The organism is Flavobacterium lotistagni, from assembly GCF_011392125.1.
Taxonomy (GTDB): domain Bacteria; phylum Bacteroidota; class Bacteroidia; order Flavobacteriales; family Flavobacteriaceae; genus Flavobacterium; species Flavobacterium lotistagni.
Window position 1 is genome coordinate 1 of the sequence record NZ_JAAJBU010000008.1, and the last position, 115,343, is coordinate 115,343.

Below are 115,343 nucleotides of genomic sequence, written 5' to 3' on the forward strand. Positions count from 1 at the left end.
AACACTGGCTAAATTCCATGGCTAATTTTCCGGTGAATTGTTCGTTTTATTTTCCTATTTTCGTTTTGTGCTAGTGGAGAAAACTCGGCCGTCAAGCCGCCACGAAATCTAGCCAGAAACCGTTACCTGCAAGGCTAACCGAAGCGAACAATGACAGACAAAGGAGACAAAATGCAACAACGAATAATCGGATTTGACATAGCAAGAGCATACGCTATTTTTGGAATGTTTATTGTAAATTTTAATTTCAGTTTTGGTGCAACAATGGCGCCAACTGATTTCGTTGGACACTTTCTAAATATTTTTACTGGAAACTCAACTGCTATTTTTATCATTTGTGCTGGAATGGGTGTTTCATTAATGACAAACAGAAAAAATTACAGCAAACAAGAAAAGGCAACTTTAAAATCAAAAATTCTAAAACGTTCTTGGTTTTTATTTGCAATGGGATTATTACTATACAATTGGTGGTCGGGTGACATTTTACATTTTTATGGTGGTTATATGCACTTGGCGGCTTTTCTGCTTTTCGTCCCGAAACGTTATTATTTACTGGGTGCTTTATTAGCAATCATTATTTTTCATTTCTTACTTTTTGTTATTCCAATTGACACAAGTTGGGATTTCAGCACTTTTAAATACAAAGATTTTTGGACACCAATTGGATTTTTGAGAAACACCTTTTATAATGGTTGGAATTCAATATTTCCTTGGATTTCCTACTTTCTTATTGGAATGTGGCTTGGAAGAATAAACTGGCAAGACAAACTTATCAAACGAAATATTTTCCTAATTGGACTTGTGGTTTTTATAACCATTCAAGCATTGCGTTTAATGGTTCGGCAACATTTTTTCAATCCATTTTGGAGCTATTACATTATGGCTGAATATTTTCCGCCTTATTTACCTTTCGTATTGGTGACAATAGCTTTTGCATTTATGGTAATTCCAATTTGTATGGTAATCGGAGAGAAATTTTCAAATAATAAACTCGTTTTAGCCTTACAAAAAACAGGACAAATGACACTTTCTCACTACGTTATTCATTTGACTATTGGAATGATTATTATTGCATACTTGACAGATAAACACTATACAGGCTTACTTGAAGACGAAAAACCAACTTCTTCAATATACATACTTACATATTCAATCATTTTTTATATTTTCAGTATTCTATTTAGTATTTTTTGGAGCAGGAAATTTAAAAATGGTCCATTAGAAACATTAATGAGAAAAATATCGGGATGACAAAAAGCCCAGCAGGTAACACTGGCTAAATTCCATGGCTAATTTTCCGGTAATTTGTTCGTTTTATTTTGCTATTTTCGTTCTGTGCTAGTGGAGAAAACTCGGTTATCAAACCGCCACGAAATCTAGCCAGAAACCGTTAACAATCAGTTTAGGAAAAACGAAACGTTGAAGCTTAAATTGGAAAATAAAAACCGCATAGTTTAGCGCAAATGAAACTTCAAAGTTTGAGTTGAAAAGCGAAACTCAAACAAAACGTGAAAATTGGAACGTGAAAATTGGAATCGAAAAGCGAAACGCAAACGAAACTTGAAAGTTGCAACGTGAAAATTGGAATCGAAAAGCTAACCGCAAATGAAACTGGAAAGTTGGAATGTGAAAATTGGAATCGAAAAGCTAACCGCAAATGAAACTGGAAAGTTGGAATATGAAAATTGGAATGGAAAAGCGAAACGCAAACAAAACCGAAAGTTGGAACGTGAAAATTGAAATAAATAAGAAAACCGCTTGTTAACACTGGCTAAATTCCATGGCTAATTTTCCGGTAAATTGTTCGTTTTATTTTCCTATTTTCGTTTTGTGCTAACGGAGAAAACTCGGCTGTCAAACCGCCACGAAATTTAGCCAGAAACCGTTGTAGGCAATTAGTCAGCACCAGAGTTAAAAACAAAAAATATTTTGAATGAGAAAAACCAATGTTTACCTAATTCTATTTTTGATTCTTAGTCTTTATAGCTGTGAAGAAAAATATATCATTGAAAATGAATCTGTTTATTTTAAATGCAATAGAGGTGGCGGATTTGAAATGTCGAAAGAATTAATTGCTGAAGCAGATTCTAAAACTTTTGAGAGCTTAGAATATGAAGATGTAAATGGAACATTAGGAAAAGATAAAGAGAGCGTATTTTATAATGGTCAAGTTGTTAAAAGTTGTGATCCAAAAACATTTAAATATTTAGGGAATTACTTATTCAAAGATAAAAATTCACTGTTTTTCTTTGGCTTTTATAATACACCTGACGATTGGAAAATTGATGGTGTAAATATCAATAAAATCAAATTGTTTAGTTATCCTTGGTCAACTGATGGTGAATATCTAATTTTCGGTTATCAAAAATTAAAACTTGATGATGTTAAAGATTTTAAGCCAATTGACGAGCAATGGGGAAAGACTAAAAGTAAAATAATCTACGAAAATAAAGTTTTAGAAATGATTGATTATAATTCATTTGAAGTGATAAACTATTCAACAGCAAAAGATAAAAATCATACTTATACATACGGTGATTTTAAAATTGAATAAACTCTAACTGCCTACAACACTGGCTAAATTCCATGGCTATTTTTCGGTAAATTGTTCGTTTTATTTTCCTATTTTCGTTCTGTGCTAGTGGAGAAAACTCGGTTATCAAACCGCCACGAAATCTAGCCAGAAACCGTTAACGGTTATTGCAAAAAAACATGGACGATAAAAGGCTAAAACCATCAAACAAAAATTCTTTTTCTGAACTTAACGCTGAAGAGATTCGTGGTTGGGTAATAGACAGAATGACGCAAATTGAATATAGAATTGATAATGCAATAACAAAACATATAGATCCAAAAAATGTTGATGCATTTGAAAATATAATTTTAAATTCAACTATTATAGCTTTTGGAGCTAAACTCAAAATATTAAGGAATATTGAAAATTTTGATAAAAAAATCATCGAGAAAATACAATTAATATCAAATATCCGAAATGCTTTTGCTCACTTGCCATTACATCAATCAGCAATTATTAAATTCAAAAAAAAGGAAGGAAGTGAAATGATACTTACGCCAACTTCAGTGGAGAATTGGAATTACTTAAATGTTATGAATTCAAGTGGAGAAATCAAACAAAAAAAAGCACACGAACTGTTCAACGAGTTTATAACGTTAAATAAGGAAATTCGTGATTACTTTGATAGCAACAACCGTTAACACTGGCTAAATTCCATGGCTAATTTTCCGGTAAATTGTTCGTTTTATTTTCCTATTTTCGTTCTGTGCTAGCTGAGAAAACTCGGCCGTCAAGCCGCCACGAAATCTAGCCAGAAGCCGTTATAGCCAATGCTAGCGCAACGGAATAAATAATTTGACTAATTGAACAAAATGAAATTACCTAGAATCCACATATTGGCAATTTTGAATATTATTTTTTCAGGCGTTTTGACATATTTTTTATTTATTATTTTTTCTTCCGCTTTTAAAGAAAATTTTAAATGTGAATTTTGCAGTATAATGCTCTTTCCAACTTTAATGTTTTTTACACTTTTTATAATGGGAATTTATACAATACTGACGAACAAAAATAATTCAGAAATTAAAAATAGAAGATTGTTTTTTATAAATCTAATGGGAATTATTTTGTCATTTAGTTCAATCGTTTGGAACATATTTAATAAATAACCTAATATGAAACGGACATTTATGATTGCTATAATTTTTTATTAATATTAGCTGTGTTCGTCAAAGTCGTAAAGCTATCGACTTAAAAGAATTTTCCAAGCAATGAAAAATAGATTCTCCAGGAACTAATAATTTTAGAAATACGTATTATTATAACAGCGAAGTTGGAAATTGTTTGGTCAATAATTTATCGTTATTAGGTTATTCAAAACTGCAGATTCTTTCATTTCTAGGAAAACCAAATAGTAGCGAAATTATAGAAGAAGACAAACTACTTTATTTAGAATATAAAATTCAAGATACAGAAGATAAGCAGAAAAAACTTTTGAGTATCTACTTTGACAAAGACAATCTTGTAAAAATGACATTGATGCATACGCCAATAGATTTATAAATTTAGGAAAGGGAATGTAGATTTATCTAAAAAGCACTGGCTATAACCCTACCTACGCGAGCAACGCTGGTTTATCTTAATCTAACGCTTGGTTTTCACGATGAACTTTCTATCTTAGTGGAGAAAACTCGATTCGCTAATTCCGCGTAGTCGCGTAGCTAGAAACCGTTATATGCCATTTCAAAAAAATCGTAAATAAATTTGAACTTGTACCAGAATCTGGTATATTTGAAAAAATATTTTTAATCATGGCTAAGAACACATCTGTAATTTTAGGCGATCATTTTGAAAGGTTCATCAGTGAGGAAGTTTCTTCTGGTAGATTTTCTTCTGCGAGCGAAGTTGTTAGATCAGCTTTGAGATTACTCGAAGTAGAAGAAGAAAAAATCAAACGATTGAGACACGAAATTGATTTGGGTGAAAAAAGTGGATTCGTGTCTGACTTTAATCCTGAGACTCATTTGGCTAAACTTCATAAAAAACACCTATCAAAGTGAAATATAGAATAAGCGGAAAAGCGCTAGAAGACATTGATAGGATTTGGCTATATACTTTTGAGAATTGGTCACTTGAACAAGCTGACCGTTACTATAGATTAATTTATCAAGAGATTAATTACATAATCGAAGATTTTGAAAGCGGAAAAGATATTGGAAAGATAAAATCTGGTTATAGACAAGCCAAAATGAAATCACACTTAATCATCTACAAAAAGGCAGATGATGGAATAGTAGAAATAGTCAGAGTTTTACATCAAATGATGGACATTCCTAATCGTTTGTAGAGAAACGGCATATAACCCTACCTACGCGAGCACCGCTGGTTTTTCCTAATTTCACGTCTGGTTTTCACGAAGAAATTCTATCTTAGCGGAGAATACTCGGTTCGCTAATTCCGCGCCGTCGCGTAGCTAGCAACCGTTGGCTGCAATTGAACGAACACTACTAAATCATGACTCATTCTGAACAAAGAATAGATTTTTGGCAAGAACTTTGGCAAAACTTAATAAATAATTTTCTTAAGAAATCAAATCTTGGACTAAACCTTTACAATCCTCATATCTTAATTGAAGACATTTTAACGGAAATAGAAGAAAATTCATTTCAAAATACAGATAACAAAAAATTCCTTTACAGACAACTCGACAATTTCTTTAGAAATGATTCAGTAATCAAAAGTGAGTTTAATTCAGCCTTTAGAATACTTCGAAAAAATTTCAACTCAAACAAAACACAATTCATTGTACAAATTTTAAAAGAGCTAAAAATTAGTTTTACCAATGGAAAATACTTTGATAGCTGTTTGTCAAAATTAGTTGAATTATTAGTGACGGAAGAACCGATGACAAGAGATTCTATCAATGAAATAAAATATATTTCACAAGTAATTATTGTTGAATTTATTAAGAAAAACTATTCGGTCAATGATATTAAACAGTTTCCTAAAAAACTGTTTTCTGACTATGAACATGAAGATGATGGTAGAACAGTTACCGACTTTCCTCATGGTATTGATTACCGAGATTATGAAAAAATAAATGGAAAAACCGAAGATAAATTCTATAACGATGTAATCTCGTTAATGAATAACCTTACTGTCGAAAAAAGAATTAAATCATTATCTAATTTTTACTATAAAAAACCTTTAGATGCTCACTATATCTTCACTGTTAAAGGTCTAAAAGGAAATGTATGTATAGAAGTTGGCGGTGTTACGTTTTACTCAATTGATAAAAAAAGGTACACCTCTCTACCCGAGGATTTAGATGATGACCGAGAAAATCTTCAACGAATCAAAGATAATGGAGATTTAATTTTTTTACAAGCAGCTGTACCAGTCAAATACTTAAGTCCCGAGTCATCAATAAATTCTGCAATAAGTCGTTTAGAAAATGCTCTTGATTTAATTAGTTGCTATTATAATACCCAGACACCTTTAGAAATTGATTATTCAAGATATATAATTGTCCACGAAAATGAGTGGATTTATTGGTCAAGTAGTAATGACACAGGAGCTCGTCACACAAGATTTCACAATTCTTTAAATTTCAGCGAAATAGAGCCTGACTTTAAAGAGTTAAAAGGAAAGAACTTCTTCTGGGAAAATCAGAACGAAACAAATCCAAGCGTTTTGAAATTGCGAAACGCAATACACTGGTACCGTAAGGCTCAAGAATCATTAAAAGATGAAGATAAACTTTTGAATTACTGGATTTCAATCGAGAATTTATTTTATGATAGCAAAATATTTAAGGATATAATAAACCCTCCTAAAAACAACAAATTTTATATAATTCAAGAAATAATTTCATCCAATCAGATTCCTCATTTAGTATACGAATACGGCTGGGAACTCTATTGGCATTATGCTAATCAATCTCAAATTATTTTTGGAAAACCTAAAATAGAACTACCTAAAGAGCTAATCGAAAAAGCAAACTTAAATATTACCAAAGGACAGATTTATTTGGAAAAATTTATCAATAATCTAGACGACATTAAGAATTATGAAACAAATGAGTATTTTAGGATAGAGATAGAAAATGCAATGAAATTTTTTAAAGATGTAACTGAAACAAAAAAAATTATCAAAGCTCAATTACAGCAAACTCAGGACGACATCCTAATGATATATCGATTTAGAAATCTAATTGTTCATAACGCTCATTTTGACAGTACGCTGCTTAAATATTATGCTTGGAAATTAAAACAATATTCAGGCAACTTTATAAGGTCTATCATTAAACATTTAGAAACAGACAATAGTCTGAACGATGTAATTTTAAAGATCCAGTATGAAAGAGAGTTGTTTGAAAACGAACTAGAAAATGGAAAATTTAATCCATTCAAAAAGTAATCAACTGCAGCCAACAGCGGTCTCGCGCAATGTCTCGAATTTCTTAACCTCTACTCTATTTTTCACGAAGAAATTCTATCTTTAGCGGAGAAAACTCGGTTCGCAAATCCGTCACTGCGCGAGGCCGCGAACCGTTAACAGTCAGTTTAGAAAATCGGAATACTGAAACATAATTGGAAAGTTGAAAACTGCATAATTTGACGCAAAAGAAACTGGAAAGTTGGAATCTGAAAATGGAAATGGCAAAGCTAAATGCAAACGAAAATGGAAAGTTGGAATGGCAAAGCTAAACGCAAACGAAACCTGAAAATTGGAACGTGAAAATTGAAGTTGCAAAGCTAAACGCAAAAGAAACTGGAAAGTTGGATTAGAAATGCGAAACGCAAGCGAAACTGGAATGCTGGAATTGCAAAACTAAACACAAGCGAAACCTGAAAATTGGAACGTGAAAATTGAAGCTGCAAAGCGAAACTCAAACGAAACTTGAAAGTAGTAACGTGAAAATTGGAGCGGAAAAGCAAAACGCAAATGATACCTGAAAATTGGAATAAATAAGAAAACCGCCTGTTAACACTGGCTAAATTCCATGGCTAATTTTCCGGTAAATTGTTCGTTTTATTTTCCTATTTTCGTTTTGTGCTAGTGGAGAAAACTCGGTTGTCAAACCGCCACGAAATCTAGCCAGAGACCGTTAGCAGAAAATTTAACCAAAAACTACAAATCATGAAAAAAATTATTTTACTATTAAATCTAGTTTTACTTGTCTCATGCGACAATAATATCTCTAGAGATGAATACGAAAAAAATGTAAACGCTACACAAAATAGGTTGGCAAGCGGAATACCATTTAATATGTTATGGAATGATAACGGAGTTACAAAAAGATCTTTCATTCATCAAAATCTTCAAAATGGTCTTGATGATACGCCAAACCAACCTGCAATTGCAGCTTTAAGTGATTTGTCTGAAGCTGATTATTTAGGAATGCCTTATCCAACTTATCCATACCATTATATGACAACCAATGGCTTAATTCAATCTCCTAATGAAACGGCGTTTTCATTTAAAATAATTTCTGAAGGTTATAAAAATAGCCAATATGGTGGTAACGGAATTAATTATCCGGGTTTTGCTGTTTGGGTGCAAAATGGGTTCGGTGGCACTCCTTTAGAGTTCAAGTTAATAAACAGTGCCAAACAGTTATCGTCAGATCATTTATTAAGAGAGGTAGCTATAGTCTTTGAACATTGGCGTAACCAATGGGATCTCGGCAGCTGGTCATTTAAAAAACAATATAAACTTAATGAACTTGCTTATATCAGACCAAAATTCGATATTAAAACTGAACACTTTAACAATTATCAATCGCCAAATACACTAGAAACACAAACCTATCTAACAGCTGATTTAAGAATTGAATATTGGAAAGACGGCACAAAAAGAAGGACTGACTTAGTTGGAGTTATTTTCTCTAATAAAGGAGGAGCTAATGGTACAGATTTGAATGGAAATCCTAATGACAATATCTTTTGGCAAGATACCAATCCTGCAAATCCCAGAATACTACTTCATGGATATAGGATGGGAATCACTCCAAACTTAACTGTTTATCCGGGCAATTGGACAACCATCGAATTTAATTATAAACCTCTAATAGAAGAATATCTTCCTGCACCTCCAAAAGACTGTACATATGAAAACGCTATAATAGTTGGATTCGATATTTACTCTTCCACAAGATCCGCAGATATTGACTTTTCATTGAAGAATATTTACCTAAATAGTGAATATAATTTTTAAAATCTTCTGCTAACCGCGGTCTTGTATAATGGCTGGTTTTTCTTAGCCGGAAACTTGGTTTTCACGAAGAACTTTTTACCTTAGTGGAGAAAACTCGGTTCGCGAATCCGCCACTATACAAGGCCGCAAACCGTTAGTGGCAAATTTAAAAGAACAGAATGGGAAAATATGACGCTTATTTAGTTTGTGAAAATGGACATGGAGTTAATGACTCTTACTATAGAAGTCCTGAATTCAATAAATCATTTTGTACAGTTTGCGGTGCTTCAACATTAAAAAGTTGCCCTAATTGCAAGAATGATATTCAAGGAGATTATCATGTTGAAAATGTTTTTAGTGTTGGCGGCGGGCCAACGCCAGTTCCAGATATTTGTAAGCATTGTGGGAAAGATTTCCCGTGGCGCTCAAAAAAGAAATTAATATCAAAAACTAATATAAGTACTGATAAAGATGATATTCTGTTATTGGAAACAATAATGGACCGATTTCATCTAGTTGCTAAACAAATTAGACAAAGATATGATGAGAGATCAACATTAGATATAAAAGACGAATATGACACTCAAGATTTAATGCATTCACTCTTGAGATTATATTATGATGATATTAGATCTGAAGAATGGAATCCAAGTTATGCTGGCGGTTCTACTCGTTCTGATTTCTTACTTAAGAACGAGAAAATTGTAATAGAAATTAAGAAAACAAGAAGTACGCTAAAAACAAAACAACTTGGAGAGCAATTAATTATTGACATTGCTAAATATAAAACTCATCCAGATTGTAAATTACTTTATTGTTTTGTCTACGACCCTGAAGGATATATAACAAATCCTCGAGGTCTAGAAAATGATTTAAACGATGAATCAAAAGAAATGAAAGTTAAGGTGAAAATAATACCAAAAGGGCACTAACAAAATCTGCCACTAACCGCGGTCTTGTATAATGGCTGGTTTTTCTTGGCTGGAAGCTTGGTTTTCACGTAGAACTTTTTACCTTAGTGGAGAAAACTCGGTTCGCTAATTCCGCCACTATACAAGGCCGCAAACCGTTACAATTCAGTTTAGAAAAACGGAACTTTGAAGCTAAAATTGGAAAGTTGAAAACTGCATATTTGACGCAAATGAAACTTCAAAACTGGAGTTGAAAATTGGATTTGAAAATTGGATTTGAAAATTGGATTTGAAAATTGAAATTGTAAAAACTAAACGCAAACGAAACTGGAAAGTTGGAGTTTGAAAATTGAAGTTGTAAAGCTAAACACAAAGTCAACTTGAAAATTAGAACGTGAAAATTGAAGTTGCAAAGCTAAACGCAAATTAAACTTGAAAATTGGAACGTGAAAATTGGAACGTGAAAATTAGAATAGAAAAACTAAACGCAATTGAAAATGGAAAGTTGGAGTTGAAAAACTAAACGCAATTGAAAATGGAAAATCAGAGCGTGAAAATTGGAATAAATAAGAAAACCGCCTTGTAACACTGGCTAAATTCCATGGCTAATTTTCCGGTGAATTGTTCGTTTTATTTTCCTATTTTCGTTTTGTGCTAGTGGAGAAAACTCGGCCGTCAAGCCGCCACGAAATCTAGCCAGAAACCGTTAGCAGTAATATTATGACGCACTTCACTATAAAAATTTTAAATCAGGAATGGATTTCCAAAAATGACTCTAGAAAAGATTTATGTTCACATGGTAAGTTTGAATTAATTATTAAAAATGTGAAGATTTTATGTGAAAATGACGAATTGGATTGGACAATCAATACTTCAACTCTGAATTTATTAAGATGCATAGAATCAAATCACATTGCTAATGAAAATTATGATTTAATTTTACATTGTGGTGAGCTATTAATGTTAAGTTGTCCAATCGGAATATATTTAGACTTAACACATGAGAATGATTTAATAAAAATCAAAAACATAAAAAAACAATTTGGTGTTAGTGATAATGATTTTATTGAATTTTCAAATTTATCTGTTGAAATTCCTAAAATAGATTTTGCTAAACAAGTCTTGAATGTTGCTGAAGAAGTTAAAGATTTTTTTAAAAAACAACCTGAAAGAATTTTTGATAATGAAAATGACAAAATGCTTTGGAAAGATTTCTGGGAAGAATTTAATGAGTTATATGAAAATGGTATAAAAAAATACTACTGCTAACAGCGGTCTCGTCGCAATGTCTCAAATTTCTTAGCCTCTACTCTATTTTTCACGAAGAAATTCTATCTTTAGTGGAGAAAACTCGGTTCGCAAAACCGCCACTGCGCGAGGCCGCGGACCGTTAGCAGCAAGTTTAAAACATACAGCTAAAAATGACACAAGAAGAATACGATTTTATTGCTAAATTAAATCCAATACACAAGTATTATATTTTGCTTTACGTCATACTTTTTTCTATTATCATATGCATATGTTTGGAAAATAGCACATATAAATTCATTGAAGCAATTATTTCAATTTGTCTTATAATTTACATACTCTTAAAAGTAAATAATGATAATAATATCCTGCTTTTTTTTGAAGACAATGTAGAATTTAGGACTGAAAAAAAAAGCTATAAATTAAATTATAACTCATTGAAAGAAATATGTTTTTATAACTTACCAAAACAGCGAGCTTTTGTTCGATTAATTTTTGACAATCAGAAATATGATGTTGACATCGAAATGAGAAATGGTTTAGATTTCAATAAAAATGACTTCATACAATTCGCATTCAAAAAAAATGAAAATATTCTCATTAAAGAATCTTCAGGATTTGAAAAAATAAAATATTTCATTCTAAATGGAGAAGTAAAACATGTAAATTTGAAATAAAAGCTGCTGCTAACCCTACCTACGCGAACACCGCTGGTTTTTCCTAACTTCTCGCCTATTTTTCACGAAGAAATTATATCTTTAGCGGAGAAAACTCGGTTCGCTAATTCCGCGCCGTCGCGTAGCTAGCAACCGTTATATGCAACTTTAAAAAATACAACATGAAAATCAAAATTGTCTTTCTTTTTTTCATTTGTTCCCTAGTTGTAAATGGGCAAAATTGCCTTCATAAAAACTTATCGAAAGATTTCAATTTTAAAATTGAATTACAACGTATAAAAGATGCAGAATGCAAAATATCGTTGTCGATAATCAATAAACATACTCAAGCTATTCAATCCATAAATTTTGATTCTGAATCTATATTTGAAAAAGATTTTAAAGATTGTTCGACAGTAAGATCCTATACAATGTCGATTAGAAATAAGCTCCCAGGAAATGATAATGATTTTGGCGATTTAATTATCGCCGATTACAACTTTGATGGAAAAGAGGATTTTGCAATTAAAAAAGATTCCGGAGGAAATGGTGGGCCTCTCTACTCCTACTATTTGCAAAGCGATAATTCTAAATTTATTTTTAATGAATATTTGAGTAATCAAGTTGAATTCTTTCCTTCAATCATAGATGCAAAAAAAGAAACTCTTACAACAATTGTTCATGCCAACGCATATCAAGATTGTAAAACAGTTTACAAATACGATTCAAAAAACAAAAATTGGAAAGTAATTAATAGAACTTATGTAGAATGAAAAGCTGCATATAACCGCACCCACGCGATCATCGTTGGTTTTTCTTAGCCTCTACTCTTTTTTTCACGAAGAAATTCTATCTTAGCGGAGACAACTCGGTTCGCTTATTCCACGACGTCGCGTGGCTGCAAACCGTTATGTGCCATATTACTACAACGCTCAAACTGACAGACAACAATAAATGAACATAGGAATATTTACATACGGAACAAGAGGCGATTTACAACCATATGTTGCATTGGCTCTTGGACTTATGGACAAAGGACATAAGGTAACTCTCTCTGCAACGGAAGATTTTAAAGACTTTGTTGAAGGATTTGGAGTTGCATTTCAGCCACTTTGGGGAAATGCAGAAACAATGATGAACTCAAAAGAAGGACAAAGCATATTGCAGACAGAAAACTCAATAAAATTAATGCAGTATTATTTTAAAGTGCTTCACGACAATAGAGAACCTTTGAGAAAAAGCTATTATGAAGCAATTTCAAAAGTTGATTTTATCATTGCCAACTCAATGACACTTCCAATTGTAAGTGCTATTGCTGAAAAACAGAATAAGAAAGTGGCGTTAACTTATTTTATGCCACCAGTTGTTCCAACGACTGAATTTCCATTAGCCGACTTTGATTTTTTAAACTTTCCTTGGTACAACAAACTCACTTATAAAATTGCACAAAGTTTCTTTTGGAAATTCATAAAACAAGACACAAACGAATACAGAAAAGAACTGGGTTTGCCTGAATTAAAAGAGAACTTAATAACCTATCTTGACAAACAAAAAATATTGGACTTGTACTGTTTAAGTCAGTCATTGATTTCACAACCCAAAGACTGGGAAAGCCACCATAAAATAACTGGGTTTATCAATATCCCAAAACACAAACGAGAAACTCATTTTTTAGACCAAACAACGAGTAAACTTTCTGAGTGGTTATCTAATGGCGACAAACCCATTTATATCGGTTTCGGCAGCAATGGAGTTGGTAACACAGAAAAGTTTTCTAAACTTTTGACGCAAGTTTTAGAGAAAACCAATGAACGAATTTTGTTTTGCACAGGCTGGTCGCAATTTGACGATTTGCCAAAACACGACAATTTATTTGTTACGAAGTATGTGAATCACGAAATGATTTTACCACAGTGCAAACTTGGAGTTTTTCACGGTGGAGCAGGAACATTAGCCACAATGTTAAGACACAATTTACCAGTGATCATTGTTTCGTTTTATACAGACCAACCAACTTGGGGGAAAATAATTGAGCGTAAGAAATTAGGTGTTCATATACCTGTAAAAACGTTATCGGCTGACAAATTAATTTCAGCTATTCAGAAAGCTCAAACAAAGGAAATAGAAAAAAATGTTTCAATAGTTGGGCAACTAATCAGAAACGAAAATGGACTTGACAATGCAATAATTGAAATTGAAAAATTCTTTAATGAAACAAAAAAATACGGCACATAACCCTACCTACGCGAGCACCGCTGGTTTTTCCTAATTTCACGACTAGTTTTCACGAAGAAATTCTAACTTAGCGGAGAATACTCGGTTCGCTAATTCCGCGCCGTCGCGTAGCTAGCAACCGTTATAAGCCATTTTGAGAAAACAACAAACAATGAAAAAATTAATTTGGAAATTAATTCTACCATTCACTATAATATCGTTTGTAGTATTTAGAAAATGGTGGTACGTTTTTCCAGTTGACGCACCAGACTCGATGATGGCTGGATTTCCGTTGCCCTATGTTTGTGATGGTTGGTTTACATCAATGTCTAATCAATTTTTCGTAATGGAATTGATTATCGACTTGGTAGTTTACTTTTTATTTTGGTCTTTATTAATATTCATTATCAATCGTTTTTTTCTAAAAATTCAAGTGCCAAAAATATTAATGATATTCTTAATGTCAATCAGCATGTTAATTGTTTGTTGTTTCATTTTCATCGCAAGCATGAGAGAAAATATTTTTATATTAAAAAGGGATTTTGATGTCGAGGTAAAAGAAACTGGATATAATTTTATTTGGCAAAATACTCAAAGACCAGATGTTAAAAAATATACAAGGCACGAAAAATAAAACGGCTTATAACAGCGGTCTCGTCGCAATGTCTCGAATTTCTTAGCCGGAAGCTTGGTTTTCACGAACAACTTTCTATCTTAGTGGAGAAAACTCGGTTCGCAAATCCGCCACTGCGCGAGGCCGCGGACCGTTATAGGCTATTTTGAGATGACAAAACAAATAAATAAAAAAACAATGAATAAATTTCGACATCATTTACTAATTATTTTGACATTAAGTTTGACAAATTTATTTGGGCAGACTGGAGAAAAGCAAGTATCATTTCTCGAAAAAATAGATAATGTTGTCAAGGACACTAGTTCACAATACTTTTACCCAAAACTTCTTAATAAAGTAAAGAAAAGCGGCGACTCAATAACGAAAGACGATATGTTTTACCTTTATTATGGGCAACTTGGACAAGCTGGACCTAAGCGGTTATTCTTTGTAGACCCTGAAATGACAGAATTTTTGAAGTTTTCTCTTAGGGGTAAATGCAAAAAAGCAATTCCGATAGGCTTGAAAATTTTAGAACGCAACCCAGCAGAGCTCACTATATTATGGCGTATGAAAATTTGTATTGAAAAAACACAGCAAACCGACAAATATTTTTTAAACACTAGATTTAGACTTTTACTTGACGCAATATTAAGCACAGGCAACGGTTTGACTAAAGAGACTGCAGTAAAAATAACCAATAATGAAGACGACTTAGTTTTAAAAGGAATAATGGGTTTATTAGGCGGTGAAGAATCAATACTGGACACTGAAGATAATAAGTCTTACAGTGTATGGCGTAAAGGCAACGACACTCTATATTTTGAAGACTTATGGATCAACTAATAAACAAACACGTTTAAAGACAAACAGCCTATAACCGCGGTCTTGTATAATGGCTGGTTTTTCTTAGCCGGAAGCTTGGTTTTCACGAAGAACTTTTTACCTTAGTGGAGAAAACTCGGTTCGCTTTTTCGCCACTATACAAGGCCGCAAACCGTTATAGAGCATTTGTGGAGAAACTCGTAAATAAAAAAAATCATGAAAAATTTGACAATATATCTGATTTTGATTCTTATCAATTTTGCATTTACGAACTTCAAAAATGTAAAAGTAAAATCGTATCCAATAATGGAAAATGAAATCTTTATAAAAAATAAAGGCTTTCAAGATTTAATATCAAACAGCAGGGAAAAATTCATAAATAAATTTAAATATCAGCCAAAAGTAATAACTGTCAGTTTGTATGAAGATAAAGAAAATGTAAAACTTGTAAAGACTTTTACATGCGCTTTTTTGAATATTGATGAAGAAGATAAAGAGATTTTCGATCGTAAATATGTTGGCGCAACTTCTATTGATAGCACGTTAGTATTAATAGTAGATAAACCAGCATTTTCTTCATCACTTTTTGAAGTAAAAAATTCCAAAAAGGATTTTTATGTTTTTTATGGAAATAAAATAGATTTTTGTGAGCAAGAATTTACAGTTGGAATTAGTAATGTTTTTACGTTGAAAAAAACATTGTGGTCATACGAATTAATAACCGAATAGTTCAAACGCTCTATAACACTGGCTAAATTCCATGGCTAATTTTCCGGTAAATTGTTCGTTTTATTTTCCTATTTTCGTTCTGTGCTAGCGGAGAAAACTCGGTTGTCAAATCGCCACGAAATCTAGCCAGAAACCGTTAGCAGCAACTTTAAACAACTTCACTTTAAATGAAAATAGTAAAGCAATTATTAAAAGAATTTTGGTTGCCTTTAACAGTAGCAATAATATGGACAATTATAAATATCTGTAATGCTACAAAACCACAGAAATGGACAGATTATATTAATGTTGCAATGCCTACTTTCTTTTTTGTAAGTTGGATGACTGGCCAATATTTCAGAGTTAGAAAACAAGAGCAAGTTTCTACGAGTTTATCTAAAATAGAAGGCCGTGTTGAAAGTGTACTTTCGGACATAAGTAATCAAACGAAAGAAATGAAATTTATTACAGACACACAAGTTGTTCAAACGTTTGACCTTTGTATTGATTATTTTAGAGAAGCTAAAGAAGAGTTGTCAGACAAAAGCCGTCTAATGAAAAAAGGAAGCGCTATAGATGAAACCATATTTGAGCTTTACAGAGAAAATCCATTTTATCAATCAAAAAGATTTTTAAATAGACTTATAAATTATGCCGCTTATACCAGCAAACTGGACAAACCTGACGATTTGAAGGAACGATACACACGGACAACTTATCATGTGGAGGAACTTGCTGGAATTATCACATCCTATATAAACAGGATGAACCAATTTGAAATAAAATGGAAGACGGAAAAAAGCAAAGATCTTCTTAAAGAAATAGCATTTCTCATGACAAAAATGCAAAATGAAATTTTGCCATTATCAAAATACTCTACAGAAAAATATAAAGGAAATGATTTGAGGAAAGTGTTAAATACGCATATTTCAAATTTGACAAAGTTTGCCGAATAATTATAAAAGCTGCTGCTAACCCTACCTACGCGAGCACCGCTGGTTTTTCCTAATTTCACGTCTGGTTTTCCCGAAGAAATTCTATCTTAGCGGAGATAACTCGGTTCGCTAATTCCGCGTAGTCGCGTAGCTAGAAACCGTTGTAGGCAATGCTAAAGACCGCTTAAAACGAATTTCCTTAATAAATAAAAATGAATAAAAATCTTTTTTCTAACTTATTACTTTGGTTGTCATTAATAACCTTACCAGTACTTGTATTTTCTCAATCGACTGAATTTGCCATTCAAGATGTAAAGTTTGAAAGTCAAGGCGTTACTCTTGCTGGTTCAATTATAAACCCTAAAAATCCATTTGCGGCAGTTGTAATTGTTCACGGTTCTGACCCAGTAAAAAGAGAAATGGAGTTCGCAAAACGTCTTGCCAAAGAAGGTATTGCCGTATTGACATATGACAAACGTGGAGTTGGGGAATCTGGAGGTGTGTATGTTGGACCATCTGTTGGTACGAATAATATAGACACGACTAATCTTAACTTGTTATCTCACGATGCAGATGAAGCAGTAAAAACATTCCGAGCAAAGTTAAAAGACAAAAGCATTCCGATTGGTTTAGTTGGTTTCAGTCAAGCAGGATGGATAATTCCAATTACTGCAAGCAAAAATCCACAAATAGAATTTATGGTTTTGTTTAGTTGCCCTACAATTACAACTCTGGAACAACTTCGATTTCAATTTTATACTAATGGAAATAATAATTTTTGGGAAAATCATACAGAGGCAGATGCTCGTGAACATACTAAAAATGACCCTGACAAGTATCAGTTCGTGGCGACTGACCCAAAAAAATCTTTGAATACTCTTTCAATTCCTGGACTTTGGCTTTTTGGTGAGAAGGACATACAAATTCCTGTAAAGTTGTGCATAGAGGACTTAAACATATTTAAAGTTCAAGGCAAACCTTTTGAATATACTTTATTTTCAACATTAGAACACAATACAGCATTTGACAGCAATACAGCACCTTTTGACATTTCAATTCAGTGGATAAAACAGAAAACGTTAAACAATAAGAAGTCTAAAAAACGAAAATAAAGCACTGCCTACAACAGCCGCCACGCGATCATTGCTGGTTTTTCCTAACTTCACGTTTTGGTTTCACGAAGAAATTCTATCTTAGCGGAGAATACTCGGTTCGCTTTTCCGCAACGTCGCGTGGCGGCAAACCGTTGGCGATAATTTTTGAGAACCGGAGAAAATAGAAAATATACGATGGAATATTTGGACAAATTAAGCGAGTCAAAAAGAAGATGGTTATCAATAATTATAACAGGAATTATTTCTGGTTTATTAACTGTCTGGGGAATTTATGGGATTGGAGAATATGGAATGGCTCTTTTTATTCTTACTCCAATTTTTATTGGCTTTGGTTCAACAGTTTTCTACGGTTATAAAAGAAAAATATCCAGAAGTGAAGCCATACAAATAGGTTATCAATGCTTAGGAATATTTACGCTTGGACTTATTGCTTGCGCAATTGAAGGCTTAATTTGTATTGTAATGGCAGCTCCAATTGGAATATTGTTTACTTGGATTGGAAGTTTGCTAGGATTTACATTAATAAAAAAAACTCCTACTTCTACTCCATCGGCTTTACTTATCTTATTGGCTCTAATTCCATTAACTTCATTTGTTGAGAAAGAAATCAAACCTGATTTAACTTCAGTAACAACTTCAATTATTATTAACGCTGATCCAATTACAGTTTGGAAAAATGTAATTGAATTTCCGCAACTAGATGAGCCGACTGAATTTATTTTTAAAACTGGAATCGCTTACCCAATTAATGCGAAAATAGATGGTAGCGGAATCGGTTCTGTTAGACATTGTAATTTTACAACGGGAAGTTTCGTCGAACCAGTCACAGTATGGGACGAAGGTAAATTATTAAGATTTGATGTTGACGAACAACCAGCACCAATGAAAGAATTAAGCTTTTGGAATATTGATGCTCCACACTTACATGATTATTTTGTTTCAAAAAAAGGACAATTTAAACTCACGAAATTGCAAAATGGAAAAACATTACTTGAAGGTACAACTTGGTATTATCATAATATAAAGCCAGCAATATACTGGAGACAATGGAGTAATTTAATAATCCATAAAATTCATAATAGAGTTTTGGAGCATATAAAGAAAAATTCTGAAAAGAAGTAAAACTATCGCCAACAGCGGTCTCGTCGCAATGTCTCGAATTTCTTAGCCTCTACTCTATTTTTCACGAAGAAATTCTATCTTAGCGGAGATAACTCGGTTCGCAAAACCGCCACTGCGCGAGGCCGCGGACCGTTATAGCTGATTGCTTTTGAACGAGATAATTGAGAAAGTTCGTAATTACTACGAAGTAGAGCTTATTAAAAACTTGAATTATGAATATAAGTGAATTAAATAAATTTCTTAAATCTGACTTAGCCGCTGATATTAAAGATTTGCAATTTACTTTGGAATTTCCATCATCTAATTTTGAAAACGTTTATGAAATTTCAACACTTTATCGATATGCAAAAGATCAAGTGAAAAAGTGGGACTCTTATGAAACATTACCTCCAGAATTACTAGAAAGTAGAAACTATTTTGCGACGATCCAAGAAAGAATTGAACAACTAGTCGAAAATATAAAAGAAAGGCACTCAAGAAGCTCGAATGTGTACGAGTTAGAATCGGCAGTCACAAGTAACTCAAGTAGAATATTTCCAGGTGACTCAACCGAAGCTATTTTTCTAATGAAATTGTACAAAGAATCCTCTCGATTATTTGCCGCAGCTTTTGCTTTTTTCACAGGAAGAATAAGCTATAGTTCATTTTCCGATAAAGAATATTTACAAGGAGTTTTAATGGCTGTATTGCATAAGATTGCAGAAAGTCCGTCGTCAAATAGAACTGCGCACGAAAAAGCATCTTTTAATTCTTTAAAAAATCGAGTTGAAAAGTATGTTTCTGAATCAGACAAAGACTTTAAAGAACTTTTTAAAGATGGAGAAGAAACAATATCCAATTTTATTCAGGAATTTGAAAACTTAAAAAAAATAAGTCAGAAAAAGATGGACAAATGGTTTGAGCTTAATCAAGCTAGTGCAAAGAAGTTTATGGCTGAAGTCCAAGAAGAAAAGAAAAACATAGAAAGAGCATATAAAGAACTTTTACAATTGCAAGCGCCCGCGCAACATTGGAGAGAAACTTCAGAAAAATTGTTGGATGAAGGTCACATGTTTATGAGAGGACTATTTGCGTTAATAATTTTAGGAGGAGTTTCTTTATACTTACTTCTATGGAAAACTCCTGAGGGAATGCTCGCAAGTTTCTTTAATGGAGACAAAGCATCTGCAATTCGTTGGTCAATAGTTTTTATAACGTTTTTATCCTTGTTATTTATTGGAATTCAATCTCTAAGAAAAGCAATGTTCTCAAGTTTTCACTTAGCGAGAGACGCTCAAGAAAGAGAAAAGTTAACTATGTATTATCTATCGCTGATAAAAGAAGGCGCTATTGGAAATGAAGAAAAGAATTTAATATTGCAATCTCTGTTCAGTAGAGCTGATTCAGGATTATTGAAAGAAGATAGTAGTCCATCGATGCCTGGTTTAATCGATAAATTAAAAACCTGATATTTCGCATTTACATTGCAACCAGCTATAACAGCCGCCACGCAATCATTGCTGGTTTTTCCTGACATCAAGCTTGGTTTTCACGAAGAAATTCTATCTTAGCGGAGAATACTCGGTTCGCTTTTTCGCAACGTCGCGTGGCGGCAAACCGTTAGCGATTATTTTTGTGAGCACCTGAAAATCCAAGTTAAAACCAATGAAAAATCTTGTAGTAATTCTTCTGTTTTTAAACCTAAATGCATTTGCGCAAAATGATTTTGATAAAGCAAAATTAATTGATCAAACTATTTATAAATATTCAAGCAAAACAAATAATCGAATTAAGTTACCGAAAATAGAATTCGACAGTATTAAGGTTAATGCATTTAGAAGAAGAAATTATATCCAAGCAAATAATTTTTTTAAAAAAAGCGCAACTCAAATAACAATAATGTATTATTTCGATAATGATTCTTTAAGGCTTATAAAAGTTACCGAACCTAGTCCATCATCAAAAGAATGCTATTTTATACATTCATTTTATATTGAGAATAAGAAAATCTTTTTTGAACGTGAAGGGAGTCAAGTTTCAGCTATATATGCAGAAATCGGATTACCAAATAATAAATCTGTTTATGAAATATTTGGTTATAATAGATTTTTAAACATAGAGTTCTTAAAAAAATATGTATTTGAACTTTATCATAAATTATAAAACAATCGCTAACAGCCGCCACGCGATCATTGCTGGTTTTTCTTAACCGGAAGCTTTGTTTTCACTTAGAAATTCTATCTTAGCGGAGAATACTCGGTTCGCTTTTCCGCAACGTCGCGTGGCGGCGAACCGTTAACGGTCAGTTTGGAAAACCGAAACAGTGAAGCTTAAATTGTAGAGTTGGAACTGCATAGTTTGACACGAACGAAACTTGAAAATTGGAGTTTGAAAATTTTAATTGCAAAACTAAACGCAAACGAAATCTGAAAATTGGAATTTGAAAATTAGAATTGCAAAACTAAGCGCAAACGAAACCTGAAAATTGGAGTTTGAAAATTGTAATTGCAAAGCTAAACGCAAACGAAACTGGAAAGTTGGAATTTGAAAATTAGAATTGCAAAACTAAGCGCAAACGAAACCTGAAAATTGAAGTTTGAAAATTGAAGTTTGAAAATTGGGTCACGCTCCAAACTTAGTGATATCTCAAAATCAAAACCCAACTCACACAATACCAACATAAAAACAAATTAAACAAATTTCACTACTGCCCAACTAAGGAGTCGGGCGCTATAAATTTGTTGCTTAAAACGAATCAAATGACCCAAAACCAGACCAGTTGTTTCAAAGTTAGTGACACCCAGATTTGCCCGCATTGTCGAACAAAAAAATTGATAAAAAATGGTTTCACTAAGAACAAAAAGCAACAGTTTTATTGCAAAAATTGCCAGAAAAGATGCATTGATTTTTATACCAATAAAGCTTGGAATCCAGATACTAATGCAAAAATAATCTTGTTCACCAAAGAAGGTTTAGGAATCCGAAGTACCGCTAGAGTCCTCAAAATCTCGACCACTACATTACTTAAAAGAATCATCACCATCGCAAAATCAATTCCGCCACCACAAATTGCTTTGGGCAAAACCTACGAAGTTGATGAAATGTGCACCTTCATCCGCAGCAAGCAAAAACTTCTCTGGATCGTTTATGCCCTAGAACGCGAAACGCGAAAAGTCGTCAGCCTCAACATTGGGTCACGAACCAAAATCACGTTGAATTCCGTCATCAAAACGCTCAAATTTTCACAAGCAACTAAAATTTTTACTGACGGCCTGAAACATTACAAATTTCTGATAGACAGAAAAATACATAAAACTAAAAGATTTGGAACCAACCATATTGAGCGCCAAAACCTGTCCGTACGCACACACCTGAAACGCCTCAACAGACGCACCATCTGTTATTCCAAAAGCCAACTCGTTCTAATGTCTATACTCAAAATTTATTTTTGGATATAACTTATTATCAGCAGTTTAAAATACTTTAATTGCCTCGTTTTTAGAAGCCAGGAACCTGCTCTACGCTCTATCTTTTTACGGTTTGGCAACCGAAAAAAGGATGCCGCTGCGATCAGGGCTAGGGCCGCGAATGTCACCAGAACCTTTCGCTTGAAACCCAAAACCAGCCCCTAAATCAAGAACCCAAAATTTGCAGTTCTTTTAACAATTGATTACCCGAATAAATTCTGATTTCTAATTTAATTTGTGATTCACAATTCATTCGCTATGAAAAACATCCTCATCATTGGTCACTCTTCAGGAATCGGTAAAGCCTTGACCGAGCTGCTCGCAGAAAACCACAATATTTACGGCACCTACTGCCAGCACCAGCCCGATTTCAACCACCAAAATGTACATTCATTCCCTCTGAACATTCTCGATGAAAATCCAGATTTTTCATTTTTACCTGAAACCATTGACGGCGTGGTCTACTGTCCGGGCGCTATCAATCTTAAACCATTTGCAAGAGCCAAGGCTGAAGATTTCCTGAATGATTATAAACTACAGGTACTCGGCGCGATCCAGTCCATACAAGCTTGTTTGCCGAAACTCAAAAACAGCAGCGCTCCGAGCATCGTTCTTTTTAGTACAGTGGCAGCAAAAACCGGTTTTAATTTCCACAGCATCGTCAGCAGTAGCAAAGGTGCTATTGAAGGTTTAACCAAAGCTTTGTCGGCAGAACTTGCTCCAACGATTCGGGTGAATTGCATCGCACCATCCATCACAGACACTCCACTAGCCCATATACTGCTAAACACGCCAGAAAAAATCGAAGCCAACGCCCAACGTCATCCGCTCAAAAAAATAGGAACAGCTACAGACATTGCCCAAATGACCGCATTCCTTTTGTCTGAACAAAGCCAATGGATTACCGGACAAATTTTCTCGGTTGACGGCGGCCTTAGTGCCATCAAAAGCTAATTTAAAATGGATTTATCAATAGACCAAATCGACCGGATTATCGAAATGGCTTGGGAAGACCGCACGCCTTTTGAAGCCATCAAAATTCAGTTTGGCACTTCAGAATCAGAAGTCATTACCTTGATGCGCAGAGAACTCAAACGCAGCAGTTTCAATCTCTGGAGAAAACGTGTCAACAGCGGCGTGAGCCAGAAACACCTCAAAAAACGCCACCCAGAAATCAACCGATTCAAATGTGCTTTGCAAAGAAGCATCAGTCAAAACAAAATCTCGAAAAGGTAAATGTTCCCAACAAAACACAACGAGATTCTCAACCTGATTGACCAAATCGATCCCATTCGATACGCTCAAACTAGAAACTATATTGACGGAGCTGTAACCCGTTTATCTCCCTATATTTCGCGTGGCATCCTCTCAACAAAACAAATAGCACAGGCGGTTTTAAGCAAAGGTTATCAGCCCTACCAAATTGATAGTTTTCTCAAAGAACTCACTTGGCGCGACTATTTTCAACAAGTCTGGATCGCTCGCAAAGATGAAATCGACCAAGATTTGAAACAGCAGCAGGAACCTGTGGTCAACTATCAAATTGCTTCTGCTATCTTAAATTACCAAACCGGAATTCATGCCATAGACCAAGCTATTGAAGAGCTCTACCGCACCGGTTATATGCACAATCACCTCCGAATGTATGTGGCGGGCCTGAGTTGTAACCTCGCTCAAAATCACTGGCGCGTTCCTGCAAAATGGATGTATTACCATTTGCTTGATGCCGATTGGGCCAGCAATGCTTTGAGTTGGCAATGGGTTGCTGGTGCATTTAGCAGCAAAAAATACTACGCCAATCAGGAAAACATCAACCGGTATTGTTACACCCATCAGCAGGGCACTTTTCTGGATGTTTCTTATGATGAAATCGGCTCCATGCCTATTCCGGAAATCTTACAATCGGCAGAAAACTTGACATTAAAAACCTATTTACCGAGTTTTCCAGAGCTGGTTCTAGATAAAAATTTACCGTGTTGCATTTACAATTTCTACAACCTTGATGTGAATTGGTCTATGGATTTCGATGCCAACCAGATTTTACTGCTCGAACCAAGTTTTTTCGACCGCTACCCGGTTAGTGATAAAACCATTGATTTTGTGCTTGATTTGGCTACCAATATTCCGAATATTCAAGTTTTTGTGGGCGAATTCAATACTCTAAAAAAATTGACTGGATCTTCAGAAATTCATTATAAAGAACATCCAACAAACGTCCATTACCAAGGAACAATGCATACACGTGATTGGATTTTTGATGAAGTAAAAGGTTATTACCCTTCTTTTTTTTCGTATTGGAAAAAGTGCGAGAAATATCTAAAAAACTACTAATGCCGAAAACTGTCAAGAAAGAACATTTGCCTACAAAGGTTTGTATGGTTTGCCAAAAACCTTTTACTTGGCGTAAAAAATGGGAAAAAGTTTGGGAACAAGTCAAATATTGCAGTGAACGCTGCCGCGCCAACAAATGAAAGCAACTACGCTATTTATAGTTTTCCCACACCAACTTTTTAAAGACATTAGTCTACTCAAAAATGCCGATGTTGTCTATCTCGTGGAAGAATTCCTTTTCTTCAATCAATATCGTTTTCACAAACAAAAACTGGTTTTGCACCGTGCCAGCATGAAAGGCTACGAAAACTATTTGCATGAAAATGGCCTTCAGGTGCACTATATCAAAGCAATTCAAAAACAATCTGATATCCAGATTTTAATTGACGCATTGGCAGTGAAAAACAATCTTCAAATTCAATTTTATGATCCGTGCGATGATTGGCTCCAAAAGCGTATATTGAGCAGTTGTGTAAAAAACAACATTTCCACTTTAGAGCATCCGACACCATTATTCATCAATACTAAAACAGATTTACACGAGTATTTCGGCAACAAACAGAAGTATTTTCAGGCGGATTTTTACATCCAACAACGAAAGAAACTCGAAATACTAATTGCACCCAACGGCAAGCCAATCGGTGGAAAATGGAGTTTTGATTCAGAAAACCGACTGAAATATCCCAAAGATCAAACGCCTCCAAAAATTCAATTCCCTGAACCGGATGCCTTTTTTGAAGAAGCCGTTGATTATGTAGAAAAGCATTATCCGGAGAATCTTGGCAACTTGTCTCGCGGTTGTCTTTATCCATACACACACCAACAGAGCGAAGTTTGGCTGGAAAATTTCCTAGCTACACGGCTTCACGATTTTGGTGCTTATGAAGATGCCATCGTCGAGCACGAACATTTCTTGAACCACAGCGTTTTAACCCCGATGCTGAATATTGGTTTGTTACTTCCGTTGCAAATTGTCAATGCTGCTTTGGCTTATGCAGAGAAAAATACGGTGCCGCTCAATTCACTAGAAGGATTTATCAGGCAAATCATTGGTTGGCGAGAATTCATTCGCGGTGTTTATTGCTACAAAGGAAATCAGGAAAGAACCACCAATTTCTGGCGATTCAAAAAAGAAATTCCAACTGCTTTTTATTATGGCAATACTGGTATCACGCCTATAGATCAAACCATCCGAAAATTGCTCGATACGGCATACAACCATCATATTGAACGGCTAATGCTTTTGGGCAATTTTATGTTGCTTTGCGAAATTCACCCCAATGCGGTTTACAAATGGTTCATGGAAATGTATATCGATGCGTACGATTGGGTGATGGTTCCAAACGTTTACGGTATGAGCCAATTTGCAGACGGCGGTTTGATGGCGACCAAACCCTACATCAGCGGCAGCAGTTATGTACTGAAAATGAGTCATTACAAAAAAGACCAGTGGTGCCTTGTTTGGGATGCTTTGTTTTGGCATTTCATGAACCGTCAGCGCGAATTCTTCTTGTCAAACCCGAGATTGGGTATGCTCATCCGTACTTATGACCAAATGAGCGATGAGAAAAAGGCCAACTTCGAGACCGTTGCAAAGGATTTCTTTGTCAAAGATTGCAGCCTAAAAACCAATGAAGGGCAATGGAAACTGATTTGATTTAGTTACCTTCGATTCGTTAATAGAAACGACATGTACAAGAGTTATTTTTTCTTATGGCTTATCTGGCTTTGCTTTGCAGCTAGTCTAAATGCGCAGAAAATTCCATCCAATGAAGAAATAATGCTGTCATTCGCTATTCAAAACGGAAAAACTGTCGTGCTCTCGAAAGACCAAAATGATTCCTATCTTATTTATCGGCTCTTGGTGAAAAATAAGGTCGAATTCGAATTCCCACAAAAAGACAAAACTAGTTTTGACCAATTTAAATATTCTTATTACTTGCGCGGTGGCGGAAAAATCAACGAAGGTTTAGATTTGAATTATATCGCCTTCACCCATAAAAATTTCAAATATGTGATATACGACACCTACTCTGCAGTCGATGAAAAATCTGAAGTTGGAATAAAAGTAATTAATATTAAAACTCAAAAAATCAACAATTTAAAAGGAAAAATAAAAACCAGAAAAGGCAGCTTGATTGACTTCCGTTTTAATGAACTTTTAAAAATAGATGATACGCTATATGAATAGTTTACGGCGAAAGAATGATATGGAAACACTCTTTCTATTGCGCCATTAAATTCAAATCCGGATAACTTAAAGGCTTTTTCTTATATTCGTTTACCAATTAATTTTAACTATATGGAAAGTACACTACTGGCCCAACGATTTCGCGAAGTATTGCTCAACGGCACTTGGATTGCCAATACAAACTTCAAAGACCAGCTTCAAGACTTAGATTGGGAAACTGCAACCACACGCATTGGAAACCTCAACACCATTGCCCTTTTGGCACAGCACATCCATTATTACATCAATGGAATCAATCAGGTTTTTCATGGCGGAACACTAGACATTCGTGATAAGTATAGTTTTGACTTTCCGCCAATCACTTCGCAAACGGATTGGGAAAATTTCCTAGAACGATTTTTCAACGATGCTGAGACATTTGCCAGCAAAGTAGCACAAATGAACGAGGTACAATTGAAGCAGTTTTTTGTCGATGAAAAATATGGAAGCTACCAGCGCAACATCGACGCAATGATTGAACATGCTTATTATCATTTGGGTCAAATCACTTTGATTAAAAAGCTGGTTTTAAGCCGATAAGAAATTTCAAACTAAGAAACCATGAAAAAGAAAATTCTTTCCATTGAAGAACAAACTGCACTAATGCGTCTTTTAGAAAATCGATTTAAAAACAACCCGCAACGCCATCCCGATTTGTCATGGAAAACAGTTTTGGATAGATTTGAATCTCATCCAGAAAAACTTAGCGTATTGCTAGAAATGGAACAAACCGGTGGTGAACCCGACGTAATCGGCCAAGAAAACCAAGCCGTAATATTCTGTGATTGCGCTACAGAAAGCCCATCGGGAAGAAGAAGTCTTTGTTATGACCAAGCCGCACTTGATTCCAGAAAAGAGCACAAACCCAAAGGCAGCGCAGTGGAAATGGCAAAATCTATCGGCATTGAACTTTTAAACGAACAGGAATATCGTGATTTACAAAAACTCGGAGCATTTGACCTAAAAACTTCTAGTTGGATTCAAACGCCATCTGAAATCAGGAAACTCAAAGGAGCACTTTTCTGCGACCGCCGCTATAACACCGTTTTCACTTATCATAACGGCGCAGAATCATATTATGCGGCACGCGGTTTTCGGGGTTTGATTAAGATTTAAGAAAGTGCTTTCACAAAGCCATATTTTCATACATGTGCAGCATTTCTTTAGCCTTTTCGGTTTCTTGAATCGAAAACAAAGCTTGTGAATAACGGTAATAATATTCTGCTTCAAGATCGGTTGTCAAGGAAAATAGTTGCGAATAATATTTCGCCGCTTTCTCTAAATCGCCCACAAAGAAACGGTTGTTGCCTACTCTTTTGAGCAAATCAACAGATTGATAACCTTTATCTAGTACACGTTCGTAAGTGCCAATCAAATCAATTTCGGCATATTTGAGTTTCTTTTCAGGCTGTAAACTCACCGGACGGATTATTTCAGTCAATGCTTTAGGTTTTTCGGTTGGTGCAACAATTTCAGACTGCGGTTTTAAATTGACTGCGACCGCTTTCGCTTTTGCTTTGCCGTATTTTGGGGTAATGGTTCGGGTATTATTTTCGCCTAGATTTCGATCACTAATCAAACTCAAATTAGAAACATCATAAGTGGTGATGCTGCTGCCAAAATTCATGTTGATTCTTTCTTCCACATGATAATATAAAATCGCCCGTTCTTCGTCTGAAGCTTCAGCAATCAAAGATTGAACATTTTTCATTTTTACAGGTTTGCTACGTTGTGCCGAAGCATTCGTCGAAAAAACGAAAAACATTACGATAGAAAATAAGGTCAAGCTTTTCATGATTATAAAATAAGATTGGGATCCATTCTAAAACTAGGGCTAAATTAAAAAGCAATCTTTTTTTCAGAATCATTTCCCCCATAACTAACCTTAAAAAACGATGAAAAACCAAGGTGTTTGAGTTGGTCGTTTTTATTTGCAGATTATCGAATCGTATTAAAATCGGATACTTTTTTACATACCCGACACTTAGAATAGGCATTTTGAAAAGAGTAAGTTCACGCAATTTTGCACTGATAACAGTCCATAGATACAAGGCTAGAGCCACTTTTACTGCTATTGATAATGATAAAGACTAGAATCGAGAAAGTGCAACAAAAAAGTGGTGATTGAAGCCTTAGAAGCTTCATTCAGCAGAAGAAAAATAAAGATAAAAACAACTTCGGTTCATTATCGCACCAAAATGTCGGCATGGGAAATACAATCGATAACGTCTTGAACCACTTTCGCACTGGCCTCTGAACGACCGGCATGAATAAAATCCTTGATGGAAAGTTGGATCAGGTGTTTGTGAATCTGATCTGAAAAATGTGTATTTTGTGCTTCGACAAAAGTGGTATTTTTCATTTCTTCGATTACTGCAATATACGCTTTGCCCACGTTCATTTTTTCAGTTTCATTGAGCAGTTGGTTCAGCAGTTGCACCAGTTTCAAGGGTTTCTCGGTTTTCATAATTCGGAATTTATACAAACCTAGTAAAAAACGTTGAACATGCCTAAAGGCAACATAAAAATGTCCTGATTTATATCATGTTTTTACGGCTTTTCTCACCTTAATTTTGACCCAAAATAAAACGATATGATTTATTGTAATTCTCCAGAAGAAGCGGTTCAGATCATCAAGTCTGACCACCGCGTTTATGTTCAAGCCGCTGCAGCTGCACCCTCAGTATTAACCGATGCGCTGAGTAACCGTCATGCTGAATTAAGAAATGTCGAAATTTGCCATTTGCATACCGAAGGCGAAGCACCTTACGCCAATCCTGAATTTTCAGCGTCTTTCCATGTGAATTCTTTCTTTATCGGAAAAAATGTGCGTCATACTCTGGCAGCAGGTAACGGTTCTTATACACCGGTTTTTTTGAGCGAATTGCCACAACTTTTTCGCAAAAACGTAATTTCGCTCGATGTGGCGCTAATTCATGTTTCGCCACCGGATAGTCACGGCTACTGCTCTTTAGGGGTTTCTGTTGAGGCTACTGTGGCGGCGATGCAAAATGCAAAAACAGTGATTGCTCAAATCAATCCGAACATGCCGCGCACTTTTGGCGATGGCATTATCCACGTGAGTCAAATTGATTATGTAGTCGAAGTCAACCAACCGATTTACGGCCACAAGATGGAAACGATTTCCGATACCGAAAATAAAATCGGCCAATATATCGCTTCACTAATTGACGACCGAAGCACGATTCAAATGGGAATTGGTTCTATACCGAATGCTGCACTAGCCAATCTTCACGGCCACAAAGACTTGGGGTTACACACCGAGATGTTCTCTGATGGCGTGATTGACTTAATCGAAAACGGAACCATCAATTGCCGTTACAAAGGCATTGCCAGAGGCCGGGCATTGGCTACTTTTCTGATTGGCTCGCAACGATTGTATGATTTTGTGAATGACAATCCGTTTATTGAACTGCGCGAATCATCGTATGTGAATGATACGGCTATCATCCGCAGAAATCCAAAAATGGTCGCTATCAATTCTGCTATCGAAGTCGATTTGACTGGGCAGGTATGTGCCGATTCTATTGGGGCTAAAATGTATTCAGGTGTTGGCGGTCAAATGGATTTTATTCGGGGTGCAGCACTCAGCGAAGGCGGAAAAGCTATCATCGCTTTACCATCAACTACAAAAAACGGGCAAAGCCGCATTGTTCCTTATTTAAAACAAGGAGCCGGTGTAGTCACTACGCGTTCTCATGCACAATACATCATCACTGAAAACGGTATAGCAGATTTGTATGGAAAAACACTCAAACAGCGTATTCGGGCTTTGGTCAATATTGCACATCCGAGTCATCAAGAAAACATTGAGCGCGAATATTATGAAATGTTGACCAGCAAAAAATAAGCATCATCTTGGCTTTATAAACCTGACAATTGTCATAGTAATCCGCTAATAGTCGAGTTAACTTTACGTTGATTCAACTCAGTATTTCTAAGGTGAATCAAGAGCAATCAGGCCGCAATCAATCCCAGTTTTTGCGGTCTGGTGTTGCTATTTGAATTCAACCACTAACAATTCACACAATGAAATCCAACGAAGACTTACAACAAGAAGTAGAAGATGCCCTCAAATGGGAACCACTTCTAGAGGCCGCTGAAATAGGCGTTCGTGTCAAAAACGGCATTGTTACCTTGAGCGGCACCGTCGATAATTACCGAAAAAAAATGCAGGCTGAAACCGCAGCGAGTCATGTGCCTGAAGTGGTAGCTGTGGTCGAAGAAATCAAAGTGGCCCATCCGAAAAGCATTTCCGATTATGACATTGCAGCCCATGCTGTTGCAGCTATCAAAGACAATTGGAATATTCCAGCGGAAATCATCTCAATGAAGGTAGAAAATGGTTACATTTACCTATCAGGTTTTGTACCTTTTCAGTATCAGAAAGAAGCCGCTAAAAGAACTGTGGGCTCGATCGATGGAGTGAAAGATGTCATCAATTTGATTCACGTAGAAAACCAAACAGACAGCCCTATTGACCGTCAAGAAGTAATTGATGCACTACTGAAACATTTTTCAATCAATGCCAATAATATCCAAGTCGAGGTTACCGGAAATACCGTAATTCTAAAAGGCTTCGTGCCATCTGTTGAGCAGAAAGAAGAAGCTGCAAAAGTTGCTTGGTTGTGCGCTGGCGTGATTCAAGTAAAGAACTATCTCAATATTAATGCTGACTAATTTTTCATAAAATGAAACTATCAAAACTAGTACTAATTGCATGGATAGCGTCGTTATTGATGGCTAATAAATGTGTTCAGGATTCCGAAGAAGACCATTCCTCTGAAAATGATTTCAAAGAAGTTCATTTCGATAAAAACCAAACAGTCAGCAAGACCATGGCGATTGAAAATTGGGAAATGTTTCTCAAACAATCTCAAAACGCAATAGACCTAACTGAAGCCAATCTCGGAAACCTGCAAATTCGGATTGACGAAGCCGATGCCAAACAAAAACAAGAATGGCAGCAAGTATGCGATTATTGCAACCTGCATCTGATCAGGCTCAAATCTAAAAGACTCAATCGCAACAAGCAATTTGAAAGTGAACTGAAAAATTATCAAGCCACTGTGTACCAAAAAAATGAGGCTTTCGAAACTGAATTCTCCAGCGAAATGGAAACCATCAATGCGAAATTAGAAACCCTTTTTGAGAAAATTCGTTCAGGTTATTATAAATAAACCTTTACTCTAAAAATAAAAACGTGAAAGTAGTCAAGCATTCAGGCATTAGCGCCGATTTCGACAAAGATAAACTTCTGGTTTCTCTAAGGCGTTCTGGAGCCAATCCTGAAGCGGTTTCGCGCGTGTTGCACCTGATCGAAAACCAACTCTACGACGGCATTTCGACAAAAGAAATCTACAAAATGGCGCACCGCCTGCTAAAGAAAATCTCGGCTTCCCATGCTGCTCGTTATAATCTTCGCAATGCATTGCTATTGTTAGGTCCGGCGGGTTTTTTCTTCGAGAAATTCATTGCGCGACTTTTTCAACACGAAGGCTATCAAACCCAAACCAACCTGAATCTTAAAGGCAAATGCGTCAGCCACGAAGTAGATGTGCTCATCAAAAAACACGAAATCGTGACCATGATCGAATGCAAATTCCACAACAGCCGTTTGAACAATTCTGATGTAAAAGTACCGATGTATATCTTGTCGCGATTCAACGATTTGAAAGACAGAGGTTTTGCCTTTTTTCAAGGAAAAGAAACCATTTCTCGTTGCTTGATTGCTACCAATAACCGCTTTACGGCCGACGCGATTGCCTTTGCGAATTGCTCTGGATTGGGTTTGCTGAGTTGGGATTATCCGGAGAAGTTTTGCCTGAAAACAAAAATCGATCAGCAAAAATTGTATCCGATTACTTGTTTAACAACCATTTCGTCGATTGAGAAAGAAAAACTGCTCATCCTGGACACGATATTAGTTCTGGAATTGCTAGAAAATCCAGACCGGCTTTTGCAAATCGGAATCAGTTCGTCTCGGGTTAAAAATATCCTCAAAGAAGCTACTTCACTTTGTAAATGAAACGATTATGAAAGTATATTTTCTAGGCGGCGCGGGTACCGTTACCGGTTCTAAAACGCTAATCGAAACCCAAACCAAACGAATTCTTATCGACTGCGGACAGTTCCAAGGCATTAAACCGTTGCGTGAGCTGAATTGGCAACCACTTGCGATTGACCCAAACACCATTGATGTGGTTTTGCTTACCCACGGCCATCTGGATCATTGCGGCTGGCTTCCTAGGTTGGTAGCGGAAGGTTTTCAAGGAAAAATCTATTGCACTGCTCCTACTCGTGCTGTAACGGAACTAATTTTACTCGATAGTGCAAAAATTCAGGAAGAGGAAGCCGAAAAAGCCAATCGGGAAAATTACTCCAAACATGAAAAAGCCGAGCCTTTGTATACTATCAATCAGACTGAAAAGGTATTTCCTTTGTTCAAAGTAATCCAACCTGAAACGAGCATTGCCATTGATACAGGCATTCATGCTGTATTTAAAAATGTCGGTCATATAATAGGCGCATGTAGTATCGAATTGAAAGTCGAAGACAAAACTCTTGTTTTCTCCGGCGATATTGGGCGCGATAACGATGTGCTGATGTTTCCGCCTATTAAACCTCAAAAAGCAGATTACGTTTTTCTCGAAAGTACTTATGGCAATCGTTTGCATTCTGAAGATGATGTGCAGTTGGAACTTGAAACCTATATCAACAATACACTTAGAAATGCCGGAACAGTCATTATTCCCGGGTTTGCGGTCGAACGTGCACAATCCATCATGTACCTACTATGGCAACTCAAAAAAGAGGATCGTATTCCTGATGTGCCGTATATACTCGATACACCGATGGGCATTAATGTACTGGATATTTTCAGAAATCATCCGCTATGGCATAAGCTCTCGCCTATTGATTGCGAAGAAATGTGCCGAATGTTCAGGATGGTTTCCGAGTACCGTGACACCATAGAATGGATTGAAGACAACCAACCCAAAGTGGTCATCGCGGCCAGTGGAATGCTTACCGGAGGCAGGGTTTTGTCTTATCTGGAGCATTACATTGGCAAAACAGAAACCACTATAATTATTGTCGGATATCAAGCCGAAGGTACGCGCGGACGCAAATTACTTGAAGGCGCTCAAGAAATTAAAATCCACGGGAGATACTTTACAGTTAAAGCAAAAATCCTTGAAATTAAAGGAATGTCTGCACATGCCGACCAGACCGGTTTGCTTCAGTGGCTTTCAGAGTTGCAAACGCCACCCAAAAAAATATTTCTGGTGCATGGCGAGAACCAACCGGCCGATGAACTTCGCATCAAAATCAATGAAATATACGGCTATTCTTGCAGCGTAGCTTTATTGAACGAGCAAATTGAATTGTTGTAAAACCCACAAGAGTGATTTACTATACACGCTAATTCACAGTCAATTAGCAAAATATCTATCGAACCTGATAATTGTCATGGAAATTTTACTTCGAGCCCTATAAATTTGTCTGCAAAACTATAGGTCATGGAGCAGTTGATCCCAAAATATAATGTCGCCGGCCCTCGCTATACAAGCTATCCGACGGTGCCGTATTGGAATGATGTTTTTGATTACGATACTTGGGAGCAAACTTTCAGGGTTTCTTATCAGCAGCACAAAAACGATGGATTGAGTATCTACATTCATTTGCCGTTTTGCGAAAGCATGTGTACGTTTTGCGGCTGTCACAAACGCATAACTAAAAACCACGAGGTAGAACATCCTTACGTTCAATCTTTGTTGAAAGAATGGTCATTGTACTGTAAAATTTTCGATGAAAAGCCACTGGTTCGCGAATTGCATTTGGGCGGCGGAACTCCAACGTTTTTTTCGGCCAAAAACCTAGAAGACTTGATCAACGGAATCTTTGCCACAGCGCGAAAAGCTGCCGATTGCGAAATGAGTTTTGAAGGCCATCCGAACAATACCACACGCCAACATCTGGAAACCCTTTATACTTTAGGTTTTCGCCGGGTTAGTTTTGGTGTACAGGATTATTCAGAAAAAGTACAGCGCGCCATCCACCGGATTCAGCCCTACCAAAATGTAGCAAAAGTGACCATGTTGGCTCGCGAAATTGGTTATACTTCGATCAGTCACGATATTATTTTCGGACTGCCGTACCAAGGCGTTGACAACATTGTCGATACGATTGAAAAAACCAAAACCTTAGCGCCCGACCGCATTGCGTTTTATAGTTATGCACACGTGCCCTGGATCAAAGGCAACGGCCAACGGGGTTTTCGCGATGAAGATATTCCCAATGGTGAAGAGAAAAGAGTGCTGTATGAAATCGGGAAAAAACTACTGCAAATTTACGGCTACAAAGAAATCGGGATGGACCACTTCGCGTTACCTTCAGACAGCTTGTACAAAGCCTGGGACAACGGAAGACTGCATCGCAACTTTATGGGGTATACGACTTCAAATACTAAAATGCTAGTAGGTTTGGGTGCCTCAGCCATTGGCGATAGTTGGTACGGTTTTGCACAGAATTCAAAAAACATAGAAGACTACCAACAACTCTTGGAATGGAACCAATTGCCTTTGTTTAAAGGCCATATTTTGAATCAGGAAGATTTAATTTTGCGCCAACACATTCAGAATTTAATGTGCCGTTTTGAAACTTCCTGGAGCGGCGAATTGTACTTTCACGACATCCATAGCGTGATTGCTTCCTTACATGAAATGCAGCACGACGGTTTGCTGGTGATCGATAAAAACCATCTCAAAGTTACTCCGGCCGGAAAAGCCTTTGTGCGCAATATCTGTATGGCATTCGACCTTCGGATGAAACGCGACGCACCTGAAACCCAATTGTTCTCGATGACGGTTTAACCAAAATCCAAAGCTTATGGATTTCTTTCAACGAAAAACCACTTGGACCAATGCGGAATTCATTTGGCTCAAGCTCAGTGTAGCGTCAGCTTTCCTGATCATTGGCGCGCAGTACGCTGATTTTTTCTCGAAATACTTCCAGTGGATTTTTATTGTTTTTGCGCTCAGTGTGATTCGGGCGGTTTTCCTCTGGATTAAAAAAATGGATGCACCAAAAAAATAAAGCCACTGTAGTAGTGGCTTTTTCTTTATTTGTATTTGAGGCTGATACTGATGATATTAGAGACCATCTGCGTGGTTCGTGTGTAATGTCCGTATCGCATTTCAAGCGTGTGCAGTTTCTGGATACCGAACACACCTTTGAGTGGCGTAATCTTAATTCCGGTTCCGAAGAAATTGCTATTGAAAGTTGACAGGTCGAAATTACTCGTATAGAATTCGCTCGCCGCCGTATGCACTCCGTACTCTTCAAAATACTTGGTCTTGGTTTGCGTGTAATAACGATAGAATGGACTTACCGAGAAGAACGCCGACAACTTCACCGGAATTTCAAGGTTCACGGTATGTGAAGACAGTTTCCAATCGTCAGTGTAATAGCGGTAGTAACCTCTAATAATTACGTTATCGCCTAGGAAATAACTCGCCCGGACCGCCAAAGGAATTTTCAGTCGATTATCGGGTAAGAGTTCTTGACGCGCTAGTGTCTCGCCAGCAAAGTAAACCCTATGGAAAGGCAAACTCAGATAACCTTGTTGGGTAATCACGTCGGCCAGCAACATCACTTGCAAATTCTTGTTCACAATTTGCGAATAACTCAACGACAAGGCAAAGGTATTCCGCGCTTCGGTGTCATAACCGCCACTGGTGCGCAACTCGGTAGGTTTAATAATTTTAACTTGATCTAAAAACGTTTGAAATCGAGCTACAAATTCACCATTACGGTCTTTAGTTTTACGAGCGTAACCTATATTTCCACCAAAAGATTGGTAATCAAACTCGGTCGAAGAAGAAAGCCCTGCGCTTAAAGTGATGCCTTTAGCTTCATCTTCCACGCTGTATGATAAAGACGGATAGAAACGAACATCTTCAGATGAAGCCGATGAATTCGCTTGCATATCAATTCTATCAGAAGAAGCTGATGTATAGCGGTCAATACCGACCTCAACATCGAAAGTTTGTTTTTTGCCTTTCTGGTTGTACTTGATCATCTTCACATCAATCGTGTTGGAAATATCGGTCAGTTCTTCGGTACCAATTCCTCCGGTGACTGCCGAATTATCGCCGTCTTGTTTGTAATAACTCGAAACCAAGTTGATCTCGTCAATTTTAAGTTTTTTGCTTTTGTAGGCCGAAGAATCAGCCGCCACTTGTGAATAACCCTTGAATAGGGCCATCAGAGTCAATCCGGTAATCAATATTTTCTTCATGTTTTCTCTTGGGGTTAATTACAGCCGCAGCCACCACCTACTTTACCGGCATTGGCACCGGAAGCACCTTCGCGGTAGGTTTGGAAACTCATTTCAGTTTTTTCAACTTTTCGGGTAGATAGTGCCATTTCGGAATCGTTGATCTTTCCTTTTTCGTATTCCTTGACCGGACTACAGGAAACCATCAAAGCACTTATGGCTAATAAAATAAAGAAGGTTTTCTTCATTGCAGATTGATGTTTTTTGAAGTGAATATTTTGTTGTTATCGTCGATGATAATGCAGTACAAATTCGGAATCTGGTTGATCATGAACAGACCAGCTTCAATTCCCATGACCGCAATTGGTGTGGCCATCGCATCTGCAAATTCGGCGTTGTTACTTATAACAGTTACGCTTTTAATTCCCCTAATCGGCAAACCTGTTTTTGGGTCGATGGTATGCGAATATTTTTTGCCGCCAATCATGATGAACTTCTCGTAATTGCCCGAAGTAGCCACCGCTTTATTGGAAATTTCCACGTAGGAAAAAGCCGCTTGTGGAAAATCCGGATTTGCAATTCCAATCGTCCAAGGTTTGCCGTTGGGCTGCTGTCCCCAAGTAGTTAAGTCGCCACTGGCATTGATGATTCCGGCCGTAACGCCGCTGTCTTTCAATATTTTTCTCGCACGTTCTGCCGCATAGCCTTTACCAATTCCGCCAAAACCGATGCGCATTCCTTTTTCTTTCAAAAAAACAGTTTGTTTGCCATTATCGAGAAGAACATTTTCATAGTTAATTAAATGCACCATTTTGAGCGCTTCTTCTTTGCTCGGAAGCTGCTTCATGGTTCTGTCAAAATTCCAAAGGCTTTTGTCGATACTGCCGTAGGTAATGTCAAACGCACCTTGAGTCAAGTGAGAAATGGCAATGCTGCGCTCAATAAGTTCGAATACTTCAAGATCAACTTTTACCGGGGCGATACCCGCATTCTCGTTAATTTGATTGGTTTGGCTCTCGGGTTTGAATGTCGTTAGCAACTGTTCGATTCGACTGATTTCTGCTACAGCGGTGTCAATGTGAGAATGAGCCCGATCGGAATCTTCCTCGACCACGGTAATAGTAAAATTATTACCCATAAGTTTCAACGAACGAGAGAAAGCTTCCAAAGCTACAATCTTATTTTTTGGAATCGCAAATTGCTTTGACCTCAGCAACCCATTGGTCTACGGGAACTTCTGGTTTTCCGTGCCAAGTTTTAAGCACTTTGCCGTCAGCATCTAGTAATAAAGTCAGTGGAAAATTGCCTTCTTTGTTGTATATCTCGGCCAATGCATTGTTCTTCTGAACGATTTCTGGCGCGGGAATATTTTTTTTCTTTCTCGGAAAATCAGCATTAACTAGTTCGAGATTGGCAGTTGCTATCTGAGAAAAAGCATCACTATCGAGGTATTCTTTTCTGAACAAGATGCAAGGCCCGCACCAGTCAGAGCCTGAAAAATTCAGCAAAATTAATTTGTGGTTTTCTTTGGCGCTTTTCTTAGCGGCTTCGAAGTCGGTTCCCCATTGCAAGGGCAACAAGGTTAACAAAAATAAAGAAATGAGTAGTTTCATAGGATGGCAATTTAGAACTTTTAACGAAGTAAATTTAATGCTATTGCCTAGAAATTCTTAAGATTGGCTTATTTTTAATGGCAGTTCGGATGCGCCTGCACGAAGAGCGAAATTTCAGATGGAGAAACATACGGAATGCCCAATCCCATGCCGCGCAAAACAAACAAAACGCCAATGACGACCATCGCCACCGGAATCACTTTCCTGATTTTGTTCCGAACCGGCATCGTAATGAATTGCTGCATATAAACCACTCCGCTCATCATCGGAATTGTACCCAAGCCAAACAAAGCCATATACAAACTGCTATAAGCCACGTGTTGCATTGCCAGTGCGCCAAATAAAGCGGCGTAGACCATTCCGCATGGAAGCAAACCATTTAAAAAACCGATACTGAAAATGGCTGGATAGGATTGCTTTCTAAGCTGTTTCCCTAACGTAGATTTGATGCAGGAAATCAACCTGAAAACCGGCTGCGAGAAATTGTACTGCGCAAATACTTTTTCCGGAATTAAGGTAATCACAATAATACAAATTCCGGCAAAAATAGAAAGCTTCTGTTGAAAACCTGAGAAGTACAACCCGCGACCAATTAACCCAAAAACGAGCCCAATTAAGGCATAAGTAAGGGTTCTGCCGCTATGGTAGGTGAGCAATTGTAGCGCCTTTTTCTGCGGATTGCTTCGGGCGAAGGGCAACATCAGCGCAATCGGTCCGCACATTCCTATGCAATGCAAGCTGCTAATGAGTCCGAGAAAAAACGCTGAATACAACATTCTAATTGATGTATAATTTTTGTTTCATTAGGTAAGACTGTCCTTCGTATTCCCAAGATATAGTCATGTCCCAGTTGCCGTCTGCAAAATCACGTTTAGGTATGAGCAGTGTGGATCCAGATAGTTGAATTGAGCGTTCAAAATCCAGTTTTTTTGCAGACGGTCTGTAGAGGGACACTTTGCCTTTAATTTTTTGTGGAGTAAACAAATCAGGAAAAACCACGCTGACTCCTTCGTCGGTGCTTTTGACAATCGGTTTTTGCGATAACCGTTCCGTATTCTGGAGTTTGGCGAAATCCTCGCTGTAGTGCGCATCTTTTTTATAGTACTCATCGACTACTAATTCGCTGGCGTACTTCGGATTGCTTTCTACCCGAATGATAAACGAGAAGATAAACGACATAAAAAGTACGAATGCGATAACGATTGAAGTGCCCCAGTTGATTTTCATGGTATTGTTTTTTAGTTAAAACTTCTTGGTGAAAGAAAGTTGGTCTTGGTGGTTTCAATCAGGTGATTGCCCTGATAGACCCCTATTTTGAGTTTTGTTTTGTCTTTGGTCAGCAAGTATTGATTGATTTCGATAAACAGCGTTCCTTCGGCCAAACCTTGCCCTTTTACTTTGAAATGTTGGTTCCCGACCATGCGAATCGTGCCTTTTTCAGAGAGCAATTCAAAATGAATGTCGTCGAAATCATGCACGGTTTTATTGACTACTTTATAGGTGTAAACATTGCTAATCATGTTGCCTTTGTGCTGGTACAACTGACCAGGAAGTCTTAATATATCGGCTTCGACATCATTTCTTAAGAACAACAAACCGGTTAGAATTCCAATCAAAATAACTAAAACGGCAGTATATCCTTTCATCCTTGCGGTGAATTTGAACGGCGCTTTCTTCTCGATTTCATCTTCAGAAGCATAGCGAATCAAACCTGTAGGCAAACCTACACTTCGCATCATGGTATCGCACTCGTCAATACAAGCCGTACAGTTGGTGCATTCTAGCTGCGTTCCGTTGCGGATATCGATCCCTGTCGGGCAAACATGCACGCATTGTAAACAATCGATACAGTCGCCTTTTCCTGTAGCAGCGCGGTCTTCTTTTTTGTTGAACTTGGCTCGGCCGGCTTCTTTTTCGCCACGCACAAAATCATAAGCCACATTGATAGATTTGTTGTCAAGCAGAACGCCCTGCAATCTTCCGTAAGGGCAAGCAATCAGACAAACCTGTTCGCGAAACCAAGCAAAGACGAAGTAAAACACACCTGTAAAAATCAGTAGCGCGATGAAATTTCCGGATTGCTCCACTGGGCCTTGTTCCATCATTAGCCACAAAGTGTCACTACCAACAATATAAGCAAGAAAGACATTAGCAATTCCAAATGATATCACGAAGAAGACCAACCATTTGAGCAGTCTTTTACGGATTTTCTCGGCATTCCAAGCTTGCTTCTCCAATCGCATTTGCGCCCCGCGGTCACCGTCAATCAAGTACTCAATGCGGCGGAAAACCATTTCCAGAAAGATCGTCTGCGGACAAATCCATCCGCAGAAAATCCTTCCATAAACCACTGTAAAGAGAATCACAAACACCACCATGGTAATCATTACCATAACGAAGATGTAAAAATCCTGTGGCCAAAACGGAAAGCCGAATATGTTGAACCGGCGTTCCAATACATTAAAGAGCATGAACTGATTGCCATTAATCTTGACAAACGGGTTGGCAATCAAAATGGCGAGCAAGAAATAGCTCACATACTTTCGATATTCGTAAAATTTACCGCTTGGCTTTTTAGGAAACAAGAATTTGCGTTTTCCTGAATCGTCAAGCGTACTGATACTATCTCTGAAACTATCGTCGATTTGGGACATGGTATTTATTTTTTAACAGCTACTACAGCCACTGATGTACTGTCTGGAGTCGTTACTTTTTTTGCTTCAGGATCTACCCAGAGGTCGCCTTCCGGTGCTTTCGCATCTTTAGGACTAGTTCCTTTCAATGACAAGACATAACTAGCTACCTGCTGAATTTCAGTAGGTTTGAGTGTCGCTTTCCAAGCCACCATTCCTTTTCCGTCGCGACCGCCATTACTAATAGTATGGAAAACATTCTTGATACTTCCGCCAAAAATCCAATTCTCATCAGTCAGGTTCGGGCCAATTTGACCACCGCCATCAGCACGGTGACAGGCCGCACAGTTGGTATCAAAAATTGTTTTTCCTTTGGCTAAATCATCGGCTCCGGTGAGCAAGGTCACTTTCTCTTCACTCATCTGATCTGGCGCGGTGAGCATATATTTGGCTATGTCTGCTTTGGCTTGGGCCATTTCCTTTTTGAGCTCCATTTCTTGGGTATCGGCACCCAACATTTCATATCGCACCAAATATATTCCGGCAAAAACAATACAACCATAGAACAAATACAACCACCATGGCGGTAACTTGTTGTCGAGTTCACGAATGCCATCATAATCGTGGTCAAGCATCAAGAATTCGTTGTTTTCAATAGGTTCTGAACGGGTGAGCATTTTCATCATTTTCTTGAACCAAGGCGCATCGGTAACTTTCAAATCAAGGGTAGTCACCTCATCGTATTGCTTTTTCTGCTCTGGCGTCATTAAATGATACATTACCTTATCAACCGCATTCGATACAATCTCGATGGCAATCAACAAAAACAGAAATACAATTAAAAACAGCGTTACCATCGGATACTTCACAAAAGCAGGTCGGTCGCCTGAATCAATGAAATATTCCAAAGCTACCATTACTGAAAAGAAAATGATGGGTAAACGCACATAAACTGGAAATAACTTTTTCATGGTCTTTAGATATTAAATGGGTCAGAATTAGTTTCCTGCAAGGGCATTTGGCTGAGTTGGTCTATTTTTTCCTTTTTGTAAGTAAATACCCAAGCACCCAAAGCCACAAAAAACAAGAAGAATATTAATAGCGAGAGAATCGGATAAATAGCCACTCCCGCGATGGTTTCCATATTGTGTTTGATAGGTTCGAACATAACTTTAATTTTTAGCGATTTCTTTAACTTTAATATCAGTACCTAGTCTTTGGATGTAAGCAATCATAGCCACAATCTCGCGTTGGTTCATCGGAACGAACGTTTCTCCTTTAGCTTTGGCTTTTTCCTTGCTGGCGTTATAGTTTTTTACATAATCAGGGTCAGATTCGAGGTTCTTCTCGATGGTGGCTGCTTGTAGAGCAATCGCTTCTTGTGCATGGGCAATTTCATAATCGCTGTAAGGAACTCCGAGTTGGCGCATCACTTTCATTTTCTTGTCGATGTTTGAAATATCCAAAGCTTTGTTGTCGAAGAGCCATTTGTAGCCCGGCATAATAGATCCTGATGAAGTAGATTGTGGATCCCACATGTGGTTGAAGTGCCAGTTGTCGTTGTACTTACCACCTACTCTTAACAAATCTGGGCCTGTTCTTTTTGAACCCCAAAGGAATGGATGATCGTAAACATATTCCCCAGCTTTTGATTGCGGCCCGTAACGCTCTACTTCGCTTCTGAACGGACGCACCATTTGAGAGTGACAGCCTACGCAACCTTCACGAATGTATAAATCACGGCCTTCGAGTTCCAGCGGTGTATAAGGTTTCACGCTAGAAATGGTCGGAATGTTTGATTTCACCATAATCGTCGGTACAATCTGAATAATACCACCAATCAAAATCGCTACGGTAGCCAAAATGGTCATTTGAATCGGACGTCTTTCGAGCCAAGGGTGGAATTTCTCGCCTTTGAGACGGCTAGTGGTAATTTTCTCTAGTTCTGGCGCTTCAGCCAATTCGTCTTCTACTGAAGCATTGGCTTTAACGGTGCAAATGATATTGTAAACCAAGATGAACATACCTAAGATGTACATGGTTCCACCGATGGCGCGCATCCAATACATCGGAATAATTTGCTGCACAGTTTCAAGGAAGTTACCGTAAGTCAAAGTGCCGTCTGGGTTGAATTGTTTCCACATAGAAGCCTGGGTAAATCCGGCTACATACATTGGAAGTGTATAGATGATGATTCCTAGAGTTCCAATCCAGAAGTGAACGTTCGCCAATTTGGTTGAGAACAATGGGCCTTTAGTCATTCTCGGAATTAACCAGTAAATCATACCGAAAGCCATAAACCCGTTCCAAGCCATCGCTCCTACGTGAACGTGAGCCACAATCCAATCGGTGAAGTGCGCCACAGCGTTAAAGCTTTTCAGTGACAACATCGGACCTTCTAAAGTAGCCATACCATAACCGGTAATCGCTACAACAAAGAATTTCAAAATCGGTTCTTCACGCACTTTGTCCCAAACACCGCGCAGGGTAAGCAATCCGTTGATCATACCACCCCAAGACGGCGCAATCAACATTACTGAAAATACAACCCCTAAATTCTGAGCCCAGTTAGGCAAAGCAGAATAAAGCAAGTGGTGCGGACCAGCCCAGATATAGATGAAAATCAAAGACCAAAAGTGAACAATAGACAATCGATAAGAATATACCGGACGATTCGCCGCTTTAGGCACAAAGTAGTACATCAAACCGAGGAACGGCGTGGTTAGGAAGAAAGCCACCGCATTGTGTCCGTACCACCATTGCACGAGCGCATCTTGAACCCCGGCATATACGGAATAGCTTTTCGTTAAAGTGACCGGAAGCTCTAAACTATTGAAGATGTGCAACACAGCAACGGTTACGAAAGTCGCAATATAGAACCAAATCGCTACATATAAATGACGTTCGCGTCGGCGCAAAATCGTTCCGATCATATTGATTCCGAATACCACCCAAATCAGCGCAATAGCAATATCTATCGGCCATTCGAGTTCGGCGTATTCTTTAGAAGAAGTAATCCCTAAGGGCAAAGTCAAGGCGGCAGAAACGATAATGAGCTGCCAACCCCAAAAATGCAGGTTGCTCAGAAAATCCGAGAACATCCTAGCTTTTAAAAGTCGCTGTAAAGAGTAATAAATCCCGGCAAACATCGCATTCCCGACGAAAGCAAAGATTACAGCATTGGTATGTAAAGGACGAAGCCTTCCGAAACTCAAGAACGAGATGCCATCAGTAAGGTTGGGGAATAGAAAAAAGAACGCGAGCAAAAGCCCGACACTCATTCCCACAACACCAAACAGAATGGTGGCATAAAGGAACTTCTTTACAATTTTGTTGTCGTAATAAAACTGTTGCATTTCCATAATTAGAACGATTTATTGGTTTTGATTTGTATTTGAATTTTCGCTAGTTTTCTTGAGTTCATCGTCGAAGAGCATTCGAACCGATGGGGTGTAATCGTCTTCATACTGACCGCTTTTCACAGCCCGTACAAATGCGGCAAAAAAGCAAATGGCCACAACGATACTAATGGAGATTAATAGATAAATAACACTCATACCTTAAGTTTTATACGTCCAAAATTACTTTGCCACTAGCGGGTAAACCATGATATTTATCATGCTTTGGTAATTTTACTTTCTGCCCCAGTTTGCGACCATAGAAGTTACTCATCAACGTCACGAAACTCACAATAGTGACAGTGCTCAGCGGCATAATAATCGCGGCCACCAGCGGAAGTAAATTGCCTGTCAAGGCGAACGATAACCCAACCACATTGTAAAGCAGCGACAATCCGAAACTGAGCTTAATGGTCAGCATGGCGTTTTTAGAAAGCCGAAGAAACTGGTTCAACTGACCAAACTCTGTGGCGTCGAGAATCGCATCGCAAGCCGGAGAAAACACGTTGACATTTTCAGAAATCGAAATCCCGACATCACTTTGTGCCAGAGCACCTGCGTCGTTGAGTCCGTCGCCTACCATCATCACGCATTTGCCTTGTTCTTGCAGCGATTTGATGTATTGTAGTTTTTGTTCCGGTTTCTGGTTGAATACTAAAGTGACTCCGTCGGGTAGCAATTTTTCTAGCACCGTCCTTTCGCCCTGATTATCGCCAGACAATACCCGGATTTCATATTTCCTGTGCAAATCTGAGAACAATTCAGAAAGTCCTTCGCGGTATTGGTTGTGGAAAATATATTTACCCAAAACCTCATGATTGATACTAATATAAATCACGGTTTGCTTAGCATTATTTTCGGCTTGGGCACCGACAAAATTCGCCGAACCGATACGAATCGTGTTTCCTGAAATTTCGCCTTGAATACCGCCTCCGGGAATTTCCTCAAAACCTGTTATGGTTTCAGTAACGCCTTCGGGCAAATAATCATAAAGTAAGCGACTCAGCGGATGGTTCGAAGCGCGCACGATATTCTTCACCCATTGCTGCTGATGGACATCGAGCTTTTTTCCTTGGTAAGTAATTGAGGATAATTTACCAGAAGTAATCGTTCCGGTTTTATCGAAAACAATGGTGTCGACTTTTGACAACTGTTCGATGACCGGTGCATTCTTGATATAGAACTTTGCCTTGCCATAAATCCTGAGCATGTTGCCGAGTGTAAACGGAGCGGTCAAAGCCAAAGCGCAAGGGCAAGCCACAATCAATACAGCAGTGAAAACGTTAAATGCGGTATCGGTGCTTCTGAAAATCCAGTAACCGAAACCGGCAAAAGCCAAAGCCAACAAAACCGGCGTAAAATAATGGCTAATTTGATCGGTGATGGATTGGAATTTCCGCTCGGATTTCTTCTCGAAAATTTCGTTGCTCCAGAGTTGTGTAAGGTAACTTTGTGAAACCGATTGCAAAACATTCATCTCGATTACCGAACCGTTGAGCCTACCGCCCGCGTAAATTTTATCGCCAGATTGCTTCACCACTGGAACCGATTCGCCCGTAACAAAACTATAATCGATGGAAGCAGTTTTGGAAATCAGAATTCCGTCGGCCGGAATGAGTTCTTGGTTGCGGATTAAAAGCCTATCGCCCGGAATGATTTCGTAAATCGGCACGTTTTCTTCTTTGCCTTGATTCAGTCTAGTAACTGCTATTGGAAAATATGACTTGTAATCGCGCTCGAAACTCAGAAAACTATAGGTTTTAATCTGAAACATTTTCCCGAGCAACATAAAGAAAATCAATCCGGTCAAGCTGTCGAAAAAGCCCGGCCCGTAATCAAAAGTGATATCGACCACGCTGCGCACAAACATGATGACAATACCGAGCGCAATCGGAATTTCGATATTGAGCATTTTGTGCTTAAGACTTTTATAAGCGGCGACATAATAACCGCTAGCCGAATAAATAAAACTGGGCAACGATAGTCCGAAAATCAACATTCGGAAAAAACCGCGGTACTGGTCGAGCCAGTATTCCTTCATTTCAAAATATTCGGGAAAAGACAATAACATGATGTTTCCAAAACAAAAGAACGCCACACCCAATTTGTAGGTTAGGGTTTTGCTTTCGGAAATTTCTTTGGCATCGTAATCTTCCAGCGAAATGTACGGTTCGTAACCAATGGCGCAAAGTAAGTTCACAAGCTCTTTCAAACTCAACTGCTGCGCATCGAAAGTAATCCGAACTGTTTTGCGGTGAAAATTCACTTGCGATGCACTGATTTCAGGACGCAATTTTCGCAGGTTTTCCAAAATCCAAATACACGAACTGCAATGGATGTGCGGAATATTCAACTGTACAATTTGGGTATTGCCCTCATTGAATTGTAAAAGCCGCTGCACAATTTTTTCGTTGTCCAGAAAATCGTATTTACCAGTATTTGTAAGTGGTGTCGCGCCGGGTGATTGCGCTAAATCGTAGTAAGATTCCAATCCGCTGGAAGAGAATATTTCAAAGACAGTTTTACAGCCGTGGCAACAAAAATGTTTGTCACTAAAAATAACCTCGTCTGCCTTTGGAATATCTGATCCGCAATGGAAACAATGTGTAGTGTCCATAAGTTCAATCTGCTCATTATACCTATGACAAAATTGCGGTAAGATTTATTCACAAAATATGATATATATCATGTAAAAATGTACCTTTGGGCCGGACTTTATTTTTCATGAATTTATGAGCAAATGTGAGCAATGTATCGTGCGGGAATTCAGTTCGCTCAAGGCTTTAACCAAAGACGAACTGGTTCGAATGGCCAACTGCAAAACCTCTAAAACTGTACGCAAAGGCGAAACTATTTTCAGCGAAGGCGAAATTCTTAATGGCGTGTATTGTGTGAAAGATGGTGTATGTAAAATGACCAAGCTTTCTTCCAACGGTCGTGACCAAATTGTGAACCTCATTAAAAAAGGAGAATTACTCGGGCAACGTTCACTCATTAGTGAAGAACCTGTGAATCTTTCCGCAGTAGCACTCGAAGACATGCAGATTTGTTTCATCCCCAAAAGTGAAATCCTAACTTTCTTCAACGAGAACAACCGCTTTTCGATGAATGTCATGAAAACCATTTGCGGCGACCTCAAACAAGCCGATGATTTAATGGTCGGCATGGCACAAAAAACCGTTAAGGAACGATTGGCGCAAACCCTACTCTATCTAGAAGATGAATTTGGCGTCAATGCAGATAAAAGTCTTAAACTGCAACTCTCCAGAGAAGAAATTGCCAGCATGATCGGTACCGCAACCGAGAGTTGCATCCGTTTACTTTCAGAATTCAACAAATTGGAACTTATCGAAATCAACGGAAAAAAAATCATCATCAAAGACCGCAACAAACTGGCTCGGATCAGCGAGTAACTTCCTGATAATGACATTTATCATGGTTTTATAAGAGCGTTGTCCTTACCTTTAGGAAACCATCTTAACGCTAAAAACCATGAAAAAAATTTTGTTTCCCACCGATTTTTCCCAGAATGCGTTCCATGCGTTTGAATATGCCTTGCAATTGGCTAAAAAAACTGGCGCGGAAATCCTGACAATTCACGTTTATCCGATGGATGTAGCTGTATTTGCAGACTATAGCGCGATTCTATCCGTGAATTATTTTGTCAACGAATGGGACGATTTCGAAAACTACAAAAGCGAAGTACCCAAACTCAAAGCTTTGGCAAAGCAACACCAAGCCGAGCATATCAAAATCACACATTTACTGGAACGCGGCAATGTGGTGGAGAAAATCCTCGAAGCCGAAATCTCAGAACAAATCGACTGCATTGTAATGGGAACCAGCGGCGCAACTGGTTTAAAAGCAGTTTTCCTGGGTTCGGTAGCTGAGAGTGTCATGAATCGAGCATCGGGTTTGGTGCTGGTCATTCCTTCAGGCTGTCGTTTTCCTAAGGCGCAAAAAATCTTGTTACTGGCCAAATATGAAAAACCGTATCTGAAAATTGTGCAGCAGTTATTGCCACTAGCAAAAATTCTCCAAGCCCATCTTGACGTTTTGCATATCAAAGACCAAGCTGATCGAGCTGAAATGCGCACCATGAAAGATTGGGCCAAGCAATTCGCCGATGAGCAAGTGCATTTCCATATATTCGCTAACCAAGATTTAGAGGAAACTGTGGTAAATTTTGCCGATAAACACCACAACACAATGGTGGCGTTGGCAGTACACGAAAAAGGTTTTTTTGAAAAACTGTTCTTTTACAGCTTGTCCAAAGAATTGGCTTTCCACTCTCAAATTCCGGTGCTGGCGATACATACAAAAAAACGCACCTAACACAATTAAATGACCACAGACGCACTGATTTTATTTCTACTATTGGCCTTATTGGCGGAGATTCTCGGCACAGTTGGCGGTTTCGGTTCGTCATTGTTTTTTGTACCGATAGCCGGATATTTTATGGATTTTCATTCGGTATTGGCCGTCACGGCTTTGTTTCATCTCTCGAGCAACCTTATTAAAATTGTCGTTTTTCGGCAGGGCTTTAATAAAAATTTGATTCTGAAAGTTGGTATTCCTGCAGTGCTATTGGTATTTGTGGGCGCTCACCTAACACGATTTCTCGATACTGCCTTTTTAGAAATCGGGCTGAGTTTGTTTCTGATTGTGCTGAGTTTGGCTTTGCTGATTTTTAAAAACATCGAATTCCAACCCAATAACGTTAATGCCATTACAGGCGGCGCACTTTCAGGTTTTCTGGCCGGACTTGTCGGAACTGGTGGTGCCATTAGAGGCTTGACCTTGGCCGCTTTTGGTTTGGATAAAATGACCTTTCTAGCTACTTCGGCTATTATCGATCTAGGGATTGATTCAAGTAGAAGTTTTGCTTATTTCCTCAACGGATTTGTCAAACCAGACATGTTACCCTTGATTTTATGGCTCATGCTTGTGAGTATCATTGGTACTTATGTTGGCAAAAAAATACTGTTTTATATCTCCGAGTCACAATTCAAAAATATCGTCCTCGGCTTGGTTTTACTCACCGGAATCATCAATCTACTCCATTTTGTCTGAACTTTGACCCGACTCATGGGCGCTTAATCTGGTTTCAATGTTTTTCAAGATTTCGAGTTGTGCCGCTTGACTTTCAAATAAAATTTTGATCTGCTGCTCCAACAACAAATCGATTTTTTGGTGCAAACTTCTGAGCTCGAGTTCTGCCTTGAGATTGATTAGGTAATCGTTCTCGCTGCGTTTGCGGTCTTTTTCTTCTTTTCTGTTTTGGCTCATCATGATAATCGGTGCCTGCAATGCCGCTATGGCCGACAGAAAAAGGTTCATCAGAATAAACGGATAAGGATCGAAATGCAGACGGTCTGGCCCCAACGTATTGAACAAAGCCCAAACCGAAAGCACAATAGAAAACGTAATTATAAACAACCAACTGCCGCCAAATTCGGCTACCTTATCCGAAATCGAATCACCAGGGCTAATGACTTCTTTGGGTTCATGCAGCAGATTCTCAACGATAAGTTGCTCTTCGTTTACGGCTTGCTGCACAATTTGCTGGAGTTTTTTGAGCTGAACATCTTCCGATTGTAGCAGGTTTTCGATAGGATTATCCATAGGAATGATTTTTTAAGAAACGATGATTAATTTTCTGGAATCGAAGTTAGGGTCGGCAAAATTTCGACACAACACAAAGCTACACATTTCTGAAAAGCAGCACTTGATTCTATTGATTTTCCGCTGCGAGAAAGAAAATCAATGCCTATCTTTGGCGATTAAATTCAAAATACATGAAGCGCAACTTGTTTACCGATTTCTTTGAAAGTGAAAAAGCCGGTGGTTTGGTCTTGGTTTTTGTGACTTTGCTTTCGTTGGCGTTGGCGAATTCAGTTTGGCAATCAGGTTATATTGACTTTTGGGAAACGCACCTCGGCAGACACAGTATTGCGCACTGGATCAACGACGGTTTGATGACGATTTTCTTTTTGCTCATTGGGCTCGAACTCGAACGTGAAGTTTATCAAGGAGAGCTTTCTAATATTAAAAATGCCGCATTGCCCTTGTTTGGCGCATTGGGCGGAATGGTGGTTCCGGCTGGGATTTTTCTGTTGTTTAATTACGGTACTTCCACACAAGCCGGTGCCGGAATTCCGATGGCAACCGACATTGCTTTTGCCATTGGAATATTGTCATTGCTGGGCAATCGCGTTCCGTTGTCGTTGAAAATTTTCCTAACCGCTTTGGCTGTCATTGACGATTTAGGAGCCATTATTGTAATCGCAGTAGGCTACACCAATAATTTATCGTTGTTGAACTTATCGCTCGCACTGGGCGTTTGGGGTGTTTTATTTGTACTGAATCGGCTTAAAATTCATCAGCTTCTGCCCTATTTGATTGGCGGTTTTATCATGTGGTATTTCATGTTGCAATCGGGCGTACACGCGACCATAACTGGAGTAATTTTGGCTTTTGCAATTCCGTTTGGCGATGGTAGCGAACATACCGTTTCGTATCGTTTGCAACACTATCTGCACAAACCTGTGGCGTTTATTATTCTGCCTTTGTTTGCGATGGCCAATACCGGAATTGCCTTAGACAGCGATTGGATGCAACACTTCAGCACTCAAAACAGCATGGGAATTATTGCGGGATTAGTCCTCGGAAAACCACTCGGAATATTACTTTTTGCCGCTCTAGGTTCGTTGCTTGGAATGTGCGCTTTGCCTACTGATTTAAAGTGGAAGCACATTTTCGGCGCTGCTTGTTTGGGCGGAATCGGATTCACAATGTCGATATTTATTACACTATTGGCTTTTGATGATGTCGCGGTTATTGTTGAATCTAAAGTGGCTATTCTTTCTGCTTCGGTATTAGCCGGAATGATTGGGCTGTTGGCTTTACGGTATTCGACGCGGGATAGTTAGTTTAGACTTTAGTTTAATAAATTACAATTATTGCAAGAAACCAAGGGCGGCGAGCATAAACTAACCAGAATAAAGCAAGTCCTTTTCAACGGTATTTGGAATTTGGAGATTTATTCTCTGATAATTTTGATTATTTGTTCCATTCCCTTGCTTCTTATTTTGAGAAAATACAAACCTTTCGAGAGCTGTGATATATCGGTTGATGTATTTGACATGTTTATACTTTGGTTAATAATCTCTTTTCCTAGAACATCTGTTAGCGTTATAGATTCAATTACTAATGTTGGTCTTTTTGAGGAGATATGAATAACACCTTGAGTCGGATTGGGATATACTTTAAAATCTGAGTCATTAAATTGATTAACAGCCAAAGTGGCTACAAATTCTGTATTGAAGGTATTGGTGGTGATGGCCGGATTGGTATCAAAATAAATATCGGCAGTATTTGGAATAATATCTCCCACCGCGAAGCCTGGTCTAGGTTTTACCTCAAAAACTATAAATCCTTTTCCGATGTTGGTGTTTGCAACCGAGGGCGGCAAATTAATATCGGTAAAATTCCAAGTTAAGTTCGACCCAACTCTTTCTAGGGTATAGTCATGGCTTGCATCAACCATCCGGACGGAAGTTTCATCGAGTTTTTCATCGAGCAGATCCACTACATTGATATCGAAAGCCTCTGCAGTTCCCGTATTTTCGAACTGAATGGTATAGGTCAAGTAATCGTTGTCGGTAAAACTGGAATACAAGATTTTACCACCGTGTCTTTCATTCATATCGTTGGGATCAAACGACGCTACAATGACTTGAGAAACAGTTGACGTATTATTTTCATGATAGTTATCTATGGGGGTTATTGATGCTGTTCCGTTAAGAACCTGGCCCATGGTTACTAAAGGAATGGCAGGCAAAAGCATATTGATAAAAATTTGTCTTTGCTCGTTAGGTAGCAAGTTGGTAAAGCCATAGGTAAAACCCGTTGGCGTCGCAACTGTACCTGCTTGCGAAACCGAGGTAATACTAGTACTAGGGTCTTTAGTAAAAGTTATGACCCCTGACGGAATAGTCTGGTAGCCCCAATTTTTGTAACGTAAAACATTGGTATAGGAATTCGATGGTCTTGGCGAACCACCAGAATGAGTAAGAATTATCGACAAATCTACACAATCAGCATTGGTAGGAACGAGCGGAAAACTATAAACCACCGAACCAGAATTTGCAGCTAAAGTTACATTACTGTAAGAAGCGATAGACATCGTATATGGAGCATTACAATAACTATTGTTAGGAAGCATTGAAAAGCCCAGATTATAGCTATTATTTGGATTTACATTCAACAAATAATACAACCCAGCAGTTGAAGTAATATAACGAGGTGCTGCGGAATTTAACTGATAGCTAAACGTTCCGCCCGAATAATACGTTTCGGCTCCGTCTTTAATGCCATTGTTGTTTGAATCTATGAAGGCACTCAAGACTATATTTGAATTGGATGGCCCTTGCAATGCATCGATCCCATTCCAGCGAAAAATTCCACCCACAGTAGGAGAACTGCTAAATCCAGAAGCAAAGCCGACGTTTGCATCCAACATTGCAATTATGCCTCCATCTACATGGTTTGCATCAGGATTATCGTTAATGGAGATCCAAGTCAATCCTCCGTTAGTAGTATAAGATGAGCCTCTCTCGGCAAGATCAACATCCTCTCCTACAGAAATATAAACATTCGGCAGACCAGGAATAGCCGAAATACCGAAGTTTCTGAGCACTCCTTCATAAGGAACAGAATCCCAAGTAACACCGCCATCACTGGTGCTGAACAATAAATAATCACTGGTCTGAAGTAGCCCGTGGTTGGCATCGCTAAATGCAACATTCGCGTTTTCTTGTCCATTGATTCCACCTCCAAAGTCAGGGATTGGCGTTTGTGAAACCGACCAAGTAACGCCTTTGTCAGTAGAATGTAATAGTCTACCAAAGGTGGTCAAAATCCAAATACTATCACCGCTAACAGCAAATTTATTAGACAAAGCATACTCCTCTGGGTCAATCGCAATAAGCGCGGGCGTTGAGGCAATACGAACCCAATTAGCGCCGCCGTCTAAGGTTTTATAAATTTCGAAATAGCCATTTGTTGGATCACCTGCCGCAATCCCTTCATTGGCATTCCAAAAATAAACTAGGCTGGTAAAAGAACTGGGCTCAGAAAAGGCGGCTGATGTTTGTCTTGTCCATGACATCCCTGCATCTGTAGTTTTCCAAACACCACCCAAGACACCTGCATTCCTTGGAAAAACAGAAGCATAAGCTTCAACGGCAGACACACCATGGATGTTGGCAATCTCAAGATTATTAGAATTTGGCCCTAAATCAATCGCAGACGTGCTCCAGGTACTACCACCATTTTCAGTTTTTGCAAAACGTCTCAAAGTAGTGCAGCCAGTAGTACTACAGCTCATATTAAGCCAAGTAACATTAGCGTCAACAATGGAAATGCTGCGTATCCCGGTGCTGGTCTGAGGCTGTGCCGTTGCATATTCTGTCCAGACGTCCTGAGCCTGAAGAGGCATCACTTGCAAGAAAAAAGAAAGTAGTAGCGGTAATAGTAGTTTTTTCATAATGATCGGCTTGATGGTTTGTAAGTAACTAAATATAGATTTAAAAATTTGTTTATGTGCTATTTAGCTGTTTTTTTAACGATTTCAAATCCAAGTAGCAATGATTACTTACCGATTAAGCTGCTGATTTTCATTTTTGGTTCTTTTCTGAATTGTAAATCCAACCTATTTTCTCGTTTATCTCGGCTATACGAAACGGCTTTCGAAAGGTAAGATTAGATAAATTGTGAAAATAATTCTTTAGCTACACCGAATACTCTTCATACCAACGGAACTTATCGCTTACCAAACGGTTTCGGTGCCGCTGAAGATAATCCAGATAAGCCGCCGCAGCTGGCGAGTGTTTTTTGCCTTTGTTCCAGATCAAGCTCCAAGTGGTAGTAATGGGTAAATTCTTAGCCGGAAGGATCACCAAATCACCGCTATTGAGTTCGTGCTTTAACCCTATCAAAGGCATAATAGATACTCCAAACCCAGCGATAAGAGCTTGTTTGAGCGCCTCGTTGGAAGTAAGCTGCATTTTTCTTCCTAACGGGATGTCATTTCTATGGAGATACGCTTCCATCGTTTGGCGTGTTCCCGAACCTTCTTCCCTGAAAATGATAGTTTCATTCTTGAAAATTTCAGCACTGTTTTTATCCACCGAAGCAATTTTGTCTTTGTTGCCCACCAGATAAAGTTTGTTCGGGAGCAAATCAAGTTTTTCGATATCGGGCTTTTTGGGAAGTACCGATACCAAGGAAAAATCGACATCATTCTGTTCAAGGCTTTCAATCACGTTGCGCTTGTTGGTGACGTCCATAGTGAGTTCGACGTTAGGGTGCAATTGCAGAAAATCGCCTAAAAAGTGTGGCATTACATATTTCCCGGTCGACACTACTGAAATCTTAAGCCTTCCTGAGAGTTGCCCTTTATAAGCTGCCGTTTTATGATTGATCGCATAAACTTGATTAAGAATTTCCTCTGCCGCCAAGGCAATTTCTTTCCCAAAATCGGTCAGATAAATTTTACGGCCGATGACTTCGGTTAACGGAACATCAAACTGTGCCTGCAAATTTCTCAATTGAATGGAAACTGCCGGCTGGGTCAGATGCAACAACTCGGCTGCTTTGGTAATACTTCCACTTTGGCTGATTTTAAGGAAAACTTCCAGTTGATTTAAAGTATAATTCATAAAATAATTTAATATGATTCATTTCAAATATAAATAAAATATTATCAATTCGCCGAATTAGATTTGCGCTGTTATAAAACAACATCATCTCAAACCAATTCGATTGAATATGAAACAAGATTTTATTGCACGCATTAGTAAAATACTGCTCGGGAGCGTAATTGCTTTAGTATTCGCTACAGCTATTTTGTACCCGATGCCTACTGCGCTATTAGAAAGCCTGCTCGTTGGTCTTTCCATTTTTATTGGCCTTTTCATTCTAAAACAAAACCCTCAACATGAAATCAGAAATTAAATTGATCGACGGCGTATTTACCGCCAAAGAAGCGCGTGAGGTCATCGGGAAACTGCTCGACTTTAAAATTCAGTTCCACTCGAAAGAGAACTTCAGTCATGAAATTCGCCAAGGTAATAAGAACGAACGCTCAGAGCGGCGCAAAGAAGAACTGCTCGCTGCCCATGCAGACTTTCTGAAAACCATCAGCACATTGGATCCGGAAATCGAGCTAGAAATCCACGCCAACATTACCCTTGCGGAAAAATGAAACGCTTTGAAGGGCGGCGACTGCTCATCGTCACACAACATCAGAAAGAGAAAGTCATGGCTCCAATTCTCACAGAAGCTTTGGGTGTGCATTGCGTAGTATCAACCCATTTCGACACTGATTTACTCGGCACTTTTTCAGGTGAAGTCGACAGAAAATCAGATGCTTTGACCACAGTCAGGGAAAAATGTCTGCGCGGAATGCAACTTCACCAATGTGATTTGGCAGTGGCCAGCGAAGGCTCATTTGGAATGCATCCTTCAGTGTTTTTTGCCAGTGCCGACGATGAACTCGTGATGCTGATCGACCAAAAAAACCAACTCGAAATCACGGCACGTGAACTGTCGCTCGAAACCAATTTCGATGCAGCTGAAGTACGCGATAAGCATGAGCTGTTATCATTCTTAGAAAAAATCAGATTCCCCGAGCACGGCATCATCATTAAAAAAGCTGAAAAAAACCATAGCGGCATGGCCAAAGGAATTACAGATTGGGAACAAGCATTAGCAATTTGCAACGATTTTATTTCTAGTCAAGGTTCGGCTTATGTAGAAACCGATATGCGTGCTATGTACAATCCGAGCCGGATGAAAGTAATTGAGAAAGCTACACAGAACTTGGTACAAAAAATCCTATCGGTTTGCCCAGTTTGTGAAGCGCCTGGTTTCGGCATTACAGATGCTGTCGCTGGATTACCTTGCCGATTGTGCCGTTCAGAAACCCGGTCGGTATTGTATCATGTGTATACTTGTCAGCAATGCTCCCATATTGAAAAACAATATTATCCACGCGGCGTGCGGGAAGAAGAACCGCTTTACTGTGATTATTGTAACCCTTAACGCGATTGAATCATACTTATGAATTTACAACTGCTAACTGAAAACCTGACTAATCCGGCCTTATTGTTTTTCCTGCTCGGTATTGTGGCGGTTTATTTGAAAAGTGATCTTGAAATTCCGGCAAACAGCTCTAAATTTATTTCCATCTACTTGTTGTTTGCTATTGGTTTTAAAGGCGGGCAAGAACTTTCCCACGAAGATTTTAATCTAGAAATCGGGCTTTCGATGCTTTTTGCTATAGGCACTGCGTTAGCGGTTCCGATCTACACTTTCTTTATACTGCGCAGAAAATTCTCTATCGATGACTCCGGCGCTTTGGCAGCAGCTTATGGCTCGGTGAGCGCTGTGACTTTTGTAACGGCGGTTAGCTATTTAGAAATGCACCATTTGGCTCCCGACGGACACATGGTCGCTATTATGGCACTCATGGAATCGCCTGCAATCATTGCAGGTTTGTTGTTGATTTCGATATTCAACAAACAGAAAAATGAACCATCTGCAGCCCGAAAAGCCATTCATCATTCGCTCACCAATAGCAGTGTGCTGTTGATTTTGGGAAGCCTCGTGATTGGATATTTGGCCAGTGCCGAACAAGCCCAAGGTATCAAACCTTTTACCAACGATTTGTTCAAAGGCTTTCTCGCTATATTCTTACTTGATATGGGAATTGTCAGCGGAAAAAAACTCGGCTCACTTTTCAAACAAGGTTGGTTTCCCTTTGTTTTTGGGGTGTTGATTCCGTTGGTCAACGGTGTGATTGTCGCGGTTTTGAGTGGTTTTGTGACCCATGAAATTGCGAACCGCTTCATTTTTGCAGTTTTGGCAGCGAGCGCTTCCTACATAGCAGTTCCGGCAGCGGTAAAAATAGCAGTTCCGAAAGCCAACCCTGGATTGTATCTGCCGATGGCGTTGGGCGTGACTTTCCCGATTAACATCACTATCGGATTGCCTCTGTATTTGTGGGTCGTACAAAGTACCGTTTAGGCCTGGAGGCTACTTTTGACTATTGGTTTCTTGGCGACTTTCATCTTTAGTTTTTTTCTGTATTTCAAGCTTATACAACAACCAGCCGAAGCCTACCACCAAATGCAATAACACTAAACCGAATATCAGATAATCCATGGTTTTTAGTTTAATTTTGTACAGTTACTTTTGGGTGTAAAACCACTTCGCTGTTCACTGAATTGGAAATCAAACAGGCTTTCTCGCTCATTTCCATCACACGAAGGGCTTTGTCTTGAAGGGCAGCATCTGTGATTTTTAATTCCGGAAATAATTCGACTTGTGTCATTAGGAATTTGCCATCGACTTTGTCTAAAGTGCCCACTGCATTACATTCCAAAGATTGAAATTCGAGTTTAGAATTCTCGGCCACAGCCAAAAAAGTAGTCATAAAACAACTGTTGATGGCGGCCACGAACAAATGCTCCGGCGACCATTCATCGGCAATGCCTTTCAGAAATTCCGGTGGCGTGACTACCGTAATGGCATCTTTGAGAACATCCGATTTTAAAATGCCTTTGCGGTCTGATAGCCAATTAAGTTTTACTTGATAAGTATGTGGTTCCATAATATTGAATTGAATAGAAATTTTAGGTATTGCTTTTCTCCAGAATTACGCTAATTAAATCCGCTTTGGAAAGCACGCCCGATTGCCGCCAAAGTTGCATTCCGTTTTGAAACAACATCATCGTCGGCACGCCTTTAATGCGGTAATGACTCGCGATTTCCTGATTCTTATCGACATTGATTTTGATAATCGATACGCGTTCGGCTAAGGTTTCTTTGACTTCTTTCAGAATCGGCCCGAGCATTTGGCATGGCCCGCACCAATCGGCATAAAAATCTACCAAAACCGGTTTCTCTGCGTTGATAACTTCCTGAAAAGTTGGATTCATAACTATACGAATTTGGTGTTAACTCATTTTTCCAATCGCACAACTCATATAAGATTTAGCTTTGCAAAAAGTCGTGTTGTTGCCTTTCTCAGGATAACCCAAAGCTTTTAATTTAGCTAGGATTTCTTCGCGGTTCGCATCGCCGGTAACTACCACAATACCTTGTTCGTGAAATACTTTCACGCTTTCAACATGGGCAATTTTCATCAAAGCGCTTTGAATGCTGTTGGCGCAACCCGAACATTTGATATTTTCAACTTCAATACGGAACATGGCTATTTGTTTTTACAAGTATTGATTCCTAACAATGGATAAAGCGGGCAGAAACTTACCATTGAAGTCGCGGCAAAAATCACCGCTACGAAGCCCAGAACCAAAGCTGCGGTTCCGGTAATAGTTCCGGTGAAATACAAAATAGCGATTAAAATAGCGACCATCAAACGAATCGCACGGTCTGCAGTTCCCATGTTTTTCATGATTTTAGATTTTTGAATTAGACGATTGGGCTTGGGTATGGTATTTATCGTCATCGTGAAAGAACCACGACAACCACAAACTTCTTGACAAACGCATCAACCAAGGTTGCATCAAAACCAGTGCTACGGTATTGCCTAGCAGCCAATAAAAAATGTGGGGATCACGGATGGTAATTCCAGTAATCAGATAAAACGAAACGAACGAAATGATCGATAAACCCACAGTTAAAGCATAACTCACATAACCGGTTCCGTGATAAAACCCAGGTTCTAAATGAGTGCGCTGACCGCAAACTTCGCATTGGTCTTTAAGCGAATTTACATGGCCGAGCTGGTACCATTTGTGGGTAAATAAATTGCCCTGTCCACAACGCGGACATTGGTGCAAGAAAACTCTTTTTAAATAAATGAACATACCTAAATAATTTTGAAGTAAAATTAAGGTGATGTTCTTCGGCATGAAGTGACATTTATCACATTGCCGAAAATAATTGGGAAACTACATTTTTCCTGTGGCTAAAAGCTCAATTTGATTGCGGAAAAGTTTCACTAAACCACGTTGTTCCATCTTTTTGAGCAGTCTTGAAATCACCTCGCGCGAAGTGTTCAAATCCGAGGCAATATCCTGATGCGAAGTTTTGATTTCTGTGCTTTGGGTAGTTTCGGCATGGCGACGCAAATAAAACAACAAACGCTCATCCATGGCGCGGAACGCAATGTTGTCGATTACCTCGAGTACTTCCTCAAAACGGCTGCGGTAGGTTTCAATCACGAATTCGTACCAGCTGCGGTGCTGCATCATCCATTTGTCCATGAGCGGCAGAGGCACCATGAGCAGTTCGGCATCTTCGGTTACTTTGGCCATGATCTGGCTTTTCTCGTGTCGGGTGGCACAAATCATCGAAATCGCACATGCTTGCCCGGGTTGCAGGTAATACATCAGGAACTCACCGCCATCGTCATCTTCGCGGTAAATTTTGATGGTGCCGCTTAACACTAAAACGGTGCTTTTGATGTATTGCCCAGTACGCATAATGACTTGCCCGGCGGGTACGGTTTGAAAAACGGCATTTTGTTCAATCTCATCCAACAAAGCCTGGGAAAATCCGGCGAAGTATTTTTTTATTTCTGGGTTCATGTGGCTGCTTTATGGGGTAAATATAAGGCAGTCTGGTGAGATTTGAAAGGGTTGTTGGTTGTCAGTTTTCGGTCGTCGGTCTTCGATCTTCGGTTTGTATTCGGAAAGTTGAGCTGTAATTTTTCCATCTGGTTTTTTAGAATGAAGTACTTGTTGGACGTTAGTTTCACAATTCAACATTCAATATTTATTCCGCTTCGCTCCATACAGTTCGGCTGCGCCTCGGGTCAACATTCAAAATAAATCACACACCGTTGATTCCACAATTCAAGTGATTCACCGAAAAACCCTAGCCCCGATAGCAGCGGCATCCTTTTGTGCAGCGTTAGCGGAGCAAAAGATATAGCGGACAGCGGGAAAAAGCTCCTCAAAAAAAGAAAATAGTTGACACCGTTAATTCCAGAATTCACGCTGAAAGCTGAAAGCTGACGGCTGACAGCCCAAGTTTCCTAGTTCCATAACACAAAACTGACAACCGGCAACTACTCCTTCACCCCAAACTTCGTCAAAATGTCTTCCATCAAACACCATTTAGTAAGGGAAGATTGCAGCAGGTTCGCCCCGACAAAAGCCGTAAACCACAACCAGCGCTCATCGACATACATCGCCAGAAGCAAACTGATCAGGATGAAACTTCCCGCAATGGCTCTGATTATTCTATTTTTCATATCGTTCTTAATTAGATTTTTCAATATTCAACACCGCCACGTGAATCTGCGACAGCACTTCTTGTTGGGCATTGAACGCACCAATCATTTCAAAAACGGTATCCACGCGGTCTTTGGCAACGAAAGCGTAAAACAATACCGATTCGGTTTCATTCAGTTCTGAGGCAAACCAATTGCTCTGAATGGCATCTTGCGAACTGTCGCGAAAACCGTTCACTTCGCTATAGGAAAACGAATGCACTTTGGCTTGCAGCAGGAGTTTTTTGACCTCAGCTTCAAAGGCTTTGACGGCGTTAATGATTAGTAATTTCATGAGTTAGTTTTTAGGTTGGTTTTTGAGTTCCCATTTTTTTCTTTCGGTCACGTAATAGATAATCGGCACCACGAGCAATGTCAAAATCGTTGAGACAATCGCACCAAACACGAGCGAAATCGCCAAGCCTTGGAAAATAGGGTCGAATAAGATAATCGAGGCTCCAATTACTACTGCTCCTGTGGTCAGCAAAATCGGCGTAGTTCTGACGGCTCCTGCTTCGATAATAGCTTGTTTGAGCGGAATGCCATCTTGCAAACGGATTTCGATAAAGTCAATCAACAGCACCGAATTCCGAACCATCACACCGGCAAGTGCAATCATCCCGATAAATGAAGTTGCGGTAAAAAAGGCACCCAAAAGCCAATGCCCTAAAACAATTCCGACTAGTGACAGCGGAATGGCAAGCATCATCACGACAGGTGTTTTGAAATTCTGGAACCAACCCACAATCAGCATGTAAATGATGACAATCACGACCATAAAAGCCAAGCCCAAATCGCGGAAAACTTCCAAAGTAATTTGCCATTCGCCGTCCCATTTTACGGTGAAATCGCTTTCGTCGGCAGGTTGTTCCATATAGAGCTCGTTGACTTTATAACCTTTTGGAAGTTGCATTTTCTGGAGTTTTTCATTCATGCCCAAAATGGCATATACCGGGCTTTCGAGTTCTCCGGCCATATCCGCCATGACATAAACCACACGCTTTTGGTCTTTGCGATAAATAGTTTTTTGCAAAGTATCCTGAACCACTTTGACCAAATCGCTCACCGGAACTACATTGCCGCGGCTGCCTTTGATTTTGAGGTTTTCGATATCCTGCAACGAAGTTTTGTCTTGGTCCTGAAGCGACAACACAATACCCACTTGGTCATTGGAATGTTCATCATACAAGTTCGCCACCGGATATTCTTTAAGCAAATAAGTCAGGTTCCCGACGATTTGTTGCGGCGCGATGCCACTCAGCATGGCTTTTTCTTTGTCGACCACGAGCTTGTATTCGGTTTGATTGTCTTCGGTCATCCAGTCAATATCGACAATGTCTTGAGTTTTTTCTAGAATCGACTTTACTTGTTGCGCGACTTCAATCTGCTGTTTGTAATCCGGGCCGTAGATTTCTGCGACCAACGTGGACAACACCGGCGGACCGGGCGGTACTTCAATAATCTTGACATTCGCACCGTATTTTTTGGCGATTTTTTGCACTTCGGGGCGAACCAGTTTGGCAATGCCGTGACTTTGCAAATCGCGCTGTTCTTTGTGCAGCAAGTTCACCTGAATATCGGCCATGTTGCTGCCGCCGCGCAAATCGTAATGCCGCACCAAACCATTAAAAGTAATCGGCGCCGAAGTTCCGATGTAATTCTGATAGCTCACCACTTCCGGAACTGTAGAAAGGTATTGCGCTATTTCCTGAGTGACCGCAGCGGTTCGTTCAAGCGTAGTTCCTTCGGGCATATCAATCACGACCTGAAATTCGTTTTTGTTATCAAACGGAAGCATCTTCACCAGCACCGATTTCGTAAAAAACATAACAACCGAACCCGCGAGCAATAACACCGTCAAGCCAATGAGCATGCGTCTTTTCTTGCTGCTCTCCAACAACGGCCTTTCGAATCTGTTGTAGATTTTATACACCCAACTGGTTTCAAGTCCGGCTTCGGCTTTGTGCTGTTGGTGGTCTTTTTCTTGTAATAAATGATAACCCAAATAAGGCGTTACCGTCAACGCAACAAATAGTGAGAGTAACATCGCAATCGAAGCACCAATGGGCATCGGGCTCATATACGGCCCCATCATGCCTGACACGAAAGCCATAGGAAGAATCGCTGCAATCACGGTAAACGTCGCCAGAATAGTAGGATTTCCAACTTCATTAATCGCATAAATCGCGGCTTGTTGGAACGGCAATCGCTTCATCTTGAAATGGCGGTGCATGTTCTCGGCAATGATGATGCTGTCATCGACGACAATTCCGACTACGAAAACCAAGGCGAAAAGCGTGATTCTGTTCAAAGTATAACCGAGCAAATAATACGCAAACAACGTTAAGGCAAAAGTCAGCGGCACTGAAAAGAAAACCACCAATCCGCCGCGCCAACCCATGGCTAGAATCACTAAAACCGTCACGGCTATAATCGCAATGCCCAAATGCAACAGCAACTCGCATACTTTGTCTGAAGCGGTTTCGCCGTAATTTCTAGTTACCTCAACGTGAATATCATCGGTAATAATGGTTTTGCGAAGTTGGGCTACTCTTTCCAGAATTTTCTCCGAAATCTTCATCGCATCGGCTCCTTTCACTTTGCCAATAGAAATGGTAACTGCCGGATATTCCGAACGGTTCTTGGCAAAAGCTTGATTCGATTTTCCGTAACCAAACGACACATAACTTCTCGGTGTTGATGGGCCGTCTTGCACCGTGGCCACTTGCTTGAGATACACCGGCAGATTGGCATTCACACCGACCACTAAATTTTCTACATCTTCCGCAGAAGTCAAAAATTCTCCGGTGGTCAGCAAATATTCTTTATCATTATTCACAAAACTGCCTGATTGTGCGCTGCCGTTATTGGCCTGAATCATTTGCATAATACCGAGCGCATCGACACCGTTCTCGGCCATTTTGTCTTTGTCGAGAATCACTTTAAGTTCCCGATTTCTGCCACCGATTTCTTTGGTAATAGCTACGTCTTTAACTTTCTCAATTTCCGAAGTTACTTCTTCCGCCACCTGACGAATTTCAAAATCATTAAGCTTTTCGCTCCACAAAGTCAGGCCCAACATCGGCACATCGTCTATCGAACGGGTTTTAACCATGGGTTTGTAAACACCCGCCGGGAACATATTCTCATGCTTGGCGAGCTCGTCGTAAAGTTTTACATAAGAGCGCTCTACGTCTTGCCCAACATAGAATTGCACAATCAGCATCGCTTGACCATTCATCGCCATACTGTGCACATGCTCTACGCCTTTGATGTTCGAGAGGATTTTCTCCAGCGGCTTCACCACGCGGCTTTCCACTTCACTCGGGCTCGCTCCGGGATAACCGACCATGATATCGGCCATCGGCACATTGATTTGCGGTTCTTCCTCGCGCGGAATCAGAAACGAACTATACACGCCAATAATCATCAGCCCTACCATCAACAAAATCGTGAGCTTCGAATGGATGAAAAAATGCGCAATCTTACCTGAAATACCTTCTTGCATAATTTTATTTTTTTGGGCGTGCCCCTGCGGGTCGGGCTTTCGGCTCTATCTTTTGCTGCACAAAAGGATGCCGCCTTAATCCCTCACGCGGTCCGGATTAACTAAGACTTTTTACTTGTAGAATGACTCTATCTTTACTTTAGCGCCGTTGTATAATTTTCCTTCTGCACTAACAATGTATTGCTCATCGGCCGACAAACCGGACAAAACCTCGACTTCATCACCAAAGGATTTTCCTATCCGCAACCAGCGCAGAATGGCCAGATTTGTATTTCCGATGGTATAAATTCCGGTCAATTGGCCTTGATGTACCAATGCAGTTCGCGGCACCAGAATTTTTTCAGATGTTGCTTTGGCGTTCGCTATCACCTTTGCCACCGGAAATTGCACATTCACGAACATGCCCGACAAAACCTCGCTGGGCACTTTCTCTAAATTGACTTTTACTAAATATTGCCCGCCGGTATTTTTCGCCGAACTACTTACCTCAACTACTTTCCCGGTCAATTCCTGCTGCGTCGATTTGACCAATACTTTGGCGTTCATTCCATTTTTAATTTGGGCAATATCACTTTCAGAAACCATTGCCGAAACCTGTAAATGGCTTGCTCCTTCAACACTCAGCAGCGGCATTCCCGGATTCGCCATATCGCCTTCCTTGACAAAAGTCTGCGTGATTTCGCCAGAAAACGGGGCCGTCACATTCGAATAAGAAAATTGTGCGAGCACTTCATTGCGTTGCTGCTTGGCGCCTTCGAGTGCGGCTTTGGCCATTTCATAACGCGAGGTCATATCATCGAGTTCTTTTGGCGAAGCGCTCTGTTGGGCAAACAAAGCCACGAAACGATCGTAATCTTTTTTGGCATTGTTGAACGCTGCGGTAGCTTGCAAAATTCCGGCATCGACCTGGGCTTTCTTGGCTTGCAAATCAGTACTATTGACGCTTACCAATAGTTGTCCGGCACTGACCTTTTGCCCTACTTTGACATGTACTTGGGTCACGTAACCCATCATTCTGGTGGCTACGTTGGCACTGTTCTCGGCTTCGATTTTCCCGCTGGCCGAAATAAAATCCCGCGAATCATTAGCACCAACACCACTTACTTTTACAATTATGGCTGGCGAATGATCTTGCGCTTCTTCACGCTTTTTCCCGCAGGAAACAAAAAACACAATACTCAGGGCAATTAAAATCTGTTTCATAAAATGGATACTAATGGTTCTTTTCAATATTATTTTTTCAGCTTTACTTCGTTAGAAATTCAAGATAATCCTGAGTGAGCTGGTATTCGAAAACCGCTTGCAATTGCTCGAGTTCTTTCTGGATCAGCTGCGTTTCAGATTGCAACAAATCGGTGGTTTTATCTAAACCTTGCGCAAATCGGTTCTGGCGGATGCGGTAAGCTTCCTGCGATTGCTCAAAAGCCAATTGAGTAAGCTGTACTTTGTTTTTTGCATCACTGAGCTGGCGATTGGTTTTATTGAGTTCTAACTGGCTTTGCGCTTTGTACTGCTCAGTTTCGGTGCTGGCTTTTTGGTAATCGGCTTTGGCTTTTTCGAACTTGCCAATGGTTTTGTAGCCGTCGAACACATTCCACGACAATTGGGCGCCTAACAAGTAGCCTTTAGCGGAAGTTCCAAACAGGTTCCGATCATACATTTCGTAGCTTCCGAAGGCATTGAGCCTTGGCAAAAAAGCCATTTTAGAGGAGGACAATATCTGCCCATAAGCAGCTGAGGAAAGTTCCATGGCCTGAATGTCTTTTCGATTATCGGGCAAGGCAGAACTAAAGGTTTCTTCATCAATTTTATTTTCTAAAGCATCAGTAGGCTGGTAAACTTTTCCTGCATTATTTTCATTCAAGAGAAACGCCAGATAATCTGAGGCATTCCGGACATTGCTTTTCGCGTATTGCAATTGGTTGGCGACTTCATTCACACGAACCTGAACATTCAGTAAATCGGTTTTTTGCAACAAGCCTTGTTGGAAGTAATTTTCAACCAATTTCAGATTAGCTTTGGCCGTAGCATCAGCTTTCTGGAGCACTTTCACTGCGCGATAAGCCAACTGCAATTGCATGTAGGACTTTGAAAGTTCGAGTTCCAGATATTCTTGCGTGCGCTGGGTTTGCAACTGGTAAGCTTGTAATTTGGAATGTGCCGCCTTGCGCCCGTATAGCCCGTCGAGGTTTAGCAAAGGCTGTTGTACTTCAATCTTGGTAGCGAAGTTTTGTGTTCTGGCCGGATCGTTAAGCAATGCCGGATCGAAATCAGCCGGGGAGAGAATTTCCTGATTCAGTTTAGAACCGAAAGCCATCAGCGGATTGGTAGTTACAATTCCAGTATGCGATAGGTTAATGTTGGGCAAAAAGAGCGCATGACTTTGACGATAATCGGCTTGCGCAGCAGCGGCATTTTGCCGGGCGATTTTGAGTTGTAAATTTTGCTCGGTCAGCTTCTGCTTCAAATCGGCTTTACTGATTTTTAAAGTATCCTGACCGAAAACAAAACCCGCTTTGAAAACCGCTGCGATTAAAATGATTATTGGAATCTGCTTCATAAATGTTGGTATTACGAAGCAAAAGTATAGGCGGAGTTTAGGCTACACAGTAACAAAAGTCACATTGGTTGTGAGTTGTTGGTTGTCGGTTCGTTTAAGGAAAACTGATTTGCAGTTTTCTATTCATGTTTTTTAGAATAAAGTTCTTGTTGTATGGTAATTCCAGTAAATAACTGTGAACCGATAACCGTAAACTGTAAACTCTTTAACACCGTTAATTCCACAGCATCAAACTGACAACCGACAACCTACAATTATTTAACCACTCCAATCACAAAAATTTTCGCTTTACTGATGCTGCTTTTGGGTTTAAAATCAATCTTGTCGACAGTTTTAATGAGTGAGGCCTCGACAGTTCCTGAATCAAAATAGCATTGTATAAATTCGGGGCTTTTCATAACATTCATTAGAATATCCAGATGCGACATGTTCTTTAAAATCAGGTGCTTGCCATTAGACAAATAAGGCATGAGTGCTTTCTCGGTGACGTAAGAAGGTGTTCTAAAATCTAAATCGCCACTAATCACTACGGTTGGAACTGCTGAGTTTCTGGATTGAGTATAAGCCGCCGGAATCGATTCAATAGGCCAGCACTTGGCTGCTCGCTCGTATATCAATGCCATGTTTTTTCCCAAAATAGTCGAATCAGTTTGAGTGTATTCTGGTTGGGCCATGGTATTCTTATCGGCACTGATGGTTTTGGCAAACACATCTCCAATGGCTGCAATATTGCTCATGTCTTGTATTTTTTGCAACAGGAATAGACCGCTGTAGTCGCGCTCATAGGCAGCCTTGAAATAAGCATCAAAAGCCATTATTGCAAAACCTCTGTTGTATAGTGCTGCTGTGGTTCCTGCTTTAATTTTATCGGCATCGAGTTTGAACACCGACCAACGACGCGGCAGGTTTTTAAAGGCGGTTTGCATCGCTTGAGAAATTGAACCTTTATAAGGAGCCTCTTTCTGAAGGCGATAAAGGCTGTCGTATTGTTGAATGGCGTGCTGCGCAAATTCGGCTCTGGGAAGAAAATAACCCGGCGGACAAGCGCCAATCATTAAACTTCTTTGAATCACTTCAGGATGTTGATAACCATAGAGCAGTGCCACACGTGTTCCGTAACTGCTAGAGAGCAAATTGATTTTGGAATAACCTAAAAACTTTCTCGCATATTCAATATCTGCAATAACCTGCATGATGGTGTATTTATCGATATTGATTCCGGAACTTTTGAGTTCTTTGTGGTAAGTTCGCACTTTGCTTTCCATATTTTGCAAGGAAGCCTCGCTGAGCATTTGATGATTCAAACCCTTCAAAGCCTTATTGACAGCAGACGATTTCAAACTAACCGAGCCATCCACACCGCGATAACCGACACAAACAAAATCGTGGTGGGCCAATATGGTTTCAGGGTTACTCTGGGCTATTTTCTCTGCCGATAGAATATTAGAGCCGCCCGGCCCGCCATCTAGCCAAAATATAGGTGCTTCTGGATGCTTATCGGGTGATTTTACGACGAAAAAAGGAATCAATAAATCTTTGGATTTTGGGTTTTGATCATCTTCTGGAACGCGAATAAACCCTTCGAGTGTTTGATAACTTTGACGGCCAAAAGCAATGGTCTTTCCGTTTTTAATGCCTTCTTGTGGCGGTGTTTGCGAACAAGAAGATTGCATGGCTGCCAAAATAATCAGCGCCAACATTTTTAGTTTTGTGTGCATGTTTTGAATGTTTTAGAGCGCAAATATTGCTTCATCACATTCATATAATCGACCTAGCCTGTAGGTTCGAACCATTTAAATATCAATTTTAGCGCTTATGGTTGATCGAATTGATAAAAGCTGAGGGTGTAGTTTGTGTGATTCTTTTAAAATGCTTGTTAAACGATGACTTGGAATTGAAACCACAGTCATAACAAAGCGATAAAATGGTGAACTTTTTATTCTCGGGTTGCTGCACCAAACTAATAAATTTTGCCACGCGAAGAGCATTGATGTAATCATAGAAATTCTTCTCCTCGTAAGTATTGATAACTTGAGATAAAATATTGGGGTGCACCTCTAAAAGCTTGGCTAATTCTACGAGAGTCAAATCGGGATTGACAAACCATTGTTGTGTTTGCATTTTGTCAGCAAGTAGCGCGTGAATTTCAGCCGCTTCGGTTTCAGTTAATCCAGATTTGAGATACTTCGTTTTCTTGTCACTAAGGAGATTTTCATCTACAGGAATTTTAATTTCACCCGCTGATTCAACGACTGTCAAGGCAAAAATTCCGACCTGATTGATCCCTAGATATCCCATTAAAACTACAAATACAACCACAGCAACATAGAGATACCTCGTGTTTTCTATCAGCACGAAAATCCAGACTACCGCGACACCCCAAATTAGATATTGCAACCAGTTTAAGTTGATTCTATCTGTATTAGAAAACTGCCCGAGAATGTTCTGACGGTGCTTTTGCAACAATACTAAAGACCAAACTACATATACAATTCCTGAGGTTTTAACCAATATGGAATACATGTTTAGCAAAGCTTCAAAGCCCTGCCCTTTATTTTCATACACCACTATTTTTGAGGCATTAGACAAAAGAAAGAAATTAGCAAAACCAACCAACGACATCAAAGCCGGAAGAAAATGAAAACAGTTGATAATTCTGTTTTTTAATTGATTGGTAAGCGCCGAAACATATAAAAAAAGAAACGGGCCGTGAATCAATGGAAAAATAATGGTGATTCCGAGCAAATAAGGATATTGATAAATTTGCCTGCAAACCGATAAATAAACCAAAATCAAATGAACGCCAATAGCGCAAAACCAACCCAATAAAATTTGATCTGCTATGGTTTTATTGCGTTTTCCGACAAGTAGAAAAACCAAAAAAAAAGTAATGATGATGCCGGCTAGGTAAAACATATTAAATCAAAAAATGATACGGATTTAACTACAAAACCCCATTGTCGCTAACAAAATTTAACAATTCCACCAGATTCTTGACCTGAAACTTATGCAAGAGATTTCTCCGGTGGGTTTGCACGGTCAGGAAACTCAAAAACAAAGTGTCTGAAATTTCCTGTGTAGACTTGCCTTGTTTGAGCAAAGTCAGGATTTCCTTTTCCCGAACGGTCAGGCGCGGAATGGCTTTTAAATCGTTAATATCGGTCTGATTGATTAAGGCTTGTACTTCGTTGCAAAAAGCCAGTTTACCAGCCAAGGCTAGATCAATACAATTTCTAAACTCTTCCAGCGAGGCACTTTTGAGCAAATAGCCATTGGCACCATTCTTAATCATTTGCATTACAATACTGCGCTCTGATTGACTGCTCATGGCGAGAATCACAATTTTCGGATACAGTTTTTTAATCTTTAAACACAAATCGATTCCGTTAATATCGGGCAGAAAAACATCGAGAAAAATCACATCGAGTTTGGATAAGTCGTTGTAGCCAAATAAACTGGTTCCGTTGTTCAGACAAACATCAATACTGATATTTTCAATTGGTGAAAGCAGCATTTTCAAACCTTCGATGACTATCGGATGATCATCTACGATAGCAATGTTATATTTTATACTGTTCATGGTCTTGTAATAAAAGTTCGATATTGATTAGCGTTCCTACGCCCAATTGAGAATCTACTTCAAACTTACCGCTAAGCAGCTCAATCCGGTTTTTGATGTTTTTCAGCCCCAATCCTGCATACGCCGCCAAATCGTCGGTGTTGAAACCACGGCCATTATCTTCAACAGTAATGAGAAACAAACCCTTATTCTGACTGCAATCTACAATAATTTCTGTCGCTTCGGCATGTTTAAGCGCGTTGTTAATCAATTCCTGTACAATCCTAAAAATAGCCACTTGGTCATCACTTTTCATAGAATCACTGATTTGATGGGCTTGGAAAGTAATCTGACATTTCTCTGAGTTAAGCGAAAAACACAAATCCCGCAAAGCCATTTCTAACCCCAATTTAAGTAAGGTTTCGGGCATTAAATTAAAGGCTACTTGCCGCAATTCTGTGATGGCCCTCGAGAGTGAATCCGAAATACTTTCCATGGAAGAAGTATGCTCTTGAAGTTTATCGCCGGCCTGCAGTTCCATTTTTAACGCCGAAAGCCTGCTGCCAATGCCGTCGTGCAAATCACGGGCTATTCTTTTTCGCTCGGCTTCTTCACCCATCATACTGGCTTGCATCACTTCAATCTCTTTTTGGGTTTGAAGTGCTTGGAGATTTTGCAGGTAATTGATTTCCTTTTGGGCGGCAATACGTTTTTGTGCTTTGAAATTTTTCACCAATAAAAGTGTAGCCAAGAATAAAATAAAACAAATCAAACCAAAGACGATATGATTCAAACGATCGTATTGGGCAGTGAGCAAGGCTTGTCGTTTTTGAAATTGAAGCGCCTTGATTTTGCGTTCGTTTTCTTGGTTTTTGAACTTGGCTTCCAAATTCATGATTTCGGTGGTGCCGGAATGCGTTTCTAAACTGTCGCTGAGTTCGATATAGCGCTCTGAATAAGCTAATGCCTTCGAAAAATCATTGAGTTGTCCGTAAATCGAGGCCAGTTCTTTGGTATAATTTTTTTGATCTTCAATATTGACTTGCTTGTCATTTAAAACCTCCAGGAGTATTTCTTTAGCCGCTTCAAAATCTTGCATGGCTTTGAGCGATTCAAACTTGAGCAACTTAAAATTGAGCACCGAATAAGCATCTTGCTCTTGTTGGGCTTTTTGTATTCCTTTATCGAAAGCCATAATGGCACTGCGAAAATCCTGACTTTGATGCAGTAAACTGCCTTGGGCCGAATAATAATCGAGTTGCATGTTCGATTCCGGATGCAAGGCAAGCATCTTTTGGGCTTTACTCAGATAATAATCAGCGGCATCAAATTGCTGTTCTTGCGAAAGTATTTCAACATAAAACAGATAAAACGCTAGCAAATCTTCAGCGTAGTTTTCATGATTCAAAGGTTTCCTCTCGAGCGTTTCAATAGCCAAATGAACATACTGATGGGCCTTAGCCATATCGTTTTTGTTGTAAAAGATGAGCCCAAGAAAACGATAAATATTGGCAACTTCAATGGCATCGTTGGCTTTTTTTGCCACTGGTAAGGCATGATCGAGCAAGATTTTAATTGCTTCAAAATCATTGTTTTGACGCTGATAGACCAAGGCCAAATTAAACAGCACTGTTGACCGAATAGCATAAGCTTTCGGAGTCTGGAATTTTTTTAATTGCTGATTCACCAAAATATAGCTTTGCTTAAAACTTTTCAATGCGTTTGCATCAGCATCAATAGGCAAAGGATGCATGGCGTGATTGTAATAATAAGAAAGTGCTTTGAGGTAAGAATTGTCTTTGACAAACCGGTTGGCCTGTTTAAGATAAAATTGAGAAGACTTTTGTTGGTTGTTTTTATAATAAATCGAGGCCAATTGATAACCCAGAATACCTTTCAAACTATCGGATGAAGCCGATTGGTAGGCCGAAAGCAATTCATTGATCTTTTTTTGATCATCATTCAAACTATGATAAGCTTGTGCCAAAACTGAGGGCATCGTTAAGAAAAACAATAAAATAATAATATATCGCACTACCATCCTAGCTTGTCTCAGTATTTAATGTGATGGATATATTGAAAATACTACCTTGGTCGGGATGCGAAATAATCTCTACATTTCCTTTAAGCAATTCTACCCTATTCTTAATGTTTTTAATTCCTAAACCTGAAAAGTTATCTAGAGCTTTAAGGTCAAAACCAATTCCGTCGTCTTCTACGGTAATCAGAAATAATTCTTGATTTTGACTGCAATCTACAATAATTTCAGTACAGCGCGCGTGTTTAAGTGCATTATTAATAAGCTCTTGAACGATTCTAAAAATAGACAACTGATCGTTAGAAGCAATCTGATCACTAATGGAATTGGCATGAAAAACAATGGCTGTTTTACTGTTGGACTGACTATGACACAAATCTTTCAAAGCCAATTCAAGCCCTAACTTGATTAAGGTTTCGGGCAATAAATTAAAGGCTATTTGACGAAGTTCTGCGATAGATAAAGATAAAGAATCTGAAAAACGCGACCAGGCCGGATTAGAATCAGGTTGCGATTTCAAACTTTGCAACTGCATTTTTAAGGCCGAAAGACGGCTGCCAATACCATCGTGTAAATCCCGCGCGATTCTCTTTCTTTCGGCTTCTTCACCCAAGATGGCAGCTTGCATGATTTCGAATGTTTTTTGATACTTCAACGCATCGATACTTTGCCTGTAATTGATTTCATTCTGTTTGGCGATGCGCTTGAGGCTTTTGGAATTGAGTACCAAAAATAAAGTCACCAAAAATAATATCAACGAAATCAGCCCTAAAACAACATAACTCATTCTATTGTATTGGGCCAACAACAAGTTTTGTTTTTTTTCTGCTTCGAGTGCTTTGATTTGATTTTCTTTCTCGGTTTGGTTGAATTTTTTCTCTAGATTTTGCACTTGTTCTTTTTCATGTGTAGCACGCAAACTATCCGATATAGCGATATATTTTTGGTTGTATTGATAGGCTTTAAGCTCATTGCCCAATTGTTGTTCTACCCAAGCCATTTCTTTGTAGAACTTCATTTTTTCTACCGAAAACAACACTGGGGTTTGCATCAGTTCGGTGAGCACTTTTTTAGCTTGCTGATAATCTTCCAAGGCCAAAAAAGCTTGATACTTCACAAATTGCAGTCGGTTCATCGATTGCTTGTCTCGATTCAAAATGCAGTTTTGCAGGCCTAATTCATAACTTTTTAAGGCCAAGTCATATCGCTTTGTTTTATAAAAATACAGCCCATCAGCGTAATAATAAAGTCCGTTTAAGTTTGATTTTGGAAAAGGCTTGAGCAAAGTGTAAGCTTTCATCAAGTAGTTTTTACCATCAGCTAGCCGGTCCGAATAAATCAAGTTCTCAGCATGAATAATGTAGAGTTCTATTTTATTTTCAAGCAAAACAGGTGAGTATTTTGCCTTTTGAATTTCAGTAATGGCTCTTAGAAAATAATAATCTGCTTTTGAACGATCACCGATATTCATCAAACCTATTCCAATGAGCTTGTACAAGTCTGCCAACATTTCAGGATTTCCGGTCTTTAAAGCAACAGGTATCGCTTCTTCGGTAAGCAAACGCATGGATTCCCTTTGGTGATCGAGTAGCAATTCGGCAACTGAAAGATTCTGTAAAATCATCACTTGAATCTTGTAGGATTGGAGATGACGGTATTTTCGGATTTTGCCCAGTGCCGCTCTGAGCGCTTTAGCAAATCGATCTGTTTGCCCTTTTTCTGCATAATTAAGAGCATTGTAATATATTGAAACATCTTTTAAAAAAGCAGAACCCGAGGCGTATCGATTGCCCAATCTGAGATAATATTGAAACTTCTCATGGTCTTTGTTTCTTCGGTGCAAATCGGCGATTTTAAAACTATAATAGGCACGTATACTATCGTTTTTGGTCGATTTAATGATTCCTGAAATACTGTCAATGAAGGTTTTGTCATTATTCAATGAGTTGAATCTTTGCGCATACGAACAAACACTGAACAATAACAGTATGGCTAGGTATTTTTGCATTGATAGTAAAATCAACCCAAAATCTGAGTTGAGTACAGTAGTTTAATTTCCCGAAAAATCACTTCAAAAATAGGAATCCCTGAGTGGTTTTTAACATTTCAAATAAAATTACCTGAAATCAGGTAGCTATTTTTACTTACTAACAGGTATTTACTGGATTGCGATATCAAGCTAGTTTTGCCGTTGAATCGTCAAATGAGAAACTTTGACGAAAAAACATCATCAAAAAATAAACAAAAAAATGAAAAAAACAATCCAAACACTCCTTGCATTATTATTGGTTACCAATGTCTTTGCCATCGACAGAATCGTACAAGAAAACGGACCTTCGGGAACTTTCTCAACAATTTCGGCCGCTGTTGCCGCAGCATTAGATGGCGATCGAATTATCATCTATCCGAAAATCGGTGACAACCCATACATAGAGAACATTGTGCTGAACAAAACCCTTGAACTGGCTTCAGCCGAAGATGGCGTGCGCTATAAAATCCAAGGCGATATTTCTCTTCTGGCAGCCAACAACAGAACCATTACCATCATCGGGGCACACATCACCACAGGAAGTATTACCGGAAGTGCTGCCGGTTGGAGAACCAATGTCAACGTTATGGGTTGCTTGATCGAAGGTGGCGATATCACATTGAACAATCAATATTATGCCTCGGTAGTTTCGAACATTTTGGGCAATGGCAGCATCAGCATCGCTCACGGAAAAATAATTGGCAATGAACTCGGTAATGCAAACAAGAAAATAATCATCGCCAATTCGGGCTCGATTGCCAATGACACCATCAATATCATCGCCAATAAAGCAGCGCGAATTGAATGCAGTTCTGATGTTTTCTTGAATATTTTCAACAACCTGTTGGTTCGCAATACTTTTAGCGACAACTTCTATTCAATAATTTACAATTTTGCCTCGACTACCGCTAATAAGTTGAATATATTCAATAATACGTTTGTACTAACATCTAACAACTCAAGCAGTTATAACTATTTCTTGGTATTGAACTCACCGGCATTAGTGAAAAATAATATTTTCCAAAAAGCCAATAATTTTACTGTCAACCCAAGATTTTCATTTGCGGCTGGTGTGAATATAACGGCCTCTTACAATTACTATTTTAATAACTCGATCAATATCAACAGCGAGAATCAACCGACCGATCTAGTGGCTGCACCGGTCAATAATACCACTGGTCAATTGATTTTACCAACAGCAGCACTCAACGGCGCCGATCCGAGTTTTGAATTTTATGATTTGGATCTTTCAGTAGGTGACGCCGGTTGCTACGGAGGTTCGTACACGCTTGATAATTATTTCCCAATCACGGGCAGCTCAAGAGTATACAATATTGAAATGCCTTTCGGAATCACGACCAACGGCGGGCCTTTGAACATTAAAGCAGAAAGTTTTGATAGATAAAATTAAGCTTCTTCTTAATTTATTAACTATGAAAACATTCTAAAAATGAAATCAATATTATCAAAACTGCTTTTGCTCTTTGCGGTGAGTACTTTTTCACAAACCGTCATAGAAGCAGAATATTTCTGGGATATCGATCCGGGAAATGGAAATGGCATTCCGCTGCAAGCCATAGACGGTCAGTTCAATCAAGCCATCGAAGCCGTTTTTTTGAACAATGCCGCTTTGTCTACAGCAGGAAATCATGTGCTGGGCATTCGGGTCAAAGGTCAAAATGGTCTTTGGGGTGCGGTGTATAGAAAATCAATCAGAATTGCCTCCAATAATAACAGTAATGCATTGGTAAAAATTACCCAAGGCGAGTACTTCTGGGACAATGATCCTGGGCAAGGCAACGGAAACATTTTATTGGCTTTTGACGGCAACTTCAATCAAGCACTAGAAAGCGTGATGGCAAACAACGCATCGCTTCCAAATCTGGGCAATCATACCATTGGTATCCGCGTCAAAGCCAACGACGGTATTTGGAGCCCTGTATTCAGGAAAGTACTGCGAGTTGTTAACCAAAACAATTCGAACAGCAACGTAAAAATCACACAAGGAGAATATTTCTGGGACAATGATCCTGGGGAAGGCAACGGATATGCATTATTGGCCTTTGATGGCAATTTTAACCAAGCCTTAGAAAGTCTCTTGACCAGCAATGCCACACTACCAGCACCGGGAACACACTCGATTGGCTTGAGGGTAAAAGCTGATGATGGGCGTTGGGGTGCTACTTTTAGAAAAGTATTTAAAGTGGTCGATAACAACAATTCGAATAGCAACGTAAAAATCATACAAGGCGAATATTTCTGGGACAATGACCCGGGCCAAGGCAACGGATTTGCATTATTGGCCTTTGACGGAAATTTCAACCAAGCCCTAGAAAATGTGTTGGCCAATGCTGCGAACTTACCTGATATTGGCAATCATGCTATCGGTATTCGCGTGAAAGCTGATGATGGAATTTGGGGACCGGTTTTTAGAAAAACATTCCGTTTGGCTGCCAACAACAATACCAACAATAGCGTTAAAATTGTGCAGGCCGAATACTTCTGGAATACGGATCCGGGTGCCGGGAATGGAACGCCAATGTTGGCTTTTGACGGCAATTTCAACCAAGCCATTGAAGCTATTCTGGCAGCTAATGCACCATTTCCCTCTGCCGGAATCAATCTATTGAACATTCGAGTGATCGGTGACGATGGCAACTGGGGAAATGTTTATTCTAAAATAGTCGGTATTGACATTGCCTACAATACAATGGTGCTGTTAACTTCACCTGTTAACGGAGCCAACCAGATTCCGTTGACTACCAATTTGGTTTGGCAAGGCATTACTGGTGCTGGTAGTTATGAATATCAATTGGCTACCGACGCTTCCTTTAGTAGTTTGGTTCAAAGTGGTTTGGTAGACGGCACTTCGGTTGCGACAAATGCACTATCCTCTCAAACTACTTATTACTGGAGAGTACGCGCCAATGTAGCAGGAAATGTTAGTTTGTGGTCTGCAGTTTGGAGTTTTACAACTACTACTTCTTTAACCAATCCTGAATTCGAAATTGGATTTGATGCATCTATTTTCCCGAATCCGGTGCAGCGAACGCTCAATGTAGCAACTAAACTGAACTTGTCTAGAATAGAAATTATAGATTTCCTAGGAAAAAAAGTAAATGTTCCACAAACAACGATCAATCAATTCGATGTATCTCGATTGGCCAGCGGTGTTTACTTCATTCGCATTGAAAGTAATCAAGGTCAGGTTTTCACTTCGAAATTTATCAAAGAATAGAACTGAGATCACTTTACTGCTTTCAGTTCAGCAGGTATTTCAAACCACTGTTACAATCATTAAGCATTGCAATAGTGGTTTGCTTTTTTTATTTACCTGCAATCAGGTAGTAAACTACACCTATTTACAGGTATTTGATATCATGCTGGGTAAAAGTAATTTTGTAAAAAAAGTTGGTTTCGTTTCTAACTAGGATTCAATTCTTTAGGTATTTAGGGTATGGAAGATTGGCTATTATTGGGATTAATAGACAGCTTTGAAAAAGGGTAATATTTCGTATATATTTTGGTTAATTATGCGCTCCTTCCATATCCCTATTTACTTAAGAAAATAAATATTTACAGTCCGGTTTTAAGTGTTAAGGATTGAAATATATTTTACTACAGCACTAAATTCAAATGTCTTTCTCACCATCAACTATAGAAAATAATGAAAAAGCTGCTCTTGTTCTTCTGGCTACTTTTGACACAAAGTTCAATATCGCAAAGCATTGAGTGGTTGAGGCTTTTCGATGTACATTCCCAAAACGCGTTGGGCGGACTATCCAAAAACACGATCAAAGACGAGTACGACAATTTAATCAGTCCGGTGGTAGAAGGTGATATTCTAAAAATTTACCGATTTGACGCACAAGGAAATGAAATTTCGTTACTCAACACGCAAAGAACCTGTGGTCAATTCAGCCCAATAACAAAAGTAAGCCCAGGACAATACGCTATAGTTTTCGACACTACACCCAGCGCTACCAATGCCCATTACAAGCTGCTTTATTTTAATTCTGATTTCGAAATTTTACAAGAATTGGAATTGGATTTTCCAATCTCCGGATTTTTTACTTTTAGTTCGTTTTTTGCCCATAATGGCTCTTTATATTTCACAGTCTTTACCGATACCGATCAATTGATTTATACTCTTAATTCGGCAAATGAGTTGGTTTTAAAACATACTGCGCCTGTTGCGAATGCATACACAGAAAGGATTAAAGCACTTTCCAACGGCAATTTTATCATAGATTACGGCGAAAGATTGAACCACCAATTGCGGTGTATTTCTCCGCAAACAGGGCAACTCATTTGGACCAGGGAGTTTGTCAATACCACTTTTAATACTTACCAACTGGACTACCGAACCATTCTCGGGGAAAACCAGACTATTTATCATGCTGGTTTAGAAAGAACTTGGGTTTCTGGAGTAGCGAACGATGTAATTAAATTCCGGGCAATCCATACCGAGAACGGAAACCTCATTCAAGAGCGCACTTTTTCCTTAACCGATGGCGGAACCGATAAAATTGATGATTTAAGATATAATCCGGTGAACCAACATCTTTACGTGAGCTACCTCAGCAATGGAACTATTGAGGATGAAGTGGTCATCGAACTCGATCTGAATTTTAATCTAGTGCATCAAGCGCGATTGGCCTATACCTATGACAGTTTAAGTGCTTGGGTGAATTCAAAAATTGTTATTCGTGATAATGGCGGTCTGATTTTCATCTATACCAACTATAAAAACGAGGCTGAAAACGGCAATCTTCATATTGTGAACATGAACGCAGATTTGAGTATCAATGGTGCTTTGGAACTGAACATTGCCCCTAAAAACAGTAGTGAAGCTTTTTCCCATGCCTTTCTCTATGATCAGGATCGGCTTTTCATTACTGGCTATGTTCCCAATGCCAATCCGATGATTGGTTTTGAAGAAGTACAGTATTATTTGGCCATGGTAAACGTCGACCGTTTGCTCAATACGGAAAACCAGAATCCAACTGCCAACCTAGTGGTTCGAATCAATCCAGCTACTGAAACATTAGTGATTGATGAAAACATGGCCTTCCAAAATGTTGCTTTTTTTGACACGCTTGGGAAACTCATCCGCTTAGATGAATTCGCATCAAATACCTACGACATTTCAGGCTTGTCTAGTGGCATATATATTATTCAAGCGATAGATCAAAACGGGCAAACCCTTCACGGGAAATTTATTAAAGACTAAAACCTATAGCTCAAAATGAAAACACACTACTACTTAAAAAATATCTTGCTGCTTATCTTTTGTCTGAATTGGTCCGAGCAAAGTACGGCACAAGTAACTGAAGTCATCGCCGGTTTGTCAAGCCCATACGGACTGGCCGTAGATGAAGCCGGAAATTTATTTATCGCCGAATCAGGTACTGTGAATGGCAACAAGGTTTCTATGATGTACTTACCCGATCAAGTAGCCCAAAGCTTTGACTTGTTTACCAGTTTGAATCAGCCCACCCGGCTCAAAATCGATAACAATTACCTCTATGTAGTAGAAACTGGTGGCAATCGAATTTCAAGATTCAATATGCTGGTCGCACCGCCTCAACTGGTACCTTACATCACAACTGGATTAACTTCGCCGATTGGTTTGGATGTGAAGAGTAATATCGTTCTGGTGGGCGATTACGGCAGTTATGCGATTCGCAAAATTCTGACCAACACACCGCCTTTCCAAAGCTCGACTGCGGTCAACGACTTGGCAACAGATATTGTTATTGAGGGCGACAATTTCTATTATGCCAATCCTGATTACGGGCGTGTGAATTACAACTCGCTGGTGAACCCGAGTCCGGTGGATGAATCTCTTTTTGCGCTTCTCACGGCTCCGGCTTCACTGCTGATTCACGATAATTATCTCTACACGGCCGATAAAGCTACGGGCAATATCGACCGGATCAACCTCACCGGAAGCTCAACCTTTCCGCAGCGGGTAATCTCAGAGCTAAACAATCCGCAGAGCATGGTGGTTTACAACAATCAGTTGTATATCGCAGAAATGGGTGCGAACCGAATAGTAAAATTCGATTTGAACAGTTTGAGTCAGACTAGTTTCAATAGAGATATTCCGGAAATTTATGTCAATCCCAGTCAAAACATCCTTACGGTAAGTGCTGAGACTAAAATTAAAATAGCAGCCCTCTATGATTTGATGGGAAAGGCGATGAAAGTCCATTTACTTTCTTCAAATACCATAGACATTTCCGCGCTTAGTACTGGAGCTTATCTGGTGGAACTGACTGATGGAAACCACCAAGTTTTCAGATTGAAATTCATCAAATCATAAAAACATGAAAGTCAGAAAAATCATAATATGCTGCTTGCTTTTTTCGGTAATCGGATGGGCACAAGAAACGCGAAAAGTACTGTTCTTAGGCAACAGTTATACTTATGTAAACAACTTACCGCAAACACTTTCTGCCCTAGCTACGAGTGCCGGTGATATTTTGCTTTACGATGCCAATTTGGTAGGCGGATATACTTTAATGGACCACTACACCAGCGATGTGTCGAGAAACAAAATTCTCTCCAATTCATGGGATTATATTGTGCTTCAGGAGCAAAGCCAGCGTCCGGCATTTCCCGTGCCCTCAGCGTTTATGGATGGATTTTTTTTCCTGAAAGATTACATTAAACAAAATCAGTCATGTGCCCAACTGACTTCGTTCATGACTTGGGGACACAAAAACGGCGATGTGCAAAACTGCGCAATTAACCCCATGGTTTGCTCCTATGACGGCATGCAAAATCTTTTACAACAACGCTATTTTGAAATGTCAGATTTGAACCAATCCGAAGTGACTCCGGTAGGCGTAGTCTGGAGGTATATTAAAGAGAACTATCCCGATATCAATTTATATCACCCCGACGATAGTCATCCAACAGTAGCGGGTACTTACCTAGCGGCCTGCTGTTTTTATACTTCGCTTTTTAGAAAAGACCCAATGCTGATTACCGATAACTACGGCCTTGATGCTCCAACTGCCGAAATTATCAGAAGCGCCACAAAATCTTTGGTTTTCGAACACATGGCCGATTGGTATATTGGCCGTTATGTTCCGACATCGGGCTTTACCCATGTCATTGGAGAAGGATTCAATCAGGTTAAGATTTTTTCTTTTGATGCCAGCTTTTACAGTTCACTGCTTTGGGATTTCGGAGATGGGACAACCTCGACCGAATTGGTTCCAACCCACAGTTATGCCAACGACGGCACCTACACCATTAAACAAATTGTAAACAAATGCTATTTGGGCCAAAATCTGGAATCCGTTACCGAGCAAACGGTCACTTTTTGTCCGCATACTAATACCATTTTTCCCAACTTGCTACTTTGCCCAGAAACCTCCGGAACCGTCTGGACCCAACCAGCGGAAAGTTACCAGTGGCTTAACGATTATGGTCAACCAATTCCGGGAGCGACTCAGCAATCTCTTGATGTTTGGGCTGGTTACTCCTATAGTGTTTTAACGACCGTGAATGGTTGTACTGAAAGATCACCTCAAATATTAGTAGACAGCTTGGCTGGAGGCATTGGTAATCCTGACGATTGTACTTTAGGAACAGGCGAAATCAAAAAGCCAGAAGTACTGGTATGGCCAAATCCTGCCCAAAATAATATCACCATTGAAACGGAGCATAAAATAGAACAAATCACTATCTGGAATAGTTTGGGGCAAAAAGTAAAAGCGACTGATGATGCCGAAAAGATAGACATCTCAACGCTAGATACGGGTATTTATCTTGTTGTAATTACTGGCAATAGCAACAAAGTTCTTGTTTCGAAATTTATTAAAAACTAAATAATTATGAAAAGACTACTACCCTTAATATTGCTTCTTTTTAGCCAGTACCTTATGGCTCAATTGGAGATAGTAGGATCTAAATCTTATGGGCAGCTTTTGTTTATGGAGTACGATCCGTTGGTACCTAACAAAATTTATGCAGCCACAGTTCGCAACCACATTGTGATGTCAGAAGACAATGGGTTGAATTGGTCTGTTTTTTATACAGTACCAACCGTTGATTTCAAGCAAATCAATAGCCTTAAAATTTACAATTCCACAATGCTGAGTTTCACTTTGCAGGACGGCTACTCTAACTGCAATAAAATTTACATGCTGGATATCTCCTCACGGCAAATCACTGATGAATACCTAGTTCCTATCCCTATAAATTCAGATGAAAGTGCTATTACTGCTTATGATTTTTACAATAACGAAATTCTGATTGCACAGCAAATTTATGGTATATCAGGCTCTAGATATGCCAAAGTCTACTACACCATCAATGGGGGAACTACATGGACTACTGTTTATCATAACATTGATTACGACAGCATTTTTCCCAATGATGTAGCCATCGCTCCTAATGATCCTGATAAGCTTTTCATTGCACGTGTTGGAGGGCTTGATCCTGAAGATTATGGAGGTTTATTTATTTCGAAAGATGCAGGTGAAACATGGGAAGAGAAACTATCAGGAATTGAATTGGGTTCAATTACTTTTCATCCCAATACACCCAATGACATATTAATTGGCTCATGGTATGGCACTATTACACACTTGTTCCGATCATCCGACAGTGGTGAGAATTGGGAGGATGTTTTTCCAGAGTTACCCAATGAAATGAATTCAGGAATACTGGATATCCAGTACAATCCTGCCAACTACCTCAACATTGTGGCTTTGGGCCTGAATGAAATCATGCGGACACAAGACGGCTTTCAAACTAAGGAAATCATCCATTATGAAAACAATATGGAAAACCCTAACAATTATTACTTTGGCAGTAAAGTTACCTTCAATCCTTTTCAAACCAATGAATTGCTGATCACTAACAATGATTATCCGCTACGGTCCACAAATGGAGGCGAAACCGTACAAAAAATTGACAATCGTTTCTTTTTTTCGCAAAACGGTCAACTCAATTTTTATGAAAAAGACAATGAAAAACATTTGTATTATTCCGTACAAAATGGTTTTGTGCATAGAAATTTGAACACCAATACAGAAACTCCGCACGGCATCCAACCGCTACAGTCCCTTCCTAATGTCGTGAGCCAGTTTTACGCTGACGCCAATCAATTAGGTAGGGTTTACGCTGCCAATCAATCCTTTTTTGGTTCTGGTATCGGGCTTAGTAATGATCACGGAAACAACATTCAAGGTTTTGCAACCTCCAATGTCTATTTCCATGCTCTAGCTTCAAAACCCTCTAATCCGAACATTCTATTCTGTTCGGTGTCGAATGATTTTCAAATCGGAAGCCTGATTCAGTTTGATGTTACAGACCTCAATAATGTACAGCAAGCTCAAATCGATATGCCGGCTTCGGGTTTAATCCAAGCTTTCCATTTCGATGCTACAGATTCCAGCCGACTACGAATTGCCCTCAATAACCGACTTTACTTGACAACCAATTATGGCGTAAACTGGGATGTAGTGACTTCCGGATTGGAAAACTTAAACAATGGAGAAACCATTTTCCATATGGATCAAAATCCGCTCCATCCGGATCAATTGACTTTGGCTACTTCACAAGGCATCTTCACCTCAACCGACCACGGAAACCAATGGGTGCAGTTGTCTTCATTTGATGCCCACGAGGTTCATCATTCGGATAGCAATGCAAATTATTTGGTCGCGATTACCTACGATACACAAACCACGGATTTTGCCTTGAGATATTCCGTCGATTCAGGGGAAACTTGGCAACAAATCACTACTGAAGAACTGCTCTATCTATATTCCGGTACCAAAAATGTCCAAATCGATTTTAAAGATAGTACCGCAGAGGTGTATATCGGCACTTATGATTTGGGTGTTATTAAATATACAATCGACTTCAACCAGCTTTCCAATCCAGTGTTCCAATCAGGGAAAAAGTATCGGATTTTTCCAAACCCTACAGGTTCCTTGCTTTATGTAAATGCTTTGAACAATGAAGAAGCGCTCGATTTTTCAATATATGATATGACCGGTAAGGCCTTTAAAGTACTTTCTAAAAATGAAACCATTGACCTTAATGGCCTTGAAAATGGAAGTTACTTTTTAAAAATTCAATCAAAAGAAGGAAATCAGGAAGTGCATCGCATCATCAAAAAGTAAAACAGATTAAAGGATTTGTCGTAATTCATCTAATCGGCAGATGGCACCCCTGTTCATAGTTAATTAAAACCATAAACTAATCTCTAATAAAATGAAAAAATCAATTTTAAATTCAGGAATCCTCTTAATGACAATTCTATTATTCATCTCATGTAGCAGTGATAGCAGCAGCGATAACAATACTTCTCCAGCTACCGAGAACAATTGGAAATTAGGCAACTATAGTTTCTCTAGAACCTCTTCAGTACAGAACACCTCTACTTATGTCAACGGAAATCCTTTTACACTGGTGATTACCGAATCCAATATCAGAAATGACAATAACTTCAAAGCCTGTAAGCTGACGTTTTTCTTTAATACCCACCAAACAGGCACCTATACCATCAAATCTGAAGATGCATTATATGATAACCATCTCTTGAAATACCTCCATATCGAATGCATCGCAGTGGATTCAGCCGGTAAAACTGCGATATACGAATCCGTTGATACATCGATTTCTGCTACAGTAACTAAAGTAGAAAACCTTTTTGTAGTAGATGTACCTGATCAAGTAACCTTGACCAAAACCTATGATGGCGGACTGGAAAATGCGCCTGGAACCATGACTTTCAAATGTCAGAAAGTGCGTTAGGTAGAATTAAAATAGCTTGAGATTGGAGCTATGATTTGCCTTTGAGAAACTCATTACTATAAGTCTTACGCCATCAATTCGCAGAGCTATATCAATAAGTATTTTACCTGTAATCAGGTAGCTGACTTTACCTTTTTATAGGTATTTGATTCAAAACCACTTGAGTCTAACTTTGTTTAGAAACACAGGCTAATCTTACAAGGCAATTCCTATTTCGAACGCAATAATAAAAATCACCAATCTAATCTAACAAAAATGAAAAAGTCCATCATTAACTCCACGGTAATGATAATTAGTATGTTTCTGCTCATCTCCTGCAGCAGCGATAGTAGCAGCGATAACAATACCACACCAACTCCTTCAACAGAAAACAGTTGGAGTTTGAACAGCTATAATTTCTCGAGAAGGATTTCCGCTCAAGTATTGTCTAATTATACTGACGGCAAGCCTTTCACGCTCATTGATGTTGAATCAAATATTGCCACCAACAACAACAATTTCAAAGCTTGTAGTATTGACTTTGTGTTCAACACGCACCAAACCGGAACTTACACAGTCAAATCAGAGAACGCTGTATTTACAGACCATTTGTTGCCGTATATGAGTATCAAATGTACCGTTACTGATGCTGCTGGAAAAGGTGCTATTTATTCGAGCATTGATTCTTCTGTTAGTGCTACAGTTACTATGGTAAACGACAAACTCGTGGTCGATTTGCCAGAAAGCATCACCATGAACAAAACCTTTGATGACGGACTAGAAAACGCGCCAACCACTATGGCTTTTAAATGCCGGAAAGTGCGGTAGTACGAAGGAATTAAATTGTTTGTCAAAAGTTCTTTCTTAAATATTAACGATTGCTATGAAAATCCGTTTGCTAATAACTGTGTTATTGTTTTCTGTGTATGGGTTAGCACAGCGGGAGAATAATATTTGGTATTTTGGCGACCGCGCGGGGCTAGATTTCAATAGTGGTAATCCGGTGAATTTAAACGATGGTGCCTTGGTAACGATTGAAGGTTGTGCCACTATTAGCAATGTTTCCGGGCAATTGCTTTTTTATACGGACGGGAAAAAAGTCTGGGATAAAAACCACCATATCATGCCCAACGGCGACAACCTAAAAGGACATTCCTCAAGCACACAGTCAGCAATCATTGTCCCCAAGCCCAATTCTAATACGATATACTACATCTTTACGACTTCGCAAGTTGCCGATATTGATGGTATCTGTTACAGTGAGGTCGATATTACCTTAAATGGCGGGTTGGGCGACGTTAACGCCGTTAAAAACGTCCAACTTTATAGCCCAACTTGCGAAAAGATTTGTGCCGTGAAGAACTTTGCAGACAATTCTTATTGGGTAGTGACCCATGGCTTTGAGAATAATTCCTTCTTAGCTTTTAAAGTGGATAGCTCAGGGGTTCATATGAGCCCAGTAGTCAGTAATGTGGGCTCTTATGTTGGGGCGGTTCCACCGTTCAATTTCTACAATGTTCAAGGCTATCTAAAGTTTTCGCCTAGTGGTTCCAAATTGGTTTGTGTCAATACCTATCTCACCGTCGAACTATTTGATTTTGATACTCAAACCGGTTTAATCAGAAGCCCGGTTGTAGTCAATGCAGCCAATCTGGGCCGCTATTGTTATGGAGCAGAGTTCTCACCTTCGGGAAACTTTCTTTATCTCACCGGAGGCAATACCCCGACTTCGATAAACAAAATATTTCAGTACAATTTGCAGGCAGCCAACATTGGTGCTTCTGAAGTACAAATCAACACAACAAATATTCGAGATGTTGGTGCACTACAGTTGGCGTCTAACTGTAAAATTTATGCCGCCAATGCTTTCCGTGGTTTTGGGAATTATTTGCATGTTATAGAAAATCCGGATATACCGGGCATGGGTTGTGGTTTTCAAAGAAACAATGTGGCCCTGACAGGATTGAGTTGGATCGGTTTGCCTCAGTTTATTGAGTATTCAACTTGCAAGAACCGAACAATTATCAATGATGATATATGTATTGGCGGCAATGCTAGTTTCTCGTTGGGTGGCGACGAAAGTATTACCTCTGCAAATTGGAATTTTGGCGACGGGAGTACATCGAACAGCATCATCGGTTTTCATCAATACACCGCTGCCGGCACTTATATTGTGACTGGTGATTTTGCTACGCCTACCGCTAATTTCAGGATTAGCAAACAAATCACAGTTCCCGAAAACCCTATTGCGAATCCTATTTCCGACCTCATTTTCTGCGGCGCAACTACCGCCAGTTATGATTTAAGCCAACTTACTAGCCGCGTTCTAGGGAACCAATCTGGTAGCATCTATGGCGTTTCCTTCTTCGCTTCGCAAAACGATGCGCTCACACACCAAAATTTGTTGGCGCCGGTTCAAAATTTTACCGCGCCGGGCACTACCATTTACGTCAAAGTATATCGATTCAGCAATTTTGATTGTTATGCGATAACGAGTTTCAAAGTGCTTTTCAATCCCTACCCGATTTTAAACCCTGTTTCTGAGTTCAAACTATGCGATGACGGTCAAGTCAATGACGGTTATGTCGAATTCGATTTAAGCACCAAAACCCCTGAAATACTCGGCAGTCAATCTAGTAATGATGTAAAAGTAAGTTACCATTTAACCTTAACCGAAGCACAGAACAATGTCAACCCTATAACGGCTCCTTTTACCAACACCATTAACCCGCAGACCATTTATGCACGGCTCTCGACGCTTCCATCACAGACTTGCTATGTCACCACTTCTTTTAATTTGAATGTCAAGCCCAGCCCTGAGTTTGACATCAGACCTTTTTATGTGCTCTGTGAAGATGGCAACTTCGAGAACTATGTCAATGTTCAGGTTCCAGATATCTTCTCCTATTATTTATGGTCTACTGGTAGTCAGGCCAACTTTACCAATATTGCTATAACAGGAAATTTCTGGGTGAAAGTAACCAAAATCCAAAGCAGGCTGCGTTGCTCAAGAACTAAAAATTTCCAGGTCATTGCAGCCAATAAAGCCATCATCAAAGAAATCGTAATACAAGATTGGAGCGCTAACGCAAACAGTATTCAAATTCTGCTGGATACTGCTAGCTTGGGCGAATACGAATATTCCATTGACGGTTACAATTATCAGAATGCCAATTATTTTGAAGGACTGCTACCGGGAAAGTACACGGTTTACGTCAGGGAAAAGAATGGCTGCGGCATCACTACTGACGAACTTTATTTGTTGATGTATCCTAAATTTTTCACGCCAAACGACGATGGTTATAACGATGTCTGGCAAGTAAAATTTGCCGAGACTGAAACCTATTTCTCCGTCAGGATTTTTGATCGCTACGGAAGAATTCTCAGTGCTACCAATACTTGGGATGGAACTTATCAAGGAAAACCGATGCCTGCCGATGACTACTGGTTTATCGTAGAACGCGAGAACGGAAAACAGTATAAAGGCCATTTTGCCTTAAAGCGATAGCGATTTTATAAAATACAAATCAAAACCATTAAAACCAACCTAATGAAAAACAATTTACTACTATTGGTGTTACTCTTCAACTTGGTTAGCTCGAAGGCTCAAACATGGTCGATAGCAGCAGATATTCCCGAGGCCATTAGAGCTGGCAATGCGGCTTCATACAGCAAAAATGGGGATGGCTATTTGTTTATTGCCTCAGGCAGAAACCAAGACGGTATTATCACCACCCGACACCAAAAATACGAACTCAGTTCCGACATCTGGACCGACCTTGCCCCTACACCTACTCCTATTATCGGCGCATCCACAGCCATAGTAAGAGACACGTTATATTTGATTGGAGGCTTGGTGACTACACCGGGTTCCGCCATCAGAAAAGTTCGCAAATACAGCATCAATGAAAACACTTGGTCTGATGCGAGGGATTTTCCGATAAATATTGTCGACAGCGATGCCGTTGCTTACCAAGACAGCTTAATTTATGTGGCTGCCGGCTACAGTAACCGTGTTAGGGTTTTCAATACCATAACCAACACTTGGCGGTTGGCTACCTCGTTCCCTACTACGCAAACGCTGAGTTGGGGCGCTTTGACCTTGGTGGGCAATAAACTCATTTATATGTGTGGAGCAACAGGTTTTCAATCAAGCAATTATTTCAACACGGTGCGCATCGGCACAATTGATCAGAACAATCGAGCGAATATTACCTGGACTTTGGGTACGCCATTTCCGGGAAACACGAGAACGTTCTTCGACGCGCATCCGTGGGGCAATGGTATCATCATGTCCGGCGGCAGTACTGACAATACTTTTGAAACCCATTCGGACGAATGCTATTACTATGATGTGGATACCGATACTTGGCACCAACTTCCTTCAAAACCAACGGCTTGGCTCACCGGAAACAGCGGTAGTGTACAAATGGGAAACACTTGGAAATTGATTTGCTCTAGTGGATACCAAAGTCCAAATTATCTGTATTCTACTGAAATTTATACCGATGATGATGTGTTGGCAATAGAAATTCCTAAGGCATCTGCCAGTGTTTTACAACTAATGCCCAACCCGGCTCAAGATTTACTTCATCTCAAAATGCAAGGGAAACCAAAACAAGTGACTGTTTATGATGTTATTGGAAAAAAGATTGAAGTTCGAAGAATTGACGATGAAACCCTTAATGTATCCATACTGCCCGCAGGGGTTTACTGGATTCAGGTGATTGACGATCGACAGATTTTGGTTTCAGGTAAATTTATAAAACAGTAATGCACTCGTCCCATTTCAAGATTAAACTTAAATGTCAACAAACCAGACAAACCCAATCAAATATTATAGATTTCTTTTTCTGCTGATTACGTTTCAAATCTGGTCACAAGCAACAAATGAGACTTTTCTGTTTGCGCAAGATATTGAATCAAAAATAGAAAAAGACACTTTGCCTTGGAGGTACCAATCAGGAGCCACCGAATATTCCATCAGTCAATACTATAAAAAAGCGCTTCAAACCTGGGACAAAAACGGAAGCCGAATCAGGAAAATTTCTAATGAAGATAGTCTTTACTTTTATTCATTTCAGCCACATGACGCGCAAGATTATATAATCAACCGCTGCAAAAGCGAGAAAATCATCATCATCAACGAAGCGCACCACAACAGCCGACATCGGGTTTTTACTGCTTCCATTTTACAAGGTTTATACGATAATGGCTATCGCTTTTTAGGGCTCGAAGCGCTTTCGGATTCGCTAGTCAACAAAAGAAAATTCGTGGTTAAAGAAAGCGGCTATTATACCCAAGAACCGCAAATGGCCAACTTGATTCATCTGGCCATCAGGATCGGTTTTACCGTATTCGGCTATGAAGCAACTGATGGCTCGAACGGAAAAGAACGAGAAAAGCAACAAGCAGCCAACATCGCCAAAATCATTCGGCAAAATCCTGGTTCTAAATTCCTAATTCACTGTGGCTACGATCATGCCATTGAAGGAACTCCGGGAGATAAAAGTTGGGAGAGAGCGATGGCGGGCCGATTAAAAGAAATAACCCACATTGACCCATTTACTATCGATCAAGTGGCTTACTCTGAAAAAGGATCTGTCGAATTCAACCATCCTTATATTCAAATGGCCCATGCAGAACAACCGGTTGTATTGGTAGATCAAAACGGTAAAACATTTAATGGAAGCGCAACCAACGACCAAACAGATTGCAGGATAATTCATCCGATTACGCAATATATTGAAGGTCGGCCTGATTGGTTGTGGATGAACGGAATTAAAAAAACTTATCCAATCCCAAGACATGAAATCACCGATTATCCTGCTTTGGTACTGGCCTACCGCAAAAAAGAATACGAGCAAGAAGGCATTCCAGCAGACTTGATTGAAATAGTCACCCCAGAAGACCCCGCTTTTCTATTGCTGGAAAAAGGAAATTATAAAATCATTATCAAAAACAAACAATACAGAATGATCAACGAGCTTGATATAAGAGTCAAATAGTAAACATGAAGCGTTAACCAAAAAAAATCAATCATCAATCAAAACCAATCAAAATGAGAAAAACCATCCAATTCGGGGAAGCAATTTCAGGTTATGAAATTCCCGTGCTCAACGAAAGAGAAATCAGGGCCGCAGCAGGGCTCATGTTTTTAGCTACTTTTCTGTCATTGATGTTCATCATCTACGAACACAATTTCGTGCCCATCAAATACGTAGTGACCGTTTTCTTTATCGATTTCTGTATTCGCATATACCTCAGCCCCAGATTTTCTCCAATACTCATCATCGGACGGTTCATTGTAAGCAAACAAAACCCAGAATATGTGGGCGCTGCGCAGAAAAAATTTGCTTGGTATATCGGCTTAATCTTATCAGCCAGCATGCTTGTTCTAATGGTTTTCCTGAACACATACAGTATCATTACAGGGCTGGTTTGTTTGATCTGTTTGATTCTGATGTTCTTCGAAACCGCTTTCGGAATTTGTATCGGATGTAAGATATACAAGGCTTTGAGTGGAACCAAGGCGCAGTACTGTCCGGGCGAAGTCTGCAATGCTAAAACCCAGCTAGAGATTCAGAAAACTTCCTGTACCCAATGGCTGATTGTTATAGCTTTTGTAGTTGTAATCATGGGTATTGCCTGGATAATGAATGATTCTTTTAAAGTTCCACCTACTGATTTATTCGAATTATTGAATTGAAAAACAAACTCTTATGAAATGCCTTTGTCTAGCAATATTCTATTTCTTGAGCAGCCTTATGTATGCTCAAAAATTGGCAGGTATAGTGTATGACGAGAAAAAACAACCCATTTCAGGCGCATTTGCCTATTTTGACCAGACTTCTATTAGTACTACAACCGATTCAAAAGGCTGGTTTCAAATACAAACCAATAATAAAACCTACGCCAATTTAGTCATTAGCGCTACCGGTTATGAAACGGTCAATTTGAAAAATCCATTTGATGCAGAATTCCATACGGTAAAAATGACTCCTAAAGTCAATCAGTTGCGTGAAATTGCAGTACGTCAGAAAAAGAAACGGTTCAAACGCGAAGATAAGCTGAAGGTTTTCCGAGACGAATTTATAGGCAAGACCACTGCTTCAAAATATTGCAAAATCCTCAACGAAGACGAGATTGAACTGACGTATGACTTCAAGAAAAAAAGGTTGGTTGCCAGCGCAGAGGTGCCACTAAAAATTCACAACAGCTTTCTAGGCTATGAATTGGAATACCTTATCAATGAATGCTATATCGATTTTGAATGGACAACGGTGAAAAGCCACGGGGTGATTGGTTGGAAGTTTTCGGGTTCTACTTTTTTCAAAGACCTCACCAACGATTCCACTTCTTATGCCGCCAAAAGAAAAATGTCTTACCGTGCTTCTCAGATGGAATTTTTCAGAAACCTGAGCCGACATACCTTGGGTAAAAGCAATTTTAGATTATTGCACGGCAGCAGGTATTGCGATCCTGAAAAATACTTCGACGTCATTCAAAGAGGCAACGATTATATTGTTTTGGTGAAAAATGAACGGCTCAAACGCAAAGAGAATTTCTATCAATCGTTTACTTTGGAATATCCAGGAAAACCAGATTCAGAGGTCATTTTCCTGAGCAATGTGTTCAAACTTGACTCCTATGGAAATTACAGCACTTTCAAAAGCATTTCCTTTTTAGGTGAAATTAGCAATAAGCGTATTGCCGATTTGTTGCCTTTGGATTACAACATGAAATGAGCCAGTTCCTCATTATCTTGGAGAATTAAAAACAGTGTTTTAAAAATATCCGACATCAGACTAAATACCAACTTTAAATATTCATCTCAATCCACCTTATGAAAATAATTACTCATTTGCTTTTAATAGTTGCGATAGCTGTAAACGCTCAAACAAAAGATACCCTTACCATTAACGCTTCTGATTTAATCCTCAAAAACCTTAACTTCGGAAACAGTGCTTATCTAGTTTACAACACCAAAGGTCAAGATCAACCGATGCAAAATGCAACCTTGGTTAAAATTGCCACTCAAAAACAAAGCAGCAACAATCAAGATTACATTCTGGTGAACCAAACTTGGGAAGCTGACACCATCATTCATCAAGCGACTACCCGATTCGATAGCAAACAGCTAAAAACCCTGTCGCACAGCAGTTGGTGGAAAAGAAAAGGCTATACAGAACATTATGATTTTGCAAAAGCAGAAACTCGGTTTGATGGCCCGATTAAAGAGGAAATCAAATCAGGGTTAATCACCAGTTTTAATGCGGCTTTGACTTCAGATTTTTTGAACTGGCATTCGGACTTGGTCTTGTTTCCTTTGCTGCCTTTCAAAGAAAATAGAGTGTTTAAAATTAACTTCTACGAACCCGGACATGCCATTCCAAAGCAAGAAACCTATGAAGTCATTGGCAGTGAAAAAATCACCCTAGCCGGAAACCCAATTGATTGCTGGATTTTGAACTACAAAGTAGAAAAACCCACCGGTTATCAAAGGTTCTGGATTTCAAAGCAATCTCGCGAAGTGTTGAAAGAAGAAGACAATTTTGGTGCTTTCTACCGCTACAAACTCAAATTAATAGCCCATCAAAACTAGTTCGGTTCAGGAAAACAAAATGGCTGTGGTGGTTTTATTAGATTTTTACAATTTTGTATTTCGCATCATAAGAAACGATTTGCTGTAAAACCTCTAGCGCAATCTCAGGGCTGCTCACAATCAAAACAGTAGCAAAATCAGAACTCATGCTTACATTTTCGACACCCTGAATTTCTTGAAATTTGCTTGTTACAGTACTGCTGCAACCTTGACAGGTGATGCCTTCAAAAGTGTATAAATTGACTTGAAGTTCCGGGTTCTTCTGGAACTCAAATCGCAACTCGGCATCGGCTCTGGCGGCAACAGAATCGTGTGAAACTTCCATTACATTCAATACAAAAGCTTTTTGAAAGAGTAGCTTATAACTTTCCTGATTGCCTCCGAATGGCGGCCCAGCTTCAAATTCACGGTTGAATAGCAAGCCGGCAAGTTTTCCGTTTTCGGCTAAAAGTTGGTGCATTTTCCAGACGTATCGCTCGCGCATTTGTGGCGGTAAAGCACAGAAAAAAGTTTGCTCGATAATCAAATCGTATTGGCCTTGGTGTTCGAAAAAATCACCTAAAACAACCGAAATATTTGGATTATCCTGAAACTTTTCCTTTAAGGTTTGAACCAAACTCGGCGCAATATCAATCACGGTTATGTTTTGAAAACCTTGCGCTAAAAGATATTCGGCTTCATAAGTATTGCCACAACCCGGAATCAATACTCGAGCTTCTTTATTAGGATATTGATTAATGTATGATTGAATCGGAGGTGCCACTTGTCCCAAATCCCAACCGGTGGAATGAGCGATGTATTGATTGTCCCAGTAGGCTTGGTCTAGCGGTTTGTCGCAAGTAACAATGCAGCATTTTAAATCGTTCATAGTGGCGGTGTTTTTTTAAAATGTAAATATAAAAATATGTGGGTTTGTCAGTAAAAAAAAACAGCGCAAATCACTGAGATGAATCTGCGCTGTCCAAAATTCAGACGGCAAAGAATTGACGCCCAAATTTTCCAATCACTAAAACTAAACTATTGTTGAACCAATGCTGCGATATTCTGCCAAGTGCCGCCATTGGTAATATTGTTGAATCCGTTTTGATTTAAAATCATTTTGGCTTGTGCGCTGCGGTTGCCGCTTCTACAAAAAACCACAATATGTTCTTTGCCTTTTAACTTGGCCAAGTTTCGAGTAAGTTGGTCCAGCGGAATGTTCACCGAGCCTTTTACGTGCCCCGAAGCGAACTCTGCACCAGAGCGCACATCTACCAAGAAAGCGCCCTGACTTACTTTTTGGGCCAAATCTTCATTATTGCTTTTGTTTCCGAAAATACTGCTAAAAAATCCCATTTTTGTATTTAAGAGTTGCGTTATACTTGAAAAATTATGCAGAAACTCACGCTTTGGGAAGATCAATTCTGACTAGCCTTGAAGTGGCCATCATGGATATCCTTCGCTCTGATTTCTATAATACAAATATTACCCATTGATTTCTCTTGTTAGGTAACTTTTATCACACAAGGCAATAAAAGCTGAAAGCTATTTCTTTATTTCAGATAAAATCAATTTATGTAACTTGCGTTGAACCGGAAGCCTATTAAAAAAACTGCAATGAAGCAATTGATACTGTTTGTCTTGATTTGGCTCACGGCGATGGGTTGTTCGAGGAAAATCATTACTAAAAACCAATATAAGTTGAGCGCCATAGATTCGGCAGTCATCCAGCAATATAAATACAAGCTCATTCGCAACTACGAAGAAGATTCCACCTCAACCGAAGCCCAACTCGACAGTCTGTGGAAAAATGAAGCCCAGTATCAAGTTGGTTTTGTGAACTCAGAAGTGCATTACGCACCCGATGGCAGATTCAAAATCTTTAGTATTGAAGTAGAAAGCTGTGGCGGTTATTGTAATTCGGAGTGGTTTTCATGGATTCATCATCTGAATAGCAAAAATGAAACGGTTCAAAAAGCAAGTTTCAAACAGATTGACACGATTGTGAAATTGCACAGGAACCAATACCTAATTATAGATCAATACAGTGCTAGGCCAGCCTCGGTGCTAACAGTTTCGTGTCAATCGGCTCGGTGGTTTACTCTTTCAGACACTTTGATCGAAAACAAAATTCACTATCGCGGCGAAGACAATTTCAGCTTTTGCCAACAAAATGGCGTGGCACTCGAAAACGAAAGGCCGCCTTACGTGAAATACGAGAAAGGTTTTTTGAAGTACTATTACGGTAACAATTACAGTTATTCTCATGATCGGGATATCGACACGATTAGAAAAGGACAATTCAAATACCGCAACGGAAAGTTCATTTTAGAACACGAATCGATTCAAGTGAACCATCGGGAACCCAAAAAACACTGATTGTGATTGCTGCGAAATCCTTTTAAATAACTTCTAAACCGATACTTAATCTTGCTGCAATCTATAGAAATTCGCAGCTCTTAGTTCTATCGAATATCGAGATAAATAAAGATTGACTTTCCTACCACTCTATTGAATATCAACCAATTGTTTCTTTGCTTTCTTAATCTAATTTTTAATAACTAGAAACTTTTCTTTATGCTAAAATGAATTAATATTTAGCTATATTTTTCTTTACTCTTTTATAAATTTCTTCACAACGGTTTTATCATCTTCAGTTCTAATCTCAATTATATACATTCCCTGTGTAAGATGTGATATGTTAAGTGAATTATTAGTAATGGGAGAAGTGGAGACTTTTTTCCCTAACATATTATAAACACAAGCTTCCTTCAAAGTTTCTTTTGCATGTATACTTAAAGTGTGTGAAGCAGGGTTCGGTGTCAAACTAATATCAGACTCATTGAAATCGACAACACCCAAGGCACTAGTAACCCTTAAAGCATCAATGCCGATGTAATCACTATTAGGTGCATTTGCTCCGCCATTAGTGACATAATATCTGAAGGCTATTCTGCAATCGGTTGGTTGTGAAAGGCCGGTTATTGTATAAGTGTAATTTGTCCATACTGTTGGATATCCTGTGGCTAATAAATTTGGATTAATGGTTAGTGCCAGTGTAGTAAAATCACCAAGTGCACTACTTGAAGCGGAAGGAAGTACAGAATTTGCACCATTCTGACTTAAACGAAGTTCCAATCGATCGGCAAAATCATCATGATGGTCTCTTGAATAAAAACTAATGATGTCGCCATTCTTTAGAGTGACTGTAGGTGTAATTAACCAATTACTTATTGTTCCGATACTTCCTGTTGATCGAAAATCTACTGCAATGTAAGAGGTATTCGCTCCGTTATAAGCAACGAAATAAGGGGTCTGGCCCGCAAACCAAGATCCAGTTCCAATGGGTTCACTGGCATTTACAGTTGTCCAGCCTTGAGACTGTAATAGATTTATATTGTCAAAGTTCTCACTGAGGATTTGACCATTAATAGCTACGGAGGTTAAGATGAGGAGTGGTAAGATTATATTTTTCATGTTCTTTTCTTTAATTTAAACCGCTGGATCGAAATAGTTCTAAAAACTTTATTCTGAATAAACAATTAACCAAAAACCAACTTGATATTACGTCCAACGGTTTTTGTTTTATAGTTTATGTATGAAGCTGAGCGATAATAGATTAGTGTTAGTATGTTTAAGTTCATAAAGATTTTTTTCAATTTTACTTAAATCGGTTAGCCCTTCAAACATGATCCTAAAACCCATTGCATCAGATAATTGCAAGTTTACCCCTGCTTGCAGGTTACAGCCAAAATTTACTCCAACATTATTTCCTTTGAATTTCCCACCAAGATCAGTTTTGGCTAAGTAACTACCATAGAACCCAAACCCTATGATCAAGGAAGAATTTGCATTAACATTTTTATTATACATCAGGTTTACAGGCAGATAATAATAGTTGTTTTTGATATTGACTAATTGATTCTCATAGAAATTGGTTGCCTTAAATTCGGATAAGCCTAAGCCATATTCTAGATTGAATTTATTGGAGAGTTTTGACGATAGCATAATTTCAAATGCTGATATATATCCATTGAAATTATTATAGTTGTCTATTTGTAATTCTGAAAATCCCAGTTTGGGTTTTATTATTAAACTGAGTTTTTTTTCAGGAATTAAATCATTTTTTTCTTGGGCAAATACGTTACCCGTAATGAAAGTTAATAAAGCAAGTAAGATTGTTTTTTTCATGATTTGATGATTGATAAATGATGGCTGATGTGTGAATTATTTAAAATAAAGGGCACTTGTTTCTGTATAGAAGTGTCCAGTTTGTCTGCTATGCGGTATTCAGTTTTGATTCATTTTCTGATCGCGTAAACCTGTGAAATGTCGAACGGAATGATTTGTAAACGGCCGGTGATTTCTACCTAGTAGTTGCAACAAATCAGTGCAGTGATTAGAAATTATACCCAAAATGCAATCCCGGCTGTCCGTAAAAAACTTTTGGCCATCGCTCGTCAACTTCTTGGAAAGCATCTGGCATTGATGATTGATAAGGACGGTGCGTGATGGCTATCGAAGGTTGTATAAAAAACCTATCCTTGAAAAGTTTAATATGATAACCTACGGAATACGTGTTGAAAATTTGAAAGCCATGGCCGATTTTCTTTCCGTCTTCATTGACGAATTTTTGCCAAGCAGGCATCACATCCACTTGGGCAAAAAGGCCTTTCCATAAAAACCTGTAATAAGCAAGCGAAAACCCATATTCGCGAATGTGCCCTGGAAATCCTTCTCCTTCAGCTTCGAATGATTTTCCGTAAGGAATACCGATAGGCCAGCCATATTTCCAAGTCTTTAGTTCAAGTGAAATCACGTCTTTTCTGGTCAAGCGGTAACCAAAGGTGAGATATACCATACCCGGCGGATTGTTGTCAGGAACTAAATTCGCTAACATAAACAAGGTGCTGCCTACAAAATACTTTTTATAAACACTGTCTTGTTTGGTGTATTGCGCTTGAACCTGTGATGTGTTTGCCATAGCAAAAATTAAGGCAAACCATAAAATCTTTTTTTGCATGTTTTTTATTGCAAAACTAGATTGGCAAGCGGTTTCATCTCGTTAACTTAAGTTAAGAAAAGACGCTTCTGCTTAATTTTTCTGCAAAATTCTGGCTCTTAATCTGCTTAAAGATTGTGGTTTGATACCCAAATAACTGGCTAACTGGTGCTGCGGAACCCTTTGAATTAGGTCAGGTCTGACTTGCAATAAATTCAAATACCGTTGTTCAGGGGAAGAGGTTTTAAACGCGTCAAAATCTATTCGTTCTTTAGCGAGTAATTCCTCAGACATCATTCTGCACATGGTTTCAAATTTTGGAAATTTACGATTGATTTCCTCTTCCATATCGGTATTTGAAATGGTTAAGATACAGTCTTCTATGCAAGATACATAATAAGGCGACGGCGTCTTACTGAGTACGGAAGGCGGTACTAAAGCTTCCATTTCTGTATAGAAAGCAGTAGTTTTTTCTTCACCATCAATATTGTAATAGCTGCGAATACAACCTTTCAAAACAAAATAGCTTTCATTGGATTTTTGTCCTTCTTTGAGAAGAATTGTCCCTTTTTTAACGGAATGAAAAAGATTTAATGAAAGTAGTGTGCTCTTTTCCTCTTCGGTTAAGGAAATATATTTTGAGATGAAATCGAATAATAGGTTTTGCATTGTTTTGTGATGTTATGACTGTAACTATTGCCCCTAAAGCCAATAGCGCTTCAGAAAAGGATTGCAGGTTTTTAATATATAAAGTTATTCATAATGATAAGAAAATATAGTATCGCTTCAATAGGATTATTCAGAAACATCCAAGTAAAACTTGTTGCAAACATAAGCAATCATGAGCAATTCAGTATTGGACAATTGCAACTAGATGATGTAAAAATCAAACGGTCAATGAATGTGAAATAATCCAATTTTTTATGCAATATGTGCATGCTTAATCCAAAATATGAAAGTGAAATTTGCGGCATAACTTTTAAATAAATCAATTATGAATCAAAAAACAATTAGTGAAGACAGCGGTCAATTGCACGAAGGCTTATTGATTATTAGAATTCTTATAGGCATTACTTTTATCATTCATGGCTTTCCGAAACTAACGGGAGGCATCGAAACATGGACATTTTTAGGCGGAACAATGAAAATTGTAGCTATCGATTTTATGCCTGCTTTCTGGGGATTTTTATGTGCCATCGCTGAGTTTTTGGGCGGCATATTTCTGGCCTTGGGCTTATTCACAAGAATTAGCGCAGCTGCTTTGCTTTTAACGATGTTGATGGCAACTCTATTTCACTTGACTAATGGTGACTCCTTTGACACTGCTTCTCACGCTATTGAAGACGGGATACTCTTTTTAGGCTTTATATATATGGGCGCAGGAAAGTATTCTTTGGATTACAGAATGTCCCAGAAATAATTCGTTAACTTTTATACCTCCTTGGACTTGAACAAATAGATGAAAAATTTATTTGTTCGAGTCTGTTTTTTCATGACTTCTTTTATAAAACGATATATAATATTGCTGCTATATATTTCCGGATTCAGCCAAGCAAATGATTTAGATATTGGTGAAGTAAGTCTAGATCGACTCTATTTTGGACTCTATGGAAAAGAATTCGTCAAGACAGATTCTGCCTATGCTTTTAATAGCAGTACGCTAAGGCTCGGAGCACTATTGAGTAAGAAATTTAATAATCAGATAAAGATTCGGTCATTTGCTCTAATGAAATTCGAAACTAGTGAACCTATAAAATCGAATGGTTCTTTCGAATTCGTTTATCAAGTTGATGCTTTGAATAGACTTCAATTGGGTTATGTTGGAACCGCTTTTTCAGAATTAAGACCCAATCCGCTAACACCAGAAAGTCAAACCGAGTATAGCACCCAATCAAAGATTCCTGGTGCCAAGCCAACCTTAAAATATTTCCGTGAACTTAAGCATTTTTCCTCGTTGACTACAAGTCTATCTTATGATCATTCTCTGTTGGGTTACCAATTAAAATTTAGTAATAAGAATTTAGCGTTGGGGTTTCAATTGGAAAAGCATAACGTGATTGGTGCCGTAGAATATCATCTGAAGAATTATAGCAGTATTTCTGTCTATAATTTTAGTAGAAGTGAGTTCAATCAAGCACTAATTTACAGTTTTAAAGAGTATCTATTTTATGTTGAAGGAGAAATCAATTCAGGACAAATCAGTCAAAACTTTGAGATTGGAGTTCGGAGTAACTTTACAAATCATGCTTACCCTATTAAAGGTTTCCTTGGATTAAGTTATAACAATTTTGACAAAATGATTTCAGGTCAATTGTTCATTCATTTTAAAGAGTCATTTTTCAAAAGAGTGATGCAATAAAACTATAGAATATTGTCAAATCAGAATACAAACACTAATACCAATTACAAGTCAATCACTTGGCATAAATCCGGATTCTCGCGAAATATATTTTGCATTAGATTCATCACCATTTCGACATCTTTATCCGAAGTACGCCAATTGACAATTGCAGCTCTAATGCCCTTTTCGCCTTTGTAAACTGTTGGAGTCATATATACTTGCCTTGTATTGTTTAACAAGTATAGAAAACTTTGGGTGTCATTTTCATTTGCCAAACTAAAGCAAACCGTATTCAAGCGAACCGGAGCCAATAATTTCAGGTATGGATTTGAAGCGATAAATTCCCCCAGTTGATGCGCTATTCGAATATTATTTTCCACAATTTCTTTGTAGCCCTCTTTGCCATAGGCTTTTAATGAAAACCAAGAAGGAAGCGCTTTGAGCCTTCTGGAGTTTTCTGGCAGTAGATTCATAAAATTCAATTCTTCATTCGGATTTCCTAAGTAAGGCGCATTTGAATTTTGAAATGATTCAACCTGCAAGAGTTTATGCTCTTCTTTAATAAAAAAAACAGCACTTTCGTAGGGCACATTCAACCATTTGTGACAATCTACAGTAATACTATCCGCATTTTCCCAACCGTTTAAAAGGTGTTTGTACTGATCTGAGCAAGCAGCAAATCCGCCAAAAGCAGCGTCAATATGCCACCAGAAATCATATTTGTCTTTCAGTTTTGCTATTGTTTCCAAATCGTCAAAATCAACTGTGTTCACAGTACCAGCGCTAGATATTAGGATAAAGGGTTGGCCCTTCAAATTTTGAATTTCACTTTCCAAGGCAACCAGATCTATAGATTCTCTGTTGCCTTGCTCGGTTTTTATTATGGTGATATTATTGCTTCCCAAACCAATAAGAGATAACGACTTGAAAATTGATGAATGTGGAGCGGATGCCAATACGGTAATCTTTTCCGTAATACCATTCTTTGCAATATCTTGACTTAACTTTTTTCCAACCCATTGCCTGGCAACTGCCAAAGATGTAAAGTTCGACATGGTGGCTCCAGTTACAAAACCGCCCCAATAGTTTTTGGGCAAATTCAACAAATCCATAAATAACTCAATCGTTTCAAGTTCTATTAATGCGGAGTTGTCTCCATGACCGCCTACCGAATAACTAATCTGATCATAAATTGTGGCCAGCCAATCGCCCATAATCGCAGCCGGTGTAGTGCCTCCAACAGCCAAACCCCAAAAACGCGGGCCAGAACTGGCGACCATTACAGGTTCAAACCTTTTGTTAAATTCGGTTAGGGTTTCACTCGCACCCAATCCTTGTTGAGACAAACTTGTTTCTATTTTAAAGTTGGTCTCTGCAGAAGTTGGTCTGGAAGCAATATTGTTTAGATAATCAATTGCTTGAATTTTAATACTTTCTAGAAGACGATCCATTTTCAGCGCCTCTTCTTTAATTTTTGGATTCATTTTTTAGTGGGTAACGATGTGATCAGTGGATTTATTTTCAAATACTTGTTTCTCATAACATTTTCCCGATTGCTCTTACCGGAAAGGTTCCTGTTCCTTTAATTTTGGGCGGAATGGCCGTAAAGGTAAAATGTGTATTGCTTAATTTTTGCAGATTACAAAGATGCTCAACAATTAATATATTGGCCCTCAGAAGCGTACTATGCACTGGCCGCAAATTGAAATTTGTATTGTCAATATTGTGGGAATCAATTCCGACAAGTTTTACGCTTTGCTTTTTCAGATATTCAGCTGCTTCGGCGGTAATGTATGGATGATTTGTAAAGTATTTATCGGTATTCCAATATTTATCCCAACCGGTGTGAATCAGCACTGCTTTGTTTTTTAACTCAAGATTCTCGAAGTGTTCTAGACCAATGCTTAAGGTTTGTTTATGAGGAACACTTATCAAGATGGCCTCCAAATCAAAAAAGCTTTCTAGTTGAAATTCCGTGAAATCTTTACCTGTTTCATATCGATGCAAAGGACAATCCATATAAGTTCCGGTGTTACCAACCATTTCAATTTTGGCGATATGGAATTCATCAGGACTTTGGTATATTTTTTTTGAATCCTTCCGGGTCAGATAATCACATATAATTGGAGCCGGCAGGCCTTTATAGGTAATCAATCCGTCTTCTATAGTATGGCTTAAATCGATCAAGCGTGTTTTCATTTTTATTTTTTTGGCAGATCGAAGTTACTTGATATAAGTTGCCATTTTTCGTTCTGTTTCAACGGGCGATTTCGAAAGATTTTCAACAATTCTTTTCCTTTCCGTTTCAGTGCGATTTTGACTGGCCTTTTTCTTAGCCTGAATATCAGTCACTTTAATTTTAAAAGCCACGATGCCTCGAATTAAGTTGCTTTTGAAGGCCTCAGGGAGTTTATCCCATTGGCTAAGATAATCGCTTTCATAAGTGCCAATAGTATCTTTTAAAATTTCAATGGTTTCTTCTTCAGAAGTTATGATTTCGCCTTGTCCATAGATGTGTACCGAAACATAATTCCAGGTAGGCACATTTTTGATTGAATCGTAATTTTTGGGTGAAATGTAAGCGTTTGGTTCGTTAAAAATGACTAGTGTTTTGTTTGAAGTAATTTCTTTCCATTGCTCATTTGCCTTAGCAAAGTGTGAAATTAGATACAAGGCGTTATTTTCTTCCCTAATTACAAAAGGCAAATGCGTTGCTGATGGGAAATTGTCTTTCACGCTGATAATAGTCGCAAAACTATATTCTTTGAGAAACGAAATTATTTCTGATTTGTTTTCAAAATTGAAGTGCTCAGGAAGGTACATATTCAAGAATGTATTTGCTGGTTTTATATTAATCCTTTGACGATATCATTAAATACCATTGCTGCTTTTCTAAATTCAATTTCTGATACATTTTGTCCTGCCCAAAACGGAATTAAGTCTAATTTCCCTTGTTCGAGTGCCGCTTTGCGAAGTGGAGCAATGAATTGTGAATGGATAGGGAAGGGCAATGTTCTATCTAGTTTTACTTGTTCTGTTAGGATTCCCGGAATTCCTCTGCCAATTCTTCCGGTAAAATCTTTTGTTAGAATGGTATTGTTTGCTCTTTGAGAAAATAAAACATTCCGATAATCCTCAGTGATTCCAGATTCTTCACAAGCCAAGAATGCCGTTCCTACCTGAACACCTGAGGCCCCAAGAGTGAGAGCAGCTGAGGCGGCAGAACCGTTTGTAATTCCACCAGCAGCAATTATGGGTTTAGAAATGCGTTTAGCCAGTTGTTGTACCAAGACAAAAGTTCCCCGGTAAGATTCTTCCACTGGCAATAAGAATGATGGTCTATGCCCACCAGCTTCAAATCCTGAAGCCACAATTAAATCCACATCAGTTTCCTCCAAAAGCAATCCTTCTTCTAGTGTGGTGGCCGCGCCAATGGTTTTGATACCTCTTCTTTTAAACTCTCTTAAGATGGTCGGATTTGGTATCCCGAAGACAAAACTAAAAACCGGCACTTCTTGACTTAGAACCATTTCTACTTGTTTTTCGAATTGTTTAGCGACCGGTTTGGGTTTGTCAGGAATCGGGACATTTAGTAAATCAAAATACTCTTTATAATTAGCAACGATTAAGCTGTAGAGTTCGTCTGAAATTTCGTTGTCAGCATCGGCATCATTTACCCAAAGGTTAATATTAAAAGGCTTGTTGGTAAGTTGTTTAATTTCTTGAATAACTGCTTTGATTCTTTCAGGAGTCAATTGATAGGCGCCATAACCACCCAAACCACCCAAATTTGAAACCTTCGACACTAATGAAGGAGTAGAATAACCACCACCAAAAGGCCCTTGAAAAAGTGGGTATTTAATAGAAAGCATTTCTCTAACTTTATTTTTGTTCATGGCAGATCTTATTTATTTTTTCTTGGATCATCTTCGATATTAATATAGCTGAGTCCTAAAGGACCAATCGCGTATACTTGTGTGATGTATTCTCCGGATTTAGCGCAATGGAAGTGCGGTGTTCCTCCTGGCAATGTAAGTACTGTTCCTGGCGGATAAGCATTGAGTTGAGATTCGTCGTAGTTTTCTCCAATTCCGATGTAGAAAACACCCGAAATAACGGTATATATGCGATCTTCAGGATGTTTATGAGGCATAATTATTTCACCTTCGGGAACTTTTACTCTGACGATAAAGGGTTCGTTTTTATTGGGTTCACCAACTAGAGTAGCCAGTTTAACATTGCTGGGAAAAGCTGGGAATGATTTCCAAACCACATTTTCATTGTGTATCGACCCCAATTTATCTTTTGATAAGTTTTGTGAATGCGTATGATGTACTGAAAAAAGGACTAAGCCTATGAAAGTAATAACTACTTTTTGCATATAAAAATGGAGTTTTAAATAAAAAAACATCCTCGGCTTGCACCGAGAATGTTCTTTATTGTATGTCGTTAGTAAACAACTTATTTACAATTCTCCACTTTCCATTTACTATCGTCATTGACAAATAATCGGTGTACTGAATTCCGAATATCGGAACGCTTAATTTAGCGATGGCATTGTTCCCAAAGAAATCGATGTTCACGATTTTCATTTTGTAATCTTCGCCTGCTTCCTTTGGTGATTTTCTGTTTTTAACGCCTTCCAAGTATTCCTCCAAATTTTTTAAATAGGGCGTTCCATTAATGTCACCATACAGAATAGTTTGTTCATGAAAGGCATTTCTCAATTTCTCGAGATCGCCTAGATAAACACCATAGAAATAATCCTCAATGACGCTTACAACATTTTCTACCTTATTTGCTGACATGATTACTTGATTTTTGAAAGCAATTTTTCAGCTACAGCTTCTGATGATTGTGGATTTTGCCCGCTAATTAAAAGGCCATCCTGAACTACATAAGAGCTCCAATCATTCCCTTTCGAGTATTTGGCGCCTCGTTCCTTAAGTTTGTTTTCTAATGAAAATGGCACCACCTCGGTGAGTTGTACAGCACTTTCCTCAGTATTACAAAAACTGGTAACTTTTTTCCCACTGATTAAATAGTTTCCTGCTTTATCTGTAACATTTACCAGTGCTGCTGATCCGTGACAAACAAAAGCAATCGGTTTGTTATTGTTATAAAAATCTTGGATAATCTTCATCGAGTTTTGGTCATTTGACAAGTCCCACATTGGCCCGTGACCTCCTGGATAGAATACCGCAGAGAATTTTTTATGATTAACTGACGCTAATTTTTCTGTTGTACTTAAAGCTTTTTGGGCCTTACTGTCTGCATAATATCGCTTGGTTGCTTCTGTTTGAAAGGAAGGATCGTTGCTTTTAGGATCAATTGGAGCTTGGCCTCCGTTTGGCGTAGCAATAACCACTTCATAACCCTTATCGGTAAAGTAATAGTAGGGTGTGGCAAACTCTTCAATCCATGAGCCAGTAGCTTTTCCGGTATTTCCCAACTTATCGTGAGAAGTAAGCACAAATAATATTTTTTGTTTTTTCTGTGCTTGAATGGTGAATGATGCCATAGTTAAGATTACGGCCAAAATTGTTTTCATCGTATTTTTCATGATTTACTTTTTTAAGTTCTAAGATTATTTTAATTAGGCGAAAAGATGTCCGGCTACGTGACCGCCATCAACGTTTATTATTTCACCGGTGATAAAGGAACTAGTGGCCAATAAGAGTGTCATTTCGGCAATATCAGACGGCTCGCCAATTCTGTTCAATAGATGCAAACCAGCCAAACCATCGGCATTTTCAACACCAATTTTGCCTTGAAGTGGGCTTCTGATGATACCCGGAGCTATCGTGTTTACTCTAATGTTTTTGTTTCCAAATTCAGCGGCTAGTTGTTTTGTTAGTGCATGAACGCCTCCTTTGCTGACTACAGGTGCTGATGCCGGGAAGCCAGCAATTGCGTGATCAACCAAAACGGTTCCGATATTAATGACTGAACCACCACCATTTTCTAACATGGCTGGAATAGCGGCTTGTGTGGCAAAGTAGGTGCCTTTTAGGTTGATGTTATAAAAACGATCTAAATCTTCTTCCATTACATCTAAGAAAGGTTTGGGGGCAAATACGCCAGCATTGTTAACAAGAATATCAATATTGCCGAATTTGTTTTTCGCCATCGTGGCCAGCAACTTTCCTACTTCTTTTTTAGCCACATCTCCTGCTACAGTGATGGCGTTGGAAGGAGCACCAAACTCTTGGTAAGTTTTTAATAATGTTGCTTCGTTTGAGGCATTCATGACCACATTAAAGCCTTTGTCAATGAATAGTTTTGCTATCGCTTTACCGATACCTGATGATGCGCCAGTTACAATTACTGTTTTTTTCATTTTTTAATTTAAATTAGTATTAGTGATTATTATTTATACAACTACTAAAGTTGCTTTTTTCTTAGTTCAGTGGCCTGCTCGCCTGCAACGCCCCAATTGTCCAAGTGTATTTCTTGAATTACCACATGGGTCAATTTTGGGTCTTTGTTCAAGATTCTATAAAGCAAATTGGTCACTTCTTTAATTAATTCTTGTTTTTGCTCTTTGGTAACTTTTTCATCAGTTACTTGAATGTTTACATAAGGCATAAAAAGTTGTTTTAGGATTACGGTACAAAGTTCGTTACCCGTTTCGTTGCAGAGAATAGATAAATATTCCATTGACTTGCACTTTTGTACTTCTCAAAAAAAAAAAGACGCCTGAATTTAAAATCAGACGCCTTTCAACTATTAATCAATCACTTAACCCTATTTAAATGATTGACTGTAGTGCTATTCAATTTCTAACATAATGACTTCAGTGTGCAATTGTCCGGTGCCTAAAATCATGACCTTGTGATTAGTCAATTTTGCTAGGGCTGTAAAATCCATGGCTTCACTACTGGGTTGATATGTTTTTTGAAGAAAATTGGTCCAATTATCGTTGGTTAACAGAATGTCACCAAAGGGGAAAAAGCCTCCTTCGTAATGCTGCCCAATACCTATGGATTTTAAATGGTCAAGAAGTAGAATTTTGTTCACGGGATTAGGCAAAACCGCTGTTCTACCTGAGGAAACATTAATTACTTTCGAATTACTTTTTAAATAGACTTGTTCGTCAATTAGTTGAATCTGCGAGAAATTTTCTTCTCTGAAATTCGTTTGGATGGCTGTCCAAGATATTCCGCCATCGGTTGTTTTATAATATTCATTTGTGTTTGCTGTGGCATAACCAATGTTACTTTGCTTTTTAAATTTGATGTCTTGAAAATTTTTATCTGTTGGTGTGGTGAAAACGTCAGACCAGCTAAGTCCGCCATTCGATGTTTTTTTAAAAACTTGATTTCCGACAATAAAACCAACTGTTTCATTTATAAAGTAGATGCTGTTCAAAGAACTATTTGAGGTTGACGTCAAATTTATACTGGTCCATGTTTGTCCGGCATTATTGGTTCTTAAAACAAAATTGCCACTTGGGTCGCTGCCAATAGCAAATCCGAGGTTATGGTTCACAAAGTGTATTCTTTTTAATGGTTGAGTCGCGCCTGAGTTTAATGTTGTCCATGTTATGCCGGCATCGGTGGTTTTGACAATTTTACCTAACCTAGATATGGCATAGCCTGTTTGGGCATCAGTAAAAGTAAGATCATCATAAAAGTCCTGAGGAATGTTGGTTTCTAAATGAATTAGGTTTTCTAATTTTAATGCTCCAATGCTGGCCTTGTCTTTATTCTTATCAGATGAACATGAGGCCATTGCTATTGCCAGTAAAAGGGTTGTAATTTTTTTCATAGTGTTTTTAAGTTATCAGTGAGTCATTTTTTGAATTCGGTCATGTATTGAAACAAATATCTTAGCAATTCACTTTGTGATTGTTGCATTAATATTCCAAATACTTGCACTTTTATGACTAAAAAAATCGCCTGATAAATACCAGACGATTGCTTTTAAATGAACAGATTCTATTAACCTTACCTCTATAGTAAGCTGTCTTTATAATGTTGGGGAGAAATGCCCAAGTAATTTTTGAAAAACCTTGTAAAATAGGCCGGATCGTCATACCCAATTTCGAAAGCGATTTCTTTTATTGAAAGATTATCATGATGTAAAAACCTTTTGGCTTCTAAAATAATTCTATCGGCTATGATTTGCCCGGCGGTTTTATTTGAAAACTTTTTGGTTACATTATTTAAATTTCTGGCTGTGGTATGAAGCATATCCGCGTATTGGTTGACTCCGTGAGTAGTTTTGAAATTCTTTTCTACGGCAACCTTGTATTTTTTAAAAAGGTCATAGCCTGCCTCAGGAATGTAGCTATATGCGATATGATTGTGTTTCAATCGGGTAATGTTGGTAATCAGAATTTTTAGAAACGAGGAAAGTATTTGTTGCTGCCCCATTTCAGAAGTATTGAATTCGACGGTAATTTGATAAAACAAATCTTCGAAAACCTTGTATTGTGAAGCGGTTAGATTAATTACCGGAAAAGCATCAATGGCATCAAACAAAAGGCTATCAATTAGGTATTCTTCCACTTCTTTTTGATGTTGAAAAAGTTCAGGTAAAAATTTAATCACAAAGCCTTCTCCCTTTTCTTCTTGGTCTATTTTGTGCACTTGGCCCGGCGATAACAAAAAAAGTACAGAGCCATTATAATTATATTGTTGCCCGTCAATGTGGTGAATGCCTTTTCCTTTTTTTAGCCATATAATTTCATAATGATTGTGCCTGTGATTTTCTTGAAACTCGTTAATCGTACAGGTTTCGACATTAAAACCAGAAACTTTGAAATATTCAATGGCGTTTTCTTGACAGAATTCATTGATTGTATTTACCGGTATTTGCGTATCGTTCTTCATTGTTATTGTGGTAATGGGCAAAATTATGCAGCAATCATTAATTCAGGCTTGGACAAAAAGACCAATTTCTTGTATTTATGGTCTAAACTGGCTCACACAACAGCATTTTCTATTTAAACCTACTGATAAAACAGTTCCTTAATCTGTTTGTGGTATTTTTTATCTGCTACTACATATACTTCTTTTAAAAAGTCTGTGGCAATGGGTTTAGGATTGGGGTATTTATTTTTATTTATAAAGTTTTTCAGAGCCAAATTTACTCTATCCTCACCAATTAATTCGCTCAAATGGTACATCTTTATAGCTCCTTTTGAGTAGGCGATGTGGGTTTGATTGCTGGTTACTTCAATTAAAGGCGCATCTCCTAAAAAACCTTTTTCAGTTTCGTAAATCTCTTGGTGCATGGCTATACTTTCTTTTACTTTTTCCTTTCCGTACATTTTTTTTAGTAGCATGAGTTCGGTATACATGGCTAAAGATTCAGTGAGCATTGGAGCGCCTTGTCTATCGTCAGGATGAATTTGACTGTTTCCCCACCACAAATGAGACAATTCGTGACCAGCCATTTCATTGATTACATCTGGTTGTTTATCGGCTTTTAAATTGCAGTGAAAGGCCATGTTTTCAGTCATATATATAGTCGCTGGATAAGCTGTAGCATTGAAGCCTTGTGTAAAACTTGATACTTCTGCAAAGCGAATGGTTTTGAAGGGATATGGGCCAAAATTTGCCTGGCAATAATCTAGGGTGAGTTTGGCATTTTCAAGAAGGTATTTTACATTCTCATGGTGATTGGCATGATAATAAACTTCAAGTAATTTTCCCTTGTATATCGTTTTTTCAATTTTGTAATGAGCAGAAGCTATAGCAAAACGAAATGGAATTTGATGCGCTATAAAGCTTGAGAAAGAACGATTATTCTGTTTCCACTGTTTTTGTAATTCTCCAACACCCACAGCAATTTGATTCGAATCTGTCGAGATGGTCATTTTGAGTGACATAAAATCATGGTTCGGCGCTTTGGGTTCGTTCAGTTTTTTGATTGCAGTAGCGGCTCCTAATTGGTATTTCTCTCTGATTTCTTTTTCGTCGGTTTCATAGGATGATTGATAACCAATTTGTGGAAAATATCGGCTAATACGCATAAAAGCACCGTTACCAACGATTGCATTAAACGATTGGTGGCTGTTAATGGGTTTGATGCGGTAGTTCAGCTCGAAATCAAGCACTGCTTTTTCAGTAGGCTTTAGTGGCTTACTTAGTTTCATTATTTGAAATTGATTGGCAATTTTGCTTCTTTGGTTCTTGTGAATTAAAATGGCCGATTGGATTGTAAAATCATCCGGGAAGTTCACTAAGATTTCGTCTATTGAAACCGTCGTTTTATTCTCTAAAAGATATTGCCCTTTGATGTCGTAGCGATTTTCTTTGGGATATAAATCAACTCGCGCGATTACTTCTTTAATCGTTGGTTGTGGCACGGTTTGATATTTTCTGTAGGCCTTTTCATAAGCTACCAATCGAAGCAATTCGAGGCTTTTGCTTTTCGGGGTATATTCTGCAACTACTTGATTACCTAGAATGAGTGATAAAGAAAGCAGTCCGATTGAAGTGAACCAAAAGCCAGCTTTTCTGATTGATTTTTTGGTTTGTTGCATCAGAAAAAGGATATATAATGTGAGACAAAAACCGAAAGCTAATCGGTAAATAAACAGGTTTTCATAAAAGCCGAAGCCATTCATGTCGCTGTAATCGTAACTGATTGTTTGCAAAAATTTCAATAGCGGATGTTTCACAACAATTTTTCCCAAAGAAGTAGTCATTAACAAAATAAAAACTCCAGAAATACCAAGTGACAAGTATTTGTTTTTGACTATTCTTTGTATAATCAGCGATATTATGCTCACCAAAATCAACGGAAGTGTGGTGTAGAGATACGTTTTTAAATAGATTAAAAATTCAATTTTAGGATAGTTGTACAAAAACTGAAAACAAATGCCTTGAAGTATTAAAACACTAGTAAAGAAAAATACCATTCCAATTAAAACAACTTGAAGTGATGCATTTTTTAATCTGTAATTTGTAGTACTTTCTTCTATGAAATTAAAATGAGAACGCTCGCTTCTCCAGTATAAATCATTGGAATAGAAAACCATAATTAATGCTCCAAAAACATAGAAACTCTGAATAATTGTTGAAACCATCAATCCTGAGCTGGCATATTTTTGCGGCAGTCTAATTCCTTTTTCAATAGCAGCATGAATTTCCATTCCAACAAGAAACAATAGGCCTAAACTTAGTAAGGCAAACGGCATACTTTTGACAACATATGTACTGTAAATCTTGGTGAAAGATAAAAATGATTGCCATTTCACTTGGTTACTTTGCTGTGTATTTACAAAACAGAACGGTGTTGAAACAGAAACCATTCTTTTTAAATGCGAGCTCTGGTTTTTTTTAATTTTTGAGACAACGACGAATTTTTTAGAAGCAGCCAACAAAAGTAAAATTGCCACTACCACAAAGCCAATTCTATTGAAGACTAAAACTCCATTAAGCTCCAATAATTCTGTATTGCGTTGCTGGATAGACCAATGGGTTGTTTGAAAAAAGAATGCTGAAATCCCAAACGGATCAAGAATAGCTGACAACCATTGGGCTTGCTTTGACTGTGGCAACTGATTGGCCATGAACGGCGATCCTGAATAAAGTAAGGCCACCATATAACCCATATAAATTAATAAACCGGCAACATAGACTTGGAGTTTACTTTTTGTTATCCAAGCAACTGCAGCTGTAGTGGCTGCAATTACAAAAGAATTAATCGCTGTAAATAATATGACAGGCCCAAAATAATAGCTAATTGAGAAAGCCACCGAGAATTGATAATTTGATGTTATTTCTCTTCCAATAAAAAAACAAACGGTCAATAAAAGTGTTGATCCAAAAGATAGAATAAAAATGGTTGTTAGTCTGCTCCATAGAAATTGCTTTACTGTTATTGGCAAAGCAAAGTATATCAGATTAAAGCGATAATCTACCTCTTTTAAGGCCAATTGCCCAGAGAAAATTGTAGCGAAAAATAAACTTGTTAAACTTAAAAATGCCGTAAGAAATCCTACTTGGTAGGGAGCGTTATAGGCTAAATTTTCGGTTAATGTAAAACGAGCATACACTCCAGCAAAAATTCCAAATGAGATTAATGCAATGAGTAAGCCTACAAATCTCCAGTTTTTACAATATGATTTTAAATCACAAGAAATAATTGCCTTCATATTTCTATTTGATTTAACGTATTGAAATACACATCCTCGAGTTTTGAATTTACTAACTCAAAATCAGGTAAATACTCATTTGAATAAACTTGAATGAATAAATTTCCACTGAGGTAGTAAGAGGCAATTACTTTGTATTTTGTTTTAAATTCTTCTAATTGTTGTTTTTGAATTGGCTTCCTCCAAATCTTGCCTTGTAATTGCGTTATAAAATCATTTGGGTTGCCTTGTAGAAGCACTTTCCCGCTATTGATAATGGCCATTTGCGAGCAAAGATGCAGTACGTCTTCCACTAGGTGTGTAGAAAGAATTACAATGCGATCGTTGCCAATTTCACTCAACAAACCATTGAAACGGTTTCTCTCCTCAGGATCTAGACCTGCAGTTGGTTCGTCGACTATGATTATATTGGGATTGCCCAATAAGGCTTGAGCCACACCAAATCTTTGTTTCATACCGCCAGAAAAAGTATGTACTTCTTTATGCTGCTGCGAGGATAAGTTCACCTTTTCTAATAGAGCTAGAATCTGATTTTTTCGTTCGGTTTTTTCACTAACTCCTTTCAGAATGGCCAGATGGTTTAATAAATCATAAGCCGTTATTTTTGGATATACACCAAAATCTTGAGGCAAAAAGCCTAACTGTTTTTTTAAGAACATCGGATCTTGTAATACATTTACTTCATTGAACCATATTTCCCCATGGTCGGCATTTTGTAATCCTACAATAGTTCGTAATAATGTGGATTTTCCGGCGCCATTGGGCCCTAATAAACCAAATAGGCCATTCCCTACTTGAATTGTAATATCTTCTAAGGCACGCACCCCATTAGGATATTCTTTTTGTAGATTTTTAATAATTAAGCTGTTCATTTTTATTGATTTTTGATGATTATTTTAAGTTGAGGCAAAGAAAATCCTGTCGATGAAACACCGATATTAAAAACTTTAGCACATGTAGGTTTACTTTTCTACATACTCTAATATGTCACCGGGTTCACATTGTAATATTTTACAGATTGCCTCCAAGGTGTCAAAGCGAATTCCTTTGGCCTTTCCTGTTTTTAAAATAGATAAATTCGCCGGAGTGATATCTAATTTTTCTGCCAACTCTTTAGATTGCATTTTACGTTTGGCAAGCATAACGTCTATGTTTACAATAATTGGCATGATTAAATAAATAAGTCTTGTTCGTTTTGTAATCTCAAACCTTGCTCAAAAATGGCGTTCATGAAGTAAATGAATAAACCCATGATTAAATGCGCACTTATCATGGCAAAGAATGGAAAATCTTCGATTGATATTATTGCCCAAAGTATGGCCAAAACAGGATATAGTACCAGATTGAAAATATAAAATCGCTTTAGATGATTTACCCCAAAAAGAGTAAACAATTTTTTTTGTCTAAACGCATTGAAAACACCGCTTAATACAAAAAAGAATATTCCATACAATGCAATTCCCAATACCATTTCAGCGACATAATTTGTAGTAAACTCAGAGCCTAATAAAAAATGTTCTGAAGTAAAA

General features: G+C 38.7%; 116 protein-coding genes (1 of these 116 running past the window's edge). 62 read left to right on the forward strand and 54 right to left on the reverse strand.

Going from position 1 to position 115,343, the window contains the following annotated elements:
* Positions 1-150: 150 nt before the first annotated feature.
* From G4D82_RS09705 to G4D82_RS09850, 30 genes are all read left to right on the forward strand, one after another.
* Positions 151-1,251: a DUF418 domain-containing protein gene (locus tag G4D82_RS09705; protein ID WP_235924332.1), complete on the forward strand. Its 1,101-nt coding sequence runs from the start codon at positions 151-153 to the stop codon at positions 1,249-1,251.
* 682 nt (positions 1,252-1,933) lie between these two features.
* The gene (locus G4D82_RS09710) at positions 1,934-2,554 is read left to right on the forward strand and encodes a DKNYY domain-containing protein (protein WP_166337057.1); all 621 of its coding nucleotides are present in this window, start codon (positions 1,934-1,936) and stop codon (positions 2,552-2,554) included.
* A 158-nt stretch (positions 2,555-2,712) separates the two neighbouring features.
* Positions 2,713-3,216, forward strand: a complete 504-nt coding sequence (locus G4D82_RS09715; RefSeq protein ID WP_166337058.1) for a hypothetical protein — start codon at positions 2,713-2,715, stop codon at positions 3,214-3,216.
* Between the two features lie 643 nt (positions 3,217-3,859).
* Positions 3,860-4,078 (forward strand): outer membrane protein assembly factor BamE domain-containing protein, encoded by a 219-nt coding sequence (gene bamE, locus G4D82_RS14570; RefSeq protein WP_166337059.1) that lies wholly within the window; start codon positions 3,860-3,862, stop codon positions 4,076-4,078.
* Positions 4,079-4,326: 248 nt separating this feature from the next.
* Positions 4,327-4,575, forward strand: a complete 249-nt coding sequence (locus G4D82_RS09725; RefSeq protein WP_166337060.1) for a type II toxin-antitoxin system ParD family antitoxin — start codon at positions 4,327-4,329, stop codon at positions 4,573-4,575.
* On the forward strand, positions 4,572-4,862 hold the full coding sequence (locus tag G4D82_RS09730) for a type II toxin-antitoxin system RelE/ParE family toxin (protein ID WP_166337061.1): 291 nt from the start codon (positions 4,572-4,574) through the stop codon (positions 4,860-4,862). Before G4D82_RS09725 ends, G4D82_RS09730 begins: the two co-directional genes overlap by 4 nt.
* A 167-nt stretch (positions 4,863-5,029) precedes the next feature.
* Positions 5,030-6,934 carry a hypothetical protein gene (locus G4D82_RS09735; RefSeq protein WP_166337062.1) on the forward strand — a complete coding sequence of 635 codons (1,905 nt, stop codon included), beginning with the start codon at positions 5,030-5,032 and terminating at the stop codon, positions 6,932-6,934.
* Positions 6,935-7,657: 723 nt separating this feature from the next.
* Complete coding sequence (locus G4D82_RS09740; RefSeq protein ID WP_166337063.1) at positions 7,658-8,734, forward strand: hypothetical protein; 1,077 nt, start codon at positions 7,658-7,660, stop codon at positions 8,732-8,734.
* Between the two features lie 158 nt (positions 8,735-8,892).
* Positions 8,893-9,645 (forward strand): DUF2321 domain-containing protein, encoded by a 753-nt coding sequence (locus G4D82_RS09745; RefSeq protein WP_166337064.1) that lies wholly within the window; start codon positions 8,893-8,895, stop codon positions 9,643-9,645.
* Positions 9,646-10,344: 699 nt separating this feature from the next.
* A complete protein-coding gene (locus G4D82_RS09750; RefSeq protein WP_166337065.1) occupies positions 10,345-10,893 on the forward strand; it encodes a hypothetical protein in 549 nt (182 codons plus the stop codon).
* A gap of 152 nt (positions 10,894-11,045) precedes the next feature.
* Complete coding sequence (locus G4D82_RS09755) at positions 11,046-11,549, forward strand: hypothetical protein (RefSeq protein ID WP_166337066.1); 504 nt, start codon at positions 11,046-11,048, stop codon at positions 11,547-11,549.
* A gap of 161 nt (positions 11,550-11,710) precedes the next feature.
* Positions 11,711-12,301 (forward strand): XAC2610-related protein, encoded by a 591-nt coding sequence (locus tag G4D82_RS09760; RefSeq protein WP_166337067.1) that lies wholly within the window; start codon positions 11,711-11,713, stop codon positions 12,299-12,301.
* Positions 12,302-12,482: 181 nt separating this feature from the next.
* Complete coding sequence (locus G4D82_RS09765) at positions 12,483-13,763, forward strand: glycosyltransferase (protein WP_166337068.1); 1,281 nt, start codon at positions 12,483-12,485, stop codon at positions 13,761-13,763.
* A 151-nt stretch (positions 13,764-13,914) separates the two neighbouring features.
* Positions 13,915-14,376, forward strand: a complete 462-nt coding sequence (locus tag G4D82_RS09770; protein ID WP_166337069.1) for a hypothetical protein — start codon at positions 13,915-13,917, stop codon at positions 14,374-14,376.
* Positions 14,377-14,553: 177 nt separating this feature from the next.
* The gene (locus G4D82_RS09775; protein ID WP_166337070.1) at positions 14,554-15,201 is read left to right on the forward strand and encodes a DUF4919 domain-containing protein; all 648 of its coding nucleotides are present in this window, start codon (positions 14,554-14,556) and stop codon (positions 15,199-15,201) included.
* Positions 15,202-15,486: 285 nt separating this feature from the next.
* Positions 15,487-15,909 carry a hypothetical protein gene (locus tag G4D82_RS09780; protein ID WP_166337071.1) on the forward strand — a complete coding sequence of 141 codons (423 nt, stop codon included), beginning with the start codon at positions 15,487-15,489 and terminating at the stop codon, positions 15,907-15,909.
* Positions 15,910-16,076: 167 nt separating this feature from the next.
* On the forward strand, positions 16,077-16,844 hold the full coding sequence (locus G4D82_RS09785; RefSeq protein WP_166337072.1) for a hypothetical protein: 768 nt from the start codon (positions 16,077-16,079) through the stop codon (positions 16,842-16,844).
* A 191-nt stretch (positions 16,845-17,035) separates the two neighbouring features.
* Positions 17,036-17,935 (forward strand): alpha/beta hydrolase family protein, encoded by a 900-nt coding sequence (locus G4D82_RS09790; protein ID WP_166337073.1) that lies wholly within the window; start codon positions 17,036-17,038, stop codon positions 17,933-17,935.
* Between the two features lie 147 nt (positions 17,936-18,082).
* Positions 18,083-19,060 (forward strand): SRPBCC family protein, encoded by a 978-nt coding sequence (locus G4D82_RS09795; RefSeq protein ID WP_207788155.1) that lies wholly within the window; start codon positions 18,083-18,085, stop codon positions 19,058-19,060.
* Positions 19,061-19,272: 212 nt separating this feature from the next.
* Complete coding sequence (locus G4D82_RS09800; protein WP_166337074.1) at positions 19,273-20,508, forward strand: DUF6161 domain-containing protein; 1,236 nt, start codon at positions 19,273-19,275, stop codon at positions 20,506-20,508.
* A gap of 196 nt (positions 20,509-20,704) precedes the next feature.
* Entirely contained in the window at positions 20,705-21,202 is a 498-nt protein-coding gene (locus tag G4D82_RS09805) for a hypothetical protein (protein WP_166337075.1), read from the forward strand.
* A 596-nt stretch (positions 21,203-21,798) separates the two neighbouring features.
* Positions 21,799-22,497 (forward strand): IS1 family transposase, encoded by a 699-nt coding sequence (locus tag G4D82_RS09810; protein WP_166337076.1) that lies wholly within the window; start codon positions 21,799-21,801, stop codon positions 22,495-22,497.
* A 267-nt stretch (positions 22,498-22,764) separates the two neighbouring features.
* On the forward strand, positions 22,765-23,460 hold the full coding sequence (locus G4D82_RS09815; RefSeq protein WP_166337085.1) for an SDR family NAD(P)-dependent oxidoreductase: 696 nt from the start codon (positions 22,765-22,767) through the stop codon (positions 23,458-23,460).
* Between the two features lie 6 nt (positions 23,461-23,466).
* On the forward strand, positions 23,467-23,742 hold the full coding sequence (locus G4D82_RS09820) for a TIGR03643 family protein (RefSeq protein WP_166337086.1): 276 nt from the start codon (positions 23,467-23,469) through the stop codon (positions 23,740-23,742).
* Positions 23,743-24,837, forward strand: coding sequence for an FAD-binding domain-containing protein (locus G4D82_RS09825; protein WP_166337087.1), 1,095 nt, complete (start codon positions 23,743-23,745; stop codon positions 24,835-24,837). It abuts the gene before it with no gap.
* On the forward strand, positions 24,837-24,977 hold the full coding sequence (locus G4D82_RS09830; RefSeq protein WP_166337089.1) for a DUF2256 domain-containing protein: 141 nt from the start codon (positions 24,837-24,839) through the stop codon (positions 24,975-24,977). Before G4D82_RS09825 ends, G4D82_RS09830 begins: the two co-directional genes overlap by 1 nt.
* Complete coding sequence (locus G4D82_RS09835) at positions 24,974-26,494, forward strand: cryptochrome/photolyase family protein (RefSeq protein ID WP_166337090.1); 1,521 nt, start codon at positions 24,974-24,976, stop codon at positions 26,492-26,494. The genes G4D82_RS09830 and G4D82_RS09835 overlap by 4 nt, the downstream gene beginning before the upstream one ends.
* 33 nt (positions 26,495-26,527) lie before the next feature.
* Positions 26,528-27,028: a hypothetical protein gene (locus G4D82_RS09840; protein ID WP_166337091.1), complete on the forward strand. Its 501-nt coding sequence runs from the start codon at positions 26,528-26,530 to the stop codon at positions 27,026-27,028.
* Between the two features lie 111 nt (positions 27,029-27,139).
* Positions 27,140-27,607 (forward strand): DUF1572 domain-containing protein, encoded by a 468-nt coding sequence (locus G4D82_RS09845; protein ID WP_166337092.1) that lies wholly within the window; start codon positions 27,140-27,142, stop codon positions 27,605-27,607.
* A 21-nt stretch (positions 27,608-27,628) separates the two neighbouring features.
* On the forward strand, positions 27,629-28,183 hold the full coding sequence (locus G4D82_RS09850) for a DUF4256 domain-containing protein (RefSeq protein WP_166337093.1): 555 nt from the start codon (positions 27,629-27,631) through the stop codon (positions 28,181-28,183).
* Positions 28,184-28,193: 10 nt separating this feature from the next.
* On the opposite strand, the gene G4D82_RS09855 is transcribed toward G4D82_RS09850, so the two are convergent.
* Together G4D82_RS09855 and G4D82_RS09860 are read right to left on the reverse strand one after the other, a co-directional pair.
* A complete protein-coding gene (locus tag G4D82_RS09855) occupies positions 28,194-28,778 on the reverse strand; it encodes a tetratricopeptide repeat protein (RefSeq protein ID WP_166337094.1) in 585 nt (194 codons plus the stop codon).
* A gap of 474 nt (positions 28,779-29,252) precedes the next feature.
* Positions 29,253-29,534 carry a hypothetical protein gene (locus G4D82_RS09860; RefSeq protein ID WP_166337096.1) on the reverse strand — a complete coding sequence of 94 codons (282 nt, stop codon included), beginning with the start codon at positions 29,532-29,534 and terminating at the stop codon, positions 29,253-29,255.
* 126 nt (positions 29,535-29,660) lie between these two features.
* On the opposite strand from G4D82_RS09860, the gene G4D82_RS09865 reads away from it, so the two are divergent.
* The 7 genes from G4D82_RS09865 to G4D82_RS09895 all read left to right on the forward strand — a co-directional run bounded on the left by G4D82_RS09865 (position 29,661) and on the right by G4D82_RS09895 (position 36,184).
* The gene (locus G4D82_RS09865; RefSeq protein ID WP_166337098.1) at positions 29,661-30,938 is read left to right on the forward strand and encodes an acetyl-CoA hydrolase/transferase family protein; all 1,278 of its coding nucleotides are present in this window, start codon (positions 29,661-29,663) and stop codon (positions 30,936-30,938) included.
* Between the two features lie 179 nt (positions 30,939-31,117).
* Positions 31,118-31,768, forward strand: a complete 651-nt coding sequence (locus G4D82_RS09870; RefSeq protein ID WP_166337100.1) for a BON domain-containing protein — start codon at positions 31,118-31,120, stop codon at positions 31,766-31,768.
* 11 nt (positions 31,769-31,779) lie between these two features.
* Complete coding sequence (locus tag G4D82_RS09875) at positions 31,780-32,268, forward strand: hypothetical protein (RefSeq protein ID WP_166337101.1); 489 nt, start codon at positions 31,780-31,782, stop codon at positions 32,266-32,268.
* Between the two features lie 23 nt (positions 32,269-32,291).
* On the forward strand, positions 32,292-33,116 hold the full coding sequence (locus tag G4D82_RS09880) for a restriction endonuclease (protein WP_166337102.1): 825 nt from the start codon (positions 32,292-32,294) through the stop codon (positions 33,114-33,116).
* 7 nt (positions 33,117-33,123) lie between these two features.
* A complete protein-coding gene (locus G4D82_RS09885) occupies positions 33,124-34,482 on the forward strand; it encodes an MBL fold metallo-hydrolase (RefSeq protein WP_166337103.1) in 1,359 nt (452 codons plus the stop codon).
* A 126-nt stretch (positions 34,483-34,608) separates the two neighbouring features.
* The gene (hemN, locus tag G4D82_RS09890) at positions 34,609-35,961 is read left to right on the forward strand and encodes an oxygen-independent coproporphyrinogen III oxidase (RefSeq protein WP_166337105.1); all 1,353 of its coding nucleotides are present in this window, start codon (positions 34,609-34,611) and stop codon (positions 35,959-35,961) included.
* A 16-nt stretch (positions 35,962-35,977) separates the two neighbouring features.
* Positions 35,978-36,184, forward strand: a complete 207-nt coding sequence (locus G4D82_RS09895) for a hypothetical protein (RefSeq protein WP_166337107.1) — start codon at positions 35,978-35,980, stop codon at positions 36,182-36,184.
* Positions 36,185-36,209: 25 nt separating this feature from the next.
* Here the strand turns inward: G4D82_RS09895 and G4D82_RS09900 are convergent, their stop codons facing one another.
* From G4D82_RS09900 to G4D82_RS09955, 12 genes are all read right to left on the reverse strand, one after another.
* Complete coding sequence (locus tag G4D82_RS09900; protein ID WP_166337109.1) at positions 36,210-37,388, reverse strand: DUF3570 domain-containing protein; 1,179 nt, start codon at positions 37,386-37,388, stop codon at positions 36,210-36,212.
* A gap of 14 nt (positions 37,389-37,402) precedes the next feature.
* A complete protein-coding gene (locus G4D82_RS09905) occupies positions 37,403-37,615 on the reverse strand; it encodes a DUF4266 domain-containing protein (protein WP_166337111.1) in 213 nt (70 codons plus the stop codon).
* The gene (locus G4D82_RS09910) at positions 37,612-38,505 is read right to left on the reverse strand and encodes an FAD:protein FMN transferase (RefSeq protein ID WP_166337114.1); all 894 of its coding nucleotides are present in this window, start codon (positions 38,503-38,505) and stop codon (positions 37,612-37,614) included. Before G4D82_RS09910 ends, G4D82_RS09905 begins: the two co-directional genes overlap by 4 nt.
* Before the next feature lie 40 nt (positions 38,506-38,545).
* Entirely contained in the window at positions 38,546-38,980 is a 435-nt protein-coding gene (locus G4D82_RS09915; protein ID WP_166337116.1) for a thioredoxin family protein, read from the reverse strand.
* Between the two features lie 74 nt (positions 38,981-39,054).
* On the reverse strand, positions 39,055-39,756 hold the full coding sequence (locus G4D82_RS09920; protein WP_166337119.1) for a sulfite exporter TauE/SafE family protein: 702 nt from the start codon (positions 39,754-39,756) through the stop codon (positions 39,055-39,057).
* Between the two features lies 1 nt (position 39,757).
* Positions 39,758-40,207 carry a FixH family protein gene (locus G4D82_RS09925; protein WP_166337121.1) on the reverse strand — a complete coding sequence of 150 codons (450 nt, stop codon included), beginning with the start codon at positions 40,205-40,207 and terminating at the stop codon, positions 39,758-39,760.
* An 11-nt stretch (positions 40,208-40,218) separates the two neighbouring features.
* Positions 40,219-41,634, reverse strand: coding sequence for a cytochrome c oxidase accessory protein CcoG (ccoG, locus tag G4D82_RS09930; RefSeq protein WP_166337123.1), 1,416 nt, complete (start codon positions 41,632-41,634; stop codon positions 40,219-40,221).
* Positions 41,635-41,639: 5 nt separating this feature from the next.
* Positions 41,640-42,584 (reverse strand): cbb3-type cytochrome c oxidase N-terminal domain-containing protein, encoded by a 945-nt coding sequence (locus G4D82_RS09935; protein ID WP_166337125.1) that lies wholly within the window; start codon positions 42,582-42,584, stop codon positions 41,640-41,642.
* A gap of 5 nt (positions 42,585-42,589) precedes the next feature.
* Positions 42,590-42,781, reverse strand: coding sequence for a CcoQ/FixQ family Cbb3-type cytochrome c oxidase assembly chaperone (locus G4D82_RS09940; RefSeq protein ID WP_166337127.1), 192 nt, complete (start codon positions 42,779-42,781; stop codon positions 42,590-42,592).
* A 4-nt stretch (positions 42,782-42,785) separates the two neighbouring features.
* Entirely contained in the window at positions 42,786-44,975 is a 2,190-nt protein-coding gene (gene ccoN / locus G4D82_RS09945) for a cytochrome-c oxidase, cbb3-type subunit I (protein WP_166337129.1), read from the reverse strand.
* Between the two features lie 12 nt (positions 44,976-44,987).
* Complete coding sequence (ccoS, locus tag G4D82_RS09950) at positions 44,988-45,170, reverse strand: cbb3-type cytochrome oxidase assembly protein CcoS (protein ID WP_166337130.1); 183 nt, start codon at positions 45,168-45,170, stop codon at positions 44,988-44,990.
* 10 nt (positions 45,171-45,180) lie between these two features.
* Entirely contained in the window at positions 45,181-47,628 is a 2,448-nt protein-coding gene (locus tag G4D82_RS09955; protein ID WP_166337131.1) for a heavy metal translocating P-type ATPase, read from the reverse strand.
* Positions 47,629-47,743: 115 nt separating this feature from the next.
* On the opposite strand from G4D82_RS09955, the gene G4D82_RS09960 reads away from it, so the two are divergent.
* The 3 genes from G4D82_RS09960 (at position 47,744) to G4D82_RS09970 (ending at position 50,084) form a co-directional block, all read left to right on the forward strand.
* A complete protein-coding gene (locus tag G4D82_RS09960) occupies positions 47,744-48,424 on the forward strand; it encodes a Crp/Fnr family transcriptional regulator (RefSeq protein WP_166337132.1) in 681 nt (226 codons plus the stop codon).
* Positions 48,425-48,503: 79 nt separating this feature from the next.
* Positions 48,504-49,346 carry a universal stress protein gene (locus G4D82_RS09965; RefSeq protein WP_166337133.1) on the forward strand — a complete coding sequence of 281 codons (843 nt, stop codon included), beginning with the start codon at positions 48,504-48,506 and terminating at the stop codon, positions 49,344-49,346.
* Between the two features lie 9 nt (positions 49,347-49,355).
* Positions 49,356-50,084: a sulfite exporter TauE/SafE family protein gene (locus G4D82_RS09970; protein WP_166337134.1), complete on the forward strand. Its 729-nt coding sequence runs from the start codon at positions 49,356-49,358 to the stop codon at positions 50,082-50,084.
* On the opposite strand, the gene G4D82_RS09975 is transcribed toward G4D82_RS09970, so the two are convergent.
* The gene (locus G4D82_RS09975) at positions 50,067-50,636 is read right to left on the reverse strand and encodes a DUF1003 domain-containing protein (RefSeq protein ID WP_166337135.1); all 570 of its coding nucleotides are present in this window, start codon (positions 50,634-50,636) and stop codon (positions 50,067-50,069) included. The genes G4D82_RS09970 and G4D82_RS09975 overlap by 18 nt on opposite strands.
* Before the next feature lie 173 nt (positions 50,637-50,809).
* On the opposite strand from G4D82_RS09975, the gene nhaA reads away from it, so the two are divergent.
* The gene (gene nhaA / locus G4D82_RS09980) at positions 50,810-51,943 is read left to right on the forward strand and encodes a Na+/H+ antiporter NhaA (RefSeq protein ID WP_166337136.1); all 1,134 of its coding nucleotides are present in this window, start codon (positions 50,810-50,812) and stop codon (positions 51,941-51,943) included.
* A 110-nt stretch (positions 51,944-52,053) separates the two neighbouring features.
* Here nhaA and G4D82_RS09985 read toward each other — a convergent pair whose 3' ends face one another.
* Both G4D82_RS09985 and G4D82_RS09990 read right to left on the reverse strand, forming a co-directional pair.
* Positions 52,054-54,402, reverse strand: coding sequence for a T9SS type A sorting domain-containing protein (locus G4D82_RS09985; protein ID WP_166337137.1), 2,349 nt, complete (start codon positions 54,400-54,402; stop codon positions 52,054-52,056).
* 403 nt (positions 54,403-54,805) lie between these two features.
* Positions 54,806-55,735: a LysR family transcriptional regulator gene (locus G4D82_RS09990; protein WP_166337138.1), complete on the reverse strand. Its 930-nt coding sequence runs from the start codon at positions 55,733-55,735 to the stop codon at positions 54,806-54,808.
* A 109-nt stretch (positions 55,736-55,844) separates the two neighbouring features.
* On the opposite strand from G4D82_RS09990, the gene G4D82_RS09995 reads away from it, so the two are divergent.
* From G4D82_RS09995 to G4D82_RS10010, 4 genes are read left to right on the forward strand one after another with little or no spacing between them, the layout of a single operon-like run.
* Positions 55,845-56,030: a hypothetical protein gene (locus tag G4D82_RS09995; RefSeq protein ID WP_166337139.1), complete on the forward strand. Its 186-nt coding sequence runs from the start codon at positions 55,845-55,847 to the stop codon at positions 56,028-56,030.
* Entirely contained in the window at positions 56,014-56,280 is a 267-nt protein-coding gene (locus G4D82_RS10000; RefSeq protein ID WP_166337140.1) for a hypothetical protein, read from the forward strand. The genes G4D82_RS09995 and G4D82_RS10000 overlap by 17 nt, the downstream gene beginning before the upstream one ends.
* The gene (locus G4D82_RS10005; protein ID WP_166337141.1) at positions 56,277-57,119 is read left to right on the forward strand and encodes a DUF6671 family protein; all 843 of its coding nucleotides are present in this window, start codon (positions 56,277-56,279) and stop codon (positions 57,117-57,119) included. The genes G4D82_RS10000 and G4D82_RS10005 overlap by 4 nt, the downstream gene beginning before the upstream one ends.
* An 18-nt stretch (positions 57,120-57,137) precedes the next feature.
* On the forward strand, positions 57,138-58,103 hold the full coding sequence (locus tag G4D82_RS10010) for a sodium-dependent bicarbonate transport family permease (protein WP_166337142.1): 966 nt from the start codon (positions 57,138-57,140) through the stop codon (positions 58,101-58,103).
* A gap of 148 nt (positions 58,104-58,251) precedes the next feature.
* Here the strand turns inward: G4D82_RS10010 and G4D82_RS10015 are convergent, their stop codons facing one another.
* The 16 genes from G4D82_RS10015 to G4D82_RS10090 all read right to left on the reverse strand — a co-directional run bounded on the left by G4D82_RS10015 (position 58,252) and on the right by G4D82_RS10090 (position 74,990).
* A complete protein-coding gene (locus G4D82_RS10015; protein WP_166337143.1) occupies positions 58,252-58,689 on the reverse strand; it encodes an OsmC family protein in 438 nt (145 codons plus the stop codon).
* 22 nt (positions 58,690-58,711) lie between these two features.
* Positions 58,712-59,017 carry a thioredoxin gene (trxA, locus tag G4D82_RS10020; RefSeq protein ID WP_166337144.1) on the reverse strand — a complete coding sequence of 102 codons (306 nt, stop codon included), beginning with the start codon at positions 59,015-59,017 and terminating at the stop codon, positions 58,712-58,714.
* An 18-nt stretch (positions 59,018-59,035) separates the two neighbouring features.
* On the reverse strand, positions 59,036-59,290 hold the full coding sequence (locus G4D82_RS10025; RefSeq protein WP_166337145.1) for a heavy-metal-associated domain-containing protein: 255 nt from the start codon (positions 59,288-59,290) through the stop codon (positions 59,036-59,038).
* A 2-nt stretch (positions 59,291-59,292) separates the two neighbouring features.
* Positions 59,293-59,493, reverse strand: coding sequence for a YgaP family membrane protein (locus tag G4D82_RS10030; RefSeq protein ID WP_317167568.1), 201 nt, complete (start codon positions 59,491-59,493; stop codon positions 59,293-59,295).
* Between the two features lie 4 nt (positions 59,494-59,497).
* Positions 59,498-59,953: a DUF983 domain-containing protein gene (locus G4D82_RS10035; protein ID WP_166337146.1), complete on the reverse strand. Its 456-nt coding sequence runs from the start codon at positions 59,951-59,953 to the stop codon at positions 59,498-59,500.
* A gap of 39 nt (positions 59,954-59,992) precedes the next feature.
* Positions 59,993-60,631 carry a Crp/Fnr family transcriptional regulator gene (locus tag G4D82_RS10040; protein ID WP_166337147.1) on the reverse strand — a complete coding sequence of 213 codons (639 nt, stop codon included), beginning with the start codon at positions 60,629-60,631 and terminating at the stop codon, positions 59,993-59,995.
* A gap of 482 nt (positions 60,632-61,113) precedes the next feature.
* The gene (locus G4D82_RS10045; RefSeq protein WP_166337148.1) at positions 61,114-61,299 is read right to left on the reverse strand and encodes a YgaP family membrane protein; all 186 of its coding nucleotides are present in this window, start codon (positions 61,297-61,299) and stop codon (positions 61,114-61,116) included.
* 7 nt (positions 61,300-61,306) lie between these two features.
* Positions 61,307-61,612 carry a hypothetical protein gene (locus G4D82_RS10050; protein WP_166337149.1) on the reverse strand — a complete coding sequence of 102 codons (306 nt, stop codon included), beginning with the start codon at positions 61,610-61,612 and terminating at the stop codon, positions 61,307-61,309.
* A gap of 3 nt (positions 61,613-61,615) precedes the next feature.
* Positions 61,616-64,825 carry an efflux RND transporter permease subunit gene (locus tag G4D82_RS10055; protein ID WP_166337150.1) on the reverse strand — a complete coding sequence of 1,070 codons (3,210 nt, stop codon included), beginning with the start codon at positions 64,823-64,825 and terminating at the stop codon, positions 61,616-61,618.
* Between the two features lie 111 nt (positions 64,826-64,936).
* The gene (locus tag G4D82_RS10060; protein ID WP_166337151.1) at positions 64,937-66,028 is read right to left on the reverse strand and encodes an efflux RND transporter periplasmic adaptor subunit; all 1,092 of its coding nucleotides are present in this window, start codon (positions 66,026-66,028) and stop codon (positions 64,937-64,939) included.
* A gap of 43 nt (positions 66,029-66,071) precedes the next feature.
* Positions 66,072-67,385: a TolC family protein gene (locus tag G4D82_RS10065; RefSeq protein WP_166337152.1), complete on the reverse strand. Its 1,314-nt coding sequence runs from the start codon at positions 67,383-67,385 to the stop codon at positions 66,072-66,074.
* Between the two features lie 254 nt (positions 67,386-67,639).
* On the reverse strand, positions 67,640-69,103 hold the full coding sequence (locus G4D82_RS10070) for an alpha/beta fold hydrolase (RefSeq protein ID WP_166337153.1): 1,464 nt from the start codon (positions 69,101-69,103) through the stop codon (positions 67,640-67,642).
* Between the two features lie 88 nt (positions 69,104-69,191).
* Positions 69,192-70,301, reverse strand: coding sequence for a helix-turn-helix domain-containing protein (locus tag G4D82_RS10075; RefSeq protein WP_166337154.1), 1,110 nt, complete (start codon positions 70,299-70,301; stop codon positions 69,192-69,194).
* Positions 70,302-70,329: 28 nt separating this feature from the next.
* Positions 70,330-70,965, reverse strand: a complete 636-nt coding sequence (locus G4D82_RS10080; protein WP_166337155.1) for a response regulator — start codon at positions 70,963-70,965, stop codon at positions 70,330-70,332.
* Positions 70,946-72,943 (reverse strand): tetratricopeptide repeat-containing sensor histidine kinase, encoded by a 1,998-nt coding sequence (locus G4D82_RS10085; RefSeq protein WP_166337156.1) that lies wholly within the window; start codon positions 72,941-72,943, stop codon positions 70,946-70,948. Before G4D82_RS10085 ends, G4D82_RS10080 begins: the two co-directional genes overlap by 20 nt.
* A 43-nt stretch (positions 72,944-72,986) precedes the next feature.
* Positions 72,987-74,990 carry a sensor histidine kinase gene (locus G4D82_RS10090; RefSeq protein ID WP_166337157.1) on the reverse strand — a complete coding sequence of 668 codons (2,004 nt, stop codon included), beginning with the start codon at positions 74,988-74,990 and terminating at the stop codon, positions 72,987-72,989.
* A gap of 241 nt (positions 74,991-75,231) precedes the next feature.
* On the opposite strand from G4D82_RS10090, the gene G4D82_RS10095 reads away from it, so the two are divergent.
* From G4D82_RS10095 to G4D82_RS10160, 14 genes are all read left to right on the forward strand, one after another.
* The gene (locus G4D82_RS10095; protein WP_166337158.1) at positions 75,232-76,416 is read left to right on the forward strand and encodes a right-handed parallel beta-helix repeat-containing protein; all 1,185 of its coding nucleotides are present in this window, start codon (positions 75,232-75,234) and stop codon (positions 76,414-76,416) included.
* A gap of 45 nt (positions 76,417-76,461) precedes the next feature.
* A complete protein-coding gene (locus G4D82_RS10100; RefSeq protein ID WP_166337159.1) occupies positions 76,462-78,249 on the forward strand; it encodes a T9SS type A sorting domain-containing protein in 1,788 nt (595 codons plus the stop codon).
* 429 nt (positions 78,250-78,678) lie between these two features.
* Positions 78,679-80,244: a T9SS type A sorting domain-containing protein gene (locus G4D82_RS10105; RefSeq protein WP_166337160.1), complete on the forward strand. Its 1,566-nt coding sequence runs from the start codon at positions 78,679-78,681 to the stop codon at positions 80,242-80,244.
* 15 nt (positions 80,245-80,259) lie between these two features.
* Positions 80,260-81,339, forward strand: a complete 1,080-nt coding sequence (locus tag G4D82_RS10110) for a T9SS type A sorting domain-containing protein (protein ID WP_166337161.1) — start codon at positions 80,260-80,262, stop codon at positions 81,337-81,339.
* Positions 81,340-81,343: 4 nt separating this feature from the next.
* Complete coding sequence (locus G4D82_RS10115) at positions 81,344-82,855, forward strand: T9SS type A sorting domain-containing protein (RefSeq protein WP_166337162.1); 1,512 nt, start codon at positions 81,344-81,346, stop codon at positions 82,853-82,855.
* Positions 82,856-82,861: 6 nt separating this feature from the next.
* Positions 82,862-85,162: a T9SS type A sorting domain-containing protein gene (locus G4D82_RS10120; RefSeq protein WP_166337163.1), complete on the forward strand. Its 2,301-nt coding sequence runs from the start codon at positions 82,862-82,864 to the stop codon at positions 85,160-85,162.
* 91 nt (positions 85,163-85,253) lie between these two features.
* The gene (locus G4D82_RS10125) at positions 85,254-85,796 is read left to right on the forward strand and encodes a hypothetical protein (protein WP_166337164.1); all 543 of its coding nucleotides are present in this window, start codon (positions 85,254-85,256) and stop codon (positions 85,794-85,796) included.
* A 255-nt stretch (positions 85,797-86,051) separates the two neighbouring features.
* Positions 86,052-86,603 carry a hypothetical protein gene (locus tag G4D82_RS10130; RefSeq protein ID WP_166337165.1) on the forward strand — a complete coding sequence of 184 codons (552 nt, stop codon included), beginning with the start codon at positions 86,052-86,054 and terminating at the stop codon, positions 86,601-86,603.
* A 55-nt stretch (positions 86,604-86,658) separates the two neighbouring features.
* Positions 86,659-89,283 (forward strand): T9SS type B sorting domain-containing protein, encoded by a 2,625-nt coding sequence (locus G4D82_RS10135; protein WP_166337166.1) that lies wholly within the window; start codon positions 86,659-86,661, stop codon positions 89,281-89,283.
* Positions 89,284-89,325: 42 nt separating this feature from the next.
* The gene (locus G4D82_RS10140; protein WP_166337167.1) at positions 89,326-90,549 is read left to right on the forward strand and encodes a T9SS type A sorting domain-containing protein; all 1,224 of its coding nucleotides are present in this window, start codon (positions 89,326-89,328) and stop codon (positions 90,547-90,549) included.
* 31 nt (positions 90,550-90,580) lie between these two features.
* Entirely contained in the window at positions 90,581-91,783 is a 1,203-nt protein-coding gene (locus tag G4D82_RS10145; RefSeq protein WP_166337168.1) for a hypothetical protein, read from the forward strand.
* Positions 91,784-91,836: 53 nt separating this feature from the next.
* Positions 91,837-92,484 (forward strand): DUF4395 domain-containing protein, encoded by a 648-nt coding sequence (locus G4D82_RS10150; RefSeq protein ID WP_166337169.1) that lies wholly within the window; start codon positions 91,837-91,839, stop codon positions 92,482-92,484.
* Positions 92,485-92,557: 73 nt separating this feature from the next.
* Positions 92,558-93,523: a carboxypeptidase-like regulatory domain-containing protein gene (locus tag G4D82_RS10155; RefSeq protein WP_166337170.1), complete on the forward strand. Its 966-nt coding sequence runs from the start codon at positions 92,558-92,560 to the stop codon at positions 93,521-93,523.
* Between the two features lie 98 nt (positions 93,524-93,621).
* On the forward strand, positions 93,622-94,380 hold the full coding sequence (locus G4D82_RS10160) for a DUF3108 domain-containing protein (protein WP_166337171.1): 759 nt from the start codon (positions 93,622-93,624) through the stop codon (positions 94,378-94,380).
* Positions 94,381-94,417: 37 nt separating this feature from the next.
* Here the strand turns inward: G4D82_RS10160 and G4D82_RS10165 are convergent, their stop codons facing one another.
* Positions 94,418-95,248, reverse strand: a complete 831-nt coding sequence (locus tag G4D82_RS10165; protein ID WP_166337172.1) for a methyltransferase domain-containing protein — start codon at positions 95,246-95,248, stop codon at positions 94,418-94,420.
* A gap of 149 nt (positions 95,249-95,397) precedes the next feature.
* Positions 95,398-95,715 carry a rhodanese-like domain-containing protein gene (locus tag G4D82_RS10170; protein WP_166337173.1) on the reverse strand — a complete coding sequence of 106 codons (318 nt, stop codon included), beginning with the start codon at positions 95,713-95,715 and terminating at the stop codon, positions 95,398-95,400.
* 261 nt (positions 95,716-95,976) lie between these two features.
* Here G4D82_RS10170 and G4D82_RS10175 point away from each other — a divergent pair, with 261 nt between their 5' ends.
* The gene (locus G4D82_RS10175) at positions 95,977-96,738 is read left to right on the forward strand and encodes a hypothetical protein (protein ID WP_166337174.1); all 762 of its coding nucleotides are present in this window, start codon (positions 95,977-95,979) and stop codon (positions 96,736-96,738) included.
* Between the two features lie 234 nt (positions 96,739-96,972).
* Here the strand turns inward: G4D82_RS10175 and G4D82_RS10180 are convergent, their stop codons facing one another.
* The 4 genes from G4D82_RS10180 to G4D82_RS10195 form a co-directional block, all read right to left on the reverse strand.
* On the reverse strand, positions 96,973-97,836 hold the full coding sequence (locus tag G4D82_RS10180) for a T9SS-dependent choice-of-anchor J family protein (protein WP_166337175.1): 864 nt from the start codon (positions 97,834-97,836) through the stop codon (positions 96,973-96,975).
* Between the two features lie 108 nt (positions 97,837-97,944).
* Positions 97,945-98,550, reverse strand: coding sequence for an outer membrane beta-barrel protein (locus tag G4D82_RS10185; protein ID WP_166337176.1), 606 nt, complete (start codon positions 98,548-98,550; stop codon positions 97,945-97,947).
* Positions 98,551-98,758: 208 nt separating this feature from the next.
* Positions 98,759-99,382: a hypothetical protein gene (locus G4D82_RS10190; protein ID WP_166337177.1), complete on the reverse strand. Its 624-nt coding sequence runs from the start codon at positions 99,380-99,382 to the stop codon at positions 98,759-98,761.
* Positions 99,383-99,454: 72 nt separating this feature from the next.
* The gene (locus G4D82_RS10195) at positions 99,455-100,030 is read right to left on the reverse strand and encodes a Crp/Fnr family transcriptional regulator (RefSeq protein WP_166337178.1); all 576 of its coding nucleotides are present in this window, start codon (positions 100,028-100,030) and stop codon (positions 99,455-99,457) included.
* Between the two features lie 325 nt (positions 100,031-100,355).
* On the opposite strand from G4D82_RS10195, the gene G4D82_RS10200 reads away from it, so the two are divergent.
* Both G4D82_RS10200 and G4D82_RS10205 read left to right on the forward strand, forming a co-directional pair.
* Positions 100,356-100,781, forward strand: a complete 426-nt coding sequence (locus tag G4D82_RS10200; protein WP_166337179.1) for a DoxX family protein — start codon at positions 100,356-100,358, stop codon at positions 100,779-100,781.
* A gap of 39 nt (positions 100,782-100,820) precedes the next feature.
* Complete coding sequence (locus tag G4D82_RS10205; RefSeq protein WP_166337180.1) at positions 100,821-101,720, forward strand: hypothetical protein; 900 nt, start codon at positions 100,821-100,823, stop codon at positions 101,718-101,720.
* Between the two features lie 44 nt (positions 101,721-101,764).
* Here the strand turns inward: G4D82_RS10205 and G4D82_RS10210 are convergent, their stop codons facing one another.
* The 15 genes from G4D82_RS10210 to G4D82_RS10280 all read right to left on the reverse strand — a co-directional run.
* Positions 101,765-103,186, reverse strand: a complete 1,422-nt coding sequence (locus tag G4D82_RS10210; RefSeq protein ID WP_166337181.1) for a pyridoxal phosphate-dependent decarboxylase family protein — start codon at positions 103,184-103,186, stop codon at positions 101,765-101,767.
* 52 nt (positions 103,187-103,238) lie between these two features.
* Entirely contained in the window at positions 103,239-103,901 is a 663-nt protein-coding gene (locus G4D82_RS10215; RefSeq protein WP_166337182.1) for a cyclase family protein, read from the reverse strand.
* 24 nt (positions 103,902-103,925) lie between these two features.
* The gene (locus G4D82_RS10220) at positions 103,926-104,525 is read right to left on the reverse strand and encodes an FMN-binding negative transcriptional regulator (protein ID WP_166337183.1); all 600 of its coding nucleotides are present in this window, start codon (positions 104,523-104,525) and stop codon (positions 103,926-103,928) included.
* A gap of 23 nt (positions 104,526-104,548) precedes the next feature.
* Complete coding sequence (locus G4D82_RS10225; protein ID WP_166337184.1) at positions 104,549-105,598, reverse strand: NAD(P)H-dependent flavin oxidoreductase; 1,050 nt, start codon at positions 105,596-105,598, stop codon at positions 104,549-104,551.
* Between the two features lie 8 nt (positions 105,599-105,606).
* Positions 105,607-105,999 (reverse strand): cupin domain-containing protein, encoded by a 393-nt coding sequence (locus tag G4D82_RS10230; RefSeq protein ID WP_166337185.1) that lies wholly within the window; start codon positions 105,997-105,999, stop codon positions 105,607-105,609.
* A gap of 139 nt (positions 106,000-106,138) precedes the next feature.
* A complete protein-coding gene (locus G4D82_RS10235; RefSeq protein ID WP_166337186.1) occupies positions 106,139-106,510 on the reverse strand; it encodes a nuclear transport factor 2 family protein in 372 nt (123 codons plus the stop codon).
* A gap of 2 nt (positions 106,511-106,512) precedes the next feature.
* Positions 106,513-107,265, reverse strand: a complete 753-nt coding sequence (locus tag G4D82_RS10240; RefSeq protein ID WP_235924333.1) for a type 1 glutamine amidotransferase domain-containing protein — start codon at positions 107,263-107,265, stop codon at positions 106,513-106,515.
* 33 nt (positions 107,266-107,298) lie between these two features.
* Positions 107,299-108,042 carry an SDR family NAD(P)-dependent oxidoreductase gene (locus G4D82_RS10245; RefSeq protein ID WP_166337187.1) on the reverse strand — a complete coding sequence of 248 codons (744 nt, stop codon included), beginning with the start codon at positions 108,040-108,042 and terminating at the stop codon, positions 107,299-107,301.
* A gap of 44 nt (positions 108,043-108,086) precedes the next feature.
* A complete protein-coding gene (locus G4D82_RS10250) occupies positions 108,087-108,362 on the reverse strand; it encodes a tautomerase family protein (RefSeq protein ID WP_235924334.1) in 276 nt (91 codons plus the stop codon).
* A 111-nt stretch (positions 108,363-108,473) separates the two neighbouring features.
* Entirely contained in the window at positions 108,474-109,472 is a 999-nt protein-coding gene (locus G4D82_RS10255; protein WP_166337188.1) for a YCF48-related protein, read from the reverse strand.
* A gap of 185 nt (positions 109,473-109,657) precedes the next feature.
* Entirely contained in the window at positions 109,658-110,539 is an 882-nt protein-coding gene (locus tag G4D82_RS10260; protein WP_166337189.1) for a helix-turn-helix domain-containing protein, read from the reverse strand.
* 119 nt (positions 110,540-110,658) lie between these two features.
* A complete protein-coding gene (locus G4D82_RS10265) occupies positions 110,659-113,262 on the reverse strand; it encodes a M1 family metallopeptidase (RefSeq protein ID WP_166337190.1) in 2,604 nt (867 codons plus the stop codon).
* A gap of 548 nt (positions 113,263-113,810) precedes the next feature.
* Positions 113,811-114,686 (reverse strand): ABC transporter ATP-binding protein, encoded by an 876-nt coding sequence (locus G4D82_RS10270; RefSeq protein ID WP_166337191.1) that lies wholly within the window; start codon positions 114,684-114,686, stop codon positions 113,811-113,813.
* A 90-nt stretch (positions 114,687-114,776) separates the two neighbouring features.
* Complete coding sequence (locus tag G4D82_RS10275; RefSeq protein WP_166337192.1) at positions 114,777-114,983, reverse strand: helix-turn-helix domain-containing protein; 207 nt, start codon at positions 114,981-114,983, stop codon at positions 114,777-114,779.
* A gap of 2 nt (positions 114,984-114,985) precedes the next feature.
* Positions 114,986-115,343: the 3' portion of a DUF2975 domain-containing protein gene (locus tag G4D82_RS10280; protein WP_166337193.1), read on the reverse strand. The gene runs 158 nt beyond the window's last position; the window shows 358 of its 516 coding nt (coding positions 159-516); its start codon lies beyond the right edge, outside the window; the stop codon is at positions 114,986-114,988.

Excerpts from the sequence above, each read along its gene's own strand:
- G4D82_RS10170 (WP_166337173.1), bottom strand. The coding sequence starts at position 95,715 with ATGGGATTTTTTAGCAGTATTTTCGGAAACAAAAGCAATAATGAAGAT.
- G4D82_RS10195 (WP_166337178.1), bottom strand. The coding sequence starts at position 100,030 with ATGCAAAACCTATTATTCGATTTCATCTCAAAATATATTTCCTTAACC.
- G4D82_RS09940 (WP_166337127.1), bottom strand. The coding sequence starts at position 42,781 with ATGTTCGAACCTATCAAACACAATATGGAAACCATCGCGGGAGTGGCT.
- G4D82_RS10165 (WP_166337172.1), bottom strand. The coding sequence starts at position 95,248 with ATGAACGATTTAAAATGCTGCATTGTTACTTGCGACAAACCGCTAGAC.
- G4D82_RS09765 (WP_166337068.1), top strand. The coding sequence starts at position 12,483 with ATGAACATAGGAATATTTACATACGGAACAAGAGGCGATTTACAACCA.
- G4D82_RS10205 (WP_166337180.1), top strand. The coding sequence starts at position 100,821 with ATGAAAAATTTATTTGTTCGAGTCTGTTTTTTCATGACTTCTTTTATA.
- G4D82_RS09850 (WP_166337093.1), top strand. The coding sequence starts at position 27,629 with ATGAAAAAGAAAATTCTTTCCATTGAAGAACAAACTGCACTAATGCGT.
- G4D82_RS09900 (WP_166337109.1), bottom strand. The coding sequence starts at position 37,388 with ATGAAGAAAATATTGATTACCGGATTGACTCTGATGGCCCTATTCAAG.
- G4D82_RS10200 (WP_166337179.1), top strand. The coding sequence starts at position 100,356 with ATGAATCAAAAAACAATTAGTGAAGACAGCGGTCAATTGCACGAAGGC.
- G4D82_RS09715 (WP_166337058.1), top strand. The coding sequence starts at position 2,713 with ATGGACGATAAAAGGCTAAAACCATCAAACAAAAATTCTTTTTCTGAA.
- G4D82_RS10095 (WP_166337158.1), top strand. The coding sequence starts at position 75,232 with ATGAAAAAAACAATCCAAACACTCCTTGCATTATTATTGGTTACCAAT.
- G4D82_RS09745 (WP_166337064.1), top strand. The coding sequence starts at position 8,893 with ATGGGAAAATATGACGCTTATTTAGTTTGTGAAAATGGACATGGAGTT.
- G4D82_RS10250 (WP_235924334.1), bottom strand. The coding sequence starts at position 108,362 with ATGGAATATTTATCTATTCTCTGCAACGAAACGGGTAACGAACTTTGT.
- G4D82_RS10080 (WP_166337155.1), bottom strand. The coding sequence starts at position 70,965 with ATGAACAGTATAAAATATAACATTGCTATCGTAGATGATCATCCGATA.
- G4D82_RS10055 (WP_166337150.1), bottom strand. The coding sequence starts at position 64,825 with ATGCAAGAAGGTATTTCAGGTAAGATTGCGCATTTTTTCATCCATTCG.
- G4D82_RS10100 (WP_166337159.1), top strand. The coding sequence starts at position 76,462 with ATGAAATCAATATTATCAAAACTGCTTTTGCTCTTTGCGGTGAGTACT.
- ccoS (WP_166337130.1), bottom strand. The coding sequence starts at position 45,170 with ATGAGTGTTATTTATCTATTAATCTCCATTAGTATCGTTGTGGCCATT.
- G4D82_RS09995 (WP_166337139.1), top strand. The coding sequence starts at position 55,845 with ATGAAACAAGATTTTATTGCACGCATTAGTAAAATACTGCTCGGGAGC.
- G4D82_RS10270 (WP_166337191.1), bottom strand. The coding sequence starts at position 114,686 with ATGAACAGCTTAATTATTAAAAATCTACAAAAAGAATATCCTAATGGG.
- G4D82_RS09800 (WP_166337074.1), top strand. The coding sequence starts at position 19,273 with ATGAATATAAGTGAATTAAATAAATTTCTTAAATCTGACTTAGCCGCT.
- G4D82_RS09835 (WP_166337090.1), top strand. The coding sequence starts at position 24,974 with ATGAAAGCAACTACGCTATTTATAGTTTTCCCACACCAACTTTTTAAA.
- G4D82_RS09905 (WP_166337111.1), bottom strand. The coding sequence starts at position 37,615 with ATGAAGAAAACCTTCTTTATTTTATTAGCCATAAGTGCTTTGATGGTT.
- G4D82_RS09910 (WP_166337114.1), bottom strand. The coding sequence starts at position 38,505 with ATGGGTAATAATTTTACTATTACCGTGGTCGAGGAAGATTCCGATCGG.
- G4D82_RS09870 (WP_166337100.1), top strand. The coding sequence starts at position 31,118 with ATGAAATCCAACGAAGACTTACAACAAGAAGTAGAAGATGCCCTCAAA.
- G4D82_RS10150 (WP_166337169.1), top strand. The coding sequence starts at position 91,837 with ATGAGAAAAACCATCCAATTCGGGGAAGCAATTTCAGGTTATGAAATT.
- G4D82_RS10085 (WP_166337156.1), bottom strand. The coding sequence starts at position 72,943 with ATGCCCTCAGTTTTGGCACAAGCTTATCATAGTTTGAATGATGATCAA.
- G4D82_RS09830 (WP_166337089.1), top strand. The coding sequence starts at position 24,837 with ATGCCGAAAACTGTCAAGAAAGAACATTTGCCTACAAAGGTTTGTATG.
- G4D82_RS09825 (WP_166337087.1), top strand. The coding sequence starts at position 23,743 with ATGTTCCCAACAAAACACAACGAGATTCTCAACCTGATTGACCAAATC.
- G4D82_RS10010 (WP_166337142.1), top strand. The coding sequence starts at position 57,138 with ATGAATTTACAACTGCTAACTGAAAACCTGACTAATCCGGCCTTATTG.
- G4D82_RS10015 (WP_166337143.1), bottom strand. The coding sequence starts at position 58,689 with ATGGAACCACATACTTATCAAGTAAAACTTAATTGGCTATCAGACCGC.
- G4D82_RS09915 (WP_166337116.1), bottom strand. The coding sequence starts at position 38,980 with ATGAAACTACTCATTTCTTTATTTTTGTTAACCTTGTTGCCCTTGCAA.
- G4D82_RS09770 (WP_166337069.1), top strand. The coding sequence starts at position 13,915 with ATGAAAAAATTAATTTGGAAATTAATTCTACCATTCACTATAATATCG.
- G4D82_RS09920 (WP_166337119.1), bottom strand. The coding sequence starts at position 39,756 with ATGTTGTATTCAGCGTTTTTTCTCGGACTCATTAGCAGCTTGCATTGC.
- G4D82_RS10125 (WP_166337164.1), top strand. The coding sequence starts at position 85,254 with ATGAAAAAATCAATTTTAAATTCAGGAATCCTCTTAATGACAATTCTA.
- G4D82_RS10160 (WP_166337171.1), top strand. The coding sequence starts at position 93,622 with ATGAAAATAATTACTCATTTGCTTTTAATAGTTGCGATAGCTGTAAAC.
- G4D82_RS10180 (WP_166337175.1), bottom strand. The coding sequence starts at position 97,836 with ATGAAAAATATAATCTTACCACTCCTCATCTTAACCTCCGTAGCTATT.
- G4D82_RS09895 (WP_166337107.1), top strand. The coding sequence starts at position 35,978 with ATGGATTTCTTTCAACGAAAAACCACTTGGACCAATGCGGAATTCATT.
- trxA (WP_166337144.1), bottom strand. The coding sequence starts at position 59,017 with ATGAATCCAACTTTTCAGGAAGTTATCAACGCAGAGAAACCGGTTTTG.
- G4D82_RS09845 (WP_166337092.1), top strand. The coding sequence starts at position 27,140 with ATGGAAAGTACACTACTGGCCCAACGATTTCGCGAAGTATTGCTCAAC.
- G4D82_RS09955 (WP_166337131.1), bottom strand. The coding sequence starts at position 47,628 with ATGGACACTACACATTGTTTCCATTGCGGATCAGATATTCCAAAGGCA.
- G4D82_RS09860 (WP_166337096.1), bottom strand. The coding sequence starts at position 29,534 with ATGAAAACCGAGAAACCCTTGAAACTGGTGCAACTGCTGAACCAACTG.
- G4D82_RS10060 (WP_166337151.1), bottom strand. The coding sequence starts at position 66,028 with ATGAAACAGATTTTAATTGCCCTGAGTATTGTGTTTTTTGTTTCCTGC.
- G4D82_RS10115 (WP_166337162.1), top strand. The coding sequence starts at position 81,344 with ATGAAAGTCAGAAAAATCATAATATGCTGCTTGCTTTTTTCGGTAATC.
- G4D82_RS10260 (WP_166337189.1), bottom strand. The coding sequence starts at position 110,539 with ATGAAGAACGATACGCAAATACCGGTAAATACAATCAATGAATTCTGT.
- G4D82_RS10140 (WP_166337167.1), top strand. The coding sequence starts at position 89,326 with ATGAAAAACAATTTACTACTATTGGTGTTACTCTTCAACTTGGTTAGC.
- G4D82_RS10110 (WP_166337161.1), top strand. The coding sequence starts at position 80,260 with ATGAAAACACACTACTACTTAAAAAATATCTTGCTGCTTATCTTTTGT.
- G4D82_RS09935 (WP_166337125.1), bottom strand. The coding sequence starts at position 42,584 with ATGAAAAAGTTATTTCCAGTTTATGTGCGTTTACCCATCATTTTCTTT.
- G4D82_RS10070 (WP_166337153.1), bottom strand. The coding sequence starts at position 69,103 with ATGCACACAAAACTAAAAATGTTGGCGCTGATTATTTTGGCAGCCATG.
- G4D82_RS10220 (WP_166337183.1), bottom strand. The coding sequence starts at position 104,525 with ATGTACCTTCCTGAGCACTTCAATTTTGAAAACAAATCAGAAATAATT.
- G4D82_RS10135 (WP_166337166.1), top strand. The coding sequence starts at position 86,659 with ATGAAAATCCGTTTGCTAATAACTGTGTTATTGTTTTCTGTGTATGGG.
- G4D82_RS09755 (WP_166337066.1), top strand. The coding sequence starts at position 11,046 with ATGACACAAGAAGAATACGATTTTATTGCTAAATTAAATCCAATACAC.
- nhaA (WP_166337136.1), top strand. The coding sequence starts at position 50,810 with ATGAAGCGCAACTTGTTTACCGATTTCTTTGAAAGTGAAAAAGCCGGT.
- G4D82_RS09960 (WP_166337132.1), top strand. The coding sequence starts at position 47,744 with ATGAGCAAATGTGAGCAATGTATCGTGCGGGAATTCAGTTCGCTCAAG.
- G4D82_RS09710 (WP_166337057.1), top strand. The coding sequence starts at position 1,934 with ATGAGAAAAACCAATGTTTACCTAATTCTATTTTTGATTCTTAGTCTT.
- G4D82_RS09820 (WP_166337086.1), top strand. The coding sequence starts at position 23,467 with ATGGATTTATCAATAGACCAAATCGACCGGATTATCGAAATGGCTTGG.
- G4D82_RS09790 (WP_166337073.1), top strand. The coding sequence starts at position 17,036 with ATGAATAAAAATCTTTTTTCTAACTTATTACTTTGGTTGTCATTAATA.
- G4D82_RS10025 (WP_166337145.1), bottom strand. The coding sequence starts at position 59,290 with ATGTTCCGTATTGAAGTTGAAAATATCAAATGTTCGGGTTGCGCCAAC.
- G4D82_RS10265 (WP_166337190.1), bottom strand. The coding sequence starts at position 113,262 with ATGGTGGCCTTACTTTATTCAGGATCGCCGTTCATGGCCAATCAGTTG.
- G4D82_RS09975 (WP_166337135.1), bottom strand. The coding sequence starts at position 50,636 with ATGGATAATCCTATCGAAAACCTGCTACAATCGGAAGATGTTCAGCTC.
- G4D82_RS10030 (WP_317167568.1), bottom strand. The coding sequence starts at position 59,493 with ATGAAAAACATGGGAACTGCAGACCGTGCGATTCGTTTGATGGTCGCT.
- G4D82_RS10255 (WP_166337188.1), bottom strand. The coding sequence starts at position 109,472 with ATGAAAAAAATTACAACCCTTTTACTGGCAATAGCAATGGCCTCATGT.
- G4D82_RS10190 (WP_166337177.1), bottom strand. The coding sequence starts at position 99,382 with ATGCAAAAAAAGATTTTATGGTTTGCCTTAATTTTTGCTATGGCAAAC.
- G4D82_RS09815 (WP_166337085.1), top strand. The coding sequence starts at position 22,765 with ATGAAAAACATCCTCATCATTGGTCACTCTTCAGGAATCGGTAAAGCC.
- G4D82_RS10240 (WP_235924333.1), bottom strand. The coding sequence starts at position 107,265 with ATGAAAAATACGATGAAAACAATTTTGGCCGTAATCTTAACTATGGCA.
- G4D82_RS10225 (WP_166337184.1), bottom strand. The coding sequence starts at position 105,598 with ATGAACAAAAATAAAGTTAGAGAAATGCTTTCTATTAAATACCCACTT.
- G4D82_RS09855 (WP_166337094.1), bottom strand. The coding sequence starts at position 28,778 with ATGAAAAATGTTCAATCTTTGATTGCTGAAGCTTCAGACGAAGAACGG.
- G4D82_RS09965 (WP_166337133.1), top strand. The coding sequence starts at position 48,504 with ATGAAAAAAATTTTGTTTCCCACCGATTTTTCCCAGAATGCGTTCCAT.
- hemN (WP_166337105.1), top strand. The coding sequence starts at position 34,609 with ATGGAGCAGTTGATCCCAAAATATAATGTCGCCGGCCCTCGCTATACA.
- G4D82_RS10120 (WP_166337163.1), top strand. The coding sequence starts at position 82,862 with ATGAAAAGACTACTACCCTTAATATTGCTTCTTTTTAGCCAGTACCTT.
- G4D82_RS09865 (WP_166337098.1), top strand. The coding sequence starts at position 29,661 with ATGATTTATTGTAATTCTCCAGAAGAAGCGGTTCAGATCATCAAGTCT.
- G4D82_RS10035 (WP_166337146.1), bottom strand. The coding sequence starts at position 59,953 with ATGCCGAAGAACATCACCTTAATTTTACTTCAAAATTATTTAGGTATG.
- G4D82_RS09990 (WP_166337138.1), bottom strand. The coding sequence starts at position 55,735 with ATGAATTATACTTTAAATCAACTGGAAGTTTTCCTTAAAATCAGCCAA.
- G4D82_RS10045 (WP_166337148.1), bottom strand. The coding sequence starts at position 61,299 with ATGAAAAATAGAATAATCAGAGCCATTGCGGGAAGTTTCATCCTGATC.
- G4D82_RS10130 (WP_166337165.1), top strand. The coding sequence starts at position 86,052 with ATGAAAAAGTCCATCATTAACTCCACGGTAATGATAATTAGTATGTTT.
- G4D82_RS09775 (WP_166337070.1), top strand. The coding sequence starts at position 14,554 with ATGAATAAATTTCGACATCATTTACTAATTATTTTGACATTAAGTTTG.
- G4D82_RS10090 (WP_166337157.1), bottom strand. The coding sequence starts at position 74,990 with ATGCAAAAATACCTAGCCATACTGTTATTGTTCAGTGTTTGTTCGTAT.
- G4D82_RS09740 (WP_166337063.1), top strand. The coding sequence starts at position 7,658 with ATGAAAAAAATTATTTTACTATTAAATCTAGTTTTACTTGTCTCATGC.
- ccoN (WP_166337129.1), bottom strand. The coding sequence starts at position 44,975 with ATGGAAATGCAACAGTTTTATTACGACAACAAAATTGTAAAGAAGTTC.
- G4D82_RS09840 (WP_166337091.1), top strand. The coding sequence starts at position 26,528 with ATGTACAAGAGTTATTTTTTCTTATGGCTTATCTGGCTTTGCTTTGCA.
- G4D82_RS09750 (WP_166337065.1), top strand. The coding sequence starts at position 10,345 with ATGACGCACTTCACTATAAAAATTTTAAATCAGGAATGGATTTCCAAA.
- G4D82_RS10005 (WP_166337141.1), top strand. The coding sequence starts at position 56,277 with ATGAAACGCTTTGAAGGGCGGCGACTGCTCATCGTCACACAACATCAG.
- G4D82_RS09735 (WP_166337062.1), top strand. The coding sequence starts at position 5,030 with ATGACTCATTCTGAACAAAGAATAGATTTTTGGCAAGAACTTTGGCAA.
- G4D82_RS10040 (WP_166337147.1), bottom strand. The coding sequence starts at position 60,631 with ATGAACCCAGAAATAAAAAAATACTTCGCCGGATTTTCCCAGGCTTTG.
- G4D82_RS09970 (WP_166337134.1), top strand. The coding sequence starts at position 49,356 with ATGACCACAGACGCACTGATTTTATTTCTACTATTGGCCTTATTGGCG.
- G4D82_RS09780 (WP_166337071.1), top strand. The coding sequence starts at position 15,487 with ATGGAAAATGAAATCTTTATAAAAAATAAAGGCTTTCAAGATTTAATA.
- G4D82_RS09705 (WP_235924332.1), top strand. The coding sequence starts at position 151 with ATGACAGACAAAGGAGACAAAATGCAACAACGAATAATCGGATTTGAC.
- G4D82_RS10000 (WP_166337140.1), top strand. The coding sequence starts at position 56,014 with ATGAAATCAGAAATTAAATTGATCGACGGCGTATTTACCGCCAAAGAA.
- ccoG (WP_166337123.1), bottom strand. The coding sequence starts at position 41,634 with ATGTCCCAAATCGACGATAGTTTCAGAGATAGTATCAGTACGCTTGAC.
- G4D82_RS10275 (WP_166337192.1), bottom strand. The coding sequence starts at position 114,983 with ATGCCAATTATTGTAAACATAGACGTTATGCTTGCCAAACGTAAAATG.
- G4D82_RS10215 (WP_166337182.1), bottom strand. The coding sequence starts at position 103,901 with ATGAAAACACGCTTGATCGATTTAAGCCATACTATAGAAGACGGATTG.
- G4D82_RS09785 (WP_166337072.1), top strand. The coding sequence starts at position 16,077 with ATGAAAATAGTAAAGCAATTATTAAAAGAATTTTGGTTGCCTTTAACA.
- G4D82_RS09875 (WP_166337101.1), top strand. The coding sequence starts at position 31,780 with ATGAAACTATCAAAACTAGTACTAATTGCATGGATAGCGTCGTTATTG.
- G4D82_RS10185 (WP_166337176.1), bottom strand. The coding sequence starts at position 98,550 with ATGAAAAAAACAATCTTACTTGCTTTATTAACTTTCATTACGGGTAAC.
- G4D82_RS10065 (WP_166337152.1), bottom strand. The coding sequence starts at position 67,385 with ATGAAGCAGATTCCAATAATCATTTTAATCGCAGCGGTTTTCAAAGCG.
- G4D82_RS10050 (WP_166337149.1), bottom strand. The coding sequence starts at position 61,612 with ATGAAATTACTAATCATTAACGCCGTCAAAGCCTTTGAAGCTGAGGTC.
- G4D82_RS09805 (WP_166337075.1), top strand. The coding sequence starts at position 20,705 with ATGAAAAATCTTGTAGTAATTCTTCTGTTTTTAAACCTAAATGCATTT.
- G4D82_RS09810 (WP_166337076.1), top strand. The coding sequence starts at position 21,799 with ATGACCCAAAACCAGACCAGTTGTTTCAAAGTTAGTGACACCCAGATT.
- G4D82_RS09725 (WP_166337060.1), top strand. The coding sequence starts at position 4,327 with ATGGCTAAGAACACATCTGTAATTTTAGGCGATCATTTTGAAAGGTTC.
- G4D82_RS10245 (WP_166337187.1), bottom strand. The coding sequence starts at position 108,042 with ATGAAAAAAACAGTAATTGTAACTGGCGCATCATCAGGTATCGGTAAA.
- G4D82_RS10105 (WP_166337160.1), top strand. The coding sequence starts at position 78,679 with ATGAAAAAGCTGCTCTTGTTCTTCTGGCTACTTTTGACACAAAGTTCA.
- G4D82_RS10075 (WP_166337154.1), bottom strand. The coding sequence starts at position 70,301 with ATGTTTTACCTAGCCGGCATCATCATTACTTTTTTTTTGGTTTTTCTA.
- G4D82_RS10235 (WP_166337186.1), bottom strand. The coding sequence starts at position 106,510 with ATGTCAGCAAATAAGGTAGAAAATGTTGTAAGCGTCATTGAGGATTAT.
- G4D82_RS09760 (WP_166337067.1), top strand. The coding sequence starts at position 11,711 with ATGAAAATCAAAATTGTCTTTCTTTTTTTCATTTGTTCCCTAGTTGTA.
- G4D82_RS09985 (WP_166337137.1), bottom strand. The coding sequence starts at position 54,402 with ATGAGCTGTAGTACTACTGGCTGCACTACTTTGAGACGTTTTGCAAAA.
- G4D82_RS09885 (WP_166337103.1), top strand. The coding sequence starts at position 33,124 with ATGAAAGTATATTTTCTAGGCGGCGCGGGTACCGTTACCGGTTCTAAA.
- G4D82_RS09925 (WP_166337121.1), bottom strand. The coding sequence starts at position 40,207 with ATGAAAATCAACTGGGGCACTTCAATCGTTATCGCATTCGTACTTTTT.
- G4D82_RS10175 (WP_166337174.1), top strand. The coding sequence starts at position 95,977 with ATGAAGCAATTGATACTGTTTGTCTTGATTTGGCTCACGGCGATGGGT.
- G4D82_RS10210 (WP_166337181.1), bottom strand. The coding sequence starts at position 103,186 with ATGAATCCAAAAATTAAAGAAGAGGCGCTGAAAATGGATCGTCTTCTA.
- G4D82_RS10145 (WP_166337168.1), top strand. The coding sequence starts at position 90,581 with ATGTCAACAAACCAGACAAACCCAATCAAATATTATAGATTTCTTTTT.